Source organism: Nocardioides sp. FY1077, from assembly GCF_058681775.1.
Map to the genome: position 1 here is coordinate 115378 of NZ_JBZWDB010000002.1, position 113021 is coordinate 228398.

The 113021-nt window shown below is 73.2% G+C and carries 107 protein-coding genes, 3 tRNA genes and 1 pseudogene (2 of these 111 only partly in view); 72 read left to right on the forward strand and 39 right to left on the reverse strand.

Annotation, left to right across the window (positions count from 1 at the left end; translation table 11 throughout):
- The 10 genes from AC4OR8_RS05460 to AC4OR8_RS05505 all read left to right on the forward strand — a co-directional run.
- On the forward strand, nucleotides 1-148 hold the final stretch of the coding sequence (locus tag AC4OR8_RS05460; RefSeq protein WP_492164527.1) for a glycosyltransferase. It extends 968 nt beyond the left edge of the window; 148 of the gene's 1116 nt are visible here — the last part of the coding sequence; the start codon falls outside the window, past its left edge; its stop codon occupies nucleotides 146-148.
- An 88-nt stretch (nucleotides 149-236) separates the two neighbouring features.
- Nucleotides 237-2615, forward strand: coding sequence for an FdhF/YdeP family oxidoreductase (locus tag AC4OR8_RS05465; RefSeq protein WP_492164528.1), 2379 nt, complete (start codon nucleotides 237-239; stop codon nucleotides 2613-2615).
- Nucleotides 2616-2622: 7 nt separating this feature from the next.
- Entirely contained in the window at nucleotides 2623-3567 is a 945-nt protein-coding gene (locus AC4OR8_RS05470) for a pirin family protein (protein ID WP_492164529.1), read from the forward strand.
- 4 nt (nucleotides 3568-3571) lie between these two features.
- Nucleotides 3572-4189 (forward strand): DNA-3-methyladenine glycosylase I, encoded by a 618-nt coding sequence (locus tag AC4OR8_RS05475; protein WP_492164530.1) that lies wholly within the window; start codon nucleotides 3572-3574, stop codon nucleotides 4187-4189.
- Nucleotides 4190-4260: 71 nt separating this feature from the next.
- Nucleotides 4261-4333 (forward strand) — tRNA-Thr (locus AC4OR8_RS05480).
- A 53-nt stretch (nucleotides 4334-4386) separates the two neighbouring features.
- Nucleotides 4387-4463 (forward strand) — tRNA-Met (locus AC4OR8_RS05485).
- 36 nt (nucleotides 4464-4499) lie between these two features.
- Nucleotides 4500-4670, forward strand: coding sequence for a 50S ribosomal protein L33 (gene rpmG, locus AC4OR8_RS05490; protein ID WP_171896057.1), 171 nt, complete (start codon nucleotides 4500-4502; stop codon nucleotides 4668-4670).
- A gap of 125 nt (nucleotides 4671-4795) precedes the next feature.
- A complete protein-coding gene (locus AC4OR8_RS05495; RefSeq protein WP_492164531.1) occupies nucleotides 4796-5194 on the forward strand; it encodes an FAS1-like dehydratase domain-containing protein in 399 nt (132 codons plus the stop codon).
- Nucleotides 5191-5592, forward strand: a complete 402-nt coding sequence (locus AC4OR8_RS05500) for a MaoC/PaaZ C-terminal domain-containing protein (protein WP_492164532.1) — start codon at nucleotides 5191-5193, stop codon at nucleotides 5590-5592. The genes AC4OR8_RS05495 and AC4OR8_RS05500 overlap by 4 nt, the downstream gene beginning before the upstream one ends.
- On the forward strand, nucleotides 5541-6638 hold the full coding sequence (locus AC4OR8_RS05505) for a UDP-N-acetylmuramate dehydrogenase (protein ID WP_492165305.1): 1098 nt from the start codon (nucleotides 5541-5543) through the stop codon (nucleotides 6636-6638). Before AC4OR8_RS05500 ends, AC4OR8_RS05505 begins: the two co-directional genes overlap by 52 nt.
- A gap of 12 nt (nucleotides 6639-6650) precedes the next feature.
- Here AC4OR8_RS05505 and AC4OR8_RS05510 read toward each other — a convergent pair whose 3' ends face one another.
- Together AC4OR8_RS05510 and AC4OR8_RS05515 are read right to left on the reverse strand one after the other, a co-directional pair.
- Complete coding sequence (locus AC4OR8_RS05510; protein WP_492164533.1) at nucleotides 6651-7181, reverse strand: DUF4190 domain-containing protein; 531 nt, start codon at nucleotides 7179-7181, stop codon at nucleotides 6651-6653.
- A complete protein-coding gene (locus tag AC4OR8_RS05515; protein ID WP_492164534.1) occupies nucleotides 7178-8230 on the reverse strand; it encodes an adenosine deaminase in 1053 nt (350 codons plus the stop codon). The genes AC4OR8_RS05510 and AC4OR8_RS05515 overlap by 4 nt, the downstream gene beginning before the upstream one ends.
- 174 nt (nucleotides 8231-8404) lie before the next feature.
- Between AC4OR8_RS05515 and AC4OR8_RS05520 the strand changes: the two genes are divergently transcribed.
- The 5 genes from AC4OR8_RS05520 to rplA all read left to right on the forward strand — a co-directional run bounded on the left by AC4OR8_RS05520 (nucleotide 8405) and on the right by rplA (nucleotide 11146).
- Nucleotides 8405-8477 (forward strand) — tRNA-Trp (locus AC4OR8_RS05520).
- Nucleotides 8478-8528: 51 nt separating this feature from the next.
- Nucleotides 8529-8786 (forward strand): preprotein translocase subunit SecE, encoded by a 258-nt coding sequence (gene secE, locus AC4OR8_RS05525; RefSeq protein ID WP_492164535.1) that lies wholly within the window; start codon nucleotides 8529-8531, stop codon nucleotides 8784-8786.
- Nucleotides 8787-8900: 114 nt separating this feature from the next.
- On the forward strand, nucleotides 8901-9773 hold the full coding sequence (nusG, locus tag AC4OR8_RS05530; RefSeq protein ID WP_492164536.1) for a transcription termination/antitermination protein NusG: 873 nt from the start codon (nucleotides 8901-8903) through the stop codon (nucleotides 9771-9773).
- A gap of 122 nt (nucleotides 9774-9895) precedes the next feature.
- Complete coding sequence (gene rplK, locus AC4OR8_RS05535; RefSeq protein WP_492164537.1) at nucleotides 9896-10327, forward strand: 50S ribosomal protein L11; 432 nt, start codon at nucleotides 9896-9898, stop codon at nucleotides 10325-10327.
- Between the two features lie 99 nt (nucleotides 10328-10426).
- Complete coding sequence (gene rplA, locus AC4OR8_RS05540; protein ID WP_492164538.1) at nucleotides 10427-11146, forward strand: 50S ribosomal protein L1; 720 nt, start codon at nucleotides 10427-10429, stop codon at nucleotides 11144-11146.
- Between the two features lie 103 nt (nucleotides 11147-11249).
- Here the strand turns inward: rplA and AC4OR8_RS05545 are convergent, their stop codons facing one another.
- Complete coding sequence (locus tag AC4OR8_RS05545; protein ID WP_492164539.1) at nucleotides 11250-12539, reverse strand: aspartate aminotransferase type Ic; 1290 nt, start codon at nucleotides 12537-12539, stop codon at nucleotides 11250-11252.
- A gap of 36 nt (nucleotides 12540-12575) precedes the next feature.
- Here AC4OR8_RS05545 and AC4OR8_RS05550 point away from each other — a divergent pair, with 36 nt between their 5' ends.
- The 24 genes from AC4OR8_RS05550 to AC4OR8_RS05665 all read left to right on the forward strand — a co-directional run bounded on the left by AC4OR8_RS05550 (nucleotide 12576) and on the right by AC4OR8_RS05665 (nucleotide 45110).
- Nucleotides 12576-13523, forward strand: coding sequence for a D-2-hydroxyacid dehydrogenase family protein (locus AC4OR8_RS05550; RefSeq protein WP_492164540.1), 948 nt, complete (start codon nucleotides 12576-12578; stop codon nucleotides 13521-13523).
- Between the two features lie 239 nt (nucleotides 13524-13762).
- Entirely contained in the window at nucleotides 13763-14419 is a 657-nt protein-coding gene (gene rplJ, locus AC4OR8_RS05555) for a 50S ribosomal protein L10 (protein ID WP_492164541.1), read from the forward strand.
- An 89-nt stretch (nucleotides 14420-14508) separates the two neighbouring features.
- Complete coding sequence (gene rplL, locus AC4OR8_RS05560) at nucleotides 14509-14898, forward strand: 50S ribosomal protein L7/L12 (protein ID WP_492164542.1); 390 nt, start codon at nucleotides 14509-14511, stop codon at nucleotides 14896-14898.
- Nucleotides 14899-15192: 294 nt separating this feature from the next.
- Nucleotides 15193-16146 (forward strand): ABC transporter ATP-binding protein, encoded by a 954-nt coding sequence (locus AC4OR8_RS05565; RefSeq protein WP_492164543.1) that lies wholly within the window; start codon nucleotides 15193-15195, stop codon nucleotides 16144-16146.
- Nucleotide 16147: 1 nt separating this feature from the next.
- On the forward strand, nucleotides 16148-16933 hold the full coding sequence (locus AC4OR8_RS05570) for an MlaE family ABC transporter permease (RefSeq protein WP_492164544.1): 786 nt from the start codon (nucleotides 16148-16150) through the stop codon (nucleotides 16931-16933).
- 4 nt (nucleotides 16934-16937) lie between these two features.
- Nucleotides 16938-17765: an MlaE family ABC transporter permease gene (locus AC4OR8_RS05575; protein WP_492164545.1), complete on the forward strand. Its 828-nt coding sequence runs from the start codon at nucleotides 16938-16940 to the stop codon at nucleotides 17763-17765.
- Nucleotides 17765-19048 carry an MCE family protein gene (locus tag AC4OR8_RS05580; RefSeq protein ID WP_492164546.1) on the forward strand — a complete coding sequence of 428 codons (1284 nt, stop codon included), beginning with the start codon at nucleotides 17765-17767 and terminating at the stop codon, nucleotides 19046-19048. Before AC4OR8_RS05575 ends, AC4OR8_RS05580 begins: the two co-directional genes overlap by 1 nt.
- A complete protein-coding gene (locus tag AC4OR8_RS05585) occupies nucleotides 19045-20082 on the forward strand; it encodes an MCE family protein (protein ID WP_492164547.1) in 1038 nt (345 codons plus the stop codon). Before AC4OR8_RS05580 ends, AC4OR8_RS05585 begins: the two co-directional genes overlap by 4 nt.
- 91 nt (nucleotides 20083-20173) lie before the next feature.
- Nucleotides 20174-21193, forward strand: coding sequence for an MCE family protein (locus AC4OR8_RS05590; protein ID WP_492164548.1), 1020 nt, complete (start codon nucleotides 20174-20176; stop codon nucleotides 21191-21193).
- The gene (locus AC4OR8_RS05595) at nucleotides 21190-22335 is read left to right on the forward strand and encodes an MCE family protein (RefSeq protein WP_492164549.1); all 1146 of its coding nucleotides are present in this window, start codon (nucleotides 21190-21192) and stop codon (nucleotides 22333-22335) included. The genes AC4OR8_RS05590 and AC4OR8_RS05595 overlap by 4 nt, the downstream gene beginning before the upstream one ends.
- Complete coding sequence (locus tag AC4OR8_RS05600; RefSeq protein WP_492164550.1) at nucleotides 22335-23882, forward strand: MCE family protein; 1548 nt, start codon at nucleotides 22335-22337, stop codon at nucleotides 23880-23882. The genes AC4OR8_RS05595 and AC4OR8_RS05600 overlap by 1 nt, the downstream gene beginning before the upstream one ends.
- A complete protein-coding gene (locus tag AC4OR8_RS05605; protein WP_492164551.1) occupies nucleotides 23879-25180 on the forward strand; it encodes an MCE family protein in 1302 nt (433 codons plus the stop codon). Before AC4OR8_RS05600 ends, AC4OR8_RS05605 begins: the two co-directional genes overlap by 4 nt.
- Nucleotides 25177-25932 carry a hypothetical protein gene (locus AC4OR8_RS05610; RefSeq protein WP_492164552.1) on the forward strand — a complete coding sequence of 252 codons (756 nt, stop codon included), beginning with the start codon at nucleotides 25177-25179 and terminating at the stop codon, nucleotides 25930-25932. The genes AC4OR8_RS05605 and AC4OR8_RS05610 overlap by 4 nt, the downstream gene beginning before the upstream one ends.
- The gene (locus AC4OR8_RS05615) at nucleotides 25929-26744 is read left to right on the forward strand and encodes a J domain-containing protein (protein WP_492164553.1); all 816 of its coding nucleotides are present in this window, start codon (nucleotides 25929-25931) and stop codon (nucleotides 26742-26744) included. Before AC4OR8_RS05610 ends, AC4OR8_RS05615 begins: the two co-directional genes overlap by 4 nt.
- Before the next feature lie 225 nt (nucleotides 26745-26969).
- On the forward strand, nucleotides 26970-30437 hold the full coding sequence (gene rpoB / locus AC4OR8_RS05620) for a DNA-directed RNA polymerase subunit beta (protein WP_492164554.1): 3468 nt from the start codon (nucleotides 26970-26972) through the stop codon (nucleotides 30435-30437).
- An 88-nt stretch (nucleotides 30438-30525) separates the two neighbouring features.
- A complete protein-coding gene (locus AC4OR8_RS05625) occupies nucleotides 30526-34407 on the forward strand; it encodes a DNA-directed RNA polymerase subunit beta' (RefSeq protein WP_492164555.1) in 3882 nt (1293 codons plus the stop codon).
- Between the two features lie 114 nt (nucleotides 34408-34521).
- Nucleotides 34522-35772, forward strand: a complete 1251-nt coding sequence (locus AC4OR8_RS05630) for a geranylgeranyl reductase family protein (protein WP_492164556.1) — start codon at nucleotides 34522-34524, stop codon at nucleotides 35770-35772.
- A gap of 3 nt (nucleotides 35773-35775) precedes the next feature.
- Nucleotides 35776-36576 carry a lysophospholipid acyltransferase family protein gene (locus tag AC4OR8_RS05635; protein ID WP_492164557.1) on the forward strand — a complete coding sequence of 267 codons (801 nt, stop codon included), beginning with the start codon at nucleotides 35776-35778 and terminating at the stop codon, nucleotides 36574-36576.
- 5 nt (nucleotides 36577-36581) lie between these two features.
- On the forward strand, nucleotides 36582-37517 hold the full coding sequence (locus AC4OR8_RS05640; protein WP_492164558.1) for an NUDIX hydrolase: 936 nt from the start codon (nucleotides 36582-36584) through the stop codon (nucleotides 37515-37517).
- A complete protein-coding gene (locus tag AC4OR8_RS05645; RefSeq protein WP_492164559.1) occupies nucleotides 37514-38776 on the forward strand; it encodes a hydroxyacid-oxoacid transhydrogenase in 1263 nt (420 codons plus the stop codon). Before AC4OR8_RS05640 ends, AC4OR8_RS05645 begins: the two co-directional genes overlap by 4 nt.
- On the forward strand, nucleotides 38773-41667 hold the full coding sequence (locus tag AC4OR8_RS05650) for an FAD-binding and (Fe-S)-binding domain-containing protein (protein ID WP_492164560.1): 2895 nt from the start codon (nucleotides 38773-38775) through the stop codon (nucleotides 41665-41667). Before AC4OR8_RS05645 ends, AC4OR8_RS05650 begins: the two co-directional genes overlap by 4 nt.
- 99 nt (nucleotides 41668-41766) lie before the next feature.
- A complete protein-coding gene (locus tag AC4OR8_RS05655) occupies nucleotides 41767-43020 on the forward strand; it encodes a class I SAM-dependent methyltransferase (RefSeq protein WP_492164561.1) in 1254 nt (417 codons plus the stop codon).
- 4 nt (nucleotides 43021-43024) lie between these two features.
- A complete protein-coding gene (locus tag AC4OR8_RS05660; protein ID WP_492164562.1) occupies nucleotides 43025-44014 on the forward strand; it encodes a hypothetical protein in 990 nt (329 codons plus the stop codon).
- A gap of 70 nt (nucleotides 44015-44084) precedes the next feature.
- Nucleotides 44085-45110 (forward strand): DNA topoisomerase IB, encoded by a 1026-nt coding sequence (locus tag AC4OR8_RS05665; protein WP_492164563.1) that lies wholly within the window; start codon nucleotides 44085-44087, stop codon nucleotides 45108-45110.
- Here AC4OR8_RS05665 and serC read toward each other — a convergent pair.
- A complete protein-coding gene (gene serC, locus AC4OR8_RS05670; protein ID WP_492164564.1) occupies nucleotides 45107-46228 on the reverse strand; it encodes a phosphoserine transaminase in 1122 nt (373 codons plus the stop codon). The genes AC4OR8_RS05665 and serC overlap by 4 nt on opposite strands.
- 99 nt (nucleotides 46229-46327) lie before the next feature.
- On the opposite strand from serC, the gene AC4OR8_RS05675 reads away from it, so the two are divergent.
- Nucleotides 46328-46894, forward strand: coding sequence for a GNAT family N-acetyltransferase (locus tag AC4OR8_RS05675; RefSeq protein ID WP_492164565.1), 567 nt, complete (start codon nucleotides 46328-46330; stop codon nucleotides 46892-46894).
- Here AC4OR8_RS05675 and AC4OR8_RS05680 read toward each other — a convergent pair.
- From AC4OR8_RS05680 to AC4OR8_RS05690, 3 genes are all read right to left on the reverse strand, one after another.
- The gene (locus AC4OR8_RS05680) at nucleotides 46861-47475 is read right to left on the reverse strand and encodes a class I SAM-dependent methyltransferase (protein WP_492164566.1); all 615 of its coding nucleotides are present in this window, start codon (nucleotides 47473-47475) and stop codon (nucleotides 46861-46863) included. The two genes, AC4OR8_RS05675 and AC4OR8_RS05680, sit on opposite strands and share 34 nt — an antisense overlap.
- 32 nt (nucleotides 47476-47507) lie before the next feature.
- On the reverse strand, nucleotides 47508-47870 hold the full coding sequence (locus tag AC4OR8_RS05685) for a DUF4232 domain-containing protein (RefSeq protein ID WP_492164567.1): 363 nt from the start codon (nucleotides 47868-47870) through the stop codon (nucleotides 47508-47510).
- A gap of 236 nt (nucleotides 47871-48106) precedes the next feature.
- Nucleotides 48107-49210, reverse strand: coding sequence for a citrate synthase 2 (locus tag AC4OR8_RS05690; RefSeq protein ID WP_492164568.1), 1104 nt, complete (start codon nucleotides 49208-49210; stop codon nucleotides 48107-48109).
- A 94-nt stretch (nucleotides 49211-49304) separates the two neighbouring features.
- Here AC4OR8_RS05690 and pdxH point away from each other — a divergent pair, with 94 nt between their 5' ends.
- On the forward strand, nucleotides 49305-49946 hold the full coding sequence (pdxH, locus tag AC4OR8_RS05695; RefSeq protein WP_492164569.1) for a pyridoxamine 5'-phosphate oxidase: 642 nt from the start codon (nucleotides 49305-49307) through the stop codon (nucleotides 49944-49946).
- Nucleotides 49947-49971: 25 nt separating this feature from the next.
- Here pdxH and AC4OR8_RS05700 read toward each other — a convergent pair whose 3' ends face one another.
- On the reverse strand, nucleotides 49972-50454 hold the full coding sequence (locus AC4OR8_RS05700) for a VOC family protein (protein ID WP_492164570.1): 483 nt from the start codon (nucleotides 50452-50454) through the stop codon (nucleotides 49972-49974).
- A 139-nt stretch (nucleotides 50455-50593) separates the two neighbouring features.
- Between AC4OR8_RS05700 and AC4OR8_RS05705 the strand changes: the two genes are divergently transcribed.
- Nucleotides 50594-51295 (forward strand): hypothetical protein, encoded by a 702-nt coding sequence (locus AC4OR8_RS05705; protein ID WP_492164571.1) that lies wholly within the window; start codon nucleotides 50594-50596, stop codon nucleotides 51293-51295.
- A gap of 6 nt (nucleotides 51296-51301) precedes the next feature.
- On the opposite strand, the gene AC4OR8_RS05710 is transcribed toward AC4OR8_RS05705, so the two are convergent.
- The gene (locus AC4OR8_RS05710) at nucleotides 51302-51976 is read right to left on the reverse strand and encodes a hypothetical protein (protein ID WP_492164572.1); all 675 of its coding nucleotides are present in this window, start codon (nucleotides 51974-51976) and stop codon (nucleotides 51302-51304) included.
- 58 nt (nucleotides 51977-52034) lie between these two features.
- Nucleotides 52035-52799 (reverse strand): dimethylargininase, encoded by a 765-nt coding sequence (ddaH, locus tag AC4OR8_RS05715; protein WP_492164573.1) that lies wholly within the window; start codon nucleotides 52797-52799, stop codon nucleotides 52035-52037.
- Between the two features lie 107 nt (nucleotides 52800-52906).
- On the opposite strand from ddaH, the gene AC4OR8_RS05720 reads away from it, so the two are divergent.
- Both AC4OR8_RS05720 and AC4OR8_RS05725 read left to right on the forward strand, forming a co-directional pair.
- Nucleotides 52907-53260: a hypothetical protein gene (locus AC4OR8_RS05720; protein WP_492164574.1), complete on the forward strand. Its 354-nt coding sequence runs from the start codon at nucleotides 52907-52909 to the stop codon at nucleotides 53258-53260.
- 93 nt (nucleotides 53261-53353) lie between these two features.
- A complete protein-coding gene (locus AC4OR8_RS05725; RefSeq protein ID WP_492164575.1) occupies nucleotides 53354-54760 on the forward strand; it encodes an HNH endonuclease signature motif containing protein in 1407 nt (468 codons plus the stop codon).
- Nucleotides 54761-54799: 39 nt separating this feature from the next.
- Here the strand turns inward: AC4OR8_RS05725 and AC4OR8_RS05730 are convergent.
- Nucleotides 54800-55924: pseudogene (locus AC4OR8_RS05730) on the reverse strand (MFS transporter); the annotation flags it as partial.
- A 23-nt stretch (nucleotides 55925-55947) separates the two neighbouring features.
- On the opposite strand from AC4OR8_RS05730, the gene AC4OR8_RS05735 reads away from it, so the two are divergent.
- The 4 genes from AC4OR8_RS05735 to AC4OR8_RS05750 are packed head-to-tail and all read left to right on the forward strand — an operon-like array spanning nucleotide 55948 to nucleotide 60871.
- On the forward strand, nucleotides 55948-56520 hold the full coding sequence (locus AC4OR8_RS05735) for a TetR/AcrR family transcriptional regulator (protein ID WP_492164576.1): 573 nt from the start codon (nucleotides 55948-55950) through the stop codon (nucleotides 56518-56520).
- A gap of 51 nt (nucleotides 56521-56571) precedes the next feature.
- Entirely contained in the window at nucleotides 56572-57189 is a 618-nt protein-coding gene (locus tag AC4OR8_RS05740; protein ID WP_492164577.1) for a TetR/AcrR family transcriptional regulator, read from the forward strand.
- Nucleotides 57180-58913: an ABC transporter ATP-binding protein gene (locus AC4OR8_RS05745; RefSeq protein WP_492164578.1), complete on the forward strand. Its 1734-nt coding sequence runs from the start codon at nucleotides 57180-57182 to the stop codon at nucleotides 58911-58913. The genes AC4OR8_RS05740 and AC4OR8_RS05745 overlap by 10 nt, the downstream gene beginning before the upstream one ends.
- The gene (locus AC4OR8_RS05750) at nucleotides 58910-60871 is read left to right on the forward strand and encodes an ABC transporter ATP-binding protein (protein WP_492164579.1); all 1962 of its coding nucleotides are present in this window, start codon (nucleotides 58910-58912) and stop codon (nucleotides 60869-60871) included. The genes AC4OR8_RS05745 and AC4OR8_RS05750 overlap by 4 nt, the downstream gene beginning before the upstream one ends.
- A gap of 301 nt (nucleotides 60872-61172) precedes the next feature.
- Here AC4OR8_RS05750 and AC4OR8_RS05755 read toward each other — a convergent pair whose 3' ends face one another.
- Complete coding sequence (locus tag AC4OR8_RS05755) at nucleotides 61173-62042, reverse strand: sigma-70 family RNA polymerase sigma factor (RefSeq protein ID WP_492164580.1); 870 nt, start codon at nucleotides 62040-62042, stop codon at nucleotides 61173-61175.
- Nucleotides 62043-62296: 254 nt separating this feature from the next.
- Between AC4OR8_RS05755 and AC4OR8_RS05760 the strand changes: the two genes are divergently transcribed.
- From AC4OR8_RS05760 to AC4OR8_RS05770, 3 genes are all read left to right on the forward strand, one after another.
- Nucleotides 62297-62677 (forward strand): hypothetical protein, encoded by a 381-nt coding sequence (locus AC4OR8_RS05760; protein ID WP_492164581.1) that lies wholly within the window; start codon nucleotides 62297-62299, stop codon nucleotides 62675-62677.
- On the forward strand, nucleotides 62674-62874 hold the full coding sequence (locus AC4OR8_RS05765; RefSeq protein WP_492164582.1) for a hypothetical protein: 201 nt from the start codon (nucleotides 62674-62676) through the stop codon (nucleotides 62872-62874). The genes AC4OR8_RS05760 and AC4OR8_RS05765 overlap by 4 nt, the downstream gene beginning before the upstream one ends.
- A 93-nt stretch (nucleotides 62875-62967) precedes the next feature.
- Nucleotides 62968-64584: an adenylate/guanylate cyclase domain-containing protein gene (locus tag AC4OR8_RS05770; protein ID WP_492164583.1), complete on the forward strand. Its 1617-nt coding sequence runs from the start codon at nucleotides 62968-62970 to the stop codon at nucleotides 64582-64584.
- On the opposite strand, the gene AC4OR8_RS05775 is transcribed toward AC4OR8_RS05770, so the two are convergent.
- Entirely contained in the window at nucleotides 64581-65333 is a 753-nt protein-coding gene (locus AC4OR8_RS05775; protein WP_492164584.1) for a helical backbone metal receptor, read from the reverse strand. The two genes, AC4OR8_RS05770 and AC4OR8_RS05775, sit on opposite strands and share 4 nt — an antisense overlap.
- Before the next feature lies 1 nt (nucleotide 65334).
- The gene (locus AC4OR8_RS05780; RefSeq protein ID WP_492164585.1) at nucleotides 65335-66288 is read right to left on the reverse strand and encodes an NAD-dependent epimerase/dehydratase family protein; all 954 of its coding nucleotides are present in this window, start codon (nucleotides 66286-66288) and stop codon (nucleotides 65335-65337) included.
- 53 nt (nucleotides 66289-66341) lie between these two features.
- Here AC4OR8_RS05780 and AC4OR8_RS05785 point away from each other — a divergent pair, with 53 nt between their 5' ends.
- Nucleotides 66342-67550, forward strand: a complete 1209-nt coding sequence (locus AC4OR8_RS05785) for a YibE/F family protein (protein WP_492164586.1) — start codon at nucleotides 66342-66344, stop codon at nucleotides 67548-67550.
- A 4-nt stretch (nucleotides 67551-67554) separates the two neighbouring features.
- Here AC4OR8_RS05785 and AC4OR8_RS05790 read toward each other — a convergent pair whose 3' ends face one another.
- Nucleotides 67555-68574: an intradiol ring-cleavage dioxygenase gene (locus AC4OR8_RS05790; protein WP_492164587.1), complete on the reverse strand. Its 1020-nt coding sequence runs from the start codon at nucleotides 68572-68574 to the stop codon at nucleotides 67555-67557.
- Nucleotides 68575-68733: 159 nt separating this feature from the next.
- On the opposite strand from AC4OR8_RS05790, the gene AC4OR8_RS05795 reads away from it, so the two are divergent.
- Together AC4OR8_RS05795 and AC4OR8_RS05800 are read left to right on the forward strand one after the other, a co-directional pair.
- The gene (locus tag AC4OR8_RS05795; RefSeq protein ID WP_492164588.1) at nucleotides 68734-69228 is read left to right on the forward strand and encodes a DUF2975 domain-containing protein; all 495 of its coding nucleotides are present in this window, start codon (nucleotides 68734-68736) and stop codon (nucleotides 69226-69228) included.
- Entirely contained in the window at nucleotides 69228-69488 is a 261-nt protein-coding gene (locus AC4OR8_RS05800) for a helix-turn-helix domain-containing protein (RefSeq protein WP_492164589.1), read from the forward strand. Before AC4OR8_RS05795 ends, AC4OR8_RS05800 begins: the two co-directional genes overlap by 1 nt.
- Here the strand turns inward: AC4OR8_RS05800 and AC4OR8_RS05805 are convergent.
- The 5 genes from AC4OR8_RS05805 to AC4OR8_RS05825 form a co-directional block, all read right to left on the reverse strand.
- On the reverse strand, nucleotides 69475-71253 hold the full coding sequence (locus AC4OR8_RS05805; protein ID WP_492164590.1) for a CapA family protein: 1779 nt from the start codon (nucleotides 71251-71253) through the stop codon (nucleotides 69475-69477). The genes AC4OR8_RS05800 and AC4OR8_RS05805 overlap by 14 nt on opposite strands.
- Before the next feature lie 119 nt (nucleotides 71254-71372).
- Nucleotides 71373-71873, reverse strand: a complete 501-nt coding sequence (locus tag AC4OR8_RS05810) for a thioesterase family protein (protein WP_492164591.1) — start codon at nucleotides 71871-71873, stop codon at nucleotides 71373-71375.
- Nucleotides 71870-75103 carry a fused isobutyryl-CoA mutase/GTPase IcmF gene (gene icmF / locus AC4OR8_RS05815; RefSeq protein ID WP_492164592.1) on the reverse strand — a complete coding sequence of 1078 codons (3234 nt, stop codon included), beginning with the start codon at nucleotides 75101-75103 and terminating at the stop codon, nucleotides 71870-71872. The genes AC4OR8_RS05810 and icmF overlap by 4 nt, the downstream gene beginning before the upstream one ends.
- A gap of 234 nt (nucleotides 75104-75337) precedes the next feature.
- On the reverse strand, nucleotides 75338-75847 hold the full coding sequence (locus AC4OR8_RS05820) for a MarR family winged helix-turn-helix transcriptional regulator (protein ID WP_492164593.1): 510 nt from the start codon (nucleotides 75845-75847) through the stop codon (nucleotides 75338-75340).
- Nucleotides 75848-75892: 45 nt separating this feature from the next.
- On the reverse strand, nucleotides 75893-76723 hold the full coding sequence (locus AC4OR8_RS05825; protein WP_492164594.1) for a putative protein N(5)-glutamine methyltransferase: 831 nt from the start codon (nucleotides 76721-76723) through the stop codon (nucleotides 75893-75895).
- A gap of 41 nt (nucleotides 76724-76764) precedes the next feature.
- On the opposite strand from AC4OR8_RS05825, the gene AC4OR8_RS05830 reads away from it, so the two are divergent.
- Both AC4OR8_RS05830 and AC4OR8_RS05835 read left to right on the forward strand, forming a co-directional pair.
- The gene (locus AC4OR8_RS05830; protein WP_492164595.1) at nucleotides 76765-77838 is read left to right on the forward strand and encodes an MBL fold metallo-hydrolase; all 1074 of its coding nucleotides are present in this window, start codon (nucleotides 76765-76767) and stop codon (nucleotides 77836-77838) included.
- 123 nt (nucleotides 77839-77961) lie between these two features.
- Nucleotides 77962-78570: a hypothetical protein gene (locus tag AC4OR8_RS05835; RefSeq protein ID WP_492164596.1), complete on the forward strand. Its 609-nt coding sequence runs from the start codon at nucleotides 77962-77964 to the stop codon at nucleotides 78568-78570.
- A gap of 45 nt (nucleotides 78571-78615) precedes the next feature.
- Here AC4OR8_RS05835 and AC4OR8_RS05840 read toward each other — a convergent pair whose 3' ends face one another.
- Nucleotides 78616-79332, reverse strand: a complete 717-nt coding sequence (locus tag AC4OR8_RS05840) for an aspartate/glutamate racemase family protein (protein ID WP_492164597.1) — start codon at nucleotides 79330-79332, stop codon at nucleotides 78616-78618.
- Between the two features lie 71 nt (nucleotides 79333-79403).
- Here AC4OR8_RS05840 and AC4OR8_RS05845 point away from each other — a divergent pair, with 71 nt between their 5' ends.
- Nucleotides 79404-80348 carry a LysR family transcriptional regulator gene (locus tag AC4OR8_RS05845; RefSeq protein ID WP_492164598.1) on the forward strand — a complete coding sequence of 315 codons (945 nt, stop codon included), beginning with the start codon at nucleotides 79404-79406 and terminating at the stop codon, nucleotides 80346-80348.
- Here the strand turns inward: AC4OR8_RS05845 and AC4OR8_RS05850 are convergent.
- Nucleotides 80336-81178 carry an aldo/keto reductase gene (locus AC4OR8_RS05850; RefSeq protein WP_492164599.1) on the reverse strand — a complete coding sequence of 281 codons (843 nt, stop codon included), beginning with the start codon at nucleotides 81176-81178 and terminating at the stop codon, nucleotides 80336-80338. The two genes, AC4OR8_RS05845 and AC4OR8_RS05850, sit on opposite strands and share 13 nt — an antisense overlap.
- 156 nt (nucleotides 81179-81334) lie before the next feature.
- On the opposite strand from AC4OR8_RS05850, the gene AC4OR8_RS05855 reads away from it, so the two are divergent.
- The 8 genes from AC4OR8_RS05855 to clpB all read left to right on the forward strand — a co-directional run bounded on the left by AC4OR8_RS05855 (nucleotide 81335) and on the right by clpB (nucleotide 91453).
- Entirely contained in the window at nucleotides 81335-81790 is a 456-nt protein-coding gene (locus tag AC4OR8_RS05855; RefSeq protein ID WP_492164600.1) for an NUDIX hydrolase, read from the forward strand.
- A gap of 143 nt (nucleotides 81791-81933) precedes the next feature.
- Entirely contained in the window at nucleotides 81934-83811 is a 1878-nt protein-coding gene (gene dnaK, locus AC4OR8_RS05860) for a molecular chaperone DnaK (RefSeq protein ID WP_492164601.1), read from the forward strand.
- Nucleotides 83808-84464 (forward strand): nucleotide exchange factor GrpE, encoded by a 657-nt coding sequence (gene grpE, locus AC4OR8_RS05865; protein WP_492164602.1) that lies wholly within the window; start codon nucleotides 83808-83810, stop codon nucleotides 84462-84464. The genes dnaK and grpE overlap by 4 nt, the downstream gene beginning before the upstream one ends.
- A gap of 91 nt (nucleotides 84465-84555) precedes the next feature.
- Nucleotides 84556-85734: a molecular chaperone DnaJ gene (dnaJ, locus tag AC4OR8_RS05870; RefSeq protein WP_492164603.1), complete on the forward strand. Its 1179-nt coding sequence runs from the start codon at nucleotides 84556-84558 to the stop codon at nucleotides 85732-85734.
- A 10-nt stretch (nucleotides 85735-85744) separates the two neighbouring features.
- Nucleotides 85745-86182: a heat shock protein transcriptional repressor HspR gene (locus AC4OR8_RS05875; RefSeq protein ID WP_492164604.1), complete on the forward strand. Its 438-nt coding sequence runs from the start codon at nucleotides 85745-85747 to the stop codon at nucleotides 86180-86182.
- A gap of 227 nt (nucleotides 86183-86409) precedes the next feature.
- Entirely contained in the window at nucleotides 86410-87720 is a 1311-nt protein-coding gene (locus AC4OR8_RS05880) for a hypothetical protein (RefSeq protein ID WP_492164605.1), read from the forward strand.
- A gap of 4 nt (nucleotides 87721-87724) precedes the next feature.
- Nucleotides 87725-88714 carry an Abi-alpha family protein gene (locus AC4OR8_RS05885; RefSeq protein WP_492164606.1) on the forward strand — a complete coding sequence of 330 codons (990 nt, stop codon included), beginning with the start codon at nucleotides 87725-87727 and terminating at the stop codon, nucleotides 88712-88714.
- 141 nt (nucleotides 88715-88855) lie between these two features.
- On the forward strand, nucleotides 88856-91453 hold the full coding sequence (clpB, locus tag AC4OR8_RS05890) for an ATP-dependent chaperone ClpB (RefSeq protein WP_492164607.1): 2598 nt from the start codon (nucleotides 88856-88858) through the stop codon (nucleotides 91451-91453).
- 145 nt (nucleotides 91454-91598) lie between these two features.
- Here clpB and AC4OR8_RS05895 read toward each other — a convergent pair whose 3' ends face one another.
- The 4 genes from AC4OR8_RS05895 to AC4OR8_RS05910 form a co-directional block, all read right to left on the reverse strand.
- On the reverse strand, nucleotides 91599-92093 hold the full coding sequence (locus AC4OR8_RS05895; protein WP_492164608.1) for a SigE family RNA polymerase sigma factor: 495 nt from the start codon (nucleotides 92091-92093) through the stop codon (nucleotides 91599-91601).
- Nucleotides 92090-92941: a hypothetical protein gene (locus tag AC4OR8_RS05900; RefSeq protein WP_492164609.1), complete on the reverse strand. Its 852-nt coding sequence runs from the start codon at nucleotides 92939-92941 to the stop codon at nucleotides 92090-92092. The genes AC4OR8_RS05895 and AC4OR8_RS05900 overlap by 4 nt, the downstream gene beginning before the upstream one ends.
- Before the next feature lie 65 nt (nucleotides 92942-93006).
- Nucleotides 93007-94452: an FAD-binding oxidoreductase gene (locus AC4OR8_RS05905; RefSeq protein WP_492164610.1), complete on the reverse strand. Its 1446-nt coding sequence runs from the start codon at nucleotides 94450-94452 to the stop codon at nucleotides 93007-93009.
- Nucleotides 94453-94477: 25 nt separating this feature from the next.
- Nucleotides 94478-95392: an AEC family transporter gene (locus AC4OR8_RS05910; protein ID WP_492164611.1), complete on the reverse strand. Its 915-nt coding sequence runs from the start codon at nucleotides 95390-95392 to the stop codon at nucleotides 94478-94480.
- A 74-nt stretch (nucleotides 95393-95466) separates the two neighbouring features.
- On the opposite strand from AC4OR8_RS05910, the gene AC4OR8_RS05915 reads away from it, so the two are divergent.
- Nucleotides 95467-96405, forward strand: a complete 939-nt coding sequence (locus AC4OR8_RS05915; protein WP_492164612.1) for a 2-hydroxyacid dehydrogenase — start codon at nucleotides 95467-95469, stop codon at nucleotides 96403-96405.
- 23 nt (nucleotides 96406-96428) lie between these two features.
- Here the strand turns inward: AC4OR8_RS05915 and AC4OR8_RS05920 are convergent, their stop codons facing one another.
- Nucleotides 96429-97766 carry an alpha-hydroxy acid oxidase gene (locus tag AC4OR8_RS05920; RefSeq protein WP_492164613.1) on the reverse strand — a complete coding sequence of 446 codons (1338 nt, stop codon included), beginning with the start codon at nucleotides 97764-97766 and terminating at the stop codon, nucleotides 96429-96431.
- 72 nt (nucleotides 97767-97838) lie between these two features.
- On the opposite strand from AC4OR8_RS05920, the gene AC4OR8_RS05925 reads away from it, so the two are divergent.
- Nucleotides 97839-98957, forward strand: coding sequence for an L-talarate/galactarate dehydratase (locus AC4OR8_RS05925; protein WP_492164614.1), 1119 nt, complete (start codon nucleotides 97839-97841; stop codon nucleotides 98955-98957).
- Between the two features lie 183 nt (nucleotides 98958-99140).
- The gene (locus tag AC4OR8_RS05930) at nucleotides 99141-99824 is read left to right on the forward strand and encodes a FadR/GntR family transcriptional regulator (protein ID WP_492164615.1); all 684 of its coding nucleotides are present in this window, start codon (nucleotides 99141-99143) and stop codon (nucleotides 99822-99824) included.
- Between the two features lie 23 nt (nucleotides 99825-99847).
- Here the strand turns inward: AC4OR8_RS05930 and AC4OR8_RS05935 are convergent, their stop codons facing one another.
- From AC4OR8_RS05935 to AC4OR8_RS05945, 3 genes are all read right to left on the reverse strand, one after another.
- Nucleotides 99848-100282 (reverse strand): DUF1810 domain-containing protein, encoded by a 435-nt coding sequence (locus AC4OR8_RS05935; protein WP_492164616.1) that lies wholly within the window; start codon nucleotides 100280-100282, stop codon nucleotides 99848-99850.
- A gap of 28 nt (nucleotides 100283-100310) precedes the next feature.
- Nucleotides 100311-101093 (reverse strand): RCC1 domain-containing protein, encoded by a 783-nt coding sequence (locus AC4OR8_RS05940; RefSeq protein ID WP_492165306.1) that lies wholly within the window; start codon nucleotides 101091-101093, stop codon nucleotides 100311-100313.
- 100 nt (nucleotides 101094-101193) lie between these two features.
- Nucleotides 101194-102846 (reverse strand): DEAD/DEAH box helicase, encoded by a 1653-nt coding sequence (locus AC4OR8_RS05945; protein ID WP_492164617.1) that lies wholly within the window; start codon nucleotides 102844-102846, stop codon nucleotides 101194-101196.
- Nucleotides 102847-103315: 469 nt separating this feature from the next.
- On the opposite strand from AC4OR8_RS05945, the gene AC4OR8_RS05950 reads away from it, so the two are divergent.
- The 3 genes from AC4OR8_RS05950 to AC4OR8_RS05960 all read left to right on the forward strand — a co-directional run bounded on the left by AC4OR8_RS05950 (nucleotide 103316) and on the right by AC4OR8_RS05960 (nucleotide 105520).
- Entirely contained in the window at nucleotides 103316-104014 is a 699-nt protein-coding gene (locus AC4OR8_RS05950; protein WP_492164618.1) for a hypothetical protein, read from the forward strand.
- Between the two features lie 113 nt (nucleotides 104015-104127).
- Nucleotides 104128-105174, forward strand: coding sequence for a reverse transcriptase family protein (locus AC4OR8_RS05955; protein WP_492164619.1), 1047 nt, complete (start codon nucleotides 104128-104130; stop codon nucleotides 105172-105174).
- 181 nt (nucleotides 105175-105355) lie between these two features.
- Nucleotides 105356-105520, forward strand: a complete 165-nt coding sequence (locus AC4OR8_RS05960; protein ID WP_492164620.1) for a hypothetical protein — start codon at nucleotides 105356-105358, stop codon at nucleotides 105518-105520.
- Between the two features lie 8 nt (nucleotides 105521-105528).
- On the opposite strand, the gene AC4OR8_RS05965 is transcribed toward AC4OR8_RS05960, so the two are convergent.
- From AC4OR8_RS05965 to AC4OR8_RS05975, 3 genes are all read right to left on the reverse strand, one after another.
- Entirely contained in the window at nucleotides 105529-105756 is a 228-nt protein-coding gene (locus AC4OR8_RS05965; RefSeq protein WP_492164621.1) for a hypothetical protein, read from the reverse strand.
- A gap of 131 nt (nucleotides 105757-105887) precedes the next feature.
- On the reverse strand, nucleotides 105888-106295 hold the full coding sequence (locus AC4OR8_RS05970) for a VOC family protein (protein ID WP_492164622.1): 408 nt from the start codon (nucleotides 106293-106295) through the stop codon (nucleotides 105888-105890).
- A 134-nt stretch (nucleotides 106296-106429) separates the two neighbouring features.
- Nucleotides 106430-107089, reverse strand: coding sequence for a Type 1 glutamine amidotransferase-like domain-containing protein (locus tag AC4OR8_RS05975; RefSeq protein ID WP_492164623.1), 660 nt, complete (start codon nucleotides 107087-107089; stop codon nucleotides 106430-106432).
- Nucleotides 107090-107219: 130 nt separating this feature from the next.
- Here AC4OR8_RS05975 and AC4OR8_RS05980 point away from each other — a divergent pair, with 130 nt between their 5' ends.
- Complete coding sequence (locus AC4OR8_RS05980) at nucleotides 107220-107951, forward strand: DinB family protein (protein WP_492164624.1); 732 nt, start codon at nucleotides 107220-107222, stop codon at nucleotides 107949-107951.
- 16 nt (nucleotides 107952-107967) lie between these two features.
- On the opposite strand, the gene AC4OR8_RS05985 is transcribed toward AC4OR8_RS05980, so the two are convergent.
- The 6 genes from AC4OR8_RS05985 to AC4OR8_RS06010 all read right to left on the reverse strand — a co-directional run.
- Nucleotides 107968-108405 (reverse strand): VOC family protein, encoded by a 438-nt coding sequence (locus tag AC4OR8_RS05985; RefSeq protein ID WP_492164625.1) that lies wholly within the window; start codon nucleotides 108403-108405, stop codon nucleotides 107968-107970.
- Between the two features lie 115 nt (nucleotides 108406-108520).
- Nucleotides 108521-109792, reverse strand: a complete 1272-nt coding sequence (locus AC4OR8_RS05990; RefSeq protein WP_492164626.1) for an enolase C-terminal domain-like protein — start codon at nucleotides 109790-109792, stop codon at nucleotides 108521-108523.
- Nucleotides 109789-110184, reverse strand: coding sequence for a universal stress protein (locus tag AC4OR8_RS05995; protein ID WP_492164627.1), 396 nt, complete (start codon nucleotides 110182-110184; stop codon nucleotides 109789-109791). The genes AC4OR8_RS05990 and AC4OR8_RS05995 overlap by 4 nt, the downstream gene beginning before the upstream one ends.
- Nucleotides 110181-111701 carry a tripartite tricarboxylate transporter permease gene (locus AC4OR8_RS06000; protein ID WP_492164628.1) on the reverse strand — a complete coding sequence of 507 codons (1521 nt, stop codon included), beginning with the start codon at nucleotides 111699-111701 and terminating at the stop codon, nucleotides 110181-110183. The genes AC4OR8_RS05995 and AC4OR8_RS06000 overlap by 4 nt, the downstream gene beginning before the upstream one ends.
- Before the next feature lie 18 nt (nucleotides 111702-111719).
- Nucleotides 111720-112298, reverse strand: coding sequence for a tripartite tricarboxylate transporter TctB family protein (locus AC4OR8_RS06005; protein ID WP_492164629.1), 579 nt, complete (start codon nucleotides 112296-112298; stop codon nucleotides 111720-111722).
- Nucleotides 112299-112366: 68 nt separating this feature from the next.
- Nucleotides 112367-113021: the 3' portion of a Bug family tripartite tricarboxylate transporter substrate binding protein gene (locus tag AC4OR8_RS06010; protein WP_492164630.1), read on the reverse strand. 344 nt of this gene lie beyond the right edge of the window; only the last 655 of its 999 coding nucleotides appear in the window; its start codon lies beyond the right edge, outside the window; its stop codon occupies nucleotides 112367-112369.

A 113021-nucleotide genomic window follows, 5' to 3' on the forward strand; every position in this document is an offset into this window, starting at 1 on the left:
CGCCGTGCTGGCGGTGGCGGCGCGCCCCGAGCGCGAGCGGCGCGCGGCGGCCCGGGCGCGGGCCGAGGAGTTCCCGTGGGCCCTCACGGTGGACCGGATGCTCGAGGTGCACGCCGGCCTGCGGGAGCGCCAGCCGGCGTCCGCCTGACGACTCCCGGGTGGCTGCCGCCCGCCGTCGCGGTCGCTGCCACCCGCTGAGGTGAGCCGCCTCAGGTGACCTGGACCATGATGGGGGCATGGGACGACGTGCACGTGAGCTCGAGATCGACGAGGCCGACGTCACCGTCGGCGACCCGAAGCACGCCGCTGCCGGGGTGACCGCGGTCGCGGTGGCGCTGAAGCGGGCCGTGGAGCACATGGGCGTGGTGAACACGGGGCGCACGCTGCTCAAGCTCAACCAGACCGACGGCTTCGACTGCCAGGGCTGTGCGTGGCCCGACCCCTCTCCCGACCACCGCCACACCGCGGAGTTCTGCGAGAACGGCGTGAAGGCCGTGGCCGACGAGGTCACCCGCGACATGTGCGGGCCCGAGTTCTTCGCCGAGCACCCGGTCTCCGAGCTCGCCGAGCACACCGACTACTGGCTCAACCAGCAGGGCCGGCTCACCCACCCGATGGTGCTGCGCGAGGGCGGCACGCACTACGAGCCCATCGAGTGGGCCGACGCCCACGCGCTGATGGCGCGCCACCTCAACGCCGTCGAGCCCGACCAGGCCGTGTTCTACACCTCCGGCAAGGTCTCCAACGAGGCGGCGTACCTCTACCAGCTCTTCGTGCGCGCCTACGGCACCAACAACCTGCCCGACTGCTCGAACATGTGCCACGAGTCCACCTCGGTGGCGCTCGCCGAGGTCATCGGCATCGGCAAGGGCTCGGTCAGCCTGGAGGACGTCCACCGCGCCGAGCTGATCGTGGTGATGGGCCAGAACCCCGGCACCAACCACCCGCGCATGCTCAGCGCGCTCGAGGTCGCCAAGCAGAACGGCGCCAAGATCATCGCGGTCAACCCGCTGAAGGAGACCGGCCTCATCCGGTTCAAGAACCCGCAGACGCCCCGCGGCATCGTGGGTCCCGGCACCGGCCTGGCCGACCTCTACCTGCAGGTGCGCACCAACGGCGACCACGCGCTGCTGCTGGCCATCGGCGCGCTGCTGCTGGAGTGGGGGGCGATCGACGAGGAGTTCATCGAGCGCCACACCGTCGGCTTCGACGACTACGTCACCGGCCTGCGCGAGCTCGACTGGGACGCCGTGCTGGCCGCGACCGGCCTGCAGCGCTCCGAGATCGAGGAGGCCGCCCGGATGTTCCAGGCCTCCGAGCGCACCATCACCTGCTGGGCCATGGGCATCGTGCAGCACCACAACGGCGTCACCACCGTCAAGGAGATCGCCAACCTGGCGTTCCTGCAGGGCAACATCGGCAAGCCCGGCGCGGGCCTGTGCCCCGTGCGCGGCCACTCCAACGTGCAGGGCGACCGCACGATGGGCATCTGGGAGCGCGCTCCCGAGCACTTCCTCGACGCGCTCCAGGAGGAGTTCGGCTTCGATCCGCCCCGCGAGCACGGCTACGACGCGGTCGCCGCGGTCAAGGCGCTGCGCGACGGCGACGCCAAGGTGTTCATCGGCATGGGCGGCAACTTCGTCTCCGCGATGCCCGACACCTCGGTCACCGAGGAGGCGCTGCGCTCCGCCGACCTCACCGTGCACGTCTCCACCAAGCTCAACCGCTCGCACGTCGTCCACGGCCGCGAGGCGCTGATCCTGCCCGCCATGGGCCGCAGCGAGCGCGACATGACCGGCGGCTCGCTGCAGAAGGTCACCGTCGAGGACTCGATGTCGGCCGTGCACACCTCGCACGGGCCGCTGAAGCCGGCCTCGGAGCACCTGCGCTCCGAGGTCGACATCATCTCCTCGCTGGCCCAGGCCACCCTCGGCGACAAGGTCGACGTGCCGTGGGAGCGCTTCCGCACCGACTACACCGAGATCCGCCACTCCATCGCCCGCGTGGTGCCGGGCTGCGCGGCCTACGACGAGAAGGCCAGCCAGCCGGGCGGGTTCGTGCTGCCGCACCCGCCGCGCGACTCCCGCACGTTCCCGACCAAGGCCGACAAGGCGATCTTCACCCGCACCGAGCTGACCGCGATCGAGGTGCCGCCGGGCCGGCTGGTGCTGCAGACCATCCGCTCGCACGACCAGTTCAACACCACCATCTACGGCCTCAGCGACCGCTACCGCGGCATCGAGGGCGGACGCCGGGTGCTGCTGATGAACCGCGACGACATCACCGAGCACGGGTTCGTGGAGGGTGACCACGTCGACATCGTCAGCGAGTGGAAGGACGGCAGCGAGCGCCAGGTCCCGTCGTTCCGGCTGGTGGCCTACGACCAGCCGCGCGGGTGCGTCGCCGGGTACTACCCCGAGACCAACCCGCTGGTGCCGCTCGAGCACACCGCGGAGGGCAGCAACCAGCCGGCGTACAAGTCGGTGATCGTGCGCCTCGAGCGCGCCACCGGCACCCGCACCGGCATGGTGCACGCCAGCGACGTCGGCACGGTGATCCCGGCCGGGCGCGGTGACGAGACCAAGCGGGCGATCCAGCCCGACCAGCTGTCCTGATCCCGCCGTGACGGTCGTGGAGGTGGTCGCGCCGCGCGAGGTCCCCCTCGGGGGCCCGCGCGGCATGACCGTGCGGCGCACGCTGCCGCAGCGTGCCCGCTCGCTGATCGGCGCGTGGTGCTTCCTCGATCACTACGGTCCCGACGACGTCTCCGACGGGTCCGGCATGCGGGTGGCGCCGCACCCCCACATCGGGCTGCAGACCGTGAGCTGGCTGTTCACCGGCGAGGTGCAGCACCGCGACAGCGCCGGCAACGTCGCGCTGGTGCGTCCCGGGGAGCTCAACCTGATGACCGCGGGCGCCGGCATCAGCCACTCCGAGGTGTCGCCGCCGACGACCACCACGCTGCACGGCGCGCAGCTGTGGGTCGCCCTGCCCGACGCCGCCCGGCACGCCGAGCCGTCGTTCGCCCACCACGCGCCCGAGCCGGTGCGCGGAGCGGGCTGGGAGGCCCGGGTGTTCCTGGGCTCGCTGCTCGGCGTCACGTCACCGGTCGCCACGGCCACCCCGCTGCTGGGCGCCGAGCTGCTGCTCGAGGCCGGCGCCACCCTCGTCGTCGACGTGGACGCCTCCCACGAGCTCGGCGTGCTGGTCGACACCGGGTCGGTGCGGGTGGCCGGGCACGCCGTGGCCCGGTCCGAGCTGGCCTACGTCGCGCCCGGCGAGGAGCGCCTCGAGCTGGTCGCCGGCGACGCCCCGACCCGGTTGCTGCTGCTCGGCGGGCCGCCGTTCGGCGAGGCCGTGGTGATGTGGTGGAACTTCGTGGGCCGCACCCACGAGGAGGTCGTCGCCGCGCGCGAGGAGTGGCAGCAGCAGATCACCCGCGACGGGGCGGTGGTGGGCGACTCCACCGAGGTGGCGCCGGGCCGCTTCGGCGTCGTGCCCGACGAGCACCTGCCCCCGATTCCCGCACCCGCCCTGCCCGGCGTGCGGCTGCGCGAGCGGCACTGACCCGGTGGACCCGGTGGACCCCGCCCCGCCGACGACGGGCGTTGCGCCGGTCGTGGGGGACGACGGGCTGGCGCGCTGCCCGTGGGGCGCGGTCGCCGGCCCGATGCGCGACTACCACGACCGGGAGTGGGGCCGCCCGGTGCGCGGCGAGGCGGCCCACCTCGAGCGGCTGACCCTCGAGGCGTTCCAGTCGGGGCTGTCGTGGTCGACGATCCTGGCCAAGCGGCCGGCCTTCCGCGAGGCGTTCGCCGGCTTCGACGCCGACCTGGTGGCCGCCTTCGACGCCGCCGACACCGACCGGCTGATGGCCGACGTCCGCATCGTGCGCAACCGGCGCAAGGTCGAGGCGGCCGTGACCAACGCGGCGGCCACGGTGGCCCTGCGAGCGCACGGCGGGCTCGAGGCGCTGGTGCGGGCGCACGCCCCGACGCAGCCGCCGGCGCCTCGGCACACCGGCGAGCAGCAGACCACGTCACCGGAGTCGCGGGCGCTCGCGGCGGCGCTGAAGCGGCGCGGCTTCGTGTTCGTCGGGCCCACCACGATGTTCGCGCTGATGGAGGCCACCGGGGTCTTCGACCCCCACCTCGTCGGGTGCCACCGGCGGGCCGCCGCGACGCCGTGAGGCCCGCCCGGCGGGAGGGGAGCGGGGCGATTTCGGACTTCCCGCAGGGCTGTGTATCGTTCTGCGTCGTTGCCCCTTTAGCTCAGTCGGCAGAGCGTCTCCATGGTAAGGAGAAGGTCTACGGTTCGATTCCGTAAAGGGGCTCTGGGACGAGGTTGCGCCCCCCGGCTACGCTGGGGGGCGCCCCCGTCCCTCGTGGCGGGGTAGCTCAGGTGGTTAGAGCACACGGCTCATAATCGTGGTGTCGCGGGTTCGAGTCCCGCCCCCGCTACCAACCACCGCATCCGACGACGACCCGCAAGGACTTCCCGTGGCCAGCAAGAGCTCCGACGTTCGCCCCAAGATCACGCTCGCCTGCGTCGAGTGCAAGGAGCGCAACTACATCACCAAGAAGAACCGCCGCAACGACCCCGACCGTCTCGAGCTGGCGAAGTTCTGCCCGCGCTGCCGCACCCACCGCGCGCACCGCGAGACCCGCTGACCTCCCGCACGTCGACGACCCCGGTCGTCACCACGGCCCGCCCGGCCTCGCCGGGCGGGCCGTCGTCGTCTCCTGCGGCCGCTGCCACAGGGGTCGGTGACGGGCGATGGCCTAGGGTCGCGGGTATGCCCGTGGACGCCTCGCTCGTCGGCCGCACCTTCCCGCGCACCCGCCCCCGCACCGTCACCGACGAGCGCGTGCGCGCCTTCGCCGAGGCGGTCGGCGGCGCGTGGGACGGCGGGCCGGTGCCGGCCACCTTCCCGATCGTGCTGGGCTTCGAGGCGATGAACGGGTTCCTCGCCGCCGTCGAGGTCGAGCTGCACCGCATCGTCCACGGCGAGCAGCGCTTCGCCTACGCCCGCCCCGTCGTCGTCGGCGACGAGCTGGGCGCCACCCTCACCGTCACCGGCCTGCGCACCATCGGGGGCAACGACATCATCGCGACCACCAGCGAGATCACCGACGCCGCGGGCGCGCTCGTGTGCACCACCACCGCCACCCTCGTGCACCGGGGCGAGGCGTGAGCGCCCTCGAGGTCGGCCAGGTGCTGCCCACCTGCGCCTACCCGCTCACCCGGGCCCACCTGGTGCGCTACGCCGGCGCCAGCGGCGACGACAACCCCATCCACTGGTCCGACCGCGTCGCCACCGCCGTGGGCCTGCCCGGCGTGATCGCCCACGGCATGGTCACGATGGCGCTCGCCGCCCGCGCGGTCGCGGAGTGGACCGACGGGGCCGAGGTCGTCGAGCTCGGCTGCAAGTTCACCCAGCCCGTCGTCGTGCCCGACGACGACACCGGCGTGGTGGTCGAGGTCGGCGCCACCGTGAAGTCCGTCGACGACGGCCTGGTCACCCTCGCCCTCCGGGTCACCTGCGCGGGCCAGAAGGTCCTCGGCATGCCCCGCGCGGTGGTGCGCGCGTGAGCACCGCCCCCGTGCGGTTGGCCGACCACACCACGCTGCGCGTCGGCGGCCCGGCCGCCCGCTTCGTGGTCGCCACCACCGACGACGAGCTGGTCGCCGCGGTCACCGAGGCCGACGACGCCGGCCGGCCCGTGCTGGTGCTCGGCGGCGGCAGCAACCTGGTGGTGGCCGACGACGGCTTCGACGGCACCGTGGTGCGCGTCCTGACCCGCGGCGTGCACGCCGACGAGGACGCCGCCCAGCACGACGGCGGTGCCACCTGCGGCGGCGTCCTGGTGACGGTGGCGGCGGGGGAGGACTGGGACGCCCTCGTGGCGACCGCGGTCGAGCGCGGCTGGGTCGGCATCGAGGCCCTCTCCGGCATCCCCGGCGCGGTCGGGGCGAGCCCGGTGCAGAACGTCGGCGCCTACGGCCAGGAGGTGTCGGCCACGATCGCCTCGGTGCGGGTGTGGGACCGCGTCCTGCGCGGGGTCCGCACCTTTGCCAACGCCGACTGCCGCTTCGGCTACCGGCACTCCCGCTTCAAGGCCGACCCGGGTCGCCACGTCGTGCTGTCGGTGACCTTCCAGCTGCGCCAGGGCGACCTCGGCGAGCCGGTGCGCTACGCCGAGCTGGCCCGCACCCTCGGCGTGGAGGTGGGCGGGCGCGCACCGCTGGGCGCCGTGCGGGAGGCCGTGCTCGGCCTGCGCCGCGGCAAGGGCATGGTGCTCGACGCGGGGGACCACGACACCTGGAGCGCCGGGTCGTTCTTCACCAACCCCGTGCTCGACCCCGCGGCGGTGCCCGAGGGCGCTCCGGCCTGGCCCCAGCCCGACGGCACGGTCAAGACGTCGGCGGCCTGGCTCATCGAGCACGCCGGCTTCTCCCGCGGTCACGGCACCGGGCCCGCCACGCTCTCGACCAGGCACACCCTCGCGCTCACCAACCGCGGCGGGGCACGTGCCGCCGACGTGCTCGCGCTGGCCCGCGAGGTGCGCGACGGCGTGGAGGCGCGCTACGGCGTACGGCTGGTCAACGAGCCGGTGCTGGTCGGCCTCGAGCTGTAGGCCGCTCCCGCGTCAGGCGCTGCTGGCCGCCGCGAGCGCGATCACGCCGAACAGGCCGACCACGCCGAGGGCGAGCAGCACCGTGCCGACGATGCCGAGGACCATGCCGGTGCTGGCCTCGCTGCGCCCGCTCCAGCGGCCCGGCTCGGCGTCGATCTCGCGGCGCGCCTTGGCGCCGATGTACCACGCGAACGGCGCTGCGAGGATCGGCAGGACGCAGAGGAACATCCCGGCGACCGCGACGATGCCGAGGATCAGCGCGGTGTTGGCCTGCGGGTGGTCCTGGGCGTACGAGCCGCCGTACCCGTAGCCGTAGGGCTGGCCGTACGGCTGCCCGTACTGCTGGCCGTAGGGCTGGCCGGGCTGCTGGGCGTACCCGGGGCCGTACGGCGCGGCCGGCGGCTGGCCGTAGGGGTCGCCCGGCTGCTGGCCGTACCCCTCCTGGCCGTAGGGCTGCTGGCCGTACCCCTCCTGGCCCCGGCCCTGCTGCCCGTAGGCCTGGTGGGTCGGCGGCATGGTCTCGTCCGGGTCCTGGTGGCTCATGGCCGCATCCTCTCAGCCGGGGCGTCGTCGGGCGAGGTCTCCGCGCGCTCCCACGCGTCGACGTCGGCCAGGGCGCGCGCTCGCACGTCGTCGGGGGCGCGGGAGGCCCGCAGCGACATCCGGGCCAGCTCGGCGAGCCCGGCGTCGGTGAGGTCGTGGGCGGCGCGCATGGTGGCGTACTGCCCGGCCAGGCGGGAGCCGAACAGCAGGGGGTCGTCGGCCCCCAGCGCCACCTGCGCCCCCGCCGCCAGCAGCGCGGGCAGCGGCACCGAGGTGAGGTCGCTGTAGACGCCCAGGGCGACGTTCGAGACGGGACACACCTCGAGCACGACGCCGGCCGCCACGACCCGGTCGAGCAGCCGCGGGTCCTCGGCGGTGCGCACGCCGTGGCCGAGGCGGTCGGCGTGCAGGGCGTCGAGGCACCGGCGCACGGAGTCCGGTCCGAGCAGCTCGCCGCCGTGCGGCACCAGCAGCAGCCCGGCGCGCTCGGCGATCGCGAAGGCCGGGGCGAAGTCCTCGGTGGTGCCGCGGCGCTCGTCGTTGGAGAGCCCGAAGCCCACCACGCCGCGGCCGGCGTACTGCCCGGCGAGGCGGGCCAGGGTGCGGGCGTCGAGGGGGTGTCGGGTGCGGTTGGCGGCCACCACCACCCCGATCGGCAGGCCGGTGGCGCGGGTGGCGGCGGCCACGGCGTCGAGCACGAGGTCGGTGAAGGCGGTGATCCCGCCGAAGCGGGCGCCGTAGCCGCTGGGGTCGACCTGGATCTCCAGCCAGCGGCTCCCGTCGCGCACGTCGTCCTCGGCGGCCTCGAGCACCAGGCGGCGCACGTCGTCCTCCGTGCGCAGCACCGAGCGGGCCACGTCGTAGAGCCGCTGGAAGCGGAACCACCCCTTCTCGTCGGCGGCGCTCAGCTCGGGCGGCCACTGCGACACCAGCGACTCCGGCAGCGAGACGCCGTCGCGCTCGGCGAGCTCGAGCAGGGTGGCGTGGCGCATCGACCCGGTGAAGTGCAGGTGCAGGTGGGCCTTGGGCAGGGCGTGGAGGTCGCGCACGGCGGGGGTCGGGCTACGCCGTGGGCTGGCGGCGGCGGGCGGCGCGGGGGCTGGTCATGGCGGCCATCGTAGGACGCCGGCCGGGCAGGGCCTTTTGCCGCGTGCCGGGTGCAGTGCGTAAGGTTCGGTGTTGGCGGACCGTCACCATGCCCCGGCATGCCCACGGTCCACCGGAGGGCACTAGCTCAACTGGCAGAGCATCGGTCTCCAAAACCGAAGGTTGGGGGTTCAAGTCCCTCGTGCCCTGCAGGACCACCGGTCGCCGACCGGTCGGACGCAACGAGGAGAGGTGACGGTCGTGTCGGACAGCAAGGCGGTCCGCGGCCCGGGCGACGACCGCGCCGGCCAGGCCGAGAAGCGCACCAGCCTGCCGACCTTCTACCGCCAGGTCGTCGCCGAGCTGCGCAAGGTCGTCTACCCGACGCAGGAGCAGCTGGTCACGTACTTCTTCGTGGTCATGGTGTTCGTGCTGGTGATGATGGCGCTGGTCTCCCTCCTCGACCTGGGCCTGGGTCGCCTCGCGTTCGCGGTCTTCACCGGCAACGCCGCCCAGTAGCCCCGCCGCCGGCGCCCCCACGGGCCCGGCCCCCCAGTCCGGTCCCGAGCTGCCCGCCACGGACCGGGCGCCCGACACCGGCCGACGCCGGGTCGAGACGAGCACACAGACCTGATGGAGTTCACCGTGACGGAGCAGCACCCGGCCGAGGCCGAGGAGAACGACCCGGCCCTCGAGACGTCGGGCAACCCCGACGAGGCGCCCGGCGCCGTCGACGAGCTGGGTCTGCCGCTGCAGGCCGCCGAGCCGGTCGACGTCGTCGAGGACCTGAGCGGCGACGACACCCCCGACGTCCTCGACGCTGCGGGTGACGAGGACGGCGAGGGTGGCGAGGACGCCGCCGAGGCCGAGCCCGACGAGGACGACCCGCTCGAGCGCTTCCGCCGCGAGCTGTGGGCCAAGCCGGGCGACTGGTTCGTGGTGCACACCTACTCCGGCATGGAGAACCGGGTGAAGTCGAACCTGGAGAACCGCATCATCTCGTTGAACATGGAGGACTACATCCACGAGATCGTGGTCCCCACCGAGGAGGTCGCGGAGATCAAGAACGGCCAGCGCAAGATGGTCAAGCGCACCGTCCTGCCGGGCTACGTGCTGGTGCGCATGGACCTCACCGACGAGTCGTGGTCGGCCGTGCGCCACACGCCGTCGGTCACCGGCTTCGTGGGCAACAGCCACCAGCCGGTGCCGCTGACGATGTCGGAGGTCGAGGACATGCTCGCCCCCGCCGTCGTCGCCCGCGCCGAGGCCGAGGCGGTCGCCGCCGGCACCGCCACCCCGGGCAGCGCCACCACCGCGAAGAAGCCCGTCGAGGTCGCCGACTTCGACGTGTCCGACTCCGTGATGGTCGTCGACGGCCCCTTCGCCACGCTGCACGCCACGATCACCGAGATCAACGGCGAGTCGCAGCGGGTCAAGGCCCTCGTCGAGATCTTCGGCCGGGAGACCCCGGTCGAGCTCAGCTTCAGCCAGATCCAGCGGGTCTGAGCCGGCTGCGGATTTCTCCGCACGAGCAGCACCGCCGCAGAATGGTGCGGTTGCACGCAACAGCAGGTGGCAGAGGGCGACGTACGCCCTCGTCATGACCACGGACAAGAAAGAGACAGAGCATGCCTCCGAAGAAGAAGAAGATCGCCGCACTGGTCAAGGTGCAGCTGCAGGCCGGCGCCGCGACGCCCGCCCCGCCGGTCGGTACCGCCCTCGGTCCGCACGGTGTGAACATCATGGAGTTCTGCAAGGCCTACAACGCCCAGACCGAGGCCATGCGCGGCAACGTCATCCCCGTCGAGATCACCATCTACGAGGACCGGTCGTTCACCTTCGTCACGAAGACCCCGCCGGCCGCTGAGCTGATCAAGAAGGCCGCCGGCCTCAAGAAGGGCTCGGGCGTCCCGCACAAGGAGAAGGTCGGCAAGCTGACCAAGGACCAGGTGCGCGAGATCGCCACGACCAAGCTGCCCGACCTGAACGCCAACGACCTCGACGCCGCCATGAAGATCGTCGAGGGCACCGCCCGCTCGATGGGCATCACCACCGACTGACCCCGGTCGGGCTCCGGCCCGACCACCTGACCGCACCTCGTGGCAGGGCCGCGCTGGCCCACCTGACCACACCTGGCACCAGAGAGAAGAGACCCAGACATGCAGCGCAGCAAGACCTACCGCGCCGCGGCGGAGTCGTTCGACCAGGACGAGATCCACGCCCCGCTCGCCGCCATCAAGATCGCCAAGACCACCAGCAAGAAGAAGTTCGACGAGACCGTCGACGTCGTCATGCGCCTCGGTGTCGACCCCCGCAAGGCCGACCAGATGGTGCGCGGCACCGTCAACCTGCCCCACGGCACCGGCAAGACCGCCCGCGTCATCGTGTTCGCGAACGGCGACAAGGCCGACGCCGCCCGTGAGGCCGGCGCCGACGTCGTCGGTGGCGACGACCTCGTGGAGCGCGTCTCCGGCGGCTGGCTCGACTTCGACGCCGTCGTGGCGACCCCCGACATGATGGGCAAGGTCGGCCGCCTCGGTCGCGTGCTCGGGCCCCGCGGCCTGATGCCGAACCCGAAGACCGGCACGGTCACCCCCGACGTGGTCAAGGCCGTCACCGACATCAAGGGCGGCAAGATCGAGTTCCGTGTCGACCGGCACTCCAACCTGCACTTCATCATCGGCAAGGCCTCGTTCTCCGAGACCCAGCTCGCGGAGAACTACGCCTCGGCGCTCGAGGAGGTGCTGCGGCTCAAGCCGGCCAGCTCCAAGGGCCGCTACCTGCGCAAGATCACCGTCTCGACCACCATGGGCCCCGGTGTCCAGGTCGACCCGAACCGCGTGAAGAACGTCGCGGCCGAGGACGAGTCCGGCGCCTGAGCAGGCCCCGGCGGGCCCTGGGCCCGCACCGAGCTCCACCGCACGCCCGAAGGCCCGGTCCCCGCGAGGGGGCCGGGCCTTCGTGGTGCGTGGCGGGCGCGGCTCAGCCGGCGGTGCCGGCCAGCGACTCGGCGGCGGCGAGCGCGACGCAGGTGGCGACGCCGGCCATCGCGGTCTCCACCTCGTCCAGCACCGGGAACGTCGGGGCGAGCCGGATGTTGCGGTCGCGGGGGTCGCGGCCGTGGGGGAAGGACGCCCCGGCCGGGGTGAGCGCGATGCCGGCGCCCTTGGCCAGCTCCACCACCCGCGACGCGGTGCCGTCGAGGACGTCGAGGTTGACGAAGTAGCCGCCGGTGGGCCGGGTCCACTCGGCGACCTCGAGGCCGTCGAGCTCGGCGGTGAGGGCGTCGTCCACGGCGGCGAACTTCGGCGCGATGATCTCGCGGTGGCGGCGCATGTGCTCGCGCACGCCGTCGGGGGAGCCGAAGAACTCGACGTGGCGCAGGTGGTTGACCTTGTCGGGGCCGATGGAGGCCATCGCGAGGTGCTTCAGGAACCACGCCTTGTTGGCCGCCGACATCGCCATCACCGCGACTCCGGAGCCGGCGAAGGTGATCTTCGAGGTCGAGGCGAACACGATCGGCCTGTCGGGCTGCCCGGAGGCCGCGGCGGTCGTGAGGGGGTCGGCGGTCTTGGCCTCGTCCTCGGTGAGGTGGTGGAACGCGTAGGCGTTGTCCCAGAAGATCCGGAAGTCGGGAGCGGCGGTCGGCATCGACAGCAGCCGGGCCGCGACCTCCTGGGAGCACACGGCGCCCGAGGGGTTGGCGTAGGTCGGCACGATCCACAGGCCCTTGACGCTCGGGTCGTCGGCCACCAGCGCGGCGACGGCCTCGGCGTCGGGGCCGTCGGCGTTCATCGGGACCGTGAGCATCTCGATGCCGAAGTCGGCCAGCATCGAGAAGTGCCGGTCGTAGCCGGGCACCGGGCACACGAACTTCACGACCGGCTCGTCCTTCCACGGCCGGGGGGAGCCGGGGCCGCCCCACAGCAGCAGGTCGACCAGCGTCTGGTGCATCATCGTCAGGCTCGAGTTCCCCCCGCACACGACCTGGTCGGGCTCCACCCACAGCAGCTCGGCGAAGATCTCGCGCAGCTCGGCGAGACCCTCGAGCCCGCCGTAGTTGCGCACGTCGACGCCGGCCCGGTCCTTCGTCGTGGACGGCAGCGCGAGCAGTCGGTCGGACAGGTCGAGCTGGGCGGCCGAGGGCTTGCCGCGGGTGAGGTCGAGGGAGAGCCCGCGCTCTCGCAGCGCGGCGTACTCCTCCTCCTTGGCGGCGCGGAACGCCGCGAGGTCGTCGGTGGACAGGGAGCTGAGCGGGGCACGCGACGTCATGCCCCCGATCCTGCCAGCGCTGGCTAGCCTGCACCCATGCGGTGCGTGGTGCTGGACGACTACCAGGGCGTCGCCCTGTCCTCGGCGGCCTGGTCGCAGGTGCCCGAGCTCGACGTGCGGGTGCTGCGCCACCACGTCGCCGACCCCGACCGGTTGGCCCGCGAGCTCGCCGGCGCCGAGGTGGTCGTCGTGATGCGCGAGCGCACCCCGGTGACCCGGGCGCTGCTCGAGCGGCTGCCCGACCTGCGCCTGCTGGTGACCACCGGACGGCGCAACGCCTCGATCGACCTCGGCGCCTGCGCCGAGCGCGGGGTCGTCGTGTGCGGCACCGGCTCGTCGGCCACCGGACCCGTGGAGCTGACCTGGGCGCTGGTCCTGGGCCTCTCGCGCCACCTGGTGGCCGAGGCGACCTCGCTGCGCGGCGGCGGGCCCTGGCAGTCCACCGTCGGGCGCGACCTGGCCGGCGCGCGGCTGGGGGTGGTCGGGCTCGGCCGCATCGGCGCGCGGGTGGCGGCGGTGGGCGCGGCGTTCGGGATGGACGTCGTCGCGTGGAGCCCCCACCTCACGCCCGAGCGCGCCGCGGCGGCGGGGGTGCGCGCCGTCGGGCGCGACGAGCTGCTGACCTCCAGCGACGTGGTGTCGCTGCACCTGGTGCTGGGGGAGTCCACACGCCACGTCCTGGACGCCGCCGCGCTCGCGCTGCTCCGGCCCTCCGCGCTGCTGGTCAACACCGCCCGGTCCGGCCTGGTGGACACCGACGCCCTGCTGGCCGCCCTCGACGCGGGAGCCCTCGCCGGCGCCGGGCTCGACGTGTTCGACACCGAGCCGCTGCCGGGCGACCACCCGCTGCGCACCCACCCCCGGGTGCTGGCCACGCCCCACCTCGGCTACGTCACCGAGGCCACCTACGAGACGTTCTTCGGCGAGGCGGTGGACGACGTGCGCGCCTGGCTCGACGGCGCGCCGGTGCGCGTGCTCGGCTGAGCCGTGCTCCCGGGGCCGCGATTTGGCGCCGCCGGGGGATCGCCGTACTGTTCCCCGGGTAACCAGAGACCGCCGGTTGTCGTGCCGCACCAGCAGCGCGATCGAAGGCTCCGTGACCACGGACGACCTGCGCAGGGAACAGAGCAGAAGATCGCATGATCTCCACGCCCTGGGCCTGCGCCCAGGGCGTTCGTCGTTCCCAGGGCCGGGCGGTGGTCTCCCAGATCGGAAGGAGACCCATGTCGCGAGCTGACAGGCAGGCGGCCGTCGCGGAGATCGTGGAGTCGTTCAACGACGCCGCGGGCGCCGTGCTGACCGACTACCGCGGTCTCACCGTGAAGCAGCTGCAGGATCTGCGGCGCTCCCTCGGCGAGAACGCCAACTACGCCGTGGTCAAGAACACGCTGGCCAAGATCGCAGCCAACGAGGTCGGCATCACCGGCTTCGACGACCTGCTCGCCGGCCCGACCGCCATCGCCTTCATCCAGGGCGACGTGGTCGAGGCGGCCAAGGGTCTGCGTGACTTCGCCAAGGCGAACCCCGCCCTGATCATCAAGGGCGGTGTCCTCGACGGACAGCCCCTCGACGCTGCCGAGATCGCCAAGCTGGCGGACCTCGAGTCGCGCGAGGTGCTCCTGGGCAAGATGGCCGGCGCGATGCTGGCCTCCCTCAGCCAGGCCGTCTACCTGCTCAACGCCCCCCTCGCCCAGGCTGCCCGGCTCGCCGGTGCGCTGCAGGCGAAGGCCGAGCAGGACCCCTCGATCCTCGCAGGTGGTGCCGGCACCCCGGTCGCCGCCGAGGAGGCCCCGGCCGAGGCTGACGCCGACGCCGAGGCACCCGCTGACGAGGTGGCCGTCCCGGCCGCCTCCGACGAGGGCGACGCCACCGAGTCCTGATCCGTCCCGGATCGGCACTCGGACACCCACCACCTGAAACCCGGCCCGCCGCGGACGCGACGGGCCACCGAATGGAAGGAACCGCCACCATGGCGAAGCTCACCACCGACGAGCTCCTCGACGCGTTCAAGGAGATGACCCTCATCGAGCTCTCCGAGTTCGTGAAGCAGTTCGAGGAGACCTTCGGCGTCACCGCCGCCGCTCCGGTCGCCGTTGCCGCCGCTCCCGCCGCCGGCGGTGCCGGTGCCGGCGAGGCCGAGGCCGCTCAGGACGAGTTCGACGTCATCCTCGAGGCCGCCGGCGAGAAGAAGATCAACGTCATCAAGGAGGTGCGCGCCCTGACCTCCCTCGGCCTGAAGGAGGCCAAGGAGCTCGTCGAGGCCGCCCCCAAGGCTGTCCTCGAGAAGGCCGACAAGGCCGCCGCCGACAAGGCCAAGGAGGCCCTCGAGGGCGCCGGGGCCACCGTCACCCTGAAGTGACCTCCCGGCGCGACCCCTCGGTCGCGCCACCGCCGGCTCCGGCCGGCACCTCGCTGCACCCGACAGGGGCGGCCCACCGCGCACGTGCGGAGGGTCGCCCCTGTCGGCGTTCAGGCCGCGCTGGGTGCACAGACGTGCTCCGGGTCTCGGCTGGGTCTCGGTTCTCGGTCTTCGAGTGACGTGCGCCGCATTTGTGCGTAACCTCGCCGCGGTAACCCCGTTGTTACTGGTCAGTGTGCTGTGCGCGTGGGGCGCACGGTCCAGGGGACGACGGTCGAGGGGAGGGAGCACGTCATGGGCGTGGAGATCAAGGTCGACGGCCTCACGAAGTCGTTCGGCAAGCAGCTCATCTGGGGCGACGTCACCCTGACCATCCCCGCCGGGGAGATCTGCGTGATGCTCGGCCCCTCCGGCACGGGCAAGTCGGTCTTCCTAAAGACCTTGATCGGCCTGCTCAAGCCCGACCGGGGCTCGATCATCATCGAGGGCACCGACATCGCCTCCTGCTCCGAGCGGGACCTCTACGAGATCCGCAAGCTGTTCGGCGTGCTGTTCCAGGACGGCGCGATGTTCGGGTCGATGAACCTCTACGACAACATCGCCTTCCCGCTGCGCGAGCACACCAAGAAGTCCGAGTCCGAGGTCCGCGCCATCGTCATGGAGAAGATGGACCTCGTCGGCCTGATCGGCACCGAGGACAAGCTCCCCGGCGAGATCTCCGGCGGCATGCGCAAGCGCGCCGGCATCGCCCGCGGCCTGGTGCTCGACCCCGAGATCGTGCTCTTCGACGAGCCCGACTCCGGCCTCGACCCCGTGCGCACGGCGTTCCTGAACCAGCTCATCGTCGACCTGAACGCCCAGATCGACGCGACGTTCCTCATCGTCACCCACGACATCAACACCGCCCGCACGGTGCCCGACAACATCGGCCTGCTCTACCACAAGCACCTCGCGATGTTCGGCCCGCGCGAGATGCTGCTCAGCTCCGACGAGCCCGTCGTGCGCCAGTTCCTCAACGCCCAGCGGGTCGGCCCGATCGGCATGTCGGAGGAGAAGGACGCCGACGAGCTCGCCGCCGAGGCCGACCAGGAGCTGCCGGCGATCCCGCCGATCCCGATGCAGCTCGAGCCCTCCAACGGCATCGCCCGCCGCTCGCAGCGCGAGCCGGGCGCCTGGTGCCGGGAGAACGGCGTGACGCCTCCTCCCGGGTCGTTCGACGAGAACATCTCCATGGTCACCGGGGTCTGAGGTGGCCTCCAGCACCGCCACCCGTGTCCTCGCGCCGATCGGGACCGCAGGCAAGCTCTTCGCCTTCGGTCTCGATGTCGGCCGCGGGCTCTTCCGGCGTCCGTTCCAGCTGCGCGAGTTCCTGCAGCAGGCGTGGTTCATCGCCTCGGTGACCATCGTCCCGACCGCCCTGGTCGCCATCCCCTTCGGCGCGGTCATCGCGCTCCAGGTGGGCGGGCTGATCAAGCAGTTCGGTGCGCAGTCGTTCACCGGTTCGGCGGCGGTCCTGGCGGTGGTGCGAGAAGCCGGGCCGATCGCGACGTCCCTGCTCATCGCGGGGGCGGGCGGCTCGGCGATCGCCGCCGACCTCGGCGCGCGCAAGATCCGCGAGGAGCTCGACGCGATGATGGTGCTGGGCATCGATCCCATCCAGCGCCTGGTGGTGCCCCGGGTCCTGGCCTGCATGCTCGTGGCGGTCTTCCTCAACGGCCTGGTCAGCGTGGTGGGGGTCGCCGGTGGCTACGTGTTCAACGTCGTGCTGCAGGACGGCACACCAGGGGCGTACTTGGCGAGCTTCACCGCGCTCGCCCAGCTGCCCGACCTCTGGCAGGGGATGATCAAGGCGCTCGTGTTCGGCCTGATCGCGGCGATCGTGGCCTGCTACAAGGGCATGAACGCCGGCGGCGGGCCCAAGGGCGTGGGCGACGCGGTCAACGAGGCCGTGGTCATCACGTTCATGCTGCTGTTCCTCGTGAACTTCGTCATGAGCGCCATCTACCTCCAGCTCGTGCCGCCGAAGACGGGTTGAGACCATGGCCTCCGTGAAGTCGGTCTACGAACGACCGCTCAAGACCCTCGACGACCTCGGCTCCGAGCTCGCCTTCTTCATCCGGGCACTGGCCTGGACGCCGCGCACGATCCGGCGCTACAAGAAGGAGATCCTGCGCATCCTGGCCGAGGTCACCCTCGGCTCGGGCTCGCTGGCCGTCATCGGCGGCACCGTGGGTGTGATCACCGCGATGTGCTTCTTCACCGGCACCGAGGTCGGCCTGCAGGGCTACGCCGCGCTCAACCAGATCGGCACGGCGGCGCTGTCGGGCTTCGTCTCGGCGTACTTCAACACCCGCGAGATCGCACCGGTGGTCGCCGCGATCGCGCTGGCCGCCACGGTGGGCTGCGGCTTCACCGCCCAGCTCGGCGCGATGCGCATCTCCGAGGAGATCGACGCCCTCGAGGTCATGGCGATCCCGTCGCTGCCGTTCCTGGTGACGACCCGCATCATCGCCGGGCTGATCGCGATCGTCCCGCTCTACGTCGTGGGCCTGTTCATGTCGTACTTCGCGACCCGGCTCACGGTGACCCAGTTCTTCGACCAGAGCACGGGCACCTACGACCACTACTTCTTCCTGTTCCTGCCACCGGGCGACGTGCTGTGGTCCTTCGGCAAGGTGCTCATCTTCGCCGTCGTGGTGATCCTGGTGCACTGCTACCACGGCTACAACGCCTCCGGCGGCCCCGCCGGCGTGGGCGTGGCCGTGGGCCGCGCCGTGCGCACCAGCATCGTCGCGATCAACGTCATCGACCTGTTCCTGTCGATGGCGATCTGGGGCACCACCACGACAGTCAGGTTGGCGGGCTGATGGCGATCCTCAAGTTCACCAAGGCCCTCGGGGTGGTGTTCCTCGTGTTCGCGGTGGCCGCGGTCTGGCTCACCTACGCGGTGTTCACCAAGAAGTTCACCGACTACCAGGAGGTCACCCTCGAGACCTCCTCCATCGGTCTGCAGCTGCCCAGCCGCGCCGACGTCAAGATCCGCGGTGTCATCGTGGGCGAGGTGCTGGAGGCCGAGACCACCGCCGAGGGCGCGGCCCTGACGCTGGGTATCTTCCCCGACGAGCTCGAGACCATCCCCGCCAACGTCACGGGCTCGATCGTGCCGAAGACGCTGTTCGGTGAGAAGTACGTGTCGCTCGTCGTGCCGGAGCAGCCCGACGGCACGATGCAGGCCGACGCGACGATCTCGCGCACCGAGGTGTCCACCGAGGTGGAGGAGGTGCTCTCCGACCTGTTCCCCCTGCTGCGCACGGTGCAGCCGGCGCAGCTCAACATGACGCTCAACGCCCTGGCCACCGCCCTGGAGGGCCGCGGCGAGGAGCTCGGCCAGTCGCTGGAGACCCTCGACTCCTACCTCAAGCGGCTCAACCCGCAGATCCCGGCCCTGATCGAGGACCTGCGACTGACCGCGGAGGTCTCCGACATCTACTCCGACGTGCTGCCGCAGGTCGGACAGATCCTCGAGGACACCATCACCACCACCTCGACCCTCGAGGGCCGTGAGGAGCGCCTTCAGGCGCTGTTCGCCGACGTCACCGGCTTCGCCGACACCACGCGCGGCTTCCTGGCCACCAACGGCGACAACCTCATCGAGCTCTCCCGCCTCTCCGAGCCGCAGGTGGCCCGGCTGGCCAAGTACTCCTCGGAGTTCCCGTGCCTGCTCAGCGGGATCGTCAAGGCCGGCGCGCGCCAGGCCGAGGCGTTCCGCAACTACACCCTGCACATCCAGCTCGAGATCCTGCCCAACCAGCCGCGGCCCTACAACGTCAACGACGCGCCACGCTTCGGCGAGCGTCGCGGCCCCGACTGCATCGGGCTGCCGAACCCCTCGGGCAGCCAGGCCCGCCCGTTCGACGACATCCCGAACTTCAACGACGGCATCGACGAGCCGACGGGCAAGGGCACCTCGCGCGTGGCGCCGAGCTACTGGCTGCGCGACGGCAACGGCTACACCGGCAGCCAGGCGGAGTCCGACGTGCTCAAGGAGCTGCTCGCGCCCGGCATGGGCGTGAGCGCCACCGACGTGCCCGACCTCGGCCCGCTGCTCGTGGGCCCACTCGCCAGGGGAGCGAAGGTGTCGCTGCGATGAAGCTGCTGGACAAGAAGACGACCGGTGACCTGGTCAAGCTGGTGATCTTCATGATCATCACCACGCTGGCCACGGGCCTGCTGGTGATCACCATCGGCAACATCTCCTTCGCCGCGAGCAAGGAGCTCAAGGCCGAGTTCGTCGACGCCACCGGGGTGGTGAAGGGCGACGACATCCGCGTCGCGGGCGTCAAGGTCGGCTCGGTGAAGGACGTCGAGATCGTCGACCAGACCCGCGCCATGGTGACCTTCAGCGTGGAGGAGGGGGTGCCGGTCACCGGCGCCACGCAGGCCGCGATCCGCTACCGCAACCTGGTCGGTCAGCGCTACATCTCGCTCTCCCAGGGCGTGGGCGACACCGAGCAGCTGGAGGAGGGCGACGTCATCGACGTCACCAAGACCTCGCCGGCCCTCGACCTCACCGTGCTCTTCAACGGCTTCAAGCCGCTCTTCCAGGCCCTCTCGCCCTCCGACATCAACCAGCTGTCCTACGAGGTCGTGCAGGTCTTCCAGGGCGAGGGCGGCACGCTGGAGAGCCTGCTGGCCTCCACCGCCTCGGTGACGCAGACCCTGGCCGCGCGCGACGAGGTCATCGGCGCGCTGATCACGAACCTCGACGGCGTCCTCGACAACATCGGCGACCGCGACCAGCAGCTCAGCGAGCTGATCGTGAACTTCCGCCAGCTCGTCGGTGGGTTGCGCACCGACCGCGAGGCGATCCTCGACTCCCTCGACCAGATCTCCGAGCTGTCGGTGCAGACCGCCGGCCTGGTCTCCGGCATCCGGGAGCCGCTGACCGCCGACGTCGCCCAGCTGCGCCGCTTCGCCGGCAACATCAACGAGAACCGCGCCGAGCTCGACCGGGCCCTGCAGGTGCTGCCGATCAAGCTCAACAAGATGGGTCGCACGGCCACCTACGGGTCGTACTTCAACTTCTACCTCTGCGACTTCAAGGGCCGGGTCAAGATCCCGGGAGGCACCACGCTCCCGGTCGACTACCCCGTCGGCGGGGAGAGGTGCAACCTCGGCGGATGAACGACCTGACGCGCACCACCCCGACCCGCAGCACCCCGACCAGCAGCCTCCCGCCGGCCACCACGAGCCGCACGACCAGGAAGGGACGACGATGAGCAAGCCGTTCCGCGAGCGCAACCCGGTGATCATCGGGGCGCTCAGCCTGTCCGTCATCGTGGCGCTGGTCCTGGCGGCCTTCCGCGCCCAGGACCTGCCGCTGATCGGCGGGGGCGACACCTACTACGCCGCCTTCTCGGAGTCGGGCGGGCTGAAGGTCAACGACGAGGTCCGCATCGCCGGGGTGCGGGTGGGCAAGGTCGAGGAGATCGAGCTCGCCGGCGACTACGTCCGCGTGGGCTTCCGGGTCGACACCGAGTCGGAGTTCGGCCCCGACACCAGTGCCGCGATCAAGGTCAAGACGCTGCTCGGCGCGATGTACGTCGCCCTGGAGCCGGCCGGCTCCGGGCAGCTCGAGGAGGGCGCCGAGATCCCGGTCGAGCGCACCAGCTCGCCGTTCGACGTCGTCGAGGCCTTCGAGGGCTTGGGCGAGACCTCCGGCGACATCGACACCGACCAGCTCGCCGCCTCGCTGACCACGCTGGCCGACCTCACCCGCAACACCCCCGAGGAGTTCAAGGGCGCCCTCGACGGCGTCTCGGCGCTGTCGACGAACATCGCGGCCAAGAACGACCAGATCAACAGCCTGCTGAAGAACCTGAAGCGGGTCTCCTCGGTGCTCGACGACCGCGACGAGGACATCGTCGACCTGATGCGCGACGCCGACGTGCTGTTCCGCGCGCTGGTCGCCCGCCGTGAGCAGGTGCACCGGCTGCTGGTGTCGACCTCCACGCTCTCGACGGAGCTGACCGCACTGGTGCGTGACACCCGCGCCGACCTGAAGCCCGCCCTCGACCAGCTCTCCGGGGTGCTCGACGTGCTCGAGAAGAACGAGGACAACATCGACAACAGCATCCGGCTGATGGCCCCGTTCTACCGGGTCTTCGCCAACACCCTCGGCACCGGTCCCTGGTTCGACACCTACATCCAGAACTTCCCGCTGACCGCGCCGGACGTGACCGGCGTGACCGGCGGGCTGACCGACGGCCTGGCCGGCGGAGGGGGTCGGCGATGACGATCAAGAGGATCGTGGCGCCGCTCATCCTGGTGCTGGTCGCCGTCACCCTCGTGGTGTTCCTGACCGGGCGCGACGAGACCAAGACGCTGACGGCGCTGTTCCCGCGCACCGTGTCGATCTACGAGGGCAGCGACGTGCGCGTGCTCGGCGTGCCGGTCGGCACCGTCGACACCGTCACGCCGTCGGGCACCGAGGTCGTCGTGGAGATGACCTACGAGGCCGACGTCGAGATCCCCTCCGACGCCAAGGCCGTGATCATCGCGCCTGCGGTCGTGGGTGACCGCTACATCCAGCTGACGCCCACCTTCGCCGAGGGCGACCAGCCGATCGGCGACGACGAGGTCCTCGGCGTCGACCGCACCGCGGTCCCGCTCGAGCTCGACCAGATCTACTCGAGCATCGACGAGCTCACCGTCGCGCTCGGCCCCGACGGCGCTAACTCGAAGGGCGCGCTCAGCGACCTGCTCGAGGTCACCGCCCGCAACTTCGGCGGCGAGGGCGAGCAGTTCAACCAGACGATCGCCGACTTCGGCAAGCTCAGCACCACCCTCGACGACAACAAGGAGGAGCTCTTCTCCTCCGCCGCCGAGCTGCAGAGCTTCATCAGCACCCTCGCCCGCAACGACGGCACGGTGCGCCGGTTCAACCAGTCGCTGGCCGGCGTGTCCGACCTGCTCGCCGGTGAGCGCCAGGAGCTCGCGGCGTCGCTGACCAACCTCTCGGAGGCGCTGTCCGAGGTCTCCGACTTCGTGCAGACCAACAAGGACGTGCTCGCGCGCGACATCAAGGGCCTCAACCGGGTGGCCAAGGTGCTGGTCAAGCAGCGCTCCGCCCTGGCCGAGACCCTCGACCTCGCGCCGCTGGCGCTGAACAACCTCGCGCTGACCTACAACCCGCAGGCCGGCACGCTCGACACGAACGCCAACCTGCCCAACGCGCTGAACCAGCTCGAGACCGACCCGGCGCTGCTGCTGTGCACGTTCGTCAACCAGGCCGACGAGACCGGCGCCCTGTGCGACCTGCTCGAGCAGACGCTGCCCAAGCCCGGCGCGGCCCAGGCCCTCCAGGGTGGTGGCGGCCTGCTCAGCCGGTCGAACGAGTTCGACCCGACGCTCGGTGGACTGGTGGAGGCCCCCTGATGACCCGCTCCCTCCTCCCGCGCCACGGCGCCCGGCGTCCCGGGCGCGCGCGCCGCACCCTGCACACCGTGCTCGCTGCGGCGGTCGGCTCGGTCGTGCTCAGCGGCTGCGAGTTCGACGTCTACAAGCTGCCGCTGCCCGGTGGCCCCGACGTCGGCGACAACCCGATGAGCATCCAGATCATGTTCACCGACGTCCTCGACCTGGTGCCGCAGTCGACGGTGAAGGTGAACGACGTCACGGTCGGCCAGGTCACCGACGTCGACCTCGAGGGCTACACCGCCAAGGTGACCGTCGAGATCCAGGACGGCGTGGGCCTGCCCGACGACGCGATCGCCACCATCCGCCAGACCAGCCTGCTCGGCGAGAAGTTCGTCTCCCTGTCGGCCCCCGAGGGCGGCGGCACCGGTGAGCTCGCCGACGGCGACGAGATCCCGCTCGAGCGCACCGGGCGCAACCCGGAGGTCGAAGAGGTGCTCGGCGCGCTCAGCCTGGTGCTCAACGGCGGCGGCGTGGCCCAGCTCAAGACCATCGCGGGCGAGCTCAACAACGCCCTGGAGGGCCGCGAGGACTCCGCCCGCTCGGTGCTCACCCAGATCGACACGCTGGTGGGCAACCTCGACGACAACAAGGCCGAGATCGTCAACGCGATCGAGTCGCTCAACCGGCTTGCGAAGTCAGTGAAGAGCCAGCAGCCCACCATCAACTCCGCCCTCGACGAGCTGCCCTCCGCGCTGGTCTCGCTCGACCGCCAGCGCGACGACCTGGTGACGATGCTGCAGTCGCTCAACCGCCTCGGCGACGTCGGCGTGCGGGTGATCAAGGCGTCGAAGGCCTCCACCATCGCGACCGTGCGCCAGCTGCAGCCCGTGCTGACCCAGCTGGCCGACTCCGGCGACAACTTCGTCAAGGCCTTCAACGTGTTCCTTACCTACCCGTTCGTCGACGAGACCGTGGGTCGCGACCCGCAGGTCGCACGCAACCTGCAGATGGGCGACTACACCAACCTGTCGATCGAGCTCGACCTCGACCTGTCCCTCGGACTGCCCGACGTGATCGAGGTCCCCGACGAGGTCTGCATCCCGCTCGCCGACCTGCCCGACCTCGACCTGGGTGACCTCGCCGACCTCGGCGACCTCAGCGAGTTCTGCGACGGAGCGGTCGACGCGATCAACAAGTGCCTCGACCAGCCCTCGATCCAGAACTGCGCCGGGCTCGGCGACGTCGTGATCGGCGAGGTGTGCGAGCTCGTCGCCCTCCCCGCCCTGTGCGGCGAGGACGGCGGCGGTGGCGGCGGTGGGCTGCCGGACCTCCCGGAGGTCCCCGGGCTGCCCGACCTGCCCGGCATCGGCGGTGGCGGCGGCGGCGGTGGCGGCGGCGGCGGTGGCGGCGGCGGCGGCGGTGGCGGTGGCGGCGGCATCCTCGACCCCCTGCTGCGACCCGGAGCCCTGCCCGCAGCCGACCGCGGACCCACCCTGGAGGAGATGACCACCATGTTCGACCCGGCCCTGGTCAACCTCCTGGTCCCGCCGGCGGTGGTCCCGTGATCACCCGCCGCACCAAGATCCAGCTCGTCATCTTCGTGATCATCACGATCGTCGGCGTCTCCTACGTCGGTGCGCGCTACGCGCGGCTCGACAAGCTGTTCTACGACAGCTCCTACACCGTGGTCGCGCACTTCCCCGAGTCCGGCGGCATCTTCTCCGGCGGCGAGGTCACCTACCGCGGCGTGGGCATCGGCAAGGTGGAGAAGCTCGAGCTCACCGACCGCGGCGTCGACGTCTACCTCGACATCGAGAACCGCTACGACACCATCCCGGCCGACACGTTCGCGCTGGTCGGCAACCGCTCGGCCGTCGGTGAGCAGTACGTCGAGCTGCAGCCCCGCACCGACGAGAAGCCCTACCTCACCGACATGTCGGAGATCGAGCCGGGCGACACCGGGACCCCGATCCCGACCGAGAAGCTCCTCGCGGACCTCTCGAACACGGTCGAGTCGGTCGACCGACCGGCGCTGCGCACCACGATCCTGGAGCTCGGCAAGGCGTTCGGCGGCGCGGGGAAGGACCTGCAGACCATCCTCGACACCGGCACGTCGTTCATCGAGACGGCCGACGCCAACTTCGAGACCACGACCGCACTGATCCGCGACGCCAACACGGTGCTGAACACCCAGGTCGACTCGGAGTCCTCGATCCGCACCTTCGCCTCGCAGCTCAGCCTGTTCAGCGACACCCTGGCCGACTCCGACCCCGACCTGCGCCGGCTGATCGACGACGGCGGCGTGGCGGCCACCCGGCTGCAGCAGCTGATCGAGGACAACGAGGTCGAGCTCGGCGAGCTGATCAACAACCTCGTCACCACCGGGCGCGTGGTGGTGCAGCGCCTCGACGGCATCGAGCAGCTGCTGGTGCTCTACCCCTACGTCGTCGAGGGCGGGATGACCGTGGTGGCCAAGACCCCCGAGACCGGCCTCTACGACGCGCACTTCGGCCTGATCCTCACCGACCAGCCCATCTGCAAGCGGGGCTACGAGGGCACCAACACCCGTCCGCCCCAGGACGGTCGCAACCTCCCGCTCAACGTGAACGCGCGGTGCACCGAGCCGCCCACGGTGACCAACGCCCGCGGTGCGCAGAACCTCAACCGCACCGGCGTCGACTTCGCCGCCCCTGCCCGCGACACCGGCACCCCGATGGCCACCTACGACCCCGAGACCGGGGACGTGACGTGGGGGGCACAGCGCGCCCAGCGGTTGGAGGCGCGCGATAGCGTGGCGCCGCCGACCATGGGAGAGGAGTCGTGGAAGTGGTTGTACCTCCAGCCCCTGATGGCCGGGGAGTGACGACCGCGGACGACGCAGCGACCGACGACACCGCCGACCACGCCGGGACCGACGCGACCGCCGGGTCGCACCGCTCCCGCCTGGTGACGCTGGCCGTGCTGGTCGCGGTCGCGCTGGCCTCGCTGGTGGCGCTCGCGACACTCGCATCGACCCGTGGTGACGACGGCGGCCCCCTCGATCGGGTCACCTCGCTGTTCTCCTCCGGCGACGACGTGGCGGCCGAGCGCGAGCAGGTCAGGGACGTGGCGACCCAGTTCATCCTGCGGCTCAACACCTACGGCCCCGACCAGCTCGACGAGGCCACCGGCACGATGCCGGAGTACCGGTCCTCGGTGTCCGAGGTGATCACCCCGAAGTTCCGCACCGAGTTCGAGGAGAGCGTCACCCTCGCCGAGCAGACCGTCGCCCAGGCCGCCCTGGCCCGCTCGGTCGACGTCTTCGCCTCGGGCGTGTCCACGCTCGACGACGACTCCGCCGAGGTGCTGGTCGCCGGCTCCTTCACCAACTCCTACGACCGCGCCGACAACGACGAGCGCTTCGAGGACGTGCCGGCCCCGTTCCGCCTCGTCGTGACGGTGCTCCGCATCGACGGCGAGTGGCTGGTCGACGACTTCGTGCCCACCGGCACCACCGACGAGGAGGCCACCGCGCCCAGCGAGACGGTGCCCAGCCAGACGGTGCCCAGCCAGACGGTGCCCAGCCAGGCCCCGAGCCGGCCCGCCGGCGGCTCCGGCGAGCAGGGGCAGCGATGACCGGCCCCAGCTGGTACGACGTGCTCGGCGTCGCCCCCGAGGCGACCGCCGAGGAGATCCGGGCGGCGTGGCGCACCGGCATCGCCGACCTCGACCCCTCCGACCGGCGCTTCCGCTCGCTGAACCAGGCCGCGGAGGTGCTGCTCGACCCCGACGAGCGTCGCGCCTACGACGCGAGCCTCGCCGGCGATGCGCAGCCCCGGCCCCGTCGTCCCGCGGCACCGGAGCGGGCGACGACGACCGCCACGACGACCGCCACCGCGAAGGGGGCCACCGCGAAGGGGGCCACGGCGACGGGGGCGACGAAGCGGCCGCGGGCCGCGCGCGGCGCCGGCGTCCCGGGCTGGGCCCTGGCCGTGGCAGGCGTGCTGGCCGCGGCGCTGGCCACCCTCGCGGTGATCGCGTTCCTGGCCCCCGACGACTCCGCGGAGGCCGAGGCCGAGGAGGCCCGCTCGGTCGCGGTCCGCGCGATCGTGCCGGTGCTGTCCTACGACTACCGGTCGATGGCGGAGAGCAAGGCCGCGGCCGCGTCGTACATGACCTCGGACTTCCAGCGCGAGGACTACGACCCGCTGTTCGCCGTGCTCGAGGACAACGTCGCCGACAGCGAGACCGTGGTGACCGCCCAGGTCGTCGACTCCGGCGTCGTGCGCACCGGCGACGACCGGGTGGAGGTGCTGCTGTTCGTCGACCAGCCCACCGCCAACAAGGCCCGGGAGACGGTGAACCGCAACCGGGTCGTCGTGACCATGGTCAAGGACGGCGAGGACTGGCTCATCGACAAGCTCCTCACCACCGACGTCGGCACCTGAGTCGCGCCACGCCCTCCGGGCACGCGGCGAGGTGCTTGACCAGTCGCGGCCGGGGGGTCATCATCGTCGCGACGCTCGCTCGTGAGGCGCCGGCCGTTCTTGTGGCGCGCCCGGGGTTCGGGTACTGTTGCGCTTTGCGCCTGCCCTCAGATGCCCTCAGCCTTCCCGGTGGTTGACGAGTGGGGGGTGGCGCCTCTCGCCCAGCGTTCTCTCGAAGGACTTCTCTTGGCCGCGCGCAGCTCCACTGTGTCCTCTGCTTCACGTATCTCGTTCGCAAAGATCGACGAACCCCTCGAGGTTCCGCAGCTCCTGGCCCTCCAGACCGACAGCTTCGACTGGCTCGTCGGCAACGAGAAGTGGGACGCCGTCGTCGAGCGTCGCCGCTCCGAGGGTGAGGACGTCTCCAGCAAGTCCGGTCTCCAGGAGATCTTCGAGGAGATCTCCCCGATCGAGGACTTCAGCGAGACCATGTCGCTCTCGTTCGAGAACCCGGTCTTCTACGACCCCAAGTACACCGTCGACGAGTGCAAGGAGAAGGACTTCACCTACTCCGCACCGCTCTACGTCTCCGCCGAGTTCACCAACAACGACACCGGTGAGATCAAGGGCCAGACGGTCTTCATGGGCGACTTCCCGCTGATGACCGACAAGGGCACGTTCATCATCAACGGCACCGAGCGTGTCGTGGTGAGCCAGCTGGTGCGTTCGCCGGGCGTGTACTTCGAGCGCTCCGCCGACAAGACCTCCGACAAGGACATCTACACCGCGAAGATGATCCCGAGCCGCGGTGCCTGGCTGGAGTTCGAGATCGACAAGCGCGACATGGTCGGCGTCCGCCTCGACCGCAAGCGCAAGCAGAACGTCACGGTGCTGCTCAAGGCGCTCGGCTACACCAACGAGCAGATCCGCGAGGAGTTCGGGCAGTACGAGTCGATGATGCTGACCCTGGAGAAGGACAACACCCAGGGCCAGGACGACGCGCTGCTCGACATTTACCGCAAGCTGCGCCCCGGCGAGCCGCCCACGCGCGAGGCCGCCCAGACGCTGCTGAACAACTACTACTTCAACCCCAAGCGCTACGACCTGGCCAAGGTCGGTCGCTACAAGATCAACAAGAAGCTCGGCCTGCAGCAGGCCTTCGACCAGCAGAACCTCACGGTCGAGGACATCGTGGCGGCGATCCGCTACATCGTGGCCCTGCACGACGGCCAGGAGCAGCTCGAGACGCCCCAGGGCGAGCTGCCGATCTCCCCGGACGACATCGACCACTTCGGCAACCGCCGCATGCGCACCGTGGGCGAGCTGATCCAGAACCAGCTCCGCACCGGCCTGGCGCGCATGGAGCGCGTCGTGCGCGAGCGCATGACGACCCAGGACGTCGAGGCGATCACCCCGCAGTCGCTGATCAACATCCGTCCCGTGGTGGCGGCGCTGAAGGAGTTCTTCGGCACCTCCCAGCTGAGCCAGTTCATGGACCAGACCAACCCCATCGCGGGGCTGACGCACAAGCGTCGCCTCTCCGCGCTGGGACCGGGTGGTCTGTCCCGTGACCGTGCCGGCATGGAGGTCCGCGACGTGCACCCGTCGCACTACGGCCGCATGTGCCCCATCGAGACCCCCGAGGGCCCGAACATCGGCCTGATCGGGTCGCTGGCCTCCTACGGCCGGATCAACCCGTTCGGGTTCGTCGAGACGCCGTACCGCAAGGTCATCGACGGCTCCGTCACCGACCAGGTCGAGTACCTCACCGCCGACGACGAGGACCGCTTCGTCATCGCCCAGGCCAACGCGGCCATGGACGAGACCGGCCGCTTCACCGAGGAGCGCGTGCTGGTGCGCCAGCGCGACGGCGAGGTCTCGGAGATCCTGGCCGACGAGGTCGACTACATGGACGTCTCGCCGCGCCAGATGGTGTCGGTCGCGACCGCCCTCATCCCGTTCCTCGAGCACGACGACGCCAACCGTGCGCTCATGGGCGCCAACATGCAGCGCCAGGCCGTGCCGCTGATCCGCAGCGACTCGCCCATCGTCGGCACCGGCATGGAGTTCCGCGCCGCCGTCGACGCCGGTGACGTCGTCACCGCGACCGCGGCCGGCGTCGTGCAGTCGATCTCGGCCGACCTGGTCGAGACGATGAACGACGACGGCAGCTACTCCAGCTACAAGCTGGCGAAGTTCCGCCGCTCCAACCAGGGCACCTGCATCAACCAGCGCCCCCTGGTCGCCGAGGGCGACCGCCTCGAGGTCGGCAGCCCCATCGCCGACGGCCCGTGCACCGACGACGCCGAGATGGCGCTGGGCACGAACCTCCTCGTGGCGTTCATGCCGTGGCAGGGCCACAACTACGAGGACGCGATCATCCTCTCCCAGCGCCTGGTGCAGGAGGACGTCCTCACCTCGATCCACATCGAGGAGCACGAGGTCGACGCCCGCGACACCAAGCTGGGCCCGGAGGAGATCACCCGCGACATCCCCAACGTCTCCGAGGAGATGCTGGCCGACCTCGACGAGCGCGGGATCATCCGCATCGGCGCCGAGGTGCAGACCGGTGACATCCTCGTCGGCAAGGTGACGCCGAAGGGCGAGACCGAGCTGACCCCCGAGGAGCGCCTGCTGCGCGCGATCTTCGGCGAGAAGGCGCGCGAGGTGCGCGACACCTCGATGAAGGTGCCCCACGGCGAGTCCGGCACGGTCATCGGCGTCCGCGTCTTCGACCGCGAGGACGGCGACGAGCTGCCCCCGGGCGTCAACCAGCTGGTCCGCGTCTACGTCGCCCAGAAGCGCAAGATCTCGGTGGGCGACAAGCTCGCCGGTCGCCACGGCAACAAGGGCGTCATCGCCAAGATCCTGCCCGTCGAGGACATGCCGTTCATGGAGGACGGCACCCCCGTCGACGTCGTGCTCAACCCGCTCGGCGTCCCGCGCCGGATGAACATCGGCCAGATCCTGGAGCTCCACCTGGGCTGGCTGGCCAAGCAGGGCTGGGACCTCGACCTCTCGGACGACAAGTCCGACGCCGACTGGAAGCAGCGCCTGATCAAGATCCACGCCGACAAGGCCGCGCCGAGCTCCAAGGTGGCCACCCCCGTCTTCGACGGGGCGCGCGAGGACGAGATCACCGGGCTGCTGGGGGCCACCGTCCCCAACCGCGACGGCGTGCGGATGATCGACGAGACCGGCAAGGCGAGCCTGTTCGACGGCCGCTCCGGCGAGCCGTTCCCCGAGCCCGTGTCGGTCGGCTACATGTACATCCTCAAGCTGCACCACCTCGTGGACGACAAGATCCACGCGCGCAGCACCGGCCCCTACTCGATGATCACGCAGCAGCCCCTGGGCGGCAAGGCCCAGTTCGGTGGCCAGCGGTTCGGCGAGATGGAGGTCTGGGCGATGGAGGCCTACGGCGCCGCCTACGCCCTGCAGGAGCTGCTCACGATCAAGTCCGACGACGTCCCCGGACGCGTCAAGGTCTACGAGGCGATCGTCAAGGGCGAGAACATCCCCGACTCGGGCATCCCCGAGTCGTTCAAGGTGCTCGTCAAGGAGATGCAGTCGCTCTGCCTGAACGTCGAGGTCCTGAGCCAGGACGGTTCGTCCATCGAGCTGCGCGACGCGGAGGAGGACGTCTTCCGTGCCGCCGAGGAGCTGGGCATCGACCTGTCCCGCCGCGAGCCCAGCAGCGTCGAAGAAGTCTGAGCGCGACGGCGGGGCGCCCACCCGGGCGCCCCGCCCCCGCCAGTCCACGACTCGTTCCACCCAGATCTAACGAAGGACAACAGCCACCGTGCTCGATGTGAACTTCTTCGACCAGCTTCAGATCGGCCTGGCCACCGCGGACGACATCCGTACCTGGAGCCACGGCGAGGTCAAGAAGCCGGAGACCATCAACTACCGCACGCTCAAGCCCGAGCGTGACGGCCTCTTCTGCGAGAAGATCTTCGGTCCCACCCGGGACTGGGAGTGCTACTGCGGCAAGTACAAGCGCGTGCGCTTCAAGGGCATCATCTGCGAGCGCTGCGGCGTCGAGGTGACCCGTTCCAAGGTGCGTCGCGAGCGGATGGGCCACATCGAGCTCGCCGCGCCCGTGACCCACATCTGGTACTTCAAGGGTGTCCCCAGCCGGCTGGGCTACCTGCTCGACCTGGCCCCGAAGGACCTCGAGAAGGTCATCTACTTCGCGGCCTACATGATCACCGCCGTCGACGAGGACGCCCGCCACAGCGACCTGTCGTCGCTGGAGAACAAGGTCGGCCTGGAGCGCGAGCGCCTCGAGAAGCGTCGCGACCAGTCGCTGGAGGACCGCACCAAGAAGCTCGAGGAGGACCTCGCCGCCCTGGAGGCCGAGGGCGCCAAGGCCGACGCCCGCCGCAAGGTGCGCGACGGTGCGGAGCGGGAGATGAAGCAGCTGCGCGACCGTGCGCAGCGCGAGATCGACCGCCTCGACGAGGTGTGGAACACCTTCAAGTCCCTCAAGGTCCAGGACCTGATGGGCGACGAGATGCTCTACCGCGAGATGAAGAACTGGTTCGGCAAGTACTTCGAGGGCCACATGGGCGCCACGGCGATCCAGAAGCGCCTCGAGGACTTCGACATCCCCGCCGAGGTGGAGTCGCTGCGCGACACCATCGCCAACGGCAAGGGCCAGAAGAAGGTCCGCGCGCTCAAGCGCCTCAAGGTCGTCGACGCCTTCCGCAAGACCGGCAACAAGCCCCAGGGCATGGTGCTCGACGCCGTCCCGGTGATCCCGCCGGACCTGCGTCCGATGGTGCAGCTCGACGGTGGCCGCTTCGCGACCTCCGACCTCAACGACCTGTACCGCCGCGTGATCAACCGCAACAACCGCCTCAAGCGGCTGCTCGACCTCGGCGCGCCCGAGATCATCGTCAACAACGAGAAGCGGATGCTCCAGGAGGCCGTCGACTCGCTGTTCGACAACGGCCGCCGCGGGCGCCCCGTCACCGGCCCGGGCAACCGGCCGCTGAAGTCGCTCTCCGACATGCTCAAGGGCAAGCAGGGCCGCTTCCGGCAGAACCTGCTCGGCAAGCGCGTCGACTACTCCGGTCGCTCGGTCATCGTCTCGGGCCCGCAGCTCAAGCTCCACCAGTGCGGTCTGCCCAAGCAGATGGCGCTCGAGCTGTTCAAGCCGTTCGTGATGAAGCGCCTCGTCGACCTGTCGCACGCGCAGAACATCAAGTCGGCCAAGCGCATGGTCGAGCGGGCCCGCCCGGTCGTGTGGGACGTGCTCGAGGAGGTCATCACCGAGCACCCGGTGCTGCTGAACCGTGCGCCCACGCTGCACCGCCTCGGCATCCAGGCCTTCGAGCCCCAGCTGATCGAGGGCAAGGCCATCCAGATCCACCCGCTCGTCTGCTCGGCGTTCAACGCCGACTTCGACGGCGACCAGATGGCGGTGCACCTGCCGCTGTCGGCCGAGGCCCAGGCCGAGGCGCGGATCCTGATGCTGTCGACGAACAACATCCTCAAGCCCTCCGACGGCCGTCCGGTCACCATGCCCACCCAGGACATGATCATCGGGCTGTTCTTCCTCACCACCGACCGCGACGGGCAGCCCGGCAACGGGCGCGCCTTCTCGTCGCCGGCCGAGGCGATCATGGCCTTCGACCGCGGTGAGATCTCGATCCAGAGCAAGGTCAAGATCCGGCTCGACGACATCGTGCCGGCCGCCGACCAGGCCCTGCCCGAGGGCTGGGAGCCGGGCCAGGCCATCACCGTCGACACGACGCTGGGCCGCACCCTGTTCAACGACACGCTGCCCGCCGACTACCCGTACGTGAACTTCGAGGTCGGCAAGAAGCAGCTCGGCGCGATCGTCAACGACCTCGCGGAGCGCTACACCAAGGTCGAGGTCGCCGCCTCGCTCGACGCCCTCAAGGACGCCGGCTTCCGCTGGGCGACGTTCTCCGGCGTGACGGTCTCCATCGACGACGTCACGACCCCGAGCGACAAGCTCCAGATCCTGGAGAGCTACGAGGCGCAGGCCGCCAAGGTGCAGAAGCAGTTCGAGCGCGGCCTGGTCACCGACGACGAGCGCCGTCAGGAGCTCGTCGAGATCTGGACCGAGGCCTCGAAGAAGGTCGGCGACGCGATGGAGAAGGCGTTCTCCAAGACCAACCCGATCTACATGATGGTCGACTCGGGCGCGTCGGGGAACATGAACCAGATCCGTCAGGTCGGCGCCATGCGCGGGCTGGTGGCCAACCCGAAGGGCGAGATCATCCCGCGCCCGATCAAGGCCAACTTCCGCGAGGGCCTCACCGTGCTGGAGTACTTCATCTCCACCCACGGTGCCCGCAAGGGTCTCGCCGACACCGCCCTGCGCACCGCCGACTCGGGCTACCTCACCCGTCGTCTGGTCGACGTCTCGCAGGACGTGATCATCCGCGAGGACGACTGCGGCACCGAGCGCGGCCTGCCCAAGGTCATCGGCGAGCGCCGTCCCGACGGCACCGTGGTCAAGCACGAGAACGCCGAGACCGCGGCGTACGCCCGATCGGCTGCCACCGAGGTCACCCACCCGGAGACCGGTGAGGTGCTGGCCGGCGCCGGGGAGGACCTCGGCGACGTCAAGATCGGCGAGCTGGTCGAGGCCGGCATCGAGTCGGTCAAGGTGCGCTCCGTGCTCACCTGCGACGCCCGCACCGGCACCTGCGCCAAGTGCTACGGCCGCTCGCTGGCCACCGGCAAGCTCGTCGACATCGGCGAGGCCGTCGGCATCATCGCGGCCCAGTCGATCGGTGAGCCCGGCACGCAGCTGACCATGCGCACCTTCCACACCGGTGGTGTGGCCTCGGCCGACGACATCACGCAGGGCCTGCCCCGCGTGGTCGAGCTCTTCGAGGCCCGCTCGCCCAAGGGTCTGTCCCCGATCTCGGAGGCCGCCGGCCGCATCGAGATCGAGGAGACCGACAAGGCGCGCAAGGTGCTGGTGACCCCCGACGACGGCTCCGACGTCATCGAGTACGTCGTCAGCCGCCGCTCGCGGCTGCTCGTCGGCGACGGCGACCACATCGAGGTCGGCCAGATGCTGACCCTCGGTACGCCCGACCCGAAGGAGGTGCTGCGGATCCTCGGCGTGCGCCGTACCCAGCAGCACCTCGTCGACGAGGTCCAGCAGGTCTACCGCAGCCAGGGCGTGTCGATCCACGACAAGCACATCGAGATCATCGTGCGGCAGATGCTGCGCCGGATCACGGTGATCGAGTCGGGCGACACCAACCTGCTGCCCTCCGACCTGGTCGACCGCGTGCTGTTCGAGGAGGAGAACCGTCGCGTGGTCTCCGAGGGCGGCAAGCCGGCCTCGGGACGCCCGGAGCTCATGGGCATCACCAAGGCCTCGCTGGCGACCGAGTCGTGGCTCTCGGCGGCCTCCTTCCAGGAGACCACCCGCGTGCTCACCGACGCCGCCATCCACGGTCGCTCCGACTCGCTGCGCGGGCTGAAGGAGAACGTGATCATCGGCAAGCTGATCCCGGCGGGCACCGGCCTCGAGCGGTACCGCAACATCCGGGTGGAGCCCACCGAGGAGGCGCGGGCCGCGGCGTACTCCGTCACCGGCTACGACTCCTACGACTACGAGTTCGGTGGCACCGGCACCAACCAGGCCGTCGCGCTGGACGACTTCGACTTCGGGTCGTACCAGAACTGACCGGCTGACCTGCACCAGCGCCAGGACCCCCACCGCCTCCGGGCGGTGGGGGTCCTGCTGCGTCCGGCGCCGGTCGGTCGCCGGCGCCACCCAGGCGCCTGAGAGGATCGGGGCGTGAGCGAGCGACCCGTCGAGACCGACGTCCTGGTGGTCGGTGCGGGGCCCGCGGGCTCGGCGGCGGCTGCCTGGGCCGCGCGCTCGGGTGCCGACGTGCTGCTGGCCGACGCGGCGACCTTCCCCCGCGACAAGACCTGCGGCGACGGCCTGACGCCCCGCGCGGTCGGCGAGCTGCAGCGCCTCGGGCTCGAGGACTGGCTGCGCGCCCACGTCACCAGCAAGGGCCTGCGCGCCCACGGCTTCGGGCAGGTGCTGCACCTGCCGTGGCCCGGCGGGACCCTGCCCGACTGGGGCAGCGCGGTGGCCCGCACCGAGCTCGACGACCACCTGCGCAGCACCGCGCTGGCGTGGGGTGCGCGCGCGCTCGACGGCGCCCGGGCGGTCGACGTGCGCCGCGACGGCGAGCGGGTCGCGGCGGTGGTGTTCGAGCAGCGCACGGCGGCCGGGCGGGAGCGCTTCGAGGTGGCGTGCCGCCGGCTGGTGGTGGCCGACGGCGTCCGCTCGCCGCTCGGCCGGGTGCTGGGGCGCGAGTGGCACCGCGACACCGTCTACGGCGTCGCCGGGCGCGCCTACGTCGACTCCACCCGCTCCGACGACCCCTGGATCAGCTCCCACCTCGAGCTGCGTGGTGAGGACGGCGCGATCCTGTCCGGCTACGGCTGGATCTTCCCCCTCGGCACCGGCGAGGTGAACGTCGGCGTCGGCACGCTGGCCACCGCCAAGCGGCCCGCCGACATCGCGGTCAAGCCGTTGATGAACCACTACGCCGACCAGCGACGCGAGGAGTTCGGGCTGGGCGCGGAGCTGCGGGTGCCGACGTCGGCGCTGCTGCCGATGGGCGGCGCGGTCTCCCACGTCGCCGGCGCCAACTGGGCGCTCGTCGGCGACGCCGCCGGTTGCGTCAACCCGCTCAACGGCGAGGGCATCGACTACGGCCTGGAGACCGGTCGGCTGGTGGCCGAGATGATGGCCGACGGCGACGACCTGGCGACCGCGTGGCCCGCCCTGCTGCGCGCGCACTACGGCGAGTCGTTCTCCGTGGCGCGGCGCCTGGCCGGGCTGGTCACCGTGCCGCGCCTGCTGCCGGCGCTCGGCCCGGTGGGCATGCGCTCGGACTGGATGATGACGCTGGCGCTGCGCTGGATGGGCAACCTGGTGACCGACGACGACCGCGACCGCGCCGCGCGCGTGTGGCGCTGGGCCGGACGGCGCTCGCTGGCCGTCGACCACCGCCCGCCGTTCACCTGAGCCGTGGGCACCGACCTCACCTACGACGCCGCGATCCGCCTGGGCCGCGGGCTCGTGCGCGCCCTCGACGTCTCGACGCGGGTCAGCGGCGTCGAGCACCTGCCGAGCGACGGCCCGGCGCTGATGGCCAGCGTGCACGTGGGCTACCCCGACTTCCTGTTCGTGGGGAAGGCGGGCCTCGAGCGGGGCCGCCACGTGCGGTTCCTGTGTCGTCACGACATCTGGCACCGTCGGTCGCTGGCGCTGGTGATGGACGCGATGCAGCACGTGCCGGTCGACCGGGAGGCGCCGGCCGGGGCCTACCTGCGCGCGCGGCGGCTGCTGCGCGAGGGCGAGGCGGTGTGCGGCTTCCCCGAGGCCGGCATCTCCTGGTCCTACACCGTGCGCTCGCTGATGCGCGGACTGCCCGCCCTGGCGCGCGAGACCGGCGTCCCGCTGGTGCCGGTGGCGGTGTGGGGCACCCAGCGCATCTGGTCGGTGGGGGTGCCGGTCGAGGGGCGCAAGCCGTCGCCGCTGCTGCGCCGCGGGCGCACCGTGGACGTCGCCTTCGGCGAGCCCATGGAGGTGGGCCCCGGCGCCGACCTGGTCACCGTCACCGAGGCGCTGGGCCACCGGCTCACCGCGATGCTGGAGGACCTGCAGCGCCGTCCCGAGCACGTGCCGCGTCCGGGGGAGCGCGCCCGCTGGTACCCCGCCCACCTCGGGGGCCACGCCCTCGACCGGGCTGCCGCGCAGGAGTGGGACAGCGTGCCGCGCTCGGCCGTGCCGCCCACCTGGGGCCCGGGGACGCGGCGGCTACCGTGACCGGCATGGGTGGCCTGCCGCGGACGCAGCGCGTGGCGGCGTACGCCGTCGTGCTGCGCGACGACCACGTGCTGCTCAGCCGGCTCGCGCCGCGGCTGACCCGCACCGAGCTGTGGACCCTGCCCGGCGGCGGGCTCGACCACGGCGAGGACCCGCGCGCCGCGGTGGTGCGCGAGGTGCACGAGGAGACCGGGCTCGACGTCACGGTGGGCGACAGCGCCCGCGCGCACTCGCTGCACCTGCCCCGCGACCGGCGCGGCGGACGACGCGTCGACGCGTGGTCGCTGCGGCTGGTCTACGAGGGCTGGGTGGCCCGCGACGCCCCCGCACCGCACGTGGTGGAGGTCGACGGCACCACCGTCGACGCCGCGTGGCAGCCGCTGGCCGGCGTCGCCGACGGCAGCGTGCCGGTCACCGCGCTGGTGCGCCAGGCGCTCGCCGACCACAGCCCCGCCCGGGTGCAGCGGCTGGCCGCCTACGCCCTGGCGACCCGTGAGGTCGACGGGCGCCGCCAGGTGCTGCTCACCCGCATCTCCGCCCGGGGCCACCACAGCGGGTCCTGGACGCTGCCCGGCGGCGGCGTCGACCACGGCGAGTCGCCGCGGGACGCCGTGCGCCGCGAGCTCGCCGAGGAGTGCGGGGTCGTGGCCGAGGTGGGCGACGTGGTCACCGTCGACGACGTGCACCTGCAGGGCACCGCCCCCTCGGGGCGCCACGAGGACTTCCACGGCGTGCACCTCGTGCTCCGCGCCGACGTGCCGGCCGGCGTCGAGCCCCGGGTGGTGGAGGTCGACGGCACCACCGACGCCGCCCGCTGGGTCGACGTCGCCGAGGTCGCCGGTCTGCCGGTGCTCGACGTCGTGCGCGCGGCACTGGACGCCGACCAGCGGCGTCAGGCGGCCCCGATATCGTGGCGGAGGACCGAGGAGGACCACCTGTGAGCGAGACCGTCTTCACCTACGCCGCCCCTGCGCTGAAGTTCGGCAGCGGCTCGTCGTCCGAGGTGGGCCACGACCTGGCCGGCTTCGGGGCGCGCCGCGTGCTGCTGGTCACCGACCCCGGCGTCGCCGCGACGGGCCACCCCGCGCGCATCGCCGAGGAGGTCACCGCCCGCGGCCTGGAGGTCGTGGTGTTCGACGGCGCGCGCGTGGAGCCGACCGACGAGTCGATGCTGGAGGCCATCGCGTTCGCCCGCGCCGAGGGCCCGTTCGACGCCGTCCTCGCGGTGGGCGGCGGCTCGTCGATCGACACCGCCAAGGCGGTCAACCTGCTCACCACCAACCCCGGCGAGCTGATGGACTACCTCAACGCGCCCGTCGGCGGGGGACAGGCGCCCACCCAGCCCCTGCTGCCGCTGGTCGCGATCCCGACGACGACCGGCACGGGCAGCGAGAGCACCACGATCTGCGTGCTCGACGTGCTGTCGCTGCACGTGAAGACCGGCATCAGCCACCCCGCGCTGCGCCCGCGCCTCGCGGTCGTCGACCCGCGCCTGACGATGGGCCAGCCGGCCATGGTCACCGCGGCCTCGGGCATGGACATCCTGTGCCACGCGCTGGAGAGCTACACCGCGCGCTGGTACGCCGACTTCGACGCCAAGCAGCCCGAGCAGCGGGTGCCGTACTGCGGCGCCAACCCCATCGCCGACCTGTGGTCGGAGCGCGCCCTGGGGCTGCTCGCCGGGTCGTTCCGCACCGCGGTGGCCGACGGCACCGACGTGGCCGCGCGCGAGCAGATGGCGCTGGCAGCGACGTTCGCCGGCCTCGGCTTCGGCAACGCCGGCGTGCACATCCCCCACGCCAACGCCTACCCCATCGCCGGCCGGGTGCGCGACTACCGCCCCGCGGGCTACCCGCAGGACGACGCGATGGTGCCGCACGGCATGGCCGTGTCGCTCACCGCGCCCGAGGCGTTCCGGTTCACCTTCGAGGCCGCGCCCGAGCGCCACCTGGTCGCCGCCCGGCTGCTCGACCCGTCGGCCACCGGCACCGGGCCCGACGTGCTGCCCCGGGTCGTCACCACGCTGATGAAGGACATCGGCCTGCCCAGCGGCCTCGCCGAGGTCGGCTACGGCGACGGCGACGTCGACGACCTCGTGGGCGGTGCGCTGCAGCAGCAGCGGCTGCTCGCCACCGCGCCGCGCGAGGTCGCGGCCGACGACCTCGCCGGCGTGTTCCGCGCCTCGATGGAGAACTGGTGACCCTGCAGACCCACGACGTGGTCTCGACCGACCTGGTCGCCGAGCTGCGGGCCCGCGGCGTCGCCGACGTCGACGACTCCGTGCTGACCCGGGCGCTGTACTCCACCGACGCCTCCCTCTACCGCGTCGTGCCGCAGGTGGTGGCGCGCCCGCGCCACCCCGACGAGCTGCTCGCGGTGCTCGACGCCGCCCGGGCCACCCGCACCCCGCTGACCATGCGCGGCGCCGGCACGTCCATCGCCGGCAACGCCGTGGGCCCCGGCATCGTGGTCGACACCGCCCGCCACCTCGGGCGGGTGCTGGAGATCGACGCCGAGGCCCGCACCGCACGGGTGCAGCCGGGCGCGGTGCACGCCACCCTGCAGCGCGCCGCCCAGGCCCAGGGCCTGCGCTTCGGTCCCGACCCGTCGACCCACACCCGCTGCACCATCGGCGGGATGATCGGCAACAACGCCTGCGGCTCCCGCGCGCTGGGCTACGGCCGCACCTCCGACAACGTGGAGGCCCTGACCGTGGCCTTCGGCACCGGCGAGGTGTGGTCGGGCGGCCAGGGCGACGTCGCCCGCGGTCTCGCGGCGATCACCGACGCCAGCCTCGAGCACGTGCGGACGTCGTTCGGCCGGTTCACCCGCCAGGTCAGCGGCTACGCCATGGAGCAGCTGCTGCCGGAGAACGGCCGCCGCCTCGAGCGCTTCCTCACCGGCTCCGAGGGCACCCTCGGGCTCGTCCTCGACGCCACCGTGCGCCTGGTGGTCGACGAGACGTCGCGGCAGCTGGTGGTGCTCGGCTACCCCTCGATGGTCGACGCCGCCGACGCGGTGCCGGCCCTGCTCGCCGCGGCCGGCACCCCCACCGACAGCCCCGCCGGCGTGGAGACCGCCGCCGCCGGGCTGGTCGCCTGCGAGGGTATCGACGCCCGCATCGTCGACCTGGTGCGCGCCCGCGGCGCCGTGCCGGAGCTGCCCCGCGGTGCGGGCTGGCTGTTCGTCGAGGTGACCGACCCCGGCCTGGTGGCCCCGCTGGTGGCCGCGTCCGGCGCGCTCGACCACCGCCTGGTCACCGACCCGCGCGAGGCCGCGGCGTTGTGGCGCATCCGCGAGGACGGCGCCGGCCTGGCCGCCCGCAGCACCTCGCGCCAGGCGCTGTCGGGCTGGGAGGACGCCGCCGTGCCGCCGGACCGCCTCGGCGCCTGGCTGCGCGACTTCGACGAGCTGCTCGTCGAGCACGACCTGCAGGGCGTGCCGTACGGGCACTTCGGTGACGGCTGCGTGCACGTGCGCATCGACTTCGACTTCTCCGACCGCGAGGTCGACGCCGCCGCCGGGCCCCGGCGCTTCCGCGCCTTCATCGAGGAGTGCGCGCGCCGTCTGGCCACCCACGGCGGCTCGCTGTCGGGGGAGCACGGCGACGGCCGGGCCCGCTCCGAGCTGCTGACCCACATGTACGACGCGGAGTCGCTGCGGCTCTTCGCCGCCGCCAAGGCCGTCTGCGACCCCGACGACCTGCTCAACCCCGGCGTGCTGGTGGCCCCCGACCCGTTCGACGCCTCGCTGCGCCCGGCGCGGCCCCGCGAGCGGGTGCGACCGCTGCTGCGCCTCGTGCACGACGGCGGGTCGCTCGGCGACGCCGTGCACCGCTGCACCGGCGTCGGCAAGTGCGTGGCGCCGTCGGCGACCGGCGTGATGTGCCCGTCCTGGCAGGCCACCCGCGACGAGAAGGACTCCACCCGCGGGCGCTCCCGGGTGCTCCAGGAGGCCGTCGACGGCACCCTGGTGAAGGGTCTCGGCGACCCCGCGGTCGCGGAGGCGCTCGACCTCTGCCTGTCGTGCAAGGGCTGCGCGTCGGACTGCCCCACCGGGGTCGACATGGCCACCTACAAGGCCGAGGCCACCTACCAGCGCTACGACGGGCCCGACGCCACCGAGCGGCGCCCGCGCAGCCACTACCTGCTCGGCCGGCTGCCCCGCTGGGCCGCGCTGGCCGCGCCCGTGGCGCCCCTGGCCAACCGGATGATGCGGCTGGGTCCCGTGGCCAGCGCCGCCCGGGCCACCGCCGGCATCGACCAGCGCCGCTCCATCCCGGCGTTCGCCCCCCGCACCCTGCGCCGCTCCACGCGACCCACCCGCTCGTCGCGTGCGGCGGGGGCCGACGCGCAGGCGCCCGACGTGTGGGTGTGGGCCGACTCCTTCACCGACCACTTCTTCCCGCGCAGCGCGCTGGCGGCCATCGAGGTGCTCGAGGCCTCCGGGCTGCGGGTGCGGGTGATCTCCGACCACGCCTGCTGCGGGCTCACCTGGATCACCACCGGCCAGCTCGACCAGGCCCGGGCGATCATGGGGCGCACGGTCGCGACGCTGGCGCCGTACGTCGCCTCCGGCGTGCCGGTGCTGGGCCTGGAGCCGTCGTGCCTGGCCACGCTGCGCAGCGACGCCGTGGAGCTCACCGACGACCCGCGCGCCGCGGAGGTGGCCGCAGGCATGCTCACCTTCGCCGAGCTGGCCACCCGGCTCGACCTGCCGCTGCCCGACCTGACCGGCGTCGAGGTCGTGGCGCAGCCGCACTGCCACCAGCACGCCGTGCTCGGCTGGGACGCCGACCGCGCGCTGCTCGAGCGGGCGGGAGCCGCGGTGACCAAGGTGTCCGGCTGCTGCGGGCTCGCGGGCAACTTCGGCATGGAGAAGGGCCACTACGACGTGTCGGTGGCGGTCGCGGAGACCCACCTGCTGCCAGCCGTGCGCTCCCACCCCGACGCGGTCGTGCTGGCCGACGGCATGTCCTGCCGCGTGCAGCTCGACGACCTCGCCGGCGTGGAGACCCTGCACCTCGCCGAGCTGTGGGCCTCCCGGCTGCCGGCGCGCCCCGCCGACAGCCCCGCCGGGAGCACGCCGTGAACCCGCGTCACCGTCGCTACGTCATCCCGGTGGCGCTGGCGCTCCTGCTGCTGCTCGTGGTGGTCGCCGCCGTCCTCGAGCGGTGAGGAGCACCCACCCGTGAGCACCCCCCTGCCCGACGCCCTCGCCGAGCTGCGCGAGCACCTGCTGCACCCCGACCGGCTGGTGCGGGCGGTGGCCTCCGGTCGCCGTCGCGGCACCGAGCCCCCGCCGTGGCGGCGCGTCGAGCTGCGCCACGTCGACCTGAAGGCCGGCACCCACCTGCAGGTCACCGCCTACGACGCCACGCAGGCCCACACCAGCAACCACGCCTCCGGGCCCGGTCAGGTCGCGGCCGGCGAGGCGCTCGACGGGCTGCTCGCGCTGCCGTTCGGCAACTGGCACGTGGAGACCACCACCGGCACCCACCAGCTGCGGGTGACGAAGAAGGGCGAGGCCGTGCTGCACTCCAGCGCGCGGGCGGAGCCGGCCGTCGTCGACCGCGCCCACGACCGCGACAAGCCGCGCCTGCTCGCCGAGGACGACCCGGTGTTCGCCGCGCTGGGGCTCACCGACGAGCGCGGCCGGGTGAAGCCGAGCCGGCAGGCGAAGTACCGCCAGGTCGAGGAGTTCCTGCGGCTGCTCGACGGCGCGATCACCGACGCGCGCAGCAGCGGGCACCTGCGCCGGCCCACCGAGGACGACCCGCTGCGCATCGTCGACCTCGGCTGCGGCAACGCCTACCTCACCTTCGCCGCGCAGCGCTACCTCACCGCCGTGCGCGGGCTGCCGGTGGTGGTGACCGGCGCCGACGTCAAGGAGCAGTCGCGCGAGCACAACAGCGCGGTGGCCGAGCGGCTCGGGGTGCGTGCGGAGTTCGTGGTCGGCTCGATCGCCGACGTGCGCCTCGACCCCGCCCCCGAGGTGGTGCTGGCGCTGCACGCCTGCGACACCGCCACCGACGAGGCGCTGGCACGCGCGGTGGAGTGGCGGGCGCCGTTGGTGCTCGCCGCGCCGTGCTGCCACCACGACGTCGCCGCCCAGCTGCGGCGCACGCCCGCGCCCGCGCCGTGGGCGATGCTCACCCGCCACGGCATCCTGCGCGAGCGGCTGGCCGACACCCTCACCGACGGCCTGCGGGCCTCGCTGCTGCGCCAGCAGGGCTACCGCGTCGACGTCGTGCAGTTCATCGAGAGCCAGCACACCCCGCGCAACACCATGCTCCGCGCCGTGCGCACCGGCTCCGTGGACGCCGCCGGCCAGGGCGACGACTCCGCTCGTGAGGAGTACGACGAGCTGGTCGGCGCCTGGGGCATCCGCCCGCGCCTGGCCGACCTCCTCGCGGACGCCGCGCGTGACCCGGCGGAGGGCTGACCCCGTGGTCGGCGGCGTGCTCGCCGCCCTCGTGGTGCTGCCCTTCGCGGCCGGCGCGGCCCTGACCGGCGCGGCGCCGCCCGACCCCGTGCTGACGTTCCGCGATCCCGCCGTGGTGGAGTCGAGCGGGCTGGTGGCGCGCGACGGGTTGGTGGTCACCACCAACGACTCCGGCGACACCGGCCGCGTGTTCGCCGTCGACCCCGCCTCGGGCGCCACTGTCGGGGTCACCACCTGGAGCGACGACCCCGTCGACGTCGAGGCGCTGGCGCCCAGCGAGTTCGCCGACGAGGTGTGGGTGGGCGACATCGGCGACAACGACGCCGAGCGGGAGTCGGTGCGGGTGACGCGCGTGCAGGTGGGCCGCGGCGACCTCGCCGACGCCGGCACGTCGTACGAGCTGGTCTATCCCGACGGCGCCCACGACGCCGAGACGCTGCTCAGCGAGCCCGGCACCGGCCGGCTGCTGGTGGCCACCAAGGGGTTCCTCGGCGGCACGCTCTACCGCGCCCCCGAGCGGCTCAGCACCCGCACGCCCAACGAGCTCGAGCCCGTCGGGCCGGTGCTGTCGATCGCCACCGACGGCGCGTTCTTCCCTGACGGCCGCCACCTCGTCGTGCGCGGCTACGCCCGCGCCGTGGTCTACGCCTGGCCCTCCCTCGACGAGGTCGCCGACCTGACGCTGCCGGCCCAGCGCCAGGGCGAGGGCGTCGCGATCGACGAGGACGGCCGGGTGCTGCTCTCCAGCGAGGGCCGGCGCTCCGACGTCCTGGAGCTGCGGCTGCCGACGGCCGTGCGCGCCCGGGTCGACGGCGACACCGAGCAGGAGCAGACGGCCGGTCCGGCCGACGAGCCGGCCGACGGGACCGACGGGGCGGGCAGCACCGCCGCGGAGGCCGAGGAGGTCGTCACGTCGTCCTCGTCGTGGGTCGTCGGCGGCCTGATCGGCCTCGGCGTGGTCGTGGTGCTGCTGCGCTCGCTGCGCCCCCGCTGACCGGCTCCACCCAGGCCGGCTCCACAGAGGGGTGAGGTGGCCGCCGGGGGCCGACCCTAGGGTCGCCGGCATGGTCCGGCTGCGTCGCACGTCCCCCGACCAGCCCGGGTGGACCCGCCGGCGCGCCGGGCGCGGCTTCGTCTACCTCGACCAGCACGGCGACCGGCTGGGCGACGACGAGGCGCAGCGCGTGCGCGACCTGGTGATCCCGCCCGCGTGGCGGGACGTGTGGGTGACCCCCCACGCCCACGGCCACCTGCAGGCCGTCGGCACCGACGACGCCGGGCGTCGGCAGTACCTCTACCACCCGCAGTGGCGGGTGCGCCGCGACGCCGAGAAGTTCGAGCGGATGCTGGAGTTCGGGGCGGCGCTCTCGCGCGCCCGCGAGCTGGTGGTGGCCGACCTCGGGCGCGAGGGCATGCCGCTGGAGCGGGCGTGCGCCGCCGCCGTGCGGCTGCTCGACCTCGGCTACTTCCGCATCGGCAACGACGTGTACGCCGACACCAACGGCAGCTTCGGGCTGACCACCCTCGAGCGCCGTCACGTGCGCCGGCGCCAGGACCGGCTGGTGTTCACCTTCGTCGGCAAGTCGGGGGTCTCCCACGAGATCCCCATCGACGACGCGGTCGTCATCGAGGCCATCGAGACGATGCGGCGCCGTCGCGGCCGTGACCCGCGGCTGCTGTCGTACAAGCACGGCCGCTCCTGGCGCTCGGTGCTGCCCGACCTGGTCAACGAGTACGTGCGGGCCTCCACCGGCCTGGAGGCCACGGCCAAGGACTTCCGCACCTGGCACGCCACCGTGCTGGCCGCGGCGGCGCTGGCCGAGACCCCGGAGCACGGCGAGACCGCGGCCTCGCGCCGGCGGGCGGTGTCGGGGGCGATGAAGGAGGTGTCGTCGTTCCTCGGCAACACCCCTACCCTGGCCCGCTCGGCGTACGTCGACCCGCGGGTGGTGGAGGCCTACGAGGCGGGACGCACCATCGCCGACGTCACCGGCCGCGTGCACGACACCCCCGACCTGCGCCAGGCCGCCCTCGAGCGGGCGACGCTGGCGCTCATCCGCGGCGAGCAGGCCGTGGGTCCCCGGGCCTAGGAGTGCTCGACGACCCAGTCGACGCAGCGGGTGAGGGCGCGCACGTCGTCGGGGTCGACGGAGGGGAACATCGCCACGCGCAGCTGGTTGCGCCCCAGGCTGCGGTAGGGGTCGACGTCCACCACGCCGTGGTCGCGCAGCGTGGCGATGACGGCGGCGGCGTCCACGGCCGGGTCGAGGTCGACGGTGCCGACCACCAGGGAGCGGTGGGCGGGCTCGGCGACGAACGGCGCGGCGTACGACGACGCCTCGGCCCAGCCGTACAGGGCCTGCGACGACTCGGTGGTGCGCGCGACCATGCCCGCCAGGCCGCCGTGGGCGTGCATCCAGTCGAGCTGCTCGGCCATCAGGAACAGCGTGGCCACGGCCGGGGTGTTGTAGGTCTGCTGCTTGCGCGAGTTGGCCACCGCGGTGGGCAGGTCGAGGAACGCCGGCACGTGCCGACCGCTGGCGGCCACCTCCTCGACCCGCGCCAGCGCGGCCGGTGACATGAGTGCCACCCACAGCCCGCCGTCGGAGCCGAACGACTTCTGCGGCGCGAAGTAGTAGACGTCGGTCTCGGCGACGTCGACGGGCAGTCCGCCGGCGCCCGAGGTCGCGTCGACGAGCACCAGCGCCGACCCGGCGGTGCCGGCGGGGCGGCGCACCGGGGCCATCACGCCGGTGGAGGTCTCGTTGTGGGCCCAGGCGTAGACGTCGACGCCCTCCTCCACCACGGGCGCGGCGAGCGAGCCCGGCGCGGCGGCGACCACGGAGGGCTGCTCGAGCCAGGGTGCGGCCGCGGCCGCGGCGGCGAACTTGGCGGTGAACTCGCCGTAGGTCAGGTGCTGGCTGCGTCGCGCGACGAGCCCGTAGGTCGCGGCGTCCCAGAAGGCGGTGGACCCGCCGTTGCCGAGCACGACCTCGTAGCCGTCGGGCAGGGCGAACAGCGCCGCCACGCCCTCCAGCACCCGCCCGACCAGGGCCCGCACGGGAGCCTGGCGGTGGGAGGTGCCGAGCAGCGAGCGCCCGGTGGCGGCCAGCGCGGCCAGCTGCTCGTCGCGCACCTTGGAGGGCCCGGAGCCGAAGCGGCCGTCGGCGGGCAGGAGCTCGGCGGGGATGCGGGGCGTGGCGGGCATGTGCCTCTTCCGGGTGTCGGGGCGGCGGTCGGGGCCGGGTCCTATCCTGTCACTCGCCGCTGCCCGCCCCGGACCCTCCGCCATCCCTCGGGAGACCTCGTGACCCACCCCGCTCCCGGGCTCGCCCTCGAGATCGTCCGGGTGTCGGTGACCCACCCCGACGCCGTCCGCCTGGTCGCGGAGGTGCAGGCGGAGTACGTCGCCCGCTACGGCAGCCCCGACACCAGCCCGGTCGACGACGCGATGTTCACCCCGCCCGAGGGTGCGTTCCACGTGGGCTACCTGAACGGTGCCGGCGCCGGTGACCCCGGTGACCCCGGGGTGCCCGGGGTGCCCGGGGTGCCCGGGGACCCCGTGGCGACCGGTGCCTGGCGGCGCAGCCCGGTGGAGGCGCTCGGCTCGCGGGCCACCGCCGAGCTCAAGCGCATGTACGTCGTGCCCCGCGCCCAGCGTCGCGGCGTGGCCCGCCGGATGCTGGCCCACCTCGAGGCCGACGCCGCGCGGGCCGGGGTGGAGGTGATGGTGCTGGAGACCGGGGTCGCCCAGCCGGAGGCCATCGCGCTCTACACCTCGGCGGGCTACCAGCCGGTGCCCGGCTTCGGCTACTTCCGCGACTCCCCGCTGTCGCGCTGCTACGCCAAGGCGCTGCGGGCCACCACCAGGTAGCGGTCGTCGTCGATCTCTCGGCCCCACAGCGCGGGGTCGGTGAGCGCGGTGTGCTCGGCCGCCAGGTCGGCGGCCGCGGCCAGGGCCAGGCACTGCACGCCGGTGAGGCCGGCGCCGGTCGACCAGCTGCCCTCCACCAGCACCAGGCGACCGCTGGGGCGCAGCAGCGCGGCCCACCGGCGCAGCACCGCGACGGGGTCGGGCAGCGCCCACAGCACGTGGCGGCACAGCACCACGTCGTAGGTCGCCGCGGGCAGCGCGGGGTCGGCGGCGTCGCCCTCGACGAGACGCACGGCGGGCAGCGCGGCGGTCTTGGCGCGGGCCAGGCGCAGCATGGCGGGGGAGAGGTCGAGGCCGTCGACGCGGTGGCCCTCGGCCGCCAGCAGCGCGGTGAGGGTGGCGGTGCCGCAGCCGAGCTCGGCGACCCGTGCAGGGGCCGGCGGCACGAGCGGCAGCAGCAGCGCGCGCCACGCCGCACGCACGCCCGGGTCGCGCAGGCCGTGGTCGGCCGGCTCGTCGTACGCCGGCGCCTCGGCGTCCCAGAGCGCGACCTGCTCGGCCAGGTGGCTCGGTGCGGTCATGCCCGGACCGTAACCGGCTTCGCCGACCCCCGTCAGGACCAGACGTCGTCGGGGTCGGCGACCCAAGGGTAGGCGGTGAGCGGGGAGCGGGCGTCGAGGTCGAACCGGCCGCCGAGCACGGTGGGGGTGCCGGCCACGTCGACCTGCACCCGGCGCACGACGGGGCGCTGGTCGCCCACGAGGTACTCGAGCCCCATCCAGGCCCGGCCGCCCGGCGCCACGGTGAGCGCCGGACGCCGCTCGAACGGCGGTGCCGTCACCGCGCGCAGCGGTCGTCCGGCCCCGGTGTCGAGGCGTAGCGCCGGCACGCCGTCGAGCACCAGCGGCTCGGTGGAGCAGTTGACGAGCTGCAGGCCGAGGTAGCGGTGGCCCAGCGCGGCGTCGAGCACGGTCACCGCGACGCGGTGCGGCACGCCGGGCGCGCACCGGGCCGGTCGCGCGGTGAAGCGTTCGACCGCCGGGGCGGGCGGCTCGCGCGGGGCGGCCGTCGGCGTCGACGTGTCCGACGCCGACGTGTCGGACGACCCCGGTGCGGGTCCGCCGGTGAGGCCCAGGGCGCCGCACCCCGTCGCGAGGAGCAGGACGAGGCCCGCACCCAGGGCGGTGCCGGGGCGCGGGCACCGCCGCGACCTCAGTCGGCCCACTCCGCCTTCCAGCCGTCGACCTCGTCGGCACCCCGGGCGGCGGGGCCGGTGTAGATCGCCGAGGGGCGGATCAGGCGGCCGGTGCGCTTCTGCTCGAGGATGTGGGCCGACCAGCCACCGGTGCGGGCGCAGGTGAACATCGACGTGAACATGGTGGCCGGCACCTCCGCGAAGTCGAGGACGATCGCGGCCCAGAACTCCACGTTGGTCTCGAGCACGCGGTCGGGGCGGCGCTCCTTGAGCTCCTTGAGCGCGGCCTTCTCGAGCGCCTCGGCGACCTCGTAGCGGGGCGCGTCGAGCTCCTTGGCGGTGCGGCGCAGCACGCGGGCGCGGGGGTCCTCGGCGCGGTAGACGCGGTGGCCGAAGCCCATGAGCCGCTCGCCGCGGTCGAGCAGGCCCTTGACGTAGGCGTCGGCGTCGCCGGACTCCTCGACGTCGGCGATCATCCCGAGCACTCGGCTCGGGGCGCCGCCGTGCAGCGGGCCGCTCATCGCGCCGATGGCGCCGGAGAACGCCGCGGCGACGTCGGCACCGGTGGAGGTGATGACGCGGGCGGTGAAGGTGGAGGCGTTCATGCCGTGCTCGGCGGCGCTGCTCCAGTAGGCGTCGATGGCCTTGACGTGCTGCGGGTCGGCCTCGCCCTTCCAGCGGATGAGGAACTTCTCGGCGAGCGTGGCGCCCTCGTCGACGAGGCGCTGCGGCACGACGGGGGCGTGCAGCCCGCGCGCCGACTGGGCGGCGTACGACAGCACCATCACGGCCACCCGGCCGAGGTCGTCGCGGGCCTGCTCGTCGGAGATGTCGTAGGTCTGGCCGAAGCCGAAGGCCGGGGCGAGCATGGCCACGGCGGCCTGCACGTCGACGCGCACGTCACCGGTGTGCACCGGCAGGTTGTACGGCTCGGCGGGGGCCAGGCCGGGGTCGTAGGAGCCGTCGATGAGCAGGCCCCAGATGTTCTCGAACGGCACCCGGCCGACGATGTCCTCGATGTCCACACCGCGGTAGCGGAGCGCGGACCCCTCCTTGTCGGGCTCGGCGATCTCCGTCTCGAAGGCGACGACGCCTTCCAGTCCGTGGTGTACCTCGGGCATGCGGTCTGCTCCTCGTGGTCGGGCGGGCGTCCGCCGCGGTCACCGCCCGGGAGGGCAGCCTCGGCATTGTGTCAGCCGTCATACGGTGAGGTACATGCCCACCGACCTGCGAACGCTGCGCCACGAGTACGCCGCCCGCGGCCTGGTCGAGCACGAGCTCGCCGCCGACCCGTTCACCATGTTCAGCACGTGGTTCGACGAGGCCCTGGCGGCCGGCCTCGGCGAGCCCAACGCGATGGTCGTCTCCACCGTCTCCGAGTCCGGGGCGCCGTCGTCGCGCACCGTGCTGCTGAAGGAGCTCACCGCCGACGGCTTCGTCTTCTACACCAACCACGGCTCGCGCAAGGGCCGCGACCTCGACGCCCGGCCGGCCTGCGCGCTGCTCTTCCCGTGGCACGACCTGGAGCGGCAGGTGCGGGTCGAGGGCACCGCCGCGCGGCTGCCGCGGGAGCAGGTCGCCGACTACTTCGCGGTGCGCCCCCGGGGCTCGCAGCTCGGCGCCTGGGCCTCCCACCAGTCGTCGGTGGTGACCGGTCGCGCCGAGCTCGAGGCGGCGTACGCCGACGCGGAGGCGCGCTTCGCCGGCGGGGACGTGCCGGTGCCGCAGGAGTGGGGCGGCTACGTCGTGCGCCCCGACCTCGTGGAGTTCTGGCAGGGCCGGCCCAGCCGGCTGCACGACCGGCTCGTCCACCGGCGCACGTCCGACGGCTGGGCCACGGAGCGGCTCGCCCCCTGAGCGACCGGGGGCGCGGCAGGTGCGGTCAGGCGCCGTCGGCGGCGGCCTCCAGGGCGGCGACGTCGAGCCGGGTCATCGTCAGCATCTCCTCCATGGCCCGGCGGGCGCGGTCGGGGTCGGGGTCGTCGAGCAGCTCGTTGAGCCGCGTCGGCACGAGCTGCCAGGAGAAGCCGAAGCGGTCGGTCAGCCACCCGCACGGGCCGTGCTCGCCGCCGCCGGCCACCAGCGCCTCCCACAGGCGGTCGACCTCGGCCTGGTCGGCGCACTCCACCACGAGCGACGTGGCCATCGTGGGCTTGAAGTCGGGGCCGCCGTTGAGGCCCTGCACGCGGCTGCCCATCACGGTGAAGTCGACGACGAGCACGGTGCCGGCCTCGCCCGACGGGGTGTCGGCCGGCGAGCGCCACACCTTGTCGACGTGGCTGTCGGGCAGCAGCGAGGTGTAGAGCTCGGCGGCCTCCTCGGCGTCGCCGTCGAACCACAGGCAGGGGTAGAAGGTCGCGCTCATCATCGGGGTCCTCTCGTCGCCGCGCCGCCGGGCCGGTGGCGCCGTCGGGTGGAGGGGAGACCCCGCGGGCGGCGCGCACTCATCGGTGCACCGGGGAACCGGGGTGCGCCCCGGCCCGCGGCGCGCCACGATGGGGGCGATGACGACCGAGGGGGCCCGCGGCCCGAGCGAGCAGCTGCAGCCGTCGACGTGGTGGATCGGGCTGGCGAGCTGGGTGCTGCAGGACGGCAACTACACCGACTTCCGCGTGGGCGAGCACCGGCAGTTCGCCGTGGAGTTCGCCCAACGGCGCTCGCAGCGGCTGCGACCGGCACTCGGCGCGACCGCCGCGTCGTGCCGGTGGACCGGCCGGGGCAGCTGGCACGACGTCACCGGCCGGCTGGTGCGGGCCACCACGGAGCTCTACGGCGACGCGTTCGTGCTCGACACCGGCCTGCCGGCCTACTGCGGGTGGATGGTGCTCGACGACCTGGAGCCCCCGGCCGCCGGGACCTGGCTGACCGGCGAGGTGCACCTCGCTGTCGACCACTTCGCCTACATGGACGAGCTCGCGCGGCTGCCCGGCGTGCCGCCGCTCATCCACACGTGGACCGTCGAAGAGATCCAGCTCGACACCACTCCCGGCATGCGGGTCGAGCACGGCCACCCGCTCTACGTCGGTCCCGACGAGGGCCCGATCCAGGTGGCCGACCCCGCCCGGGAGGGCTGGCGCAGCGTCGAGGCCACCGACACCTGGGCGCACGACGCCGGCTACCGGATCCGGTGCACGCTGCACGCCGACCCGCCGGTCGCCTCGATGGAGCGCAGCGGCGCGCGGTCGCCGTACGGGCCGGTCGGGTGAGTGGTGTCAGGACCTGCGCGGCCGCCGTGACCGTCGGGCGGTGAGGTAGGCGGGCTCGCGCAGCCGCTGGATCCAGTCGTAGGTCTCGAGGCCGGGCAGCCGGTTCTCGAGCGGGTCGAACGACATCTCCTCGTCGGTCTCGTCGGCCGGGTCGGCGTCGAGGACCAGCTCGCCGAACGGGTGCCAGGCACCCCAGCCGACGGCCCACGAGAAGGCGATCGTGGTCTCGTCGCGGTGCACCGCCGACAGCACCACCGGTCCGGCCGGGGTGCGGTAGGGCAGCAGGGTGGTCAGGGGCCGTCGGTACGGCGACCGTGCGGCGGTCAGCGTGAAGCGGGTCAGCCGCCCCAGCCCGGTCGAGGCGAACAGCAGGTCGCCGTGCCCGCCGTCCGCGGTCGGCACCCGCAGCGCGAGACCGAACACGTCGGGGGCGGGCGCCGGGAGGCCGACGGCGCGCGACTGCCGCACCAGCACCCGGTCGTCGCCCGCCTCGTCGAGCCAGGGCGCGCCGGTGGCGACGTCCTCGGCAGCGGCGGAGCGGTGCAGCGTGCCCCCGACGACCACGCCCTCGGGGTGCAGGGGCTTGGCGGCCGGCCGGGCGGCGACCACCCCGGTCGCGGCGCGCAGCACCTGCCCGCCGGCGGACGCTGCGGCGCTCGCCGCGGAGTGGAGGACGGTCATGACGACCCGGTACCCGGTCGCGGCCCGCGGCACGCGGGGTGGGCGTGGCCGTCGGGCGTCAGCCGCGGAGCCGTACGGACAGGCAGGTCACGCAGCCCTCGAGCTTCTCGAACTCCGTCATCTCCACGGCCACCACCCGCAGGCCGCGCTCCTCGTAGAGCGCACGGGTGCGCGGGGCGCTCGCCGACATCAGCACCGTGGTGTCGTCGAGCAGCACGACGTGGGCGCCGGGCTCCTCGGGGACGGCGAGGTAGGGGGACCACACCGCGGGGTCGTCGACGAGCTCGGTGAACCCCACGACGGTGCCGTCGGGCAGGGCGGTGACCGCCGACTTGAGGTGCAGCACCTTGGTCAGCGGGACGCCGACCACCCGCGCCCCCAGCGGCTCGAGGTGGGCGGCCAGCTGGTCGGCACCGGCCTGGTTCGTGCGCCCGCCGAGCCCGACCCACACCATGCCGTCGTGCTTGAGCACGTCGCCGCCGTCGAGGGTCCCGGGCGCCTCGATGCGGGCGATGCGGTAGCCGAGGTCGCGCAGCACCTGCTCCGTGCCCGCGGTCTCCGGCTTGCGCTCGTCGGCACCGGGGCGGGTGACGACCGCGAGGTCGCCGTAGACGACCACGGTGTCCTCGACGAAGACCGCGTCGGGGCAGTCGGGGGCGGGAGGCACCTCGACGGTCTGCCAGCCCTCGGCGTGCAGCGCCGCGACGTAGCCGTCCCACTGCTGCCGGGCGAGGTCGTCGTCGACGGGGACGCGGTCGATGTGGGTGAGGAGCCCCTCGGCCAGGCGGGGGCCGGGGCGGCGGACGAGCGCGCGACGGTTCATCCGGTCATCCTCGCGCAGGTCGGGCCCGGCGTGTCCACGTTCGCGCGGCCCGAGGGCTTGTGGAGTGCGGCCTCGCAGGCGGTCCGAGCAGGCGCATCATGGTCGCCATGAGCGACTGCACCCTGCGCGTCGGCGAGCGGATCGACACCTCGCGCAAGCCCATGACCGTGACGTCCCTCGACGTGGAGTCGGTGCCGCGCGTCCGCGCCCAGCTCGTCTCGCACGCGCGCCGTGGCGAGGTGACGAGCTACGCCGACCTGAAGCGGGACGCGGGGATCCCCCACGCCGTCAACGGCTTGGGGCGGCTCCTCGACCTCGCGGACGTCGACTGCGAACGCCGGCGCGAACCACCCCTGTCGGCGTTGGTCGTCACACGGACCACGGGTGAGGTGGGGGAGGAGCACGCGGGCGACGCCATCTCCCAGCGGCGGGACGCCCACGCCCACTGGCGGGACCTGTAGTCCCGAGCGGCGCCCGGAACGGCCCGACCGACGGATTCCGAGAGCGGTGGAGGACGACCGGGAACTGTCGGTGGTCGCTGGTTGAGTGGACCCATGATCGGGACGCGGGTGGTGGAGGAGATGTCGGAGGACGAGGTCCTCGACACCGCGTCCGCGTGCGTGGAGACGGTCCGTCGGGCGGAGGCCGACCTGCTGCGGATGGCCTACCGGTGGGCGGTGCTGCACGACCCCGACCGGCTCGACCCGGTGGAGTCGGGCAAGCCGGGTCGGGAGCGGTCGCGGCGCTACGGCGGCGAGGGCGTCGCCGAGGTGGGCGAGTTCGCTGCCGCCGAGCTGGGTGCGCGCACGGGGTCGACGACGTGGTCGGCCGCGGCGTTGATCGCCGACGCCCAGGACCTGCACCACCGCCACCCCCGGCTGTGGTCGCGGGTGCAGGCCGGCGAGGTAAAGGCCTCCTACGCCCGGCACGTGTGCGTCCGCACGCGTGAGCTGTCGCGGGACGAGGCGGGGTACGTCGACGCCGAGGTGGTGGAGGCCGCCGACGGGCGCATCCCGTGGACCCGGTTCGAGGCGCTGGTGGCCGGCAAGGTCGCTGCGGCCGCGCCGATGGTGGCGCGGGAGAAGGAGGAGCGGGCCGGTCGTGCCCGCTTCGCCAAGCGGCTGCGGGGGGAGGCCCACGGGATGGCGTCGTTCATGGTGCGCGCCGACGTGGCGACCATCGAGCAGATCGACGCCGCCGTGACCGCGCTGGCGGCCCGGCTCGAGGGCGTGCTGCCCGACGACCCCGATCCCGCCGGCCCCAGCGACCCCGCCGGTGGTGCGCAGCCGGTGACGGTCGACGACCGGCGTGTGCACGCGATGCTGCTGCTCGCCTCGCCCGGCACCGCCCTGGACACCCCGACCCACGAGCTGCTGCCGCGAGTGACGCTCTACCTGCACGCCTACGCCGACGGCGCAACGCGCCTGGATCCCGACGGCGACCCGGTCGCGCAGCAGGAGACCGGTGGTGTGGCGCGGGTCGAGGGCCACGGTCCGGTGACCGAGGCGTGGGTGCGGCGGGTCCTGAGCCCGCGGGCGCGGGTGACGGTCAGACCGGTGATCGACCTGGCCGGCCAGGCACCCGTCGACGCCTACGAGGTGCCGCAGCGACATCGGCGGGCCGTGCGTCTGATGACGCCGGCCGACGTGTTCCCCTACGCCTCCTGCACCTCACCGCAGATGCAGGTCGACCACACCGTCGCGCACCGCGACGGAGGGCCGAGCGCGCTCGGGAACTACGGCCCCCTGACCGCCCTCCACCACCGGGTCAAGACCCACGGCGGGTGGCGGGCCGCCCAGCCGTTCCCCGGCATCCTGGTGTGGCGCGACCCCCACGGGGCGCACTACCTCGTCGACCACACCGGGACCCGCCGCACCACCGCGCCGGAGCCCGCCACCCCGGTCACCCGGGTCGTCGAGCTGGTCGTCGACACCGGGGTGCAGCTGGCCTGGGCCGGCTGACGCCGACGGCCCGACCAACCCGCACGCCGCGGCCGCCAGCGCCACCACCGCGGCGACGCCGAACGCGACGGGCAACCCCTGCCGCCCGGCCACCTCACCCGCCACCGACGACCCGACCGCCTGGCCCAGCACCAGCATCACGAACAGCAGCGACGTGCCCTGCGCGACGGCGTCGGGCAGCACCCGACCGGCCCACCCGATCAGCGCGGACGTCGCCGCCACGAACGACCACCCGAACACCGCGCACGCCGCCAGGGCGCTCGCCAGGTGGCCGGCGGTGAGCGCCAGCGCGCCGACCGAGACCGCCACCAGCGACGCGGTGAGCAGCCAGGCGCGCGCAGGGTGCAGCCGGCCCAGCACCCGCGCCGTGACCACCGTGGCCGTGCCGCCCGCACCCACCGCCATCCACGCCACCGTCGAGCCCGTGGCGCCCGCGCCCTCCGCGACCAGCAGGGTGCGCCCGTAGGTCCACACCGCCGCCGACCCGGCCCCCAGCAGCACCGCCGCCAGCGCCGGCACGACCAGCCGCCGCCACGCCCCGACCACGCCGCCGCCCCCGTCCGGGACCGAGGACGGCGCGGCGTGGACCGTGGGGTCGACGGGCCGGTCGAGGAGCAGCACCGCCGCGCCGGAGGCCACGGTCAGCACCGCCGCGACCACGAACCCCGCCCGCCAGTCGGGCAGCAGCACCAGCGCGAGCGCGCCGGCCGCGACCAGCCCGGGCCCGGTGCCGGAGTTGACCACGGCCTGCGCCCCGCCGCGGCGCGCCTGCCGCACGCTGCGCTCGACCACCGCCACCAGGCCGGGGGAGGCGAGCCCCGCCCCCATCGAGGCCACCACCGCTGCCGGCACGAACACCGCGACGCCCGGTGCCGCCGCCATCCCCACCGAGCCCGCCGCCGCGGTCGCCACCGCTGCGACCACCAGCGCCCGCGCCCGACGTCCGGCCACCAGCCCGCACAGCGCGCCGACGCAGTAGGCCACCGAGGCCGCCGACGACACGTGCCCCGCAACGCCCGACGACAGGTCGAGGGTGGCCTGCACGTCGGGCAGGAACAGCCCGTACGCCAGGCGCACCAGGCCGTAGGTGCAGGCGATCAGGCAGGTGCCGGCGACGACCAGGGCCGGCTCGCGGACCGCGGATAACGATAACGAACGTTTCACTTGGTCGAGTCTAGGGTGCAGGCATGGCCACGCGCGACAGCACCCGCACCAGGCTGCTCGACGCCGCCGACGACCTGCTGTTCACCCACGGCGTCACCGCCACGCCCGTCGACCGCGTGCTGGAGCGCGCCGGCGCCTCGCCGGCGACCCTCTACCGCGCCTACGGCAGCAAGGAGGGCCTCGTCGCGGCCGCCCTCGAGCGTCGTCTCGAGCGGTGGTCGGCGACCTGGGACGACGCCGTCGCGGCCGCCCCCGACGACCGCGGTCGCCTGCTCGCCGTGCTCGACGCCCTCGACCGCTTCCGGGCCCAGCCCTACGGCGCCCGCTGGTGCGCGTTCCTCGGCACCGCCGCCGAGTACGCCGACGCCCCGGCCCCCCTCGCCGAGGCGCTGCGCCGCGACACCGACCTGCTGCGCACCCGGCTGCGCGACCTGGCCCTGCCGGTCGTGGGCGGCGACGCCGCCCGCGCCGACGCGCTGGCGGAGGCCCTCCTGCTGGTGGTCTCCGGCGAGCTCGCCATGCGCCTGCGCGAGGGGGACGCCCACGGGCCCGGGGCCGCCCGCGCCGTGGCGGAGGTGCTCGTCAGCTCCCTGTAAGGAGCGGAAATGCGTTTGTGAGTGAGTGCTCACTCAGTTAGGCTCGACGGCATGCCGCCCCGCGCCCGCCCCCTCGCGCCCCACGAGCGGTACGACCAGCTCGTCGACGTCACGCTGCGCCTCCTGCGCGAGCACGGCCGGGCCGTGACGACCCGCCAGATCGCCGAGGCCGCCGGGGTGGCCGAGGGCACCATCTTCCGCGTCGTGACGACCAAGGAGGAGCTCGTCGAGGCGGCGCTGGCCCGCGCCTTCGACCACGGCCCGCTGCTCGACCGCATCGCCGAGATCGACCCCGCCCTGCCCCTGGCCGGCCGCCTGGTGCAGCTCGTCTCGATCCTCCAGCAGCGCTTCCGCGCCACCTTCGGGCTGATCCGCAAGGTCGGCCTGCTCGGCCCGCCGCCCCACCTGCACGACTCCGCCGAGGCCGACGCCTTCCGCGCCCGCCTCGAGCAGGCCTGCGTCGACGTGGTGGGCGCCGACGCCTGCGCGCTGCGCGTGCCCGCGGCCGAGCTGGTCCACCGGCTGCGGCTGCTGACCTTCGCCGGCAGCCACGACCAGGTCTCCGACGGCCGCCTGCTCACCCCTGAGCAGATCGTGGACACGATCCTGCACGGCCTGTGCGCCCCCACCCCGGCCACCTCGACCCCGGGAGGCACCCGATGCTGCTGACCCTGCTCCGCGCCCGGCTGGCGCCCTACCGCTCCTGGCTGCTGGTCGTGGTGGCCCTCCAGCTCGTCGGCGTGCTGGCGATGCTCTACCTGCCCAGCCTCAACGCCGACATCATCGACCGCGGCATCGCCCAGGGCGACACGTCCTACATCTGGCGGGTGGGCGGGGTGATGCTCGCCGTCTCGGTGGTGCAGATCGTCTGCTCGGTGGGTGCCGCCTGGTACGGCGCGCGCACCGCGATGAGCCTCGGGCGCGACCTGCGCTCCGAGCTGTTCGCCCGCGTCGGGACGTTCTCCAAGCGCGAGGTGCAGCAGTTCGGTGCGCCGTCGCTGATCACCCGCGGCACCAACGACGTGCAGCAGGTGCAGATGCTCGTGCTGATGGCCTGCCTGATCGCGGTCTCCAGCCCGATCATGATGGTGGGCGGCGTGGTGATGGCGCTGCGCGAGGACGTCGGGCTCGGCTGGATCCTCGCCGTCGTCGTGCCGGCGCTCTTCGCCAGCGTCGGCTTCGTCGTGGCGCGCATGGTGCCGAGCTTCCGGCAGATGCAGACCCGCATCGACGAGGTCAACCGCGTGCTGCGCGAGCAGGTCACCGGCGTCCGCGTCGTGCGGGCGTTCGTCCGGGAGCCCCACGAGACCGAGCGCTTCGCCGCCGCCAACGCCGACCTGACCCAGGTCGCCGTGCGCGCCGGGCGCTGGCTGGCCGCGATGTTCCCGCTCGTCATGCTGGTGATCAACGTCTCCAGCGTCGCGGTCATCTGGTTCGGCGGCCAGCGCGTCGACGACGGGCAGATGCAGGTGGGTGCGCTGACGGCGTTCCTGTCCTACCTGATGCAGATCCTGATGTCGGTGATGATGGCGACGTTCATGCTCATGCAGGTGCCGCGCTCGGCGGTCTGCGCCGACCGCATCGCCGAGGTCCTCGACACCTCCACCTCCGTCACCCCGCCGGCCACCCCGGTCGCCCCCGACCCCGCCCGTCGCGGCCACCTCGACCTCGAGGGCGTCGGGCTGGCCTACCCCGGCGCCGCCGCGCCGGTGCTGGGCGGCGTCACGTTCTCCGCGCGCCCCGGCCAGGTGGTGGCCGTGGTCGGCTCCACCGGCGCCGGCAAGTCGACGCTGGTCAACCTGGTGCCCCGGCTCTTCGACGCCACCGAGGGCGTGGTGCGCGTCGGCGGCGTCGACGTGCGCGACCTCGACCCCGAGACGCTGTGGGAGCAGATCGGGCTGGTGCCCCAGCAGGGCTACCTGTTCAGCGGCACGATCCGCTCCAACCTGCGCCAGGGCCGTGGCGACGCGGGGGACGCCGAGATGTGGCGTGCGCTCGAGGTGGCCCAGGCCCGTGACTTCGTGGAGGCGCTGCCCGACGGCCTCGACGCCGAGGTCGCCCAGGGCGGCACCAACTTCTCCGGCGGACAGCGCCAGCGCCTGGCGATCGCGCGAGCGGTGGTGCGCCGGCCGGCGCTCTACCTCTTCGACGACTCCTTCTCGGCCCTCGACCTCGCCACCGACGCCCGGCTGCGGGCGGCGCTGCGCCCGGTCACCACCGACGCCACGGTGCTGGTCGTCGCCCAGCGCATCTCGACCGTGCGCGACGCCGACCTCGTCGTCGTCCTCGACGGCGGCCGGGTGGTGGGCCTCGGCACCCACGACGAGCTGCTGGCGACCTGCCCGACGTACCAGGAGATCGTGGCCTCGCAGGGTGCGGGGGTGGCGGCGTGAGCACCACCGAGAAGCCCGGGCGCCCGGCCCGCCAGGAGTTCGCCGCCACCGAGCGCATCCCGGCGCCGCAGGGCGGCCCGGGGCGCGGCCCGATGGGCGGCGGCGGGGGCGCGGGGGAGAAGGCCCTCGACTTCGGGCCGTCGGCCCGCCGGCTGGTCGGACGGCTGCGCCCCGACCGGTTCCAGGCCTGGCTGGTCGTCGCGCTCGGGGTGGTGAGCGTGCTGCTGATGGCGGTGGGCCCGCGCATCCTGGGTCGCGCCACCGACCTGGTGTTCGCCGGCCTGCTCGGTCGCCAGTACGCCGGCGCCGACCCCGCCACGCTGCCCGACGCCGCCCGCGGCATCGACGTCGTGCCCGGCCGGGGCGTCGACTTCGACGCCGTCGGCGAGGTGCTGCTGCTCGCGCTGGGGGTGTACGTCGCCGCGTCGCTGCTGTCCTTCCTGCAGGGCTTCGTGCTCAACGGCGTCGTGCAGCGCACCGTCTACCGGATGCGTGAGGAGGTCGAGGCGAAGATCAACCGGCTCCCGCTGGGCTACTTCGACCGCTCCCCGCGCGGTGAGCTGCTCAGCCGGGTCACCAACGACATCGACAACGTCAGCCAGACGCTGCAGCAGACGATGAGCCAGCTGCTGACCTCGTTGATGACGGTGGTCGCGGTGCTGGCGATGATGCTGTGGATCTCGCCGCTGCTGGCGCTGGTCGCGCTGGTCTCCGTGCCGGTGTCGCTGCTGGTCACCCGCGCGATCATGAAGCGCTCGCAGGGGGAGTTCGTGGCGCAGTGGCGGCGCACGGGCCGGCTCAACGCGCAGGTGGAGGAGGCGTTCTCCGGCCACGAGCTGGTCAACGTGTTCGGCCGTCGCCGCGAGGTCGAGGAGCGCTTCGCCGAGGAGAACGACGAGCTGTTCGCGGTGAGCTTCCGCGCGCAGTTCGTCAGCGGGCTGATCATGCCGGCGATGATGTTCGTCGGGAACCTGAACTACGTCGTGGTCGCCGTCGTCGGGGCGCTGCGGGTGAGCAGCGGCTCGCTGACCCTCGGCGAGGTGCAGGCGTTCGTGCAGTACACCCGGCAGTTCACCCAGCCGCTGACCACGGTCGCCTCGATGGCCAACCTGCTGCAGTCGGGCGTCGCCTCGGCCGAGCGGGTCTTCGAGCTCCTCGACGCCGACGAGGAGGTCGACGACGGCGCCGCCACGACCGCCCGCGAGTCGGGCGCCCGCCGCGGCGAGGTGGCCTTCGAGCACGTGACGTTCTCCTACCTGCCCGACCGGCCGCTGATCACCGACCTCTCGCTGGTCGCGCGCCCCGGCCAGACCGTCGCCATCGTCGGGCCCACCGGCGCCGGCAAGACCACGCTGGTCAACCTGGTGATGCGGTTCTACGAGCTCGACGCCGGTCGGATCACCCTCGACGGCGTCGACATCGCCACCCTGCCGCGCGCCGAGCTGCGCGCGCAGACCGGCATGGTGTTGCAGGACACCTGGCTCTTCGAGGGCACCATCGGCGACAACATCGCCTACGGCCGCCCGGGCGCCTCCGACGAGGAGATGCGCGAGGCCGCGCGGGCGACCTTCGTCGACCGGTTCGTGCAGTCGCTGCCCCTGGGCTACGACACCGTCGTCGACGAGTCCGGCTCGAACCTGTCGGCCGGTGAGCGGCAGCTGGTCACCATCGCCCGGGCGTTCCTCACCCGGCCCTCGCTGCTGATCCTCGACGAGGCGACGTCGTCGGTGGACACCCGCACCGAGGTGCTGGTGCAGCAGGCGATGGCCGCGCTGCGCTCCGACCGGACGTCGTTCGTGATCGCCCACCGGCTCTCCACGATCCGCGACGCCGACCTGATCCTGGTGCTGGAGGACGGCGCGATCGTGGAGCAGGGCAGCCACGACGAGCTCCTCGCGCGCGAGGGTGCCTACGCCCGGCTGCACGCCGCCCAGTTCGCCGGCGCCGCCACCGACTGAGCGGTGGAAAAAGGTCTTGTCGGCGGGCGGGGCCCGACCTACGGTTGTCGTACACGGGAAAGGAGGTGGTCCGGAGAATGAGTTCTTCTTGGACGCGTGAGGTGGCTGCCCGCTAGCAGCCCAGCAACGACGGAGGGGTGGACATCCCTTCCGGGCTGCTGGTGAATTCCACGCAGTCACCCGACCCGCAGGTGATCCGGCCTTCACGTCCGCCGGAGCGGCTCCCCGGAGCCACACCTGCGGGTCGTCCGCATTTCCGGCGCGGCCGGCCCCCGACGCGGGTGGTCGACGGTGCCGGTGGTCAGGCGGTGCGGGGGAGCACGCCGACGCCGGAACGGTGACCGGCGGCGTGGCGGGCGGCCACGGCCTCGACGTACGACGCGCGACGGCGGGCCGCACAGCCCTGGGGCCGCGGGTGCGTCACGACCAGGGCGGGCTCCAGGGCGCTGGCCAGGGCGTCGCGCAGCAGCCCCAGCGCTTCGGCGCGCAGCTGCGAGACGCGCGACTCGGTCACGCCCAGCGAGGCCGCGATCTCGGCCATCGGCCGCTCGCCGAGGAAGTAGTCGCGCACCACCGCCTGCAGCCGCTCGGGCAGCTCGGCGACGGCCTCGCGCAGGTAGTCGAGGCGCTCGTCGTGCTCCACCTGCGCCTCGGGCGTGGGCACCGGGCTGACCAGCAGGTCCTCGTACGCCGTCTCGCCGCCGCCCTGCAGCGACAGCACGCTGGCCCGCGCGACGTCGGCGTCGTTGGCCTCCACCTCGGCCGCCGACATGCCGACCCACGCGGCCACCTCGGCGGTCTCCGCCGGCCGGCCGAGCCGGGCGGCCAGCAGCGAGCGGGCGTCGTCGAGGTCGCGGCCGCGGCGGCGCACCGAGCGCGAGGCCCAGTCGACCTGGCGCAGCTCGTCGAGGACCGCGCCGCGCACGCGGCTGGCGGCGTACCGCGGGAAGGGCACACCGCGCTCGGGCTCGAACGAGCGCCCGGCCTTGACCAGGGCGGTGAGGCCGGCGGAGTGCAGGTCGTCGCGGTCGACGTGGCTCGGCACCCGCGCCATCGTCTCGCGCACGACGTGGGCCACCAGGGCCATCTGCTCGACGACGAGCCCGTCGCGCTCGGCGGCGTCGAGGGTCGCCGGCGTCGCGGTGGGTCGTCGGTCGTCGGCGGCGCTCACGTCTGTCGTCCTCTCGTGCCCACCGACCCTCCTGGTCGGCGACCCGCCGAGCGTGCCCGTCCGCGCGCCCCGCCCGGGGCCGATCGGGCCCGAATGACCCGGAGGGACTAGGCCCCCCGCCGATCGACGGGTGGGGGGCCTCGTCCCTTCGGTCAGCGCGAACCCCTCAGGTGGCGGCGCCGGCGGCCGATGGGGGTGCCGTCGAGGTGCCACCGCCCGTGGTGGACGCCTGCGCGAGGGCGAGGAGCGGTGTCGTGGTCGACGCGGTGGAGCGGCTCTCGCTGACCCTGTGGCGCGAGCGCGAGCTGCTGGCCTCCGTGCTCGACCGGCTCGAGGTGGCGCGGCTGGTGGAGGTGAGCGGGCGCACCGCGTGGCGCGAGCGCGCGGCCGCCGACGTCGCCGTCGCGCTGCAGGCCGTGCGCGAGACCGAGGTGCTGCGCGCGCTGGTCGCCGACGAGGCCGCCGCGCTCGTCGGCTGCGCCCCCGGCGCGAGTCTGGACGAGCTGGCCGGCGCGGCCGAGGAGCCCTGGGGCGACGTCCTGCGGGCCCACCGCACCGCGTGCCGCGACCTGGTGCGCCGCCTCGACCAGCGGTGTGCCGCGCCCCGCCGCGACCGGGCGGAGGAGTACCGGTGAGCGGCTCGCTGCGGTTCCTCGACACCGCGCTCACCGCGCGCTGGCGGGCAGCCCGCGGCGACGGCGGCCGCCCCGTCGCGCCCGACAGCGACCCCGAGGCGGCTGGTGGTGCGCCCGGCGACGCGGCCGCGGAGGCCGCTTGGGAGGCCGGTGCGGCCCGGTCGGTGCTGCCCAGCCTCACCGACTTCCTGCGCTGAGACGTCCGCCCCCGCGGGGCCGCCGCGTGCGGCAGACTGGCCCCCGGCAGGCGGGACGGCGCCACGGGGCGCCCGGTGACGGAGGGGTGTCGGGTGCGCGCTGAGCTGGCCGGCGCCTCGAGGGCGACCACTTCCGCGAGCGACACGAGCGACACGGGCGCCGGGAACGCCGCCACCCGCAGCCCGTTCGGGTCGTTCCTGCTCGGCCCCGCCGACCAGAGCCTGCGGCTGCTGCGGTGGCGGGTGCAGGTGCTGCTCACCGTCATCCTGGTCGTCACCCACCTCATCGGCGCCGGCGTGGTGGTGGTGCTGTCCACGTTCGTCTTCGCCCAGGACGCCCCCGAGCCCGACATGGCGCTGGGGCTCTTCATCGCGATCCCGGTCTACATCGGGCTGGCGCTGGTGCTCGGCGCCGTGCGCGGCACCCGCGGCACCCTGCGGGCGCTGCGCTGGGCCACCCGCGGCGAGGAGCCGACGCCCGTCGACCGGCGCCGCACGCTGCGGGTGCCGCTGCGGCTCACCCTGCTGCAGGCGTGGCTGTGGCTGGTGGCCACGGTGGTGTTCACGGTGCTCTCGGTGGTGCTGCAGCCCTCGCGGGCGGTGAGCACCGGGCTCACCGTCGGGATCGCGGCGATGGTGGTGTGCACGGTGGCCTACCTGCTCACCGAGTTCACCCTGCGCCCGATCGCCGCGCGGGCGCTCACCGGTGACGCCCCGCGTCAGCCCCGCGGGCTCGGTGTCGGCGGGCGGATGCTGACCTTCTGGCTCCTCGGCACCGGCGCCCCGGTGGTCGGGCTGGTCGTGGCCGCCGTGCTGGCCCTCACCGACGACGCCGTGAGCACGACCCGCCTGGCCGTGCAGGTGCTGGTGCTCGGCGGCGTCGTGCTGGTCTTCGGGCTGCTGGTCACCGTGCTCAACGCCCGCGCGGTGGTGGCGCCGCTGGAGTCGGTGCGCCGCGCGATCGCGCTGGTGCGCCGCGGCGACTTCTCGCGCCGGGTGCCGGTCTACGACGGCACCGAGCTGGGGCTGCTGCAGGCCGGCTTCAACGAGATGGCCGAGGGCCTCACCGAGCGCGAGCACCTGCGTGACGTCTTCGGGCGCCACGTCGGCCGCGAGGTGGCGCAGGCCGCTGCGGCCGGCGACCTCGAGCTCGGCGGGGAGAACCGCGTGGTCACCGTGCTGTTCGTCGACCTCGTCGGCTCCACCTCGATGGCCGCCGACCGCGCACCGGCGGAGGTGGTCGACACGCTCAACCGGTTCTTCGGCGTGGTGGTGGAGGAGATCGACGCCCAGGGCGGCTTCGTCAACAAGTTCATGGGCGACGCCGTGCTCGCGGTCTTCGGGGCGCCGGTCGAGCTGCCCGACCACGCCGCCCGGGCCCTCGCCGCCGCCCGTGGCATGGCCCGCCGGCTGGTCGAGGAGCAGCCCGACGTGGCCGCCGGCATCGGCGTCTGCACCGGCGAGACGGTCGCCGGCAACGTCGGCACCACCGACCGCCTCGAGTACACCGTGATCGGTGACGCGGTGAACGCCGCCGCCCGGCTCACCGAGCTGGCCAAGGAGGTCGACGGCGGCGTGCTGACGTCGTGGGACACCGTCGAGCAGGCCGGCGGGGCCGAGGCCGAGCGGTGGCGCCGGCACGGCAGCGCGGTGCTGCGCGGGCGCAGCGTGGAGACGCAGCTGGCGGTGCCGACAGCACCGGAGTCCTAGGCACCGTCCTCGGGTGCGCGGGCCAGGGACCGGTGGGCCTGCATCAGCGACGGGCCGTACCAGGTCAGCAGCCGTCCGCTCACCAGCTCGGTGGGCAGGTCGAGGGCCTCGGGGCCGTCGTCGGCGGTGAAGGCGTAGGGCTCGTCGGGCAGCAGCGCGACGTCGGCGCCGCAGGCGGCGAGCGCGGCGGCGTCGACGTGCGGGTAACGCTCGGGGTGGTCGGCCAGCGCGTTGACCCAGCCCAACCGGCGCGCGAGGTCGCCGGTGAAGGTGCGCCCGCCGACCGCCATCCAGGGGTCGCGCCACACCGGCACGACCACCCGGCGCGTCACCGGCGGCAGCGGGCCGCACCACAGCGACCGGGCCTCGCCGAGCCACGCCGGCCGCGACCAGCCCAGGGCGTCGAGCAGCCGCTCGATCGAGGCCACGGCCTGCGGCACCGTCTCGATCTCGGTCACCCACACCCGCACGCCGCGCTCGCGCAGCCGCCGCACGTCGAGCTCGCGGTTCTCCTCCTTGTTGGCGACCACCACGTCGGGGGCCAGCGCCGCCACGGCGGCGAGGTCGGGGTTCTTCGTGCCGCGCACGCGGGTGACGTCGAGGTCGGCGGGGTGGGTGCACCAGTCGGTGGCCCCCACCACCGCGCCGCGCTCGACCGAGGCCAGCGCCTCGGTCAGCGACGGCACCAGCGACACCACCCGCCCGGCCGGGCGGGGGCCGTCGTACGGCGTGCCGAGGTCGTCGTCCACCTCAGCGGCGCAGGCCGGCGGTGATCTCGTCGAGGGCGGTCGCCAGGTCGACCGACGGGGTCCAGCCCCAGCCGCGGGCGCGGTCGGCCACGATGCGACCGGTCCACGCCGGGCCGTCGGCCCAGACCGGCTCGACCTCGACGGCCTCGGTGACCGTCGTCCAGTAGTCGCGGGCGGTGGCCGGCCCGGCGGCCACGTTGACCGGCGTGCAGCCGCCGGCGACGGGGCCCTGCTCGGGGTCGTCGGAAGTCGCGATCGCCCCGGTGGCGACGTCGGCGGCGAGGGCGGCGAGGTCGTCGACGTGCACCCACGCGAAGCTCTGGTCGGGGTTGGCGCGGCGGGCCTGCTCGTCGTCGCGCGCGGCGGCGGGGCGCAGGGTGTTCCACACCGAGGTCTCGCCCGCGCCCAGGATGGCCGGCGGACGCAGCAGCACCCGGGTGATCCCGTCGACGTCGGCGAGCGCGGCGTCGGCGTCGCGCTTGGTGACGGGGTAGTCGCCCGCGTCGTCGCCGGAGAGCGCCGACGCCTCGTCGACGTCGCCGGCCTGCGGCGAGCGGTCGTAGACCGCGGCGGTGGAGACGTGCACCAGGCGGGCGACGCCGGCCTCGGCCGCGGCGCGGGCGATCACGGTGGTGCCCTCCACCCCGATGCGGTGCTGGGTCTCCAGGTCGCTGCCCATCGGGTGCACCGTGGTCACCACGGCCTCCGCGCCGGCCACGACCTCGGCGGCGAAGGCGGGGTCGGTGAAGTCGCCGACGTGCTCGTCGGCGCCGGCGAACGTCGGTCCGGTGCCGGCACGGCGCACCACGGCGCGCACCTGCACGCCACGCTCGACCAGCGCTGCGCAGGTGTGGGAGCCGACCAGGCCGTTGGCGCCGGTGACGACGACGACCGGGGCCTCGATGGGGGCCTCGACGGGGGCTTCGGGCGCGGACTCGGCGGGGGAGGGGGTCATGACGCCCACGATGTCACGCCGCTCCACGGGGCGCCGCTAGCATCGGGGGCCTCATGGGCGCCCACCACGCACGGCACGCCGCGCACGACACCCGGCGGATGCGCCGGCTCGCGCTGGCCGTGGTGGTCCCGATCGCGGTGGTCACGGTGGCCTGCCTGGTGTGGCTGTGGCCCGGTGCGCTGCCCGGGGCGGAGACCGCCGCGTCGCTCGCGCAGGTCGAGGGCACGGTGACCGGGGTGAGCAGGGAGGCCTGCCCCGAGGCGGCGGACGCCGGCGCCGCGGCCGACGCCGTCCCCACCGACGGCTGCGGCACCGCCGCCGTGCGGCTCACCAGCGGCGCCGACGCCGACACCGACGTCGAGGCGCCGCTGCCCACCGGGCCCGGCGCCCCCGAGGTCGAGACCGGCGACGACGTGCTGCTGGTCCTGGTCGGCGACCCGGGCGACCCCGACGCGCAGACGTACTCGATCGTCGACCAGCAGCGCGGCACCGGGCTGGCCCTGCTCGCCGCGGCGTTCGCCCTGGCCGTCGTGGCGTTCGGCCGGCTGCGGGGGCTGAGCGCGCTGGTCGGGCTCGGGGTGACGTTCGCGCTGCTGGTGTGGTTCGTGGTGCCGGCCATCCTGGGTGGGGAGTCGCCGCTGCTGGTGGCCATCGTGGGCTCGGCCGCGATCGTGCTGACCGTCCTCTACCTCACCCACGGGTTCAGCGTGTCGACCACCGTGGCGGTGGTCGGCACGCTCGCCGCGCTCACCCTGACCGGCGTGCTGTCGGCGCTGACGATCGCCGCCCTCGGCCTCAGCGGGGTCTCCGACGACCTGTCGACGTCGGTGGGCGCGCAGTACGGCGTCAACCTGCAGGGGGTGCTGATCGCCGGCATCGTGATCGGCTCGCTCGGCGTGCTCGACGACGTCACCGTCACCCAGGCCGCGACCATCGACGAGATCGCGCGCGCCAACCCCGGCTACGGCCTGAGCGAGCTCTACCGCGCCGGCACCCGCGTCGGCCGCTCCCACATCGCCTCGGTGATCAACACCATCGTGCTGGCCTACGCCGGCTCGTCGCTGCCCCTGCTGATCCTGGTGGTGGCCAGCGACGACGGGCTCGGCGACGTGGTGACCGACCAGGTCATCGCCCAGGAGGTCGTGCGCGCCGCCGTGGCCACCCTCGGCCTGATGGCGGCGGTGCCGATCACCACGCTGCTCGCCGCGCTGGCGGTGCGCGAGGCCGCCCGCGGCCGCGCCGCGGGCCGACCTGCGGGCTGACGGGTCAGGAGGTGGTGTCCTCCGCCGGCGGCTCGGGGGCGCCCTCGGGCGGCTCGCCGCCCGTCTCTCCACCCGTCTCCGGCGGCTCGCCGCCCGTGTCGCCGCCGGGCGCGCCGCCCGAGGGCGCCGCGCCGCCCGCGGTGGGGGTGGTGCGGGTGTCGACGCGCACGGCCAGCCGGACGGCGTACCCGTCGGTGACGTTCCCGGTGACGGTGGCCAGCTGGCTGGCCCCGCCGTCGTCGCCGAACACGCTGTCGCTCTCCAGGCCGACGGCGGCCAGGTTGGTCACCGAGTCCTCGTACCCGGTGGTGGCGTAGACCTTCTCGGAGACCGCCAGGGGCAGGGCCACCTGCGAGGTGGCGATGGCGTTGGTGGAGTCGGTGATCGACTCGCGGTCCGGGTAGACCTCGAAGTGGACGTGCGGCCACCGGCCGGTGTAGCAGGCCGGGAAGACACTGGTGAACTGCACCACGCCGTCGGCGTCGGCCACCTGCGCGCCGCGCAGGTAGTTCTCGTCCTCGACGCCCTCGGAGTACATCGAGTAGCGGCCCTCGCGGTCGCAGTGCCACACGTAGACCGCGACGCCGGCGAACGCCGAGCCGCCGTCGGCGAGGTCGCTCAGGGCCAGCTCGAGGGTCATCGGGACGCCCTCGGCGGTCCCGCTGGCCTCGCCGAAGCTGGAGCGGATGTCGCTGCGCACGATGCCGCTCTCCTCCAGCACGTCGGGCCCGTTGGAGCCGTCGCCGGGGTAGGGTCCGGCGGTCTCGTCGGGGATCTCCTCCGACCCGCTGCTGCCCGTCGACCCGGCCGCGGTGGCCGCCGAGTCGCTGGAGGCGTCGCCCCCGCACGCCACGAGGCCCACCCCGACCGCGGCCAGCCCGGCGCCGCGCAGCAGCGAGCGCCGCTGCAGCAGGGTCTGCACGTCGAAGCCGAGGCCCTGGTCCTCGACGTCCTCGTCGGCCCGGGGGAGCGCCCGTCCCCGCCAGGTCCGTGCCCTCGTGCTCCGCTGGGTGCCGCTGCTCATGTCCCGCTCCTCCGTGTCGCCTGCTGTGGGCCTCCATCGTGGGCGGGGCGGTGGTGGGTGGGCTGTCGTCGGTCTGTGGGTCGCCTGTGACGGTTAACCCTTGCCGGAGCTATCGTTGTTCGATAGATTCTTGCTGGACGTCGATCGAAGGAGAACGCCATGGGACACCTGACCATCCTCGCGCTGCGGGTCGTGCTGGCCGCTGCGCTGCTGGGGTCGCTGGTCGTGCAGGCGGTGATGGTGCCGCTGCTCGCCGCCGACCTCGACCCCGACGGGGCCGTCGGCGACCTGCGGGTGCCGCTGGTCGTCATCGTCGTGCTCGGCATCCTCACCGTGCAGGTCACACTGGTGTGCACGTGGCGGCTGGTGACGATGGTGCGTCGCGGCACCGTGTTCTCCCACGCCGCCTTCCGCTGGGTCGACGTCGTGATCGGTGCGATCGCGACGGCCGCCCTGCTCACGTTCGCCCTCGGGGTGCTGCTGGCCCCCGGCCCCACCGTCGCTCCGGGCGTGGTCCTGCTCGTCGGCGGCGTGGGCGTGCTGGTCAGCGGGGTCGCCCTCGTGGTGCTGGTGATGCGGGCGCTGCTCGCGCAGGCGGTGGCCCGTGACGCCGAGGCGACGCAGCTGCAGGCCGAGCTCGACGTGGTCATCTGATGGCGATCGTCGTGGACGTCGACGTGATGCTGGCGCGGCGCAAGATGGCCGTCGGCACCCTCGCCGAGCGGGTGGGCATCACCCCGGCCAACCTCGCGGTGCTGAAGAACGGTCGCGCCAAGGCGGTGCGGTTCTCGACCCTCGAGGCCCTCTGCGAGGTGCTCGACTGCCAGCCCGGTGACCTGCTGCGCTGGGAGCCCGACGGCGAGGAGCCTGCCGCCGGACCGGCCGGACCGGCCGCACGGGTCAGCCGGCGCTGAAGTGCTGGTAGTCGGGGTCGGCGTAGTCGCCGCCCCACTCCCAGCCGACCCGGGCGAACGCGCGCACGACCACGTCGCCGCGCCGGATCACGCCGGGCCGCGACGCCGCGCCGGGGCCGCGGTCGACGTCCACGAAGCGCCGCGCGGCGGGCGGCTCCACCACGGCGCCGCGCACGTAGGGGTTCTGCACCGGGTTGAGGTCGACCGCGCGGCCGAAGGCGTGGTCGGAGAACCGGTCGGTGCCGGCGACGGTGCGGCAGTTGTAGGCCGAGGTGTTGTTGGCCTCCATCGAGCGGGCGTCGCTGCCGCCGTAGGCGTCGACCAGGCGCATCCGCGCCAGCGGGAACCGCTCGCGGTAGAGGGCGCGGAACACCCCGACCACGTCGTCGGCGACGTCGTCGGCGACCACCAGCGCCCCGCGGCGGGCACGGCCGTCGAACCCGACGTACGACAGGCCCACGCGGCGCAGGTCACCCAGACCCACGGGGCACGACGGGCGGTGGCTGCGACCGAGCATCGAGCGGCGCAGCTCGGGGCCGATGCGCCGCACCGACGACGCGAACGCCGGCAGCCGGCGCTCGGCCGGGGTCGCGTCCCGGCCTCCCGGGCCCGCCGTGGTCCCCGTGTCCTGGTCCGCCGGTCCGGCGCCGGGGCCGGGCGCGAGGTCGGTGCAGCCGCGCCGGGAGCGCCAGTCGGCGACCGCCGCGGCCCGGGCCTGCCCGGTCAGCGGCTGCGGCGCGCCGCCGTCGGGCGGGATCACCCCGGGCTGCCAGGTGGTGCCGACCACCTCGTCGTCGCTGACGGTCAGCCGCAGCACGCCCGTCTCGGGCCGGCGGCCGTGGTACCAGAAGAAGTTGCCGAGGCCGTAGGAGACGTAGGTGGGGCCGAGGGTGCCCGCGCCCAGCGGCACGTGGGCGTGGGTGCCGACCACCACGTCGGCGCCGGCGTCGGCCAGCGTGCGCGCCAGGCCCTGCTGCAGGCCGGTCGGGCAGGCGTCGTTCTCGCGGCCCCAGTGCAGGTAGACGACCACGAGGTCGTCCTCGTCGGTGCCGGCGCGCACGGCGGCGACCAGCTGCCGGGCCTGCGGGGTGCGGGCGGAGGCGAGGCCCGGGCCGGTGCCGTCGCCCACGGCCCACGTCGGGTCGGCGCTCTCGCGCGGTGAGGCGTCGGCGGCGAAGACCGCGACGTCGGTGCCGCGCACGGTGGTGCGGTGGGGGGCGAACGCCTCCCGCGCGTCGCGGCCCACGCCGACCACCGCGACGGGACCGGTGCGGGCGGCGGCCAGGGTGTCCCGCAGGCCGGGCACGCCGTGGTCGGCGCCGTGGTTGTTGGCCAACGACGCCACGTCGACGCCGGAGCGGGCCAGCACGTCGAGCGCGGCGGGCGGGCTGCGGAACCAGTAGCGGTTCGCCGGGTCCTCCAGCTCCTTGCGCGCCGGCGTCCCGCGCCGGGTGATCGCGCTCTCGAGGTTGACCATCGCCAGGTCGGCGCTGCGCAGGGCGGCCGACATCGGCCCCAGCGTGGAGCCGGGCCGCCCCGGCACGCCCCTCAGGCCGGCCTCGAAGTGCACGTCGCCGGCGAAGGCGAGGGTGAGCGGCGAGGCCGGGGTCTCGTCGGCGTCCGGTCGTGCCGTCGTCGCCGTTGCGGCCCCGTCGGGCGCGGGGGCCTCGTCGTCGGTGGCCGCGCCCTGGCAGCCGCTCAGCAGCAGCGCCCCGAGCGCCAGCGCGACGCACGCCCGCGCCCCGCGTCGTCCGCCGCTGCCCATGCGTGCTCCCCGATCCGGTCGGCCTCCCCCTCAGGGGTCGTCCTCCACAGTGACGGGTCACCCAAAACCGGGTCTCACCCCTCCGGCCCGTAGGCCGTCAGGGTGGGACCCGGTGCGGTTCAGCGCAGGGAGAGCGAGCCGGAGAGGCCGGGCTCCCAGCCGAGGGCGGAGTCGGTCTCGATGCGGTCGTCCATCGCCTTGGCGACGTCGTCGGGCCAGGGGCTGGTGCGCCGCGTGCTCATGTCGATGTGGAGGAAGACCTCCTCCATCACGTAGCTCAGCTGCTGGTCGGTGTCGTCGAGCAGGTAGACCACGACGTGCGCGGCGCGCTCGGAGCGGCCCACGAGCCGCACCCGCGCCGACAGGCGGTCGCCGGTGCGCAGCTCGGTGAGGTAGGTCAGGTGGTGCTCGGCGGAGAAGCAGGCGTGACCGGCCGAGATCGGCCAGTTCGGCGGGATGCCGAGGCCGGCGAGGCACTCGTCGAGGCCCTCGCTGGCGATGCCGAGGTAGTGGCGCACGTTGAGGTGGCCGTTGACGTCCTCGAAGGCCACCGGCACGGGCTGCTCGGTGTACGCCGGGAGGGCTGCGATCTGGTCATATGTCGGGAAGGAGTGGCTCACACGTTGCGACGATACTGGCCGCCGACCTCGAAGAACGCCTCCGTCACCTGTCCGAGCGTGCAGACCCGTGCGGCGTCCATCAGCACGGCGAACACGTTCTCCCCCGACGTGGCCGCCTCCTTGAGCCGCGCGAGGGCCTGGGCGGACTCCTCGGCGTGGGCCTGCTGGAAGGCGCGGACGCCGCTCAGCTGGCCCTCCTTCTCGGCCTCGGTGGCCCGGGCGAGCTCCACGTGCACCGGCGTGCCGTCGGTGCCGTCGCCGCGCTCGGGCTTGCGGAAGGTGTTCACGCCGATGATCGGCAGCGAGCCGTCGTGCTTGCGGTGCTCGTAGCGCATCGACTCGTCCTGGATGCGGCCGCGCTGGTAGCCGGTCTCCATCGCGCCGAGCACCCCGCCGCGCTCGTTGATCCGGTCGAACTCCTCCAGCACCGCCGCCTCCACGAGGTCGGTGAGCTCGTCGACGACGTACGAGCCCTGCAGCGGGTTCTCGTTCATCGCCAGTCCCCACTCGCGGTTGATGATCATCTGGATCGCCAGGGCGCGGCGCACCGACTCCTCTCCGGGCGTGGTCACGGCCTCGTCGTAGGCGTTGGTGTGGAGGCTGTTGGCGTTGTCGTAGATCGCGACCAGCGCCTGCAGGGTGGTGCGGATGTCGTTGAAGTCCATCTCCTGCGCGTGCAGCGAGCGACCGGACGTCTGCACGTGGTACTTCAGCTTCTGCGAGCGCTCGCCGGCGCCGTACCGCTCCATCATCGCGACGGCCCAGATGCGGCGGGCGACGCGGCCGATGACGGTGTACTCGGGGTCCATGCCGTTGGAGAAGAAGAACGACAGGTTGGGCGCGAAGTCGTCGATGGCCATGCCGCGCGCGAGGTAGGCCTCCACGTAGGTGAAGCCGTTGGCGAGGGTGAAGGCGAGCTGGCTGATGGGGTTCGCCCCGGCCTCGGCGATGTGGTAGCCGGAGATCGACACGGAGTAGAAGTTGCGCACGCCGTGCTCGATGAACCACTCCTGGATGTCGGCCATCATCCGCAGCGAGAACTCGGTGGAGAACAGGCAGGTGTTCTGGCCCTGGTCCTCCTTGAGGATGTCGGCCTGCACCGTGCCGCGCACCGTGGTCACGGCATGCGCGGCGAGCGCGGCGCGCTCCTCCGCGTCGGGCTCGCGGCCCTCGCGCTCGCGGAAGACGTCGACCTGCTGGTCGATCACGGTGTTGAGGAAGAACGCCAGCACCGTCGGGGCGGGGCCGTTGATCGTCATGCTCACGCTGGTGGTGGGCGAGACCAGGTCGAAGCCGTCGTAGAGCAGCTTCATGTCGTCGACGGTCGCGACGCTCACCCCCGACGTGCCGACCTTGCCGTAGACGTCGGGGCGCTCGTCGGGGTCGCGGCCGTAGAGCGTGACGGAGTCGAAGGCGGTGGAGAGCCGCTTCGCGTCGCCGTCGGCCGAGAGGATCTTGAACCGGCGGTTGGTGCGCGCGGGGTCGCCCTCGCCGGCGAACATGCGCGCGGGGTCCTCGCCGTCGCGCTTGAACGGGAACACCCCGGCGGTGAAGGGGAAGTGGCCCGGGAGGTTCTCCCGGCGCCAGTAGCGCACCAGCTCGCCGTGGTCGACGTACGTCGGCAGCGAGACGCGGCGCACGGCGTTGCCGCTGAGCGACTCCCGCGTGAGCGGGGTGACCACCTGCGTGCCGCGCACGGTGACGACCTGCTCGTCGCCGGAGTAGGCCTGCACGACGGCGGGCCAGCCCGCCACCTGCTCGGCCACCTCGACCGGCAGCGCCGTGCGGGCCTTCTCGAGCAGGTGGGGCACGTCGCCGTGGTCGCCCTCGGCCAGCTCGGCGCTCACCGCCTCCAGGCGCTGCACGCGGCGCGCGGCCTCGGCCAGGCGCTCGGTCTCGGCGTGGTAGCCGCGCACGGTCTCGGTGATCTCGGCGAGGTAGCGCACCCGCTCGCCGGGCACCACCTGGCGGATGCCCGAGGAGTGCCGCACGTCGACCGGCGCCAGCGTGCCCTCGCCCACCGCGAGCCCGCGCTCGGCGAGCACGCCGCGCAGGTGCTGATAGAGCGCGGTGACGCCGTCGTCGTCGAAGGTGGCCGCGGAGGTGCCGAAGACCGGCATGTCGTGGGGCTGGGAGCCGAACGCCTCCCGGTTGCGCACCAGCTGGCGCCCGACGTCGCGCAGGGCGTCGTGGGAGCCGCGGCGCTCGAACTTGTTGATCGCCACGACGTCGGCGAAGTCGAGCATGTCGATCTTCTCCAGCTGCGAGGCGGCGCCGAACTCGGGCGTCATCACGTAGAGGGAGGCGTCGACGAACGGCACGATGGCGGCGTCGCCCTGCCCGATGCCGGGGGTCTCCACGACCACCAGGTCGAACCCGGCGGCCTTCACCACGTCGATGACGTCACCGAGGTGGTCGGGCAGCTCGTGGGCGCCGCGGGTGGCGAGGCTGCGGAAGAAGACGCGGTCGCCCTCGAGGGAGTTCATCCGGATGCGGTCGCCCAGCAGGGCGCCGCCGCCCTTGCGGCGGGTGGGGTCGACGGCGATCACCGCCACCCGCAGCTTGTCCTGCTGGTCGACGCGGAAGCGCCGCACCAGCTCGTCGGTGAGCGACGACTTGCCCGAGCCCCCGGTGCCGGTGATGCCGAGCACCGGCACGGCGTGCCGGGCGGCGGCGTCGCGCAGGACGGCCAGGACGTCGTCGCCGAGGCGGCCGGTCTCCGCGCCGGTGATCGCCCGGGCCACGGCCGCGCGGTCGCCGCTGACGACCTCCTCGGCGCCGACCCGGCGCTGGGCCCACAGGTCGGTGTCGCAGGCGGCGACGACGGAGTTGATCATGCCGGCCAGGCCCATGCGCTGGCCGTCCTCGGGGGAGAAGATCGTGACGCCGTGCTCGCGCAGCCGCTGGATCTCGTCGTGCACGATCACCCCGCCCCCGCCGCCGACCACCTTCACGTGACCCGCGCCCTGGGCGCGCAGCGCGTCGACGAGGTACTCGAAGTACTCCACGTGCCCGCCCTGGTACGACGACACCGCGACCCCCTGCACGTCCTCCTCGAGCGCGGCGTCGACGACCTCCTGCACCGAGCGGTTGTGCCCGAGGTGCACGACCTCGCAGCCCTGGCTCTGGAAGATGCGCCGCATGATGTTGATCGAGGCGTCGTGGCCGTCGAACAGGCTGGACGCCGTGACGAGGCGCACCGGGTGGGTCGGGACGTGGAGCTCGGGCACGGGGGGTCACCTCGGTGGTTCGTGGGGGATAGTTGGACGTCCAACTAATGCCCAGCGTAGCGCCCCCTCGGCGCGGCCTCCAGGGGTCACGGCGCTCGAGCCTCCGGGGTGCCCCGTCGTCGGTCGAGCAGCGAGGAGCGCCGGCGACGAGCGTCGTGGAGACCTCCGCGGCCTGCGCCGGATCGTCGTGCCCGGTGCCCGGTGCTCGGCCGGCTGGGCCCGCTGGTCGGCCTGCTAGTCGACCTGGTCGCCGCCGCGGGCGCGGAGCGCGGCCAGCAGGCGGGTGAGGGCGGCGACGTCGTCGTCGGGGAGGCCGAGGGCCTCGAAGACGTCGGTGTTGAGGCCCGTGGTGGCCGTGGCGGCGACGGCGCGGCCGCTGTCGGTGATCGCGGCGAGCACGACGCGGCGGTCGGTCTCGCCGCGGCTGCGCTCCACGTGCCCCTGGCGCTCGAGGCGGTCGACGGCGCTGGTCACCGACGTCGGGTGCACCTGCAGCAGGGAGCCGAGGCGGGTCATCGGCAGCCGGCCGGCGGAGGTGAACGACAGCAGCTGCAGCACCTCGTAGCGGGCGAAGGTGAGGTCGAGCGGGCGCAGCACGGCGTCGATGCGCTCCATCAGCAGCTGCTGCACCCGCACGACCGAGGTGACCACGGCCATGCCGTCGGCGGCGTCGTGCCAGCCGTGGGCCTCCCACTGCCGGTGGGCCTCGCGGATCGGGTCGCGCTGGCTCACGGCGTCGCGCACGCGGGCCGCCGGGCGCAGGTCGCGGGGCTCGTCACGCGGGCCAACCTAGCCCGGCGGCGGCGCGCCGGGCGCGGGGTCCGGGTGGTGGCCCACGACCGCCGTGCCGTCGACGTCGTCGTCGCGGTGGACGGTCGCCCGCAGGCCTGCGGCGGCCACCAGGTCGCGGGTGCGGTCGGCCTGCTCGCGGCTGGTCTCGAGCAGCAGCCACCCGCCGGGCGCCAGCCAGCGGGCGGCGCCGGCGGCGACGCGGCGGTGGAGGTCGAGGCCGTCGCCGCCGCCGTCGAGGGCGACCAGCGGCTCGTGGGTGCGGGCCTCGGGCGGCATCGTGGCCACCGCCGCGCTCGGCACGTAGGGCGCGTTGACCACCAGGACGTCGACGCGCCCCCGCAGGTCGTCGGGCAGCGCGGTCCACAGGTCGCCGAGGTGCACCTGTGCGGGGGGCGGCAGGTTGCGCCGGGCGCAGGCCACCGCCGCCGGCTCGACGTCGGCGGCGTGCACCTCCAGTCCCGGCAGCTCCGGCCGCCCGGGCAGCCCGGGCACCGCCGCGGCCAGCGCGGCAGCGATGGCACCGGTGCCGCAGCACAGGTCGACCACCACCGACCCCGGGCGCAGCCGCGCCAGCGCGAGCCGAACGAGCAGCTCGGAGCGGCGCCGCGGCACGAACACCCCGGCCTCCACCACCACCCGCGTGCCGGCGAAGGCGGCGCTGCCGACCACCACCTCCAGCGGCCGTCCGGTCACCCGCTCGTCGACCAGGCGCGCGAGGTGGGCGGCGTCGTGTGCCGCCGTGCGCAGCTCGGCGGCCTCGTCCTCGGCGAAGACGCAGCCCGCCGCGCGCAGCCGGTCGACGAGCGGGTCGGGGGGAGGCGCGGGCACGGCCACGATCCTGCCGCAGCGGCGCGCGTAGGGTCCGCGGGATGACCCCCGCGTCCGACCCCGGCACCTCCACCGCCCACGCCGTCTCGCCCGACTCGGGCCTGCACTGGGCGGCCGAGGGGGCCTGGCAGGTCGAGCCGGGGCTCCACCGCATCCCGCTGCCGCTGCCCTCCGACGGCCTGCGCGCGGTCAACGTCTACGTGCTCGAGACCGACGACGGGTTGACGCTGGTCGACGGCGGCTGGGCGATCCCGCAGGCCCGGGCGCTCCTCGAGCGCTGCCTGGGCGAGCTGGGTGCCGGGGTCGGCGACATCCGCCGGTTCCTCGTCACCCACGTGCACCGCGACCACTACACGCTGGCCTCCGTGCTCGGCGCCGAGGTGGGCGCCCACGTCTCGCTGGGCGCGGGGGAGAAGCCCGCCCTCGACCTGTTCCACTCCGAGGCCTGGCCCGGCGGCGACCCGTTCGCCGACGTGCTGGCGGGCGCGGGCGCCCACGACGTGGCCGAGCAGTGGCGACGCCACGGCGCCGGACGTCAGCTCGACCTCGCCCACTGGGCCTACCCCGACACCTGGCTGGAGGGCGACCACGAGGTGCGCGTCGGCGCGCGCACCCTCGACGCGGTGCACACGCCCGGCCACACCCCCGGCCACTTCGTCTTCGCCGACCGCACCGCGGGCCTGCTGCTGGCCGGTGACCACGTGCTGCCCACGATCACCCCGTCGATCGGCTTCACCGTGCCGGTGGTGGAGTCGCCGCTGGGCGACTTCATGGCGTCCCTCACCCGGGTGCGGGCGCTCCCCGACCTGCGGGTGCTGCCGGCCCACGGACCGCTCGCGCCGTCGTCCCACGCCCGCGTCGACGAGCTGCTGGCCCACCACGAGCACCGGCTCGAGGCCTGCCTGGCCGCGCTGTCGGGCGGTGACGGCACCGCCACCGACGTCGCCCGCCGGCTGCCGTGGACGCGCCACGAGCACGCGTGGACCGCGCTCGACGTGTTCAACCAGGGCATGGCCGCGATGGAGACCAAGGCCCACCTCGACCTGCTGGTGGCCCGCGGCGCGCTCCTCTCCGCGCCGCACGACGGCGGCGTGCGGTACGCCGTCGCCGGCTGAGGCGACCCGCGGCCGACCCACCGTCGGGCGGTCGGTGTGGCGTGACGGGGGGCGCACGGCGACAATGGCCGCGGCGGTCCGGGTGGCCCGCCCTGCGACCAGCACAGGACCAGCACGGGAGTGATGACGGTGGCCGACCACGACCGGCTCGAGCGCGACCCCGACGACCCCCGCGAGGTGGGGCGCGCGGTGGCCATGGGCCTGGCCGCGCTGCTCGGCGTCGGCCTGGTGGTCGGCCTCGTGCTCGGCGGGGTGGTGCTCGTGGTGTCGCGGGTGGCCGGCGTGGACGACAGCGCCAGCACGTCCACCGCCACCGACGGCGGGTCGTTCTTCCTGCCCCAGTTCGAGGACACCGGCGGCCCGGGCGGTCCTGACATCACCCTCGACCCCGACGTCGCCGACAGCGCGTCGTCCGGGTCCGCGACGCCGACCCCCAGCGCCTCGGAGAGCGAGAAGGCCGAGGAGCTCACCCTGTCGGCCGGGCAGGCGTCGGTGGCGCCGATGGGCCAGATCGACCTCAGCGGGGTCTACCGCGGCGGCGAGGGTGCGGTGCTGCAGGTGCAGCGCTTCGTCGTGGGCGGCGGCTGGGACGACTTCCCGGTCACCGCGGTGGTCAGCAACGAGACGTTCACGACGTACGTGCAGACCAGCTCCCCGGGGGTCAACCGCTTCCGCGTGGTCGACACCAGCGACGGCACCGCCTCGAACGACGTGCGCGTCACCGTCGGCTGAGCGGCCCAGCGGCCCAGCGGCCCAGCAGCTCAGCCGCCCAGCAGGTCAGCCGACGGGCACGCCGGCGCCGGCCGGCGCCAGGGCGAGGTCGACCAGCAGCGAGGCGTGGGCGACGGCGGAGTCGACGACCGGCAGCGGGGCGTCGTCGGCGCCGACCAGCAGGCCGATCTCGGTGCAGGCCAGCACCACCGCGTCGGCGCCGCGCGCCTGCAGGTCGCGCATGATCGCGACGTAGGCCTCGCGCGATTCGGCCCGCACGACGCCGCGGGTGATCTCCTCGAAGACCACGCGGTCGACCAGCTCGCGCCCCGCCTCGTCGGGCACCACCACCTCGATGCCGTGGGTGGCGAGGCGGTCGGCGTAGAAGGTCTCCTCCATCACCCAGCGGGCGCCGAGCAGGCCGAGCGTCGTCCAGCCCTCGCGCACGGCGATCGCGGCGACGGCATCGGCGATGTGCACCGCCGGCACGGCCACGGCGTCCTCGAGGGCCGCGAAGTTCTTGTGCATGAGGTTGGTGCACAGCCCGACGAGGTCGGCGCCGCCGGCCTCGCAGCGACGGGCGGCGTCGGCGAGCAGCGCGGCGGAGCCGGCCCAGTCGCCGCGCAGCTGGCAGTCGCGCACCTCCGCGAAGTCCAGCGACTGCAGGGAGATGCGGGCGGAGGAGTGGCCGCCGAGGCGGGCCGCGACCTCCTCGTTGATCAGGCGGTAGTAGGTGGCCGTGGAGTGCCACGACATGCCGCCGACGAGGCCGATGGTCTGCATGTGTCGATGGTCGCGCTCCGCCGAGCACACCGGAAGTGCCGTCCTGCCAGGACGAGGCATAACCTGAGCCTATGGCCCTCGACGCCCGCCGCACGCTGCTCTTCCGCGCCGTCGCCCGCGCCGGGTCGATCAGCGCGGCCGCCCGCGAGCTGGGCTGGACGCAGCCGGCGGTGAGCCAGCAGCTGGCCCACCTCGAGCGGGAGGCGGGCGGCCCCCTGCTGCTGCGCGGGTCGCGCGGGGTGACGCCCACCGAGGCCGGACGGGCACTGCTGGCCCGCGCCGACGTGGTCGCCGCCGAGCTGCACGCCGCGGGGGAGGAGCTCGCCGCGCTCCACCAGCTGCGCGCCGGACGGGTGCGGTTGGTGGCGTTCCCGTCGGCGGCGGCCACGCTGGTGCCGGACGCGGTGGCCGCGCTGGGGCGGGCGCACCCCGAGGTGCAGGTCGGGCTCGAGGAGGCCGAGCCGCCCGAGGCGCTGGCCGCCGCGGCGGGCGGTGAGGCCGACCTCGCCCTGGTCTTCGGCTACGACGGCGCCCCGCAGGGCCTCGGCACGCTGACGTGGCGACCGCTGCTCGACGAGGCCGTGCACCTGGTGGTGCCGCCCGACCTGGCGGCGCCGGGTCGCCGGGGGCTCGCGGCGCTGGCCGACGCCGACTGGATCGGTGGGTGCGTGCGCTGCCGCACCCACCTCGTCGACTGCTGCGAGGCGGCCGGGTTCACCCCGACCGTGCGCCACGCCACCGACGACTACGTGGTGGTGCAGCACCTGGTGGCCCGCGGCCTCGGTGTGGCCGTGCTCCCGGAGTCGGCGTTCGCGGCGTACCGCCACCCCGACGTGCAGGTGGTGGAGCTGGCAGGGCTGGGGCGACGCCACGTGGGCCTGGCCCACCGCCCCGGAGCGCAGACCGTCCCCGCCACCGCGGCCCTCGTCGCCCAGGTGGTGGCCCGGGCGGAGGCGGTCGCGGCGACGGGGACGTCGCTCAGGCGTGCGGGTGGAGCCTCAGCTCACGGCACGTAGTCGAACGAGTCGGGGTTGGGGCCGGTGCGGCCGTCCTCGCCCTTGTCGAGCGCGGCGATCGTGGCGAGCTCCTCGGGGCTGAGGGAGAAGTCGAACAGGTCGAAGTTCTCCTCCATGCGCTCGCGCTTCATCGACTTCGGGAAGACGATGTCGCCGCGGTCGAGGTGCCAGCGCAGGGTGACCTGCGAGGCGCTCTTGCCGTGGGCGGTGGCGATCTCGCCGATCACCGGGTCGTCGAGCACGGCGCCCTGGGCGATGGGCGACCACGCCTCGACCTCCACGCCGTGGCGGATCGAGGCCGCGCGCGCGTCCTCGTTGGTGAAGTAGGGGTGCACCTCGATCTGGTTGACCACGGGCACGACGCCGGTCTCAGAGACGATGCGGTCGAGGTGGGCCGGCTGGAAGTTCGAGACGCCCACGGAGCGGGCGCGACCGTCCTCGACGAACGACGCCAGGGTCTTCCACGTGGAGACGTAGTCACCGTCGTACAGCGTGGGCAGCGGCCAGTGGATGAGGAACAGGTCGATGCGGTCGAGGCCGAGCTTGGTCAGCGTCTCCTCGAAGGCGCGCTTCGCGTCGTCGGGGCGGTGGAAGCCGTTGTTCAGCTTCGAGGTCACGTAGAGCTCGTCACGGGCCAGGCCCGAGGACTTCAGCGCCTCGCCGACCTGCTGCTCGTTCTGGTACATCTGCGCGGTGTCGATGTGGCGGTAGCCCACCTCGAGCGCCGTGGTCACGACGTCGGCGGCCTGCTCCGGCGGCACCTGGTAGGTGCCGAAGCCGAGCTGGGGGATGGTCGTCTGGTCGGTCAGGGTGATCGTGGGAACGGTCATGTGTGTCCCAATGCCCAGCCGGGGGCCGCGCATTCCACCTCCCACCCCTCCGGGCGGCTCGTGTGCGCCGCTGACCGCCCCTGCCCGCGCCTGTCTGCCCCCCCCCGACGCACCCTCCGACCCGCCCCTCCGACCGGCCCTGGGCACACTGGAGGGATGCACTACACCGACTACGACACCCGCCTGGCGGCCTACGCCGTGATCCACGACGAGCACGACCGCGTGCTCCTCGCGCTGTGGAACGAGGGCCACCGCCCGCAGTGGACGCTGCCCGGCGGCGGCGTCGAGCTGCACGAGAGCGTGGAGGAGGCGGTGGTGCGCGAGGTCGCCGAGGAGAGCGGGTACGCCGTCGAGGTCGGTGAGCTGCTGGGCGTCGACTCCTACGTCATCCCGCCCGAGCGGCGGCTCAACGGGTCGTCGCGACCGATGAAGGCGGTGCGCACCGTCTTCCGCGCCCGGGTGACCGGCGGCGAGCTGAGCGCCGAGCAGGACGGCTCCACCGACGAGGCGCGGTGGTTCCCGCTCGACGAGGTCGCCGCCCTCGACCGCGTCTCGGTGGTGGACATCGCGCTGGGGATGGCCGGGCTGCTGCGCCAGGAGCGCGAGCAGTAGCCGGACTTGAGTCGATGAGACTCAACTAACTTGTCTGCGGGCGCGCAGCGACGCATCATGGAGTCATCGCCGGACGATCCCGCGCCGGCCAGCCCCTGACATCCCTGACATCCCCGCACGACCCACAGATGGAGGAACCACCCATGGCACGAGCCGTCGGCATCGACCTCGGCACGACCAACAGCGTCGTGACGGTCCTGGAGGGCGGAGAGCCCACCGTCATCGCCAACGCGGAGGGCGCGCGCACCACCCCCTCCGTCGTGGCCTTCGCCAAGAACGGCGAGGTGCTCGTGGGCGAGGTGGCCAAGCGCCAGGCCGTCACGAACATCGACCGCACCATCCGCTCCGTCAAGCGCCACATGGGCACCGACTGGAAGCAGAAGATCGACGACAAGGACTTCACGCCCCAGCAGATCAGCGCCTTCGTGCTGCAGAAGCTGAAGCGCGACGCGGAGGCCTACCTCGGCGAGCCCGTCACCGACGCGGTCATCACCGTGCCGGCGTACTTCTCCGACGCCCAGCGCCAGGCCACCAAGGAGGCCGGTGAGATCGCGGGCCTCAACGTCAGCCGCATCGTCAACGAGCCCACCGCGGCCGCGCTGGCCTACGGCCTCGACAAGGGCGACGACCAGACGATCCTCGTCTTCGACCTCGGTGGCGGCACGTTCGACGTCTCGCTGCTGGAGATCGGCGAGGGCGTCGTGGAGGTCAAGGCGACCTCCGGTGACAACCACCTCGGTGGTGACGACTGGGACGCCCGCGTCGTCGAGTGGATGGTCAAGAAGTTCAAGGCCGGCAACGGCGTCGACCTCGCGGCCGACAAGATCGCCAAGCAGCGCCTCCAGGAGGCCGCCGAGAAGGCGAAGATCGAGCTGTCGTCCTCCAGCGAGACCACGATCCACCTGCCCTACATCACCCACGGCGAGTCGGGCCCGCTGCACTTCGAGGAGCGCCTGACCCGCTCGGAGTTCCAGCAGCTCACCGACGACCTGCTCGAGCGCACCAAGGTGCCGTTCCAGAACGTCCTGAAGGACGGCGGCGTCGCGGTCGACAAGATCGACCACGTCGTGCTCGTCGGCGGCTCCACCCGCATGCCCGCGGTCTCCGAGGTCGTCAAGAGCCTCCTCGGCGGCAAGGAGCCCAACAAGGGCGTCAACCCCGACGAGGTCGTCGCCATCGGCGCGGCCCTGCAGGCCGGCGTCCTCAAGGGCGAGGTCAAGGACGTGCTGCTGCTCGACGTCACCCCGCTCTCCCTCGGCATCGAGACCAAGGGCGGTGTGATGACCAACCTCATCGAGCGCAACACCACGATCCCGACCAAGCGCTCGGAGATCTTCACCACCGCCGACGACAACCAGCCGTCGGTGGAGATCAAGGTCGCCCAGGGCGAGCGTCAGCTGTGGTCGCAGAACCAGCCGCTGGGCAACTTCGAGCTCACCGGCCTCCCGCCGGCGCCGCGCGGCATCCCGAAGATCGAGGTCACCTTCGACATCGACGCCAACGGCATCGTGCACGTCTCCGCGAAGGACCAGGCCTCGGGCCGCGAGCAGTCGATGACGATCTCCGGCGGCTCCGCGCTGGGCAAGGACGACATCGACCGGATGGTCCGCGAGGCCGAGCAGTACGCCGAGGAGGACGCCAAGCGTCGCGAGGCCATCGAGGTCCGCAACCAGGCCGACCAGCTCGTCTACACCACGGGCAAGTTCCTGGCCGACAACGGCGACAAGATCCCCGAGGAGGTCCGCACCGAGGTGCAGGGCGACCTCGACGCGCTGAAGTCGACGCTGGAGAACGCCGACGCGAGCGCCGAGGAGCTCACCGCCGGCACCACCAAGCTCAACGAGTCGAGCCAGAAGATGGGTGCGGCGATGTACGCCGCGGCCGAGGCCGACTCCGCTGCCGCCGGCGGCGCCACCGGTGCGACCGGCGAGGCCGACGACGACATCGTGGACGCCGAGGTCGTCGACGAGGAGCCCGGCACCGACGGGTCCGAGGGCGCCACCGAGGGTGACGCCAAGTGACCCAGCCCCGCGACGAGCAGGGTCTGCCGCAGGAGGGGGAGCCCACCGGGGCTCCCTCTCCCGAGGGCCTGCCGACCGACGAGGCGGCGGGCCTGGCCGAGGGCGTCGAGGTGCAGGACGGACCGGTGGAGGCCGTCGACGCGGCCGACTCCGCCGTCCCGGACGACGACACGGTGCCGGCCGAGCCGGCGCCGGCGTCCGACCCGGCCGACGACGAGGCCGTGGTGGCGCGCATGGAGGCCGCCGAGCGGCTGGCCGACCTGCAGCGGCTCCAGGCGGAGTTCCTCAACTACAAGCGGCGCGTCGAGCGCGACCGCGACCTGATCAAGGAGAACGCGACGTACGCCGCGCTCGCCCCGATCACCGAGGTGCTCGACACGATCGACCGCGCGCGGGAGCACGAGCCGCTCGAGGGCGGGTTCAAGTCGGTCGCCGAGCAGCTCGAGCGCACCGTGGCGGGCCTCGGCCTGATCCGGTTCGGCGAGCCCGGCGACGCCTTCGACCCGAGCCTGCACGAGGCGCTGTCGAACCTCGGCGAGGACCCCGAGGTCACGGTGACGACCTGCAAGGTCATCGCCAAGGCCGGCTACCGCATCGGCACGCGCGTCGTGCGCGCCGCGCAGGTGCTCGTCGTCGAGCCTGCGTCGTCCTGACCCGTGTCGTCCTGACCCGCAGCGCACCGGCCCGGGCACCCGCCCGGGCCGGCGCGCAGCACCGTGAGCAGCAGAGAGGGGAGGTGGTCCCGTGAGTGACAACGGCTTCCGCGCCGACTGGGCGCAGAAGGACTTCTACGCGACCCTCGGCGTGGCCAAGGACGCCGGCGCCGACGAGATCAAGAAGGCCTACCGGCGCCTGGCCCGGGCGAACCACCCCGACTCCAACCCCGGCGACACCGCCAAGCACGACACCTTCAAGTCGGTCGCCGAGGCCTACGACGTGGTCGGCGACCCCGAGAAGCGCGCCAAGTACGACGAGATGCGCTCGCTCTACGGCAGCGGCGGCTTCCGCGGCGGTGCGCCCGGCGGCGGCGGCGCCGGCGGCGGGTTCAATCTCGACGACCTGCTGCGCGAGCGCGCCGGCGCCCAGGGCGGCCTCGGCGACATGTTCGGCGACGTCTTCGGCGGCGGCTTCCCCGGCCGCGCCCGGCAGACCCGCCCGCGCCCCACCAAGGGCGCCGACGTCGACACCACCGCCACGATCAGCTTCACCGACGCCCTCGACGGCGTCACCATCTCGCTGCGGCTCAGCTCCGACGCCCCGTGCCCGACGTGCGCGGGCAGCGGTGGCAAGCCGGGCAGCAAGCCCCACGTGTGCCCCGAGTGCGAGGGCGCCGGGTACGTCGTCTCCTCGGTCGGCGGCGCCTTCTCGATGAACGAGACCTGTCCGGCCTGCGGCGGTCGCCAGCTGGTCTACGACGAGGCGTGCCCCACCTGCCACGGCAGCGGGCGCGGGCAGTCGTCGCGCACCATCCAGGCCCGCATCCCCGCCGGCGTCAAGGACGCCCAGCGCATCCGCCTGCGCGGCAAGGGCGTGGCGGGGGAGAACGGCGGCCCCGCCGGCGACCTGTTCGTCACCGTGAAGGTCTCGCCCCACCGGGTCTTCGGGCGCAAGGGCGACAACCTCACCCTCGACGTGCCGGTCTCCTTCGACGAGCTCGCGCTCGGTGCCGACGTGCGCATCCCCACCCTCGACGGCGCCGCGGTCACCCTCAAGGTGCCGGCCGGCACGCCCAACGGGCGCACGTTCCGGGTGCGCGGCAAGGGCGCCCGCAAGACCGACGGCACCACCGGCGACCTGCTGGCCACCGTCGAGGTGCACGTGCCGGCGGTGCTCGACGCGACCGCGCGCGAGGCCGTGGAGGCCTACCGCGCCGCGACCGCGCAGAGGCCGCTGCGCGCCGGGCTCTTCGAGCCGGCGGGATGACGTCGTGGGTGTGCGCGAGCCCCTCCAGCCGGCCCACGACGCGGCCGTCTACGTCATCTCCGTCGCCGCGGAGCTGACCGGGCTGCACCCGCAGACCCTGCGCACCTACGAGCGCATGGGGCTGATCACCCCCGGTCGCACCGGCGGCGGCGGACGGCGCTACTCCCACCGCGACATCGAGCTGCTCCGGGCGATCTCCGAGCTCACCTCCGCGGGCATCGGCATCGAGGGCGTGCGGCGCATCCTCGACCTCGAGCACCGCGTCGACGCCCTGCAGGCCCGCAACGCCGAGCTGATCGCCGAGCTCGACGCCACCCGCGCCGCCCTGCAGCAGGCGCTGGTCGCGCGCCGGGTCACCCCCGACCGCGAGCGACTGCCCAACAAGCTCCCCGTCCTGCGCCGCCCCGACCCCCCGCAGTCGGTCGTCGTCTGGCGCCGCGGGCGCTGAGGCCGTGGGCGGGCAGTTTCCCCGGCCGGCCGGGGAAACCCCCTCTTGGTGACTGGAACTTCAGCCACCAAGAGGCAGTTTCCGCCTCCCGGTCGGCCTCAGGGGCAGCCGCACCGCCCCGAGCGGCCGGCTTCGACGTACGGCGAACGACCGCCCCGGCGCCTGGGGCGGGACGCTAGTCTTCGGCGCACCCCGGCCGGACGGTCGGGCACGAAGGGGTGCTCTCCGTGCAGTCGCTGCTTGACGTGCTGGCCCACTGGGTCGACGACATCGAGTGGGTGCACTTCCTGACCATCCCGGTCTTCACCGGCGTCATCGGCTGGCTGATCAACTGGTCGGGGCTGTGGATGCTGTTCAGCCCGGTGCGGTTCCACGGCGTGCGGGTCCCCGGCATGCGCGAGGTGGTGAGCGTGCTGCCGCGCAAGGTGCAGGAGATCCCGGGGCTGCTCCAGGGCGGGCTCGGCTGGCAGGGCATCATCCCGGCGCGCGCGGCCAAGATGGGCAGCATCGCCGTCGACAAGGCGATCGCGAAGCTCGGTACGCCGGCGGAGTTCTACCAGCAGCTCGAGCCCGACCAGATCGCCGCCCACATCGTCGCGGTCTTCCGTCCCGAGCTGCCCCAGCTGGTCGACGACGTGATGCGTCGCGAGCACCCGCGGCTGTGGCGCGACCTGCCGCGGCCGGTGCGCCGCGCGGTCGTGGAGCGCGTCGACGCCCAGCTGCCGACGGTGGTGGGCCGGGTGACCGACGAGATCGGCACCCACATCGACCAGCTGCTCGACCCCAAGATCATGGTGATCGACCACTTCCGCGACAACCCGTCGCTGGTGGTGCGGATCTTCCGCGACTTCGGCCAGCGCGAGCTCAACCTGATGGTCACCTTCGGCTTCGTGTTCGGCTTCCTGCTCGGCATCCCGGTGGCGGTGGTCGACTCGATCTTCGGGCTGTGGTGGCTGCTGCCGGTGCTCGGCGTGGTGGTCGGCTGGGTGACCAACGCGCTCGGCATGTGGCTGATCTTCGAGCCGCCCGAGCCGCGCCGCATCCTCGGCATCCGCGTGCAGGGGCTCTTCCCGCGCCGCCAGGACCAGGCCGCGGAGGTCTACGCCCGCATCATCGCCGAGGAGGTCATCACCCTCGAGCGCATCGGCGACTTCCTGCTCGACGGCCCCGGCGGCGACCGCACCCGCGCCATGCTCGCCACCTCGCTGCGTCCCGCGATCGACCTGGCCGTCGGCCCCGCGCGCGGCGCCGTGCGGGTGGCGGTCGGCCCCGACCGCTTCGACCACATCCGCGACTCCGTCGCCCAGGACCTCGTGGGCCGCACGCTCACGCCGTTCCGCGACAAGGAGTTCAGCCGGCGCCAGGCCGACAAGATCCGGGTACTGGTGTCACGCCGCACCAAGGACCTGCCCCCGCGCGACTTCGTCGAGATGATGCGCGCGGCCATCAAGGAGGACGAGTGGATGCTCTACGCCCACGGCGCGATCATGGGACTGGCCGGCGGGTTCCTGCACCTGTGGATCTTCGGGGTCGGGTGACCGCGTGAGCCACGTCGACCCCCGCGACCCCCGGGCCCCCCGCGACCCCGACGACCCGTTCCGCCGTCCCGACGACGAGACCGGGCTGGTCGGCCGGCTCGGCCCGGCCGTCGAGGCCCTGCCCGGCCTCGGCCGGGTCGCGGCCACCGCGGCCTGGCACACCACCGGCTGGGGCGTGCGTACGTCGGCACGCACCGGCCGGCGCTTCCTGCGCGCCGTGCGCGACCCCGACGAGGCGGCCGCGCTGGCCAAGGACGCCACCCAGGCCGCCACCGTGGTCGGCGACCTGACCCGCTCGGTCTCCTCCGGCACGCCGGTGGGCCGCGCGCTGGTCGACGCCGCGGAGGCGCTGGGCGAGATCGTGGTGAGCGAGCCGGTGGTCGTCACCGGCCACGTGCACCACCCCGGCGACGGTGACGACGAGCAGCCGGCCACCCCGGCCACCCTGCGCGAGCGCGGCGCCGAGCTGCTGGAGCGCTCCCGCGACGTGTGGGACTCCGGGCACTCCCACCCGGCGTACGCCCGCATCCTGGGCGAGCTCGCGCCCGACGAGGCGCGCCTGCTGCTGCTGCTCCTGCGCGGCGGGCCGCAGCCCAGCGTCGACGTGCGCACCGGTGGGCCGATCGGCATGGTCAACAGCCAGCTGCTGGCGCCCGGCCTGACGATGGTCGGGGCGCGGGCCGGGGTGCGCTACCAGGACCACGTGCCGGCGTACCTGAACAACCTGTTCCGGCTCGGGCTGGTGTGGTTCTCGCGGGAGTCGCTGCGCGACCCGATGGAGTACCAAGTGCTGGAGGCGCAGCCCGACGTGCTGGAGGCGATGCACTCGGTGCGGTTCGCGAAGGTCGTGCGCCGCAGCATCCACCTCACGCCGTTCGGGGAGGACTTCTGCCGCACCTGCCTGGTCGACGAGCACACCGCGGTGGTGGAGTTCCCGGCCCACGGCGTGCCCCCGGAGACCGAGGGCGGGGACACCCCCAGCACCGCCCCCTGAGGGTCGGGCCCACGTCGTCGATCCCGCCGCTGACCTGGCAGAATCGGACAAGGCTGAGCGGAACAGGCTCAACTCCTGCCGCGTTGCACAGGACGACCCCCACGCCAGCACCAGCCACCTCACGGTGAGGAGACGCGACCCATGAGCCAGTTCGGCGCCGAGAAGTTCACCACCCGCAGCCGGGAGGCCGTCGAGGCCGCCCAGCTGTCGGCCACCACCTCCGGCCACATCGCCACCGAGCCGATCCACCTGCTGGTCGCGCTGCTGGGCCAGCAGGACGGCACCACCCGCAGCCTGGTCACCCGGGCCGGGGTCGACGTGCAGGCGCTGGTCGCCGGCGCGGGCGCCGCGCTCGAGGCGCTCCCGCGGGCCAGCGGCGCCACCGTGCAGCAGCCGGGCGCCGCGCCCGCGCTGACCCGGGTGCTGGCCGGCGCCCTCGACCTCGCCCGGTCGATGAAGGACGACTACGTCGCCACCGAGCACCTGCTGATCGCCCTGGCCGGCACCGAGTCGAGCGCCCAGCAGGTGCTCCGCGACGTCGGCCTGAGCGAGGCCGGCCTGCGCGACGGGCTCACCGCTGTGCGCGGCAGCCGCCGGGTGACCAGCCAGGACGCGGAGTCGACGTACGAGGCGCTGGAGAAGTACTCCGTCGACCTCACCTCCGCCGCCGAGGACGGCCGGCTCGACCCGGTGATCGGCCGCGACGCCGAGATCCGCCGCGTCGTGCAGGTGCTGAGCCGGCGCACCAAGAACAACCCCGTGCTGATCGGCGAGCCCGGCGTCGGCAAGACCGCCGTCGTCGAGGGCCTGGCCCAGCGCGTCGTGGCCGGCGACGTGCCCGACTCGCTCAAGGGGCGCCGGGTGCTCAGCCTCGACCTCGCCGCGATGGTGGCCGGCGCGAAGTACCGCGGCGAGTTCGAGGAGCGGCTGAAGGCCGTGCTCGAGGAGGTCAAGGACGCCGGCGGGCAGGTCATCACGTTCATCGACGAGCTGCATACGGTGGTCGGCGCGGGCGCCGGCGGCGACTCCGCGATGGACGCCGGCAACATGCTCAAGCCGATGCTGGCGCGCGGTGAGCTGCACATGATCGGCGCGACCACCCTCGACGAGTACCGCGAGCGCATCGAGAAGGACCCCGCGCTGGAGCGCCGCTTCCAGCAGGTGTTCGTCGGCGAGCCCAGCGTCGAGGACACCATCCAGATCCTGCGCGGCATCCAGGAGAAGTACGAGGCCCACCACGGCGTGCGGATCACCGACGCCGCGCTGGTGGCCGCCGCCACCCTCTCCGACCGCTACATCCCCGGACGCCAGCTGCCCGACAAGGCCATCGACCTCGTCGACGAGGCGGCCTCCCGGCTGCGCATGGAGATCGAGTCGTCGCCGGAGGAGGTCGACCAGCTGCGCCGCCAGGTCGACCGGCTGAAGATGGAGGAGTTCGCACTGGCCAAGGAGAGCGACGACGCCTCCGTGGAGCGGCTCGCCGTGCTGCGCGCCGACCTCGCCGACCGCGAGGAGGAGCTGCGCGGGCTCGAGGCGCGCTGGGAGAAGGAGAAGAGCTCCCGCGAGGGCGAGGGCGACCTGCGCCGCCAGCTCGACCAGCTGCGCATCGACGCCGAGCGCCTCCAGCGCGAGGGCGATCTCGGGCGGGCCAGCGAGATCCTCTACGGCCAGATCCCGGCGCTGGAGAAGGAGATCGAGGCCGCGGCCGCCGCCGAGAGCGGCGAGGTCGACGGCGTGGAGCCGCTGGTGGGCGAGGAGGTCGGCGCCGAGCAGGTCGCCGAGGTCGTGGAGGCGTGGACCGGCATCCCCACGGGCCGCATGCTCCAGGGCGAGACCGCCAAGCTGCTCGAGATGGAGCAGGTCATCGGCCAGCGGCTGATCGGCCAGCGCGAGGCGGTCACCGCGGTCAGCGACGCCGTGCGCCGCTCGCGCGCCGGCATCGCCGACCCCCACCGCCCCACCGGCTCGTTCCTCTTTCTCGGCCCGACCGGCACCGGCAAGACCGAGCTGGCCAAGTCGCTGGCCGACTTCCTCTTCGACGACGAGCGCGCGATCGTGCGCATCGACATGAGCGAGTACAGCGAGAAGCACTCGGTGGCGCGCCTGGTCGGTGCCCCTCCCGGGTACGTCGGCTACGACGAGGGCGGCCAGCTCACCGAGGCCGTGCGGCGCCGTCCCTACTCGGTGGTGCTGCTCGACGAGGTGGAGAAGGCACACCCCGAGGTCTTCGACATCCTGCTGCAGGTGCTCGACGACGGCCGGCTCACCGACGGTCAGGGTCGCACCGTCGACTTCCGCAACACGCTGCTGGTCCTGACCAGCAACCTCGGGTCGCAGCACCTCGTCGACCCGCTGCTCGACCCCGCCGTGCGCCGCGAGTCGGTGATGGCGGTGGTGCGGGCCTCCTTCAAGCCGGAGTTCCTCAACCGTCTCGACGAGATCGTGCTGTTCGACGCGCTCACCCGCGACGAGCTCACCCACATCGTCGACCTGCAGCTGACCCTGCTGGAGCAGCGGCTGGCGGTGCGCCGCATCGGCATCGACGTCACCGACGCCGCCCGCACCTGGCTCGCCGACACCGGCTACGACCCGGCGTACGGCGCCCGGCCGCTGCGCCGGCTCGTGCAGTCGGCCATCGGCGACCCGCTGGCGCGGATGCTGATCGGCGGCGAGGTCGTCGACGGCGGCCGGGTCTCCGTCGACGTGGCCGACGACGGCCTGGTCCTCACCGTCGCCTGACCGCCTTTCGTCGGTCGAGCAGGCCTCCGGTTCGTTGGTCGAGCAGGGGAGGCGCCCTTCGAGACGCTCGCTGCGCTCGCTCCTCAGGGACCACGCCAGCGCCGAGCCGTATCGAGACCCCGGCGCGAGCGCCGGTCGACCCGAGTCAGCTCCGCGTCAGCGTCTCCTGCAGCCGCTCGAGCCCCCGCGAGGTGTGGCTCTTGACGGTGCCGGCGGAGATGCCGAGCTCGCGGGCGGTCTCCTCGACCGACAGCCCCAGCCAGTGCCGCAGCAGCACCGTGCGGCGTTGCATCAGGGGCAGCGCCTGCAGGGCGTCGAAGAGCGCCGAGCGCTCCTCGACGGGCAGCGGCTCGCGGGCGGCGGGGTCGTGGCCCTCGAGGCCCTGGCGCTCGCGGCGCCACGGGCGCCGGGTCGCGTCGATGGTGGCGGTGACGATGATGCGCCGCGCGTACGCCTCCTCGCTGCCGTCGCGGTGGAGCCGGGGCCAGGCGACGTACAGCTTGGTCAGTGCGTCCTGCAGCACGTCGTCGGCCTGGTGCCAGTCGCCGCAGACGGCGTAGGCGACGCGGCGCAGGTGGGTGCGCCGGGCGGTCACGAAGGCCACGAACTCCGCCTCCCGCGCCTCGCGCCTGCGGCTCACAGCAGGCCCTCGCCGGAGGCGTAGCGCGAGCGGGCGTCGGCCAGCAGCTCCTCGAAGGTCCGGCCGACCGTCTCGCGCGGGCGGGTGGTGATCACCTCGAGCTCGCCGCGGGTGACGCGCCACACGACGAAGTAGACGACGCCGTCCTCGCCGGCGCGCACCCGTGCGGCGCCCGTCGTGGCGCCGGGGGCGGCGAACGTCGCACCGAGGCGCGGGTCGTCGGTGCGCTCGAGCACCTCGCTGCCTGCGCTGGCGACCACGGTGGAGGCGTCGGTGAGGCGCACGGTGTCGGGCCAGCCGTTGCCGGCCGTGCTGTAACCGGACTGGTCGGCCACCCAGTCGGCGAAGCTCGCCCAGCCGGCGCTCGGCTCGCTGGTGGTCGAGCTCGCCTGAGGGCCGGTCTGGAGCAGGACCCACGACCGGGTGCCGTCGTAGGTGACGTCGAAGGCGTCGGAGCGGTGCGGCGGGTCGAGCCGCAGCGGGTCGGCGATGCGCTCACGCACCTCGGCGCCCGGGCGCACCTCCACCTCGCCGTCGCGGTAGCGCACCGCTGTCCCGCCGGTCCAGCCGTCGGCCGACGCCGTGTTGGTGGGCGGGGGCGGGGTGGTCGGGGCCACCGGGCCCGGGCTGGGCGTGGGGTCGACCGCCACCAGCCCCGTCGCCTCGCGCGACGCCTCGCTCGTCGCCATGAGGCCCGCGGTGCCGAGCACCACGACCGCGCCGACGCCGGCCAGCGAGGTCGCGGCCCGGCGCAGCCGCAGCGCTCGTCGTCCGGCCGCGACGTGCTGCTCGACGGGCCGGTGCTCCGGCCCCGTCCCGAACGACTGCTCGATCTCGTTGTGCCACATCTGCTGTCCGCCTCCCGTGGTCGCACCGTGTCACGTGGAGAACGGGACGACCACCGGATCGGTTGTCAGGTGGCGTCGGCGGGGTCGGCCGCGACGACCACGCCGGGGTTCATCAGGCCCCGCGGGTCGAGCGCGCTCTTGACCGCGCGCATCAGGTCGCGCTCCACGGGGTCGGCGTAGTGGTCGGCGAGCGCGACCTTGGCCGAGCCGAGGCCGTGCTCGGCGCTGATGCTGCCGCCGAGGGCGACGACCTCGTCGTAGATGACTGCCGAGAGCCGCTCGGCGTGCTCGAGCAGCACCGACGGCGGCGCGCCGACGGGCCCGGAGAGGTTGTGGTGGAGGTTGCCGTCGCCGACGTGGCCGTAGGTGACCCGACGTACGCCGGGCAGCACCGCCTCCAGCGCCCGGTCGGTGGCGGCGACCAGCGCGGGGAGCGCGGCGATCGGCACGGTGACGTCGTGCTTGAGGCTGGGCCCGGCGGGGTTCTGCGCCTCCGAGATGCCCTCGCGCAGCAGCCACAGCCCGGCGCGCTGGGCGGGGGAGCCGGCCACCACCGCGTCGGCGAGCACCCCGCGCTCGGCGGCGGCGCCGAGCAGCGCCTCGAGCCGGTCGTCGAGGCCGGCGGGGGAGGTGGCGGCGAGCTCGACGAGCACGTACCAGGGGTGCGCCTCGGCGAAGGGGTCGCGTGCGCCGGGCTGGTGCTCGAGCACCAGTCCCACCGCCTCGCGGGCCACCAGCTCGAACGTCGTGAGCTCGCCCGCGGCGTGCTCCTTGGCCACCCCGAGCAGGTCGACCGCGGCGGCGACGTCGGGCACCGCCACCCAGGCGGTGGCCCGCGCGGGCGTGGCGGGGAAGAGTCGCACGGTCGCGGCGGTGATCACGCCGAGGCTGCCCTCGGCGCCGACGAACAGCTGGGTGAGGTCGTAGCCGGTGTTGTCCTTGCGCAGCGCGCGCAGGCCGTGCCAGATGCGTCCGTCGGGCAGCACGACCTCGAGGCCGAGCACGAGCGCGCGCATCATGCCGTAGCGCAGCACGGCGGTGCCGCCGGCGTTGGTGGCCAGCACGCCGCCGACGGTGGCGCTGCCCTCCGAGCCCAGCGAGAGCGGGAAGAGCCGGCCCGCCGCGGCGGCGACCTCCTGCAGGCCCTGCAGGGTCAGCCCGGCCTCCACCGTGGCGGTGTCGCCGACCGGGTCGACCTCGCGCACCGCCCGCATCCGGCCCAGCCACAGCACCAGCTGCTCGCCCGAGGCGTCGGGCACGGCGCCGCCGCACAGGCCGGTGCCGCCGCCCTGCGGCACCAGCGCGACGCCGGCCTCGTGGCACAGGCGCACGGCGGTCACGACCTGCTCGGTGGAGGCGGGACGCAGCACGGCGGGGCTGAGCCCACGGTGGGCGCCGCGCCAGTCGACGAGGTGGCCGGCGACGTCGTCGGGGGCGTCGGCGGTGCGGACGACCCCGGCGGGGCCGAGCGCGGCGGTGAGGTCGTCGAGCAGGCGGTCGGTGACGGGCACGGGTGCTCCTTGGTGGGGGTGTGGGTCAGCCGAGCAGGAGGGCGATCAGCAGCGCGACCGGCAGGCAGCCGAGCGTGGTGACCAGCACGACCTCCCGGGCCAGCGTCTCGCCGACGCGGTAGCGGGTGGCGTGCAGGAAGATGTTCTGCGCGGTCGGCAGGCCCGCGACGATCACCACGCCGAGCAGCGCCTGGCCGTCCAGGCCGCAGGCCGACCCGACGGCCCACGCCACGACCGGCATCACGCCCAGCTTCAGCACGGTGGCGGTGACGACCTCGCGGCGCTGCCCCGCGCGGCCCAGCGGCGGGCTGAGCCGCAGCGCCGCGCCGTACGACAGGAGCATCGCGGGGATGGCGAGCCCGGCCAGCAGCGTGACCGGCTGCATGACCACGTCGGGCAGGCGCCAGCCGGTGACCGCGAGCAGCAGCCCGGCGAACGACGCGATGGTCAGCGGGTTGCTGGCCAGGCGCAGCACCACGGTGCGGGCGTCGGTGTCTCGCCCGGCGCGGCGGTCGAGCCAGGCGAGCGCCAACGGCTGCACCAGCAGCACCTGCACGAGCAGCGTCGGCACCACCACGGCGGCGTCGCCGACGACGTAGGCCCCGACGGCGATGCCGAGGTTGCCGGCGTTGACGTACGACGACACGAGCGCGCCGATCAGCACGTCGCCGCCGTCGTTGCGCCACAGCAGCCGCGAGACGAGCGCGAAGACGAGGAAGCAGGCGGCCAGCGAGGCCGCGGAGGCGACGACGTTGGCGGCGGTGTCGCCGCCGATCTCCAGGCCGCTGATCGTGACCAGCATCAGCGCCGGGGTGGCCACGAAGAACGACACCTCGGCCAGCGTGCGCTGGGCGCGCTCGTCGACGACGCCGCGGTGGGCCAGCAGGGCGCCCACGCCGATCACGGCGAGGATCGTGGTGAAGCCGGTCAGCAGGTCCACGGGCGCTCCCCGGTCGCTCGGCGATGCCCGGACGGCACTGGACGATGCCCCACGGCGCTGCCTACGGTCCGGCGGTGGAGAACCCCCAGGTGGTCATGGTCGGCCCGCTGATGCCCGACCTCGTCGAGGCCCTGCAGGAGCGGTACGGCGCCCGCCCGCTCGAGGAGGTCGCCGCGCCGGGCGCGGGCGTGCGGGTGGCGGTCACGACGGGTCGCACCGGCGTGCGCGCCGACACCCTGGAGCGGCTGCCCGACCTCGGCGCGGTGGTGCACTTCGGCGTCGGCCACGACCGCACCGACCTCGACGCGCTCGCCGCCCGCGGCGTGGTGGCCTCCACGACCCCCGACGTGCTCACCGACTGCGTGGCTGACACCGCGGTGGGCCTGGTGATCGACGTGATGCGCGGGCTCAGCGCGGCCGACCGGTTCGTGCGCCGCGGTGAGTGGGCCTCCGGCGAGGGCGGCGGCGCCTACGCGTTCCCGCTGTCGCGTCGGGTGAGCGGCGCACGGGTCGGCGTCCTCGGCCTGGGCCGCATCGGCAAGGCCGTCGCCCGGCGCCTCGAGGGCTTCGGCTGCGCGGTGTCCTACACCGGCACCCGCGCCCAGGACGGCGTGGCGCTGCCGTACGTCGACGACCTGGTCGAGCTCGCCCGCGGCGTCGACGTGCTGGTGCTGACGTGTGCGCTCACCGACCGCACCCGCGGCGCGGTGGACGCCCGCGTGCTCGACGCGCTGGGCCCCGACGGCTTCCTGGTCAACGTCGCGCGTGGCGCGGTGGTCGACGAGGACGCGATGGTCGCGGCGCTCGAGGCGGGCCGGCTCGGCGGCGCCGGGCTCGACGTGTTCAGCCAGGAGCCGCAGGTGCCCGCGGCGCTGCTCGGGCGCGACGACGTCGTGCTGCTGCCCCACCTGGCCAGCGGCACCGTGGAGACCCGGGCCGCGATGCGCGACCTGGTGCTGGCCAACGTCGCGGCGTACCTCGACGACGGCTCGCTGGTCTCGCCGCTGCCCTGACCCCGGCTCCGGGCGGCGGCGGGTCACGCCGGCCGCAGCCGCACGTGCTCGTCGGTGATCGAGGCGACGTCGGGGGTGCCGAGCAGGCACATCGTGCGGCGCATCTCGGCCACGAACAGGTCGAGCGCGGTGTCCACGCCGCGCTGCCCGCCGACCATGAGGCCGTAGAGGTAGGGCCGCCCGACCAGCACGGCGCGGGCGCCGAGCCCGAGCGCGGCCACCACGTCGGCGCCGTGGCGCACGCCGGAGTCGACGTACACCTCGGCGCGGTCGCCCACGGCCTGCACCACGGGGGCGACCAGCTCGAGCGGGGCGGGGGACCGGTCGAGCTGGCGCCCGCCGTGGTTGGAGAGCACGACCGCGTCGGCGCCGGCGTCGATGCAGGCCACGGCGTCGCCGACCGAGAGGATGCCCTTGACCACCACGGGCCCGCCCCACTCCGCCTTGATGCCGGCGATGTCGGCGGGGCGCAGCGACTGCTCGCGCAGCTGGTTCGACATGCCCCAGCGCCCGTACGGCGAGCCCTCGGGGAAGGTCGCGAAGCGCAGCGGCTCGGTGGTCAGGATGTTGGACACCCAGCCGGGGTGGCGGGCCAGGCCGGCCAGGGTGCGGGCGGTGAGCCGCGGCGGGATCGCGAAGCCGTTGGCGACGTCCTTGCGCTTGAGGCCGGTGACCGTGGTGTCGACGGTGATCATGATCGCCTCGAAGCCGGCCTCGCGGGCCTGGGCGACGTGGTCGCGGGTCACCGCGCGGTCCTTCATCACGTACAGCTGGAACCAGTTGCGCCCGCCGGGCGAGGCGTCGGCGACGGCCCCGGCCGAGGCGGTGGCGTACGTCGAGAGCGTGTAGGGCAGGCCCGCGGCGGCGGCCGAGGCGGCCACGGCCCGCTCGCCGGTGTGGTGGCTGAGCCGGGTGTAGCCGGTGGGCGCCAGCACGATCGGCGCGGCCGCGGGGCGCCCGAGGACGGTGGTGCTGGTGTCGGGCTCCGGCACCTGCCCGAACGTCGTGGGCCGCAGCTCCACCCGGTCGAAGGCGGTGCGGTTGCGCCGCAGCGACACCTCGGTCTCGGAGCCACCGGCCACGTAGTCCCACACCGCGGCCGGCACGCGCCGGCGCGCCATCCGCTCGAGGTCGTCGATGCTCAGCGCGCGCGCCAGGCGGCGCTCGGTGGGGTCGCGGTGGGTCTCGCGCAGCTGCAGGAACGGGCGCAGGTCGCCGTAGCGCGGCACCTGCCGGGCCGGTCGCGGCAGCGGGGCCGAGCGGGCGACGCGGCGTACGGGGTCAGGGGAGACGTCGGGGTCGACCGCCGCGCTGGTCTGGGGCGTCACCTGCGGTCCGGGGGTGTTCGGTGCCTGGGTCACTGGTGCTCCTCCGACTCGTACGATAAGTTCTCACTCATCATACAAGTTGCACCACGACGAGGGGAACCACCCGTGACCGACGCGATCCGCAGCCTGAAGCTCAGCCACGTCGTCCTGCCGCTGGAGACGCCGGTGAGCGACGCCAAGGTGCTCACCGGCCGCCAGAAGCCGCTGACCGAGACCGTCCTGCTCTTCGTCGAGGTGACGACCGAGGACGGCTTCGAGGGCATGGGCTTCAGCTACTCCAAGCGCGCCGGCGGCCCGGCGCAGTACACCCACCTGCGCGAGGTGGCCGAGGTCGCCATCGGCCAGGACCCCTCCGACATCGACCGCATCTACCAGTCGCTGATGTGGGCCGGCGCCTCCGTGGGCCGCTCGGGCGTGGCCACCCAGGCCGTGGCGGCGCTCGACGTCGCGCTGTGGGACCTGAAGGCCCGCCGCGCCGGCCTGCCGCTGGCCAAGCTGCTCGGCTCCTACCGCGACTCGTGCGCGGTCTACAACACCTCGGGCGGCTTCCTGCAGGCCTCGGTGGAGGAGATCAAGGAGAAGGCGACCGCGTCGCTCGAGATGGGCATCGGCGGCATCAAGATCAAGGTCGGCCAGCCCGACTGGCGCGAGGACCTGCGCCGCGTCGAGGCGATCCGCGACCACCTCGGCGACGGCCCGATGATGGTCGACGCCAACCAGCAGTGGAGCCGCGCCCGCGCCCGCCGCATGTGTCGCGAGCTCGAGGCCCACGACCTGGTCTGGATCGAGGAGCCCCTCGACGCCTGGGACGCCGTCGGTCACGCCGACCTCTCCCGCGTCTTCGACACCCCCATCGCCACCGGCGAGATGCTCACCTCGGTGCCCGAGCACCTGGCGCTGCTCGACGCGGGCTACCGCGGCATCGTGCAGCCCGACGCCCCCCGCATCGGCGGCATCACGCCGTTCCTGCGCTTCGCCACCCTCGCCTCCCAGGCCGGCCTGGCCCTCGCGCCGCACTACGCGATGGAGATCCACCTCCACCTCGCCGCGGCCTACCCGACCGAGCCGTGGGTCGAGCACTTCGAGTGGCTCAACCCCCTCTTCGAGGAGCGCGTCGACATCCACGACGGCCGCATGTGGGTCCCCGACCGCCCCGGCCTCGGCTTCACCCTCTCCGACCAGATGCGCGCCCTCACCCAGGACTCCGTCACCATCGGCGCCTGACCCCGCCACCTCGCTGGTCGAGCGCGCCCGCTCGTTGGTCGAGCAGGGCGCGCAGCGCCCGTATCGAGACCTCGGTACGCCGGGCACGCTCGCTCCTCGCGGTGGTTGAGGAGCGAGCGCCAGCGAGCGTCTCGAAACCACCGGAACCCGACCGCCCGACGCCCCGCATGATGAGGTGACCCCGTGACCACGACCCTGGCCCAGCGCGTGGTCGACGGCCTGAAGGCCGCGATCCTCGCCGGCACGCTGCCCCCGGGCGCCAAGCTGCCGTCGGAGTCGGCCCTGGTCTCCGAGCACGGCGTCTCCCGCACGGTGGTGCGCGAGGCGGTGTCGCGCCTGCAGGCGGAGGGCCTGGTGGAGACCTTCCAGGGCCGGGGGTCGTTCGTGCTGGCCGTGCCGCAGCCGTCGACGTTCTCGCTGGAGTCGTCGGCGATCCGCACCCACCGCGACGTGCTGGCGATGGTCGACTTCCGCATCGGCGTGGAGAGCGAGGCGGCGGCCCTGGCCGCCGCCCGCTCGACACCCGAGACGACCACGACGGTGCAGCGGGCGCTGGCCCAGCTCACCGAGACCGGCCACGAGGGCGCCGTCGAGGCCGACTTCGCCTTCCACCGCGCGGTGGCCGCGGCGACCGGAAACCGGTTCTACGTCGACCTGCTCGACTCGCTCGGCCCGATGATGATCATGCTGCCGCGCACGCAGCTGTCCGACGAGTTCTCCCTCTCCGACTCCGCCCACGTCGAGCGGGTGCACCGCGAGCACGAGCAGGTGGCCGCCGCGGTCGCCGACGGTGACGCCGAGACCGCACGCGCGGCGATGCGGGTGCACCTCGGCAACACCCGCCGGCGACTCAGCGCCTCCGGCTGACCGCCCGGCCGCCGAGCTCCGGATCAGGCGCCGGCGAGCTGCACGGTCCGCGGGTCGGCCTCGCCGTCGAAGAACGCGTCGAGCACCTCCTGGAACACCGACTCCGAGCCGTCGGCGGCCAGGTCGAACAGCGTCATCGACGAACGCAGCTTCACGTCGTCGGGCGACCCCATGATCTGGCGGGCGCTCTTGACGGGGTGGGTGAGCACGGCCCGGGCGCACACGAGCAGCCGCGGTCCGAGCACGGGGTGGTCCAGGTAGGCACGCGCCTCGTCGAGCGAGCCGATCGCGTAGTGCTGCGCCGTCGGCGAGCTGCCCAGCCCGGCGACCTGCGGGAAGACGAACCACATCCAGTGGCTGGTCTTGCGGCCGGCCTGCAGCTCGGCGAGCGCCTTCTCGTGCACGCCGTGGGCCTGGGCGTCGACGAACCGGTCGAGCCGGTGGGGATCCGCTGTCACCCGGTCGAGGCTACGTGACCGGCGCGCGTCAGGCCGGTGTCCGGAGGGCGGGCCAGCCGGCGACGTCGCACTGACCGTGCTCGTTGCTCCCGGCCGCCACGACCCGACCGTCCGCGCGGAGGCCGAGGGTGTGGCGTGCGCCGGCAGCGACGGCGACGACGTCCCGCCAGTCGGAGACCCCGCACTGCCCGTGGTCGTCGCTGCCGACGGCCACTGCCCGGCCGCTCGAGGTCACGCCCACGGTGTGGTGGCTGCCGGCCGCGACGGCCACCACGTCGCTCCACGACTCCACGTCGCAGGCTCCCGCCGTACGGGACCCCACCGCGAGGACGTGCCCGGTCGTCGTGAGCGCAACCGTGTGCACCGATCCCGCCGCGACGGCGGTGACGTCACGCCAGCCGCCGACCCGGCACTGCCCGCGGCGGTCGTTCCCGGCAGCCACCGCGGTCCCGTCCGCCCGCACGCCCACGGAGTGCCAGTCGCCGCAGGCCAGCGCGACGACCTCGCGCCACGTGGCGACGTCGCAGGCCCCCTCGTCGTGTCGTCCCGCGGCCACGGCGGTGCCGTCGGCACGCAACCCGAGCGTGCGGCGCCACCCTGCGGCCACCGCGGTGATCTGGCGCCAGTCGCTGACGTCGCACTGCCCGTCCCCGTTCCACCCCGCAGCGACCACGGTGCCGTCGGCGCGCAGCCCCACGCTGTGCGACCGACCCGTGTTCCGTGCCGCGTGCACGTTCCCGGCCGCCACGGCCACGACGTCCGACCAGTCGCCGGTCCGACGCTCGCCCGCTGTCTCTGCGCCGGCCGACACGACGGACCCGTCGGCGCGGAGCCCCACCGAGTGGCGCGGCCCGGCGGCCAGGACAGGGGTACCCACAGCGCAAGGATGCCCGGCGCGGTGGATCCGGGGGTCAGGTGCCGTCCTCGGTCAGGGTCGTGGGCGGCAGCCAGTCGGCCCCGAGGAGGTGCGCGAGCCCGGCGAGCCCGGCGGTGTCGCTGCCCACCGTGTCGGAGGCGGCGGCGATCCGCTCCACCATCACCCGGCCGACCTGCTCCTCGACGGTGCCCTCGGCGTAGGCGATGTGCCACGGCGAGACCTGGTGGTCGCGGTGGGTGCGGCCGGTGACCTGTCGTGCGGCGATGCCGGAGAAGCGGGCCTGGTGGAAGACCCCGACGCGCGGCTCGGTGCTCGCCTGGTGGCCGTCGGGGAGGGTCTCGCCGGCGTGCAGGCTGATCGAGGCGACGGTGGTGAAGACGCAGACCTTCGCCTGCCCGGTCTGGAACCGGAGCCGCTCGGCCTCGGGGTCGAACCGGTCGCGGCCGTAGATCGTGGCCACCTCGATGCCGGAGTCACGCAGCCGGTCGGCGATGGGGTCGGCGGCGGTCGCGACGAACTCGACCGAGCACGCCACCTGCCGCTCCGACTCGACCTGCTGGGCGATCCAGGCGACCGTCGAGTCGACCCGGATCAGTCCGGCCTTCTGCCGGAAGCGCAGCAGCGCGGCGCGGCCCTTGGCGACGTTCCGGCCGCGTCGCGCGATGTCCATGTCGCGACAGAACTGGCCCCACTCGGCCTCGTACGCCGCCCGCTCCGCCGGCGTGAGCGCCACCGGCATGCCGGAGATCGGCACCGGCCCCCAGGGCGCGGCGCGGTGCAGCATGGCCGGGGGCCGCTCGTCGGCGAGCCAGCCCCGCACCAGCTTGAGGTCGGCGGCGCGTCGCGCCGGGTCGGGGGTCCAGGTCGCGCCGTGGCGCCCCGGTTCCGTCCCGACGCCGTGCCGCTCGAGCGCCGCGGCGAACGTGGCGCCGGGCTGCGTCGCCGAGGTCCACTCCCGCATCGGCTCGCCGAGCACCTGCGCGTAGGCGGGAGCGAGGTAGGGCAGCTCCAGCGGCGTGTGACCGGGCGTCGCGGTCGTCGCGATGACGAACGGCGCCTTGTCGTGCGCGCGCCCGTGCCCCGAGATCTTCGCCCAGAGCTTCCACCGCTTCGTCGTCGTACGCCGCAGCGCGTGGGCCTCGTCGGCGATGATCACGTCCCACTCGTGCTCGGTGACCTTCTCCAGCCGGTCCCACGTGATCACGACCCACTCCAGACCCCCGTCGCCCAGCGCGGTGATCGTGCGGCACCAGTGGCCGATGGTGATCGCGGCGGGCCGGTCGGCCACGACGAGCACCCGCCGCGCTCCGCGCAGGTCGCCCACCGCTGCCGCCCCGAGGACGGCGGAGATCGTCTTGCCCACGCCGGGCTCGTCGGCCAGCAGGAACTGCCGCCCACCCGCCGCGGCGCGCGCCGCGATCGCATCGGCCGCCTCGAACTGGATCCTCCGGGGCTCGAGCGCGTCGGTCGGCTCGGGACCGGGCGTCGGACTGCCGGGGTTGAGCGTGTTCTCGAGGAACCGACCGAGCGTGTACGGCCCAGGGGCGTACGGCGCGAGGTGCGCCGGCAGCGCGCGACCGACGTACAGATGGGCCTTGACCGCCGAGTGCCAGGAGGCGTCGTCGACCTGCGTCCCGTACGGCACGTCGAGGACCCACAGCCGCTCGCCCGGCCCGGCGGCCGGCAACGGCCGCTGCCGCGTCGCGCTGCGGCCGGGTGACGCGCTGCGCCTGCGAGCGCTTGATCGCCGGGGACTGGCCACCCCCGGACGCTACCGGGACCTCCGCCTCGAACACCGCTGGCTCTCCAGGTCCATCGCGCCGGGCTTACGGCGTCCCGCGGGCCGTTCTGGCGCACCGCACCGTTCAGGCATGGCCGCCTACGGGGCCACCCCTGGCCCACAGGGGTGGAATGACCCACCACAACGGACCTGCGCGAGATCGCAGGGTCGCCACGACTAGCGTCGGGCACGCCCGACGTGTTTCTCAGCGAGCGGTAACGGTGTTCATCCTTCGGGAGGAGCACCGTGCTCTGGGCGGTGAACGAGATGACATCTAGACGATCTCGCCTCCGCCCTGAAACCTCGGAGGTGCCGCTGGTTGATGTTCGGCGCTCATGTCTCAGCCTGGGCGACCATTCTTCACTAGAGTCTAAGCATGATCGCCGAAGACCAAGAGTCGCCAGATCGACCACCAATCTTCCTATTCCTGGACGAATCGGGCACGGCCCCGGATGATCCCCTGACCATGGTGGGTGCTACCGCATTTCACGACGTCGCCACGGCGGAAGCGGCGATCGTTGACGCGCATGGCCGTACGCTAGGTGACGCTACTTTGTGGAAAGACGCAAAGCGACGACAACGATTTTCCGAGGTCGGTTTTCATTTCACAGACGACACCGAATCGGTAAGGAGTATCTTTCTGTCGGCGCTCGACTCGATCGAATATAGGGCCTACGCTGCCTACGCGAGAAACGAGGAACAGGACGATACGACCGACCTCATCGTGGCAATGTACGGAACATTGCTGTCGAGCGTCCTAACACGATACCGCTCATACGCGCTCACCGTTGTATTCGAGCAGAACTCGACGATGGATTCGTTATATGGCAAGATCTGGTCTGTGCTGCAGGAAACGGTTGAGGGTATGGAGTCGGCAACGGCACTTCGCGGCACGAAGTCTGCGCCATGCCTGGCGGCAACGGACTACGTTCTCGGTGTCACGCGGGCACACCTGCTGGAAGGCGCATCAGATTTCCAGAAGGGGCGATTCGCCGCACTGGGGAGAAGTTACGCCTATCTCATCGACTTCGACGACGACCGACACCTAGGCGGTAGGAAACACCCTATACTCTAAGAGCCGGGGGTGCTGCAGCCTTGGGGACGAGTCGTCCTCGCGACCATGTGATGTGTGAGAATCCCGCTATGGCGCCCCCGGTCCCCCTCTTTGAGTTCACGTGTCATCAGTCCGTGGCTTCGTTAGAGATCCCTCTTGGCAAGCCCGCCCTAGATCTGCAACTCCTGGCTTCGACCTGTGAGTCCGGCGCGATTTACAACTCGCACTCTCTGTGGGTCCGCGGAAAGTTGCGAACCGTCGCCGTTCCAGATCAACGGCTAGATCATATTCACGGCCGGATAAATTCTCTCCTCTTCCCCGTCGATCTCGCAATGGGGAAAGAAGTGAACGGCTTTGTAACGCGGAGATCTACGATCACCAACGCGCTGCCCCATGTTGGGGCGGCGTACCTGCAGAAATTCGACATCAAGGATTTCTTCGCCAACATAACGACCGCGCAGGTTCGGTCCGCATTGTGCGACATTGGTTTCGGTGCGGACGCAGCAGGTATGCTTAGTCGGTTGGTGTCGTGTGATGGCCATATTCCGCTCGGCGCCAGGACGAGCCCGCGAATATCGAATGTGGTATTAATGTCGTTTGATGATGCGATGACCGCGCTGGCGGCGGAAAAAAATCTTGTCTACACTCGGTATGCCGATGATTTGTCGTTCAGTGCCCAAATCCCGTTCGATGTAAGGGACGAGGCCTACGCTGCGTTGACATCGATCGGGTTCGAACTGAACGAATCTAAGACGAAATCTTTCAAGCTGGGGCAGCCTATGTTCGTAACCGGGCTGGCAATCTCCGATGAAGTTCGGCCGCGTCTCCGGAAGCGGTTCAAGTCGAGCCTTCGTCGCGAATTCTATTTTGTGGAAAAGTACGGCTTGGCGGGCCATGCTGAAAGGATCGGTGCAAGTACGGTGCGCGCGGGCAATCGACTGATGGGTCAGTTCCATTATGCGAAATCAGTTGAGCCAGAGTTTGCCACCAGATTGGCGGAAAGATTTCCGGCCGCCTTCGGCGGTCTGATCCCTGAGCAAACTGATACCCGCGTTGAACGCGCGAGGCGCTACAGACGGATCTTTCTGTCGCGGGTGCGGCAGGCGTCAGAGCAGACTCTTCCATTTTATACGCCGACGGCAGCAGTGCCGCTCGCGCCAGTCCGACGTGCGGCTACCTGAGGACGTCACACCGGGTTGAACCTTGGGTGAGCATGCTGGGCGGATCGACGCGTTGACGTGGCGGCTTATGGTGCGGAAGTCGATTGGGCAGGCGGGCCGATCGCGATCCACGCGTCTGGTTCGGCACGTGCCCGTTCAGGCGAGGGTGGTCGGCGAGAGCGACCGGACCTATCGTGGACTGATGGTCAAGGACAACGCGGACGCAGCCGGGCCGGACGTCATGGTCATGTTCGACACCGAGACCGACCACGGTCTCGTGTGCCGGGTGTGCGGGTCGTTGGTGGCCGCGTCGGGGGAGTACCCGCGGGCGCACTGGGACTGGCACGAGGCGCCCAACGGCGCCTGAGCCCAGCGTCAGCCGCCCTGGCCGAGCGGCTCGATCTGGCCCTGCTCGACCAGCTGCTCCAGCGCCAGGGAGCAGCCTGCCTGCCAGTGGCCGTCCTGATCCTGGAACGACACGACGGCCTCACCCGTGCACCCGCCGTCCGCCTCGCCACCCTTCGCGTGGTGGGAGCACTGGCCTTGCGCTGCGGCGGTCGCGGGCTCGTACAGCTCCGGGTCGAAGACTTGGGACAGATTCACGGGGCGACCTCCTCGGCTCAGCCTCTCACCGTCTTCAGCTCCGATCCAGGGCGTGGCGGCAGCCGACGCAGACGGCGATCGGCGAGCTGGCCCAGGCGCGCACGACCGCGCTGGGGGTCCGGGGCCGACGGCTACTCGCCGTCGGCCTCGAACCCGATCAGCCAGTGCAGGCCGTGGCGGTCGATGATCTGGCCGTCGGAAGCGCCCCACGGGCGCCGCTGCAGGTCGGCCACGACGTGGCCGTTCTCGGCGAGGGCGGCGAACCACGCGCGCAGCACCGGGGGAGCTGCGGTGCCGAGCAGCGACAGCATCAAGCCGGTGGCCGCGAACGTCGGCTCGTCGCCGGCGACGTCGGAGGCGAACAGCCCGACGGGCCCGTCGGCGAGGTAGCCGTGGCCGACGGCGTCGGGCGGGCCGTCGGTCCGGCCGAGCTCCGCGAAGGTGTGCAGGTGCACCGCGCAGCCGAAGACGCCGCCGTAGAAGGTCAGGGCCTCCCGGGCGGTGCCGGGGAGGTGGAGGTACGGCGTGGGTCCGCTCATCCCGGGATGCTAGGCGCCGGGACCCTGACCGGGTACCGTCCGGGCCGGTGGTTTCGAGACGCTCGCTGGCGCTCGCTCCCGACCACCGAGGAACTGGCTCGCTGGCGCTGGCGCTGGCTCCTCGACCACCGGCCCTAGGCGAGCTGGCGCCACTCGCCCTCAGAGACCACCTCGACCGAGCCGTCGACCACGGCGATCGCGGTCTGGTCGTCGATGGCGTACGCCGGACCCGCGATCTCCTGCGCCCACGTCTCGGCGCCGGCCATCGTGTTGTCGGGCAGCATGCCGAGGTGGGGGAAGATCGAGAAGTCGACGACGCCCAGCGTGCGGTCGCCGCCGCCGGGCGGGGTCCACTCCACGAAGTCGCTGCCGATGCGCGGGGTCATCACCATGCTCCCGGCGCTCAGTCCCACCCACACGGTGTCGTCGAGCGACGGCAGCAGGTCGGCCAGGCCGGACTCGCGCATCCAGTGGTGCAGGTACAGCGCGTCGCCGCCGGCCACCAGCAGCACGTCGGCCTCCTCCACCCACGGCCGCCAGCGCTCCTCGCCGATGCTGGGCAGGGCCGTCAGCTCGAGGACCCCCATAGACCGCCACCCCAGGTCACACATGGGCAGCGGCGTGTTGCCGGTGATGAAGCGCCACGCCGCAGCGGGCCCGCTCATCGGGTGGCCCCACTGCGCCGTCGGGATGCAGAGGGCGTCGGCCTCCGCGATCGGCTTGCCCAGCATCTCGACCATCGCGGCGTTGATGCTGGGGTTCGTCACGCCGGCGGAGGTGAGGAGGAGCTTCACTCCCGGCTCCTTCCATGGGCTGTCTGGGTCTCGCTCGGGCGTCGGTACGTCGGGTGCATGCAGCACCGACCCGGGCCGGGCGTCGGACTCATCGCTCGCCAGCGGCGCGCGACGTGGTGATGATGGAGCGATGACGACCTATTCCAGCACCACGGAGTTCGAGGGCGCGACCTTCGTCGCCGCCAGTTTCAAGGGCGCCACCCTGCGGTTCTCCGACGTCAGCGGGGTGACGATGCGCAGCGCCGACGTCGACGGCCTCGACATCGACAGCCACGACCTGTTCTTCGGCAGCCTCCTCGTCAACGGCGTCGACGTGGTGCCGCTCGTGGACGCCGAGCTGAACCGGCAGTTCCCGGGCCGGGAGCTGCAGAAGGCCCAGACGCCCGAGGGCCTGCGCGACGGGTGGGTCGCGGTGCAGGCCGCGTGGCAGGAGACGGTGGCGAGTACGCCGCCGGACCTGGTCGACGCCCACGTGGACGACGAGTGGTCGCTGGCCCAGACGCTGCGCCACCTCGTGCTGGCCACCGACGCCTGGCTGCGCGGCGGGATCCTGCGGGTGGAGCAGCCGTTCCACGAGATCGGCCAGATCTTCACCGGCGCCGCCGAGATGGGCTTCGACATGTCGGTGTTCCGCGCCGACCCGCCGGCCTACGAGGAGGTCCTCGCGGTGCGGGCGGAGCGGCAGCAGATGGTCACCGACTTCCTGGCCACGGCCACGCCAGAGCTGCTCGCGGAGGAGCGCGACAACCCGTGGGGCGAGGGCGACTGGCACCCCAGCGTCGGTGACTGCGTGCGCGTCGTCCTCGAGGAGGAGTGGGCGCACCTTCGCTACGTCCGGCGCGACATCGTCCTGCTGAGCTGAGCCGCGCGTCGCCGGGTCAGCCCTTCTGGAGCTCCTCGGCGAGCATCACGATGATGCCGCTCGGGCCGCGCACGTAGGTGAGCCGGTAGACGTCGCCGTACGTCGCGACGCCGCGCAGCGGGTGGCAGCCGTGCCGCGCGGCGATCTCCAGCGCCGCGTCGAGGTCGTCGACCGAGAACGCCACGCGGTGCATGCCGATCTCGTTGGGCCGGGTCGGCTCGGTCTCGATCGCCTCGGGGTGGAGGTACTCGAACAGCTCGAGGCGGCCGTGGCCGTCCGGCGTCTGGAGCATCGCGATCTTCGCGTGGTTGCCGTCGAGGCCGACCGCGGTGTCGGTCCACTCGCCGCTGACCGTGTCGCGGCCGAGGACGGCGAGCCCGAGGTCGGTGAAGAAGGCGATCGTCGCCTCCAGGTCGCGGACGGCGATCGCTACGTTCTCCAGCTTGATGGGCATGGGTCGCACGCTACCGAGCCGGCGGAGTCGGGTCAGGGGGTCGTGCGCGGTGGTTTCGAGACGCTCGCTGGCGCTCGCTCCCGACCACCGGAGCCCCGTCAACCACCGATCGGCGTCACCAGCGGGAGGTGTTGACCTGGAAGTCGGGCTCGATGGAGCGCATGTAGACGGTGTCCTCGCGGCGGCGCACGCCGCAGGTGAGCCACTGCTCGTGCAGCTCGGCGAGCTTGTCGGGGTCGAGCTCCACGCCGAGGCCGGGGCCGGTGGGGACGGCGACGGAGCCGTCGACGAAGTCGAGGGTGCCGGGCACGAGGAGGTCCTGGGTCTTCCACGGGTAGTGGGTGTCGCAGGCGTAGGTGAGGTTCTCGCTGGTGGCGGCGAGGTGGACCATCGCGGCGAGGCTGATGCCGAGGTGGGAGTTGGAGTGCATCGACAGGCCCAGGCCGAAGGTCCGGGTGATGCCGGCGAGCAGGGCGGAGCGGTGCAGGCCGCCCCACAGGTGGTGGTCGGAGAGCACGACCTGCACGGCGTCGGCGGCGATCGCGGGGGGCAGGTGCTCCATCGCGATCACGCACATGTTGGTGGCCAGCGGCAGGTCGGTGTGGCGGGCCACCTCGGCCATGCCGGGGATGCCGGGAGTGGGGTCCTCGAGGTACTCCACGACGTCGGCCAGCCGCTCGGCGACCTTGATCGACGTCGCCGGCGTCCAGGCGCCGTTGGGGTCGAGGCGCAGCGGGTGGTCGGGGAAGGCGGCGCGCAGCGCCTCCACGGCCTCGCACTCCGCCTCGGGGGCGAACACGCCGCCCTTCAGCTTCAGCGAGGAGAAGCCCCAGCCGTCGACCATCCGGCGGGCCTGCGCCACGACCTGGTCGGGGTCGAGCGCCTCGCCCCACGCGTCGGGCTCCTGGCCGGGGTGGGCGGCCCACTTGTAGAAGAGGTAGCCCGAGAAGTCGACGCGGTCGCGCACGCGCCCGCCGAGCAGGTCGGAGACCGGTACGCCGGCGCGGCGCGCCTGGACGTCGATCAGCGCGACCTCGAAGGGGGAGTAGACGGTGTCCAGCGCGGAGTCGACGTCGAGCATGCCGCCGAAGCTCATGCCCGCGGCGCCGTCGCCCGCGGCCAGGACCCGCGCCACCAGCCGGCGCAGGCCGGCCAGGTCGTACACGTCGTGCCCGCCGAGCTCGGCGGCCACGCCGTTCAGCCGCCCGAGCTGGGTCTCGTCGCCGTACGTCTCGCCCAGCCCGACGACGCCGTCGTCGGTGTGCACCTCCACGACCGCGCGCAGCGCCCACGGCTGGTGCACGCCCACGACGTTGAGCAGGGGCGGGTCGGCGAACGCGACCGGCGTGACGACGACCCGGCTGACCCGGGAGACCGGCGCGCTCACCGGGCGGGCTTGACGGCCAGGATCGGCGTCTCGAGGTCGAGCAGCAGCCGCTGGGCGTCGCTGCCCATCACGAGCTTGCCCACCGGGCTGCGCCGGCGCAGCCCGATGACCACGAGCCGGGCGCCGGTCTCGGCGATCTTGGCCTGGAAGGCCTCCACCAGGTCGGCGCCGTGGTCGGCGCGGTCGACGCGCAGGGCGACGCCGACGGCGGTGCCCCGGGCGACCAGCGCGGCCTCGGCCGCCTCGTCGACCAGCTGGCCGTCGACGAGCTGGCCGCGGCGCGGGCTGTTGAGCAGCACGACGTCCTCGCCGTGGTGGGCGGCCTCGGCGAGCCCGGCTTCGAGGGCCGCCTCGCCGAGGGGCGTGGGCACGTAGCCGATCAGGATCGTCATCGCAGGCTCTCTTCGCTGTCGGTGGGAGTGGGGGAGGCGGGGCGGCGCCCGAGCAGCTTGCGCCCGATCGGGAACAGGATGACCAGCAGCAGCAGGGCCAGGATCGTGCCGGAGATCGGGCGGGTCACGAAGCCGGTGGGGTCGCCGCCGAAGATCAGCAGCGAGCGGCGGGTGGAGTCCTCGACGAGCGCGCCCAGCACGAACGCCAGCACCAGCGGCCCGGGCTCGAAGCCGGCCTTCTTCATCAGGTAGCCGATGATGCCGAAGGTGATCATCACGAAGATGTCGAAGACCGAGTTGCGGATCGTGTAGACGCCCAGGATCGTGATCAGGGCGGTGATCGGGGCCAGGATCGCGGGCCGCACCCGCAGCACCCGCACGAACACGCCGACCAGCGGGATGCTCAGGATCAGCAGCATGATGTTGCCGATGTACATGGAGTTGATGACGCCCCAGAACACATCGGGGCGCTCGTCGACCAGCTGCGGGCCGGGCGTCACGCCCAGCACCAGCAGGGCGCCGAACAGGATGGCCATCGAGGCGTTGGCCGGGATGCCGATGGTGAGCAGCGGGATGAACGACGACGTCGCGGCGGCGTTGTTGGCCGTCTCGGGGGCGGCGACGCCCTCGATGGCGCCGCGGCCGAAGCGCTCGGGCTCCTTGGCCCGCTTCTTCTCGGCGGCGTAGGCCACCAGCGAGGCCATCACCGCGCCGCCGCCGGGCAGCACGCCCAGGAAGAAGCCGATGACCGAGCCGCGGCCGATGGCGCCCGACGACTGCTTCAGCTCGCTGCGCGAGGGCCACACGTTGGCGACCGGGGCGGGGGCGTGCACCTTGCCGTGGCGCTGCTCGAGGTTGTGCAGGATCTCGCCGACGCCGAAGAGGCCCATCGCGACGACGACGAAGTCGATGCCGTCGGAGAGCTCGAGGCTGTCGAAGGTGAACCGGCTGGCGCCGGTGAAGCCGTCGCGACCGACCGTGGCCAGCAGCAGGCCGATGCCCGCGGCGATCAGCGCCTTGATCATGTTGCCGTTGCCGACGGTGGCGACCAGCAGGACGCCGAGCAGCGCGAGGGCGGCGTACTCCGGCGGGCCGAAGCTCAGCGCGAAGCCGGCCACGATCGGCGCCAGCAGCGTCATGCCGATGACCGCGACGGTGGCGCCGACGAACGAGCCGATCGCCGCGATGCCGAGCGCCGTGCCGGCCTTGCCCTGCTTGGCCAGCGCGAAGCCGTCGAAGACGGTCACCACGCTCGAGGCCTCACCGGGCAGGCGCAGCAGCACCGAGGTGATCGTGCCGCCGTACTGCGCGCCGTAGTAGATGCCGGCCAGCATGATGATCGCCGAGACCGGCTCGACGTTGTAGGTGACCGGCAGCAGGATCGCGATGGTCGCGGCCGGGCCGAGGCCGGGCAGCACGCCGATGAGCATGCCCACGACCACCCCGATGAGGCAGTACATGAGGTTGGTCGGCTGCACGGCGACGGCGAAGCCGTCGAGGAACGCGTTGACATCCATGCGGGGGTCTCCGGGCCGTCAGAGGAGGTGGGGCAGCGGGATGCTGAGCCCGTAGAGGAAGAGGACGTAGAACACCGCGGTGGTGCCGAGCGCGATCACGATCGTCGAGCGCCAGGTCTCGCCGCCGAGGAAGCGCAGCCAGACCACCGCGAGCAGGAACGACGGCACCTCGAAGCCGATCACCGGCAGCAGGAACGCCATGCCGAGGAACGTCGCCGCACCGACGACCGGCAGCAGGCTGGAGCGGGTGAACGCCTCGGCGTCGTCGAGGCCGCGGCCCACCAGGAGGAGCAGCAGCGAGAGCCCCACGATGAGCATGCTCACCGCGAAGGGCCACAGCCCGGCGCCCGGCTCCTGCAGCGTGCCGAGGCCGTAGGACCACGAGAGGTAGGCGCCGAACGCGCCGATCCCGAGGCCCACGAGGGCCGCGACGACCTGGTACGTCGTGCCGCCGGCGGGCGGGCGCTCCTCGGCCAGGTCGCGGGCCACCTCGGCCTGCAGCTCGGCGAGCACGTCGTGCTCGCCGGGCCCGGTGGCGGCCGGGGAGGAGCCCGCGTGGGACGGGCCCGTCCCCTCGGCGGGGCGGGGTTCGGTCATCGTGGGCTCCTCGTCGCGCGGGGGACGGCCCCGGGGGAGTGCTTCCCCCGGGGCCGGGTGGTGCTGGCTCAGGCCTCGCCGAGGCTGATGCCGTACTCCTCGAGGAGGTCGGCGTAGCGCTGCTGGTCCTCGTCGAGCATGGTGACGATCTCGTCACCGGAGAGCTCGAGCGGGGTCAGGCTGTTCTGCTCGTTGAAGTCCTGGTACTCCTGCGAGGCGAAGGTGGCCTCGAGGCCCTCGGCCAGGGTGTCCTGCACGTCCTGCGGGGTCTCCAGCGGCACGGTCAGGAAGCGGTACTGGGTGACCTCGACGTCGAGGCCCTGCTCCTTGGCGGTCTCCACGTCGGGGAGGAACTCCACGCGCTCGGGGCCGAAGACCGTCAGCGGGGTGAGCTTGCCGGCCTCGATGTTCTCGATGGCCTCGCCGACCTGCAGCGCGGCGACGTCGACCTGGTTGCCGAGCAGCGCGGTCAGGGTGGGGGCGCCACCGTCGAAGGGGACGTCGGTCGCGTCGACGCCGAGGTCGCCGAAGAGCAGCGCCTGGGCCAGCTGCGAGCCGGTGCCGACGCCGGTGGTGCCGTACTTGATGCCGCTGGCGCCCTCCAGGTCCTCGATCGTCTGGTACTCGCTGTCGGCATTGGTGACCAGCACGTAGTCGTCGCGGGAGATGCCGCCGACGACCTCGAAGTCGTCGATGCTGGTGACCTCGTCCTCGGCCACCGCC

Coding starts and splice junctions, on each gene's coding strand:
- AC4OR8_RS05465 (WP_492164528.1), top strand. CDS start 237: ATGGGACGACGTGCACGTGAGCTCGAGATCGACGAGGCCGACGTCACC.
- AC4OR8_RS05495 (WP_492164531.1), top strand. CDS start 4,796: ATGCCCGTGGACGCCTCGCTCGTCGGCCGCACCTTCCCGCGCACCCGC.
- AC4OR8_RS05510 (WP_492164533.1), bottom strand. CDS start 7,181: ATGAGCCACCAGGACCCGGACGAGACCATGCCGCCGACCCACCAGGCC.
- nusG (WP_492164536.1), top strand. CDS start 8,901: ATGGAGTTCACCGTGACGGAGCAGCACCCGGCCGAGGCCGAGGAGAAC.
- rplK (WP_492164537.1), top strand. CDS start 9,896: ATGCCTCCGAAGAAGAAGAAGATCGCCGCACTGGTCAAGGTGCAGCTG.
- rplA (WP_492164538.1), top strand. CDS start 10,427: ATGCAGCGCAGCAAGACCTACCGCGCCGCGGCGGAGTCGTTCGACCAG.
- AC4OR8_RS05545 (WP_492164539.1), bottom strand. CDS start 12,539: ATGACGTCGCGTGCCCCGCTCAGCTCCCTGTCCACCGACGACCTCGCG.
- AC4OR8_RS05550 (WP_492164540.1), top strand. CDS start 12,576: ATGCGGTGCGTGGTGCTGGACGACTACCAGGGCGTCGCCCTGTCCTCG.
- rplJ (WP_492164541.1), top strand. CDS start 13,763: ATGTCGCGAGCTGACAGGCAGGCGGCCGTCGCGGAGATCGTGGAGTCG.
- rplL (WP_492164542.1), top strand. CDS start 14,509: ATGGCGAAGCTCACCACCGACGAGCTCCTCGACGCGTTCAAGGAGATG.
- AC4OR8_RS05565 (WP_492164543.1), top strand. CDS start 15,193: ATGGGCGTGGAGATCAAGGTCGACGGCCTCACGAAGTCGTTCGGCAAG.
- AC4OR8_RS05575 (WP_492164545.1), top strand. CDS start 16,938: ATGGCCTCCGTGAAGTCGGTCTACGAACGACCGCTCAAGACCCTCGAC.
- AC4OR8_RS05580 (WP_492164546.1), top strand. CDS start 17,765: ATGGCGATCCTCAAGTTCACCAAGGCCCTCGGGGTGGTGTTCCTCGTG.
- AC4OR8_RS05585 (WP_492164547.1), top strand. CDS start 19,045: ATGAAGCTGCTGGACAAGAAGACGACCGGTGACCTGGTCAAGCTGGTG.
- AC4OR8_RS05590 (WP_492164548.1), top strand. CDS start 20,174: ATGAGCAAGCCGTTCCGCGAGCGCAACCCGGTGATCATCGGGGCGCTC.
- AC4OR8_RS05595 (WP_492164549.1), top strand. CDS start 21,190: ATGACGATCAAGAGGATCGTGGCGCCGCTCATCCTGGTGCTGGTCGCC.
- AC4OR8_RS05600 (WP_492164550.1), top strand. CDS start 22,335: ATGACCCGCTCCCTCCTCCCGCGCCACGGCGCCCGGCGTCCCGGGCGC.
- AC4OR8_RS05615 (WP_492164553.1), top strand. CDS start 25,929: ATGACCGGCCCCAGCTGGTACGACGTGCTCGGCGTCGCCCCCGAGGCG.
- AC4OR8_RS05640 (WP_492164558.1), top strand. CDS start 36,582: ATGGGTGGCCTGCCGCGGACGCAGCGCGTGGCGGCGTACGCCGTCGTG.
- AC4OR8_RS05665 (WP_492164563.1), top strand. CDS start 44,085: ATGGTCCGGCTGCGTCGCACGTCCCCCGACCAGCCCGGGTGGACCCGC.
- serC (WP_492164564.1), bottom strand. CDS start 46,228: ATGCCCGCCACGCCCCGCATCCCCGCCGAGCTCCTGCCCGCCGACGGC.
- AC4OR8_RS05680 (WP_492164566.1), bottom strand. CDS start 47,475: ATGACCGCACCGAGCCACCTGGCCGAGCAGGTCGCGCTCTGGGACGCC.
- AC4OR8_RS05690 (WP_492164568.1), bottom strand. CDS start 49,210: ATGCCCGAGGTACACCACGGACTGGAAGGCGTCGTCGCCTTCGAGACG.
- pdxH (WP_492164569.1), top strand. CDS start 49,305: ATGCCCACCGACCTGCGAACGCTGCGCCACGAGTACGCCGCCCGCGGC.
- AC4OR8_RS05700 (WP_492164570.1), bottom strand. CDS start 50,454: ATGAGCGCGACCTTCTACCCCTGCCTGTGGTTCGACGGCGACGCCGAG.
- AC4OR8_RS05705 (WP_492164571.1), top strand. CDS start 50,594: ATGACGACCGAGGGGGCCCGCGGCCCGAGCGAGCAGCTGCAGCCGTCG.
- AC4OR8_RS05710 (WP_492164572.1), bottom strand. CDS start 51,976: ATGACCGTCCTCCACTCCGCGGCGAGCGCCGCAGCGTCCGCCGGCGGG.
- ddaH (WP_492164573.1), bottom strand. CDS start 52,799: ATGAACCGTCGCGCGCTCGTCCGCCGCCCCGGCCCCCGCCTGGCCGAG.
- AC4OR8_RS05720 (WP_492164574.1), top strand. CDS start 52,907: ATGAGCGACTGCACCCTGCGCGTCGGCGAGCGGATCGACACCTCGCGC.
- AC4OR8_RS05725 (WP_492164575.1), top strand. CDS start 53,354: ATGATCGGGACGCGGGTGGTGGAGGAGATGTCGGAGGACGAGGTCCTC.
- AC4OR8_RS05735 (WP_492164576.1), top strand. CDS start 55,948: ATGGCCACGCGCGACAGCACCCGCACCAGGCTGCTCGACGCCGCCGAC.
- AC4OR8_RS05740 (WP_492164577.1), top strand. CDS start 56,572: ATGCCGCCCCGCGCCCGCCCCCTCGCGCCCCACGAGCGGTACGACCAG.
- AC4OR8_RS05745 (WP_492164578.1), top strand. CDS start 57,180: ATGCTGCTGACCCTGCTCCGCGCCCGGCTGGCGCCCTACCGCTCCTGG.
- AC4OR8_RS05780 (WP_492164585.1), bottom strand. CDS start 66,288: ATGACCCCCTCCCCCGCCGAGTCCGCGCCCGAAGCCCCCGTCGAGGCC.
- AC4OR8_RS05785 (WP_492164586.1), top strand. CDS start 66,342: ATGGGCGCCCACCACGCACGGCACGCCGCGCACGACACCCGGCGGATG.
- AC4OR8_RS05790 (WP_492164587.1), bottom strand. CDS start 68,574: ATGAGCAGCGGCACCCAGCGGAGCACGAGGGCACGGACCTGGCGGGGA.
- AC4OR8_RS05795 (WP_492164588.1), top strand. CDS start 68,734: ATGGGACACCTGACCATCCTCGCGCTGCGGGTCGTGCTGGCCGCTGCG.
- AC4OR8_RS05800 (WP_492164589.1), top strand. CDS start 69,228: ATGGCGATCGTCGTGGACGTCGACGTGATGCTGGCGCGGCGCAAGATG.
- AC4OR8_RS05805 (WP_492164590.1), bottom strand. CDS start 71,253: ATGGGCAGCGGCGGACGACGCGGGGCGCGGGCGTGCGTCGCGCTGGCG.
- AC4OR8_RS05830 (WP_492164595.1), top strand. CDS start 76,765: ATGACCCCCGCGTCCGACCCCGGCACCTCCACCGCCCACGCCGTCTCG.
- AC4OR8_RS05835 (WP_492164596.1), top strand. CDS start 77,962: ATGACGGTGGCCGACCACGACCGGCTCGAGCGCGACCCCGACGACCCC.
- AC4OR8_RS05840 (WP_492164597.1), bottom strand. CDS start 79,332: ATGCAGACCATCGGCCTCGTCGGCGGCATGTCGTGGCACTCCACGGCC.
- AC4OR8_RS05845 (WP_492164598.1), top strand. CDS start 79,404: ATGGCCCTCGACGCCCGCCGCACGCTGCTCTTCCGCGCCGTCGCCCGC.
- AC4OR8_RS05850 (WP_492164599.1), bottom strand. CDS start 81,178: ATGACCGTTCCCACGATCACCCTGACCGACCAGACGACCATCCCCCAG.
- AC4OR8_RS05855 (WP_492164600.1), top strand. CDS start 81,335: ATGCACTACACCGACTACGACACCCGCCTGGCGGCCTACGCCGTGATC.
- dnaK (WP_492164601.1), top strand. CDS start 81,934: ATGGCACGAGCCGTCGGCATCGACCTCGGCACGACCAACAGCGTCGTG.
- clpB (WP_492164607.1), top strand. CDS start 88,856: ATGAGCCAGTTCGGCGCCGAGAAGTTCACCACCCGCAGCCGGGAGGCC.
- AC4OR8_RS05900 (WP_492164609.1), bottom strand. CDS start 92,941: ATGTGGCACAACGAGATCGAGCAGTCGTTCGGGACGGGGCCGGAGCAC.
- AC4OR8_RS05950 (WP_492164618.1), top strand. CDS start 103,316: ATGATCGCCGAAGACCAAGAGTCGCCAGATCGACCACCAATCTTCCTA.
- AC4OR8_RS05960 (WP_492164620.1), top strand. CDS start 105,356: ATGGTCAAGGACAACGCGGACGCAGCCGGGCCGGACGTCATGGTCATG.
- AC4OR8_RS05970 (WP_492164622.1), bottom strand. CDS start 106,295: ATGAGCGGACCCACGCCGTACCTCCACCTCCCCGGCACCGCCCGGGAG.
- AC4OR8_RS05980 (WP_492164624.1), top strand. CDS start 107,220: ATGACGACCTATTCCAGCACCACGGAGTTCGAGGGCGCGACCTTCGTC.
- AC4OR8_RS05985 (WP_492164625.1), bottom strand. CDS start 108,405: ATGCCCATCAAGCTGGAGAACGTAGCGATCGCCGTCCGCGACCTGGAG.
- AC4OR8_RS05995 (WP_492164627.1), bottom strand. CDS start 110,184: ATGACGATCCTGATCGGCTACGTGCCCACGCCCCTCGGCGAGGCGGCC.
- AC4OR8_RS06000 (WP_492164628.1), bottom strand. CDS start 111,701: ATGGATGTCAACGCGTTCCTCGACGGCTTCGCCGTCGCCGTGCAGCCG.
- AC4OR8_RS06005 (WP_492164629.1), bottom strand. CDS start 112,298: ATGACCGAACCCCGCCCCGCCGAGGGGACGGGCCCGTCCCACGCGGGC.